The organism is Collinsella stercoris DSM 13279, assembly GCF_020735465.1.
In the GTDB taxonomy this organism is placed as follows: Bacteria; Actinomycetota; Coriobacteriia; order Coriobacteriales; family Coriobacteriaceae; genus Collinsella; species Collinsella stercoris.
Window position 1 is genome coordinate 920,489 of the sequence record NZ_CP085935.1, and the last position, 115,343, is coordinate 1,035,831.

Annotated in this window: 90 protein-coding genes and 1 pseudogene (2 of these 91 running past the window's edge); 41 read left to right on the top strand and 50 right to left on the bottom strand. The window is 64.9% G+C overall.

Features of this window, described 5'->3' with window-relative positions; genetic code table 11:
• The 3 genes from LK434_RS04000 to LK434_RS04010 all read right to left on the bottom strand — a co-directional run.
• Positions 1–422 carry the 5' portion of a hypothetical protein gene (locus LK434_RS04000; protein WP_006721079.1) on the bottom strand. Its footprint begins 295 nt before the window's first position, so only the first 422 of its 717 coding nucleotides appear in the window; it begins with the start codon at positions 420–422; its stop codon lies beyond the left edge, outside the window.
• Positions 423–456: 34 nt separating this feature from the next.
• The gene (locus LK434_RS04005; protein ID WP_006721078.1) at positions 457–2,607 is read right to left on the bottom strand and encodes an NAD(+) synthase; all 2,151 of its coding nucleotides are present in this window, start codon (positions 2,605–2,607) and stop codon (positions 457–459) included.
• Between the two features lie 103 nt (positions 2,608–2,710).
• Entirely contained in the window at positions 2,711–3,445 is a 735-nt protein-coding gene (locus LK434_RS04010) for a phosphatase PAP2 family protein (protein ID WP_227917844.1), read from the bottom strand.
• A gap of 190 nt (positions 3,446–3,635) precedes the next feature.
• On the opposite strand from LK434_RS04010, the gene LK434_RS04015 reads away from it, so the two are divergent.
• The 4 genes from LK434_RS04015 to LK434_RS04030 are packed head-to-tail and all read left to right on the top strand — an operon-like array spanning position 3,636 to position 7,622.
• Positions 3,636–5,225 carry a Y-family DNA polymerase gene (locus LK434_RS04015; protein WP_227917845.1) on the top strand — a complete coding sequence of 530 codons (1,590 nt, stop codon included), beginning with the start codon at positions 3,636–3,638 and terminating at the stop codon, positions 5,223–5,225.
• Complete coding sequence (locus LK434_RS04020; protein WP_227917846.1) at positions 5,218–5,715, top strand: YolD-like family protein; 498 nt, start codon at positions 5,218–5,220, stop codon at positions 5,713–5,715. The genes LK434_RS04015 and LK434_RS04020 overlap by 8 nt, the downstream gene beginning before the upstream one ends.
• An 11-nt stretch (positions 5,716–5,726) precedes the next feature.
• The gene (locus LK434_RS04025) at positions 5,727–6,365 is read left to right on the top strand and encodes a lactate utilization protein (protein WP_148334565.1); all 639 of its coding nucleotides are present in this window, start codon (positions 5,727–5,729) and stop codon (positions 6,363–6,365) included.
• A gap of 15 nt (positions 6,366–6,380) precedes the next feature.
• Entirely contained in the window at positions 6,381–7,622 is a 1,242-nt protein-coding gene (locus tag LK434_RS04030) for an iron-containing alcohol dehydrogenase (protein ID WP_006721072.1), read from the top strand.
• Here LK434_RS04030 and LK434_RS04035 read toward each other — a convergent pair whose 3' ends face one another.
• The 3 genes from LK434_RS04035 to LK434_RS04045 all read right to left on the bottom strand — a co-directional run bounded on the left by LK434_RS04035 (position 7,623) and on the right by LK434_RS04045 (position 12,053).
• Complete coding sequence (locus LK434_RS04035; protein WP_227917847.1) at positions 7,623–7,874, bottom strand: hypothetical protein; 252 nt, start codon at positions 7,872–7,874, stop codon at positions 7,623–7,625.
• 165 nt (positions 7,875–8,039) lie between these two features.
• Positions 8,040–10,196, bottom strand: a complete 2,157-nt coding sequence (locus LK434_RS04040; protein WP_227917848.1) for a Tat pathway signal sequence — start codon at positions 10,194–10,196, stop codon at positions 8,040–8,042.
• 918 nt (positions 10,197–11,114) lie between these two features.
• Entirely contained in the window at positions 11,115–12,053 is a 939-nt protein-coding gene (locus tag LK434_RS04045) for a helix-turn-helix domain-containing protein (RefSeq protein WP_040361416.1), read from the bottom strand.
• Positions 12,054–12,464: 411 nt separating this feature from the next.
• On the opposite strand from LK434_RS04045, the gene LK434_RS04050 reads away from it, so the two are divergent.
• From LK434_RS04050 to LK434_RS04075, 6 genes are all read left to right on the top strand, one after another.
• The gene (locus LK434_RS04050) at positions 12,465–14,270 is read left to right on the top strand and encodes an ABC transporter ATP-binding protein (protein WP_006721066.1); all 1,806 of its coding nucleotides are present in this window, start codon (positions 12,465–12,467) and stop codon (positions 14,268–14,270) included.
• Between the two features lie 298 nt (positions 14,271–14,568).
• Positions 14,569–15,363 carry a response regulator transcription factor gene (locus LK434_RS04055; RefSeq protein WP_040361203.1) on the top strand — a complete coding sequence of 265 codons (795 nt, stop codon included), beginning with the start codon at positions 14,569–14,571 and terminating at the stop codon, positions 15,361–15,363.
• Positions 15,364–15,468: 105 nt separating this feature from the next.
• Positions 15,469–16,461, top strand: a complete 993-nt coding sequence (locus LK434_RS04060) for an ABC transporter ATP-binding protein (RefSeq protein ID WP_227917849.1) — start codon at positions 15,469–15,471, stop codon at positions 16,459–16,461.
• Positions 16,448–16,603 carry a hypothetical protein gene (locus tag LK434_RS04065; RefSeq protein WP_006721063.1) on the top strand — a complete coding sequence of 52 codons (156 nt, stop codon included), beginning with the start codon at positions 16,448–16,450 and terminating at the stop codon, positions 16,601–16,603. The genes LK434_RS04060 and LK434_RS04065 overlap by 14 nt, the downstream gene beginning before the upstream one ends.
• Before the next feature lie 5 nt (positions 16,604–16,608).
• Positions 16,609–17,499 carry a hypothetical protein gene (locus LK434_RS04070; protein WP_006721062.1) on the top strand — a complete coding sequence of 297 codons (891 nt, stop codon included), beginning with the start codon at positions 16,609–16,611 and terminating at the stop codon, positions 17,497–17,499.
• 157 nt (positions 17,500–17,656) lie between these two features.
• Positions 17,657–18,562, top strand: a complete 906-nt coding sequence (locus tag LK434_RS04075) for a sensor histidine kinase (RefSeq protein WP_006721061.1) — start codon at positions 17,657–17,659, stop codon at positions 18,560–18,562.
• A gap of 176 nt (positions 18,563–18,738) precedes the next feature.
• Here LK434_RS04075 and LK434_RS04080 read toward each other — a convergent pair whose 3' ends face one another.
• The 10 genes from LK434_RS04080 to LK434_RS04125 form a co-directional block, all read right to left on the bottom strand.
• A complete protein-coding gene (locus LK434_RS04080; protein ID WP_006721060.1) occupies positions 18,739–19,047 on the bottom strand; it encodes a type II toxin-antitoxin system RelE/ParE family toxin in 309 nt (102 codons plus the stop codon).
• 3 nt (positions 19,048–19,050) lie between these two features.
• Positions 19,051–19,338: a type II toxin-antitoxin system RelB/DinJ family antitoxin gene (locus LK434_RS04085; RefSeq protein ID WP_006721059.1), complete on the bottom strand. Its 288-nt coding sequence runs from the start codon at positions 19,336–19,338 to the stop codon at positions 19,051–19,053.
• Positions 19,339–19,556: 218 nt separating this feature from the next.
• Positions 19,557–20,825 (bottom strand): ABC transporter permease, encoded by a 1,269-nt coding sequence (locus LK434_RS04090; protein ID WP_006721058.1) that lies wholly within the window; start codon positions 20,823–20,825, stop codon positions 19,557–19,559.
• Positions 20,818–21,858 (bottom strand): ABC transporter ATP-binding protein, encoded by a 1,041-nt coding sequence (locus tag LK434_RS04095; protein WP_006721057.1) that lies wholly within the window; start codon positions 21,856–21,858, stop codon positions 20,818–20,820. Before LK434_RS04095 ends, LK434_RS04090 begins: the two co-directional genes overlap by 8 nt.
• Before the next feature lie 386 nt (positions 21,859–22,244).
• Positions 22,245–23,240: a hypothetical protein gene (locus LK434_RS04100; RefSeq protein ID WP_006721054.1), complete on the bottom strand. Its 996-nt coding sequence runs from the start codon at positions 23,238–23,240 to the stop codon at positions 22,245–22,247.
• Positions 23,234–23,779 (bottom strand): RNA polymerase sigma factor, encoded by a 546-nt coding sequence (locus LK434_RS04105; protein ID WP_006721053.1) that lies wholly within the window; start codon positions 23,777–23,779, stop codon positions 23,234–23,236. The genes LK434_RS04100 and LK434_RS04105 overlap by 7 nt, the downstream gene beginning before the upstream one ends.
• A 498-nt stretch (positions 23,780–24,277) precedes the next feature.
• Positions 24,278–25,153: a deoxyribonuclease IV gene (locus LK434_RS04110; protein WP_006721051.1), complete on the bottom strand. Its 876-nt coding sequence runs from the start codon at positions 25,151–25,153 to the stop codon at positions 24,278–24,280.
• A 483-nt stretch (positions 25,154–25,636) separates the two neighbouring features.
• Positions 25,637–26,152 (bottom strand): hypothetical protein, encoded by a 516-nt coding sequence (locus tag LK434_RS04115; RefSeq protein WP_148334563.1) that lies wholly within the window; start codon positions 26,150–26,152, stop codon positions 25,637–25,639.
• A gap of 361 nt (positions 26,153–26,513) precedes the next feature.
• Positions 26,514–27,125 carry a pentapeptide repeat-containing protein gene (locus tag LK434_RS04120; RefSeq protein WP_006721047.1) on the bottom strand — a complete coding sequence of 204 codons (612 nt, stop codon included), beginning with the start codon at positions 27,123–27,125 and terminating at the stop codon, positions 26,514–26,516.
• Between the two features lie 331 nt (positions 27,126–27,456).
• The gene (locus tag LK434_RS04125) at positions 27,457–28,518 is read right to left on the bottom strand and encodes a Gfo/Idh/MocA family protein (RefSeq protein ID WP_006721046.1); all 1,062 of its coding nucleotides are present in this window, start codon (positions 28,516–28,518) and stop codon (positions 27,457–27,459) included.
• 126 nt (positions 28,519–28,644) lie between these two features.
• Between LK434_RS04125 and rnhA the strand changes: the two genes are divergently transcribed.
• The 4 genes from rnhA (at position 28,645) to LK434_RS04145 (ending at position 31,458) form a co-directional block, all read left to right on the top strand.
• On the top strand, positions 28,645–29,166 hold the full coding sequence (gene rnhA, locus LK434_RS04130; protein WP_006721045.1) for a ribonuclease HI: 522 nt from the start codon (positions 28,645–28,647) through the stop codon (positions 29,164–29,166).
• Positions 29,167–29,211: 45 nt separating this feature from the next.
• Positions 29,212–30,405 carry a Gfo/Idh/MocA family protein gene (locus LK434_RS04135; protein ID WP_006721044.1) on the top strand — a complete coding sequence of 398 codons (1,194 nt, stop codon included), beginning with the start codon at positions 29,212–29,214 and terminating at the stop codon, positions 30,403–30,405.
• Between the two features lie 10 nt (positions 30,406–30,415).
• Positions 30,416–30,847: an acylphosphatase gene (locus LK434_RS04140; RefSeq protein ID WP_148334561.1), complete on the top strand. Its 432-nt coding sequence runs from the start codon at positions 30,416–30,418 to the stop codon at positions 30,845–30,847.
• 167 nt (positions 30,848–31,014) lie between these two features.
• A complete protein-coding gene (locus LK434_RS04145) occupies positions 31,015–31,458 on the top strand; it encodes a Fur family transcriptional regulator (RefSeq protein WP_006721042.1) in 444 nt (147 codons plus the stop codon).
• Positions 31,459–31,647: 189 nt separating this feature from the next.
• On the opposite strand, the gene LK434_RS04150 is transcribed toward LK434_RS04145, so the two are convergent.
• Both LK434_RS04150 and rnd read right to left on the bottom strand, forming a co-directional pair.
• Positions 31,648–32,415, bottom strand: coding sequence for a Cof-type HAD-IIB family hydrolase (locus LK434_RS04150; RefSeq protein WP_040361197.1), 768 nt, complete (start codon positions 32,413–32,415; stop codon positions 31,648–31,650).
• Positions 32,416–32,652: 237 nt separating this feature from the next.
• Entirely contained in the window at positions 32,653–33,786 is a 1,134-nt protein-coding gene (rnd, locus tag LK434_RS04155; protein ID WP_006721040.1) for a ribonuclease D, read from the bottom strand.
• 94 nt (positions 33,787–33,880) lie between these two features.
• Between rnd and LK434_RS04160 the strand changes: the two genes are divergently transcribed.
• From LK434_RS04160 to LK434_RS04180, 5 genes are all read left to right on the top strand, one after another.
• The gene (locus tag LK434_RS04160; RefSeq protein WP_006721039.1) at positions 33,881–34,792 is read left to right on the top strand and encodes a diacylglycerol/lipid kinase family protein; all 912 of its coding nucleotides are present in this window, start codon (positions 33,881–33,883) and stop codon (positions 34,790–34,792) included.
• 370 nt (positions 34,793–35,162) lie between these two features.
• A complete protein-coding gene (locus tag LK434_RS04165; protein WP_040361196.1) occupies positions 35,163–35,744 on the top strand; it encodes a hypothetical protein in 582 nt (193 codons plus the stop codon).
• A 33-nt stretch (positions 35,745–35,777) separates the two neighbouring features.
• Positions 35,778–37,586: an ABC transporter ATP-binding protein gene (locus LK434_RS04170; protein ID WP_040361194.1), complete on the top strand. Its 1,809-nt coding sequence runs from the start codon at positions 35,778–35,780 to the stop codon at positions 37,584–37,586.
• Entirely contained in the window at positions 37,579–38,325 is a 747-nt protein-coding gene (locus tag LK434_RS04175; protein WP_006721035.1) for an energy-coupling factor transporter transmembrane component T family protein, read from the top strand. The genes LK434_RS04170 and LK434_RS04175 overlap by 8 nt, the downstream gene beginning before the upstream one ends.
• Before the next feature lie 1,312 nt (positions 38,326–39,637).
• Positions 39,638–40,630, top strand: coding sequence for an RsmB/NOP family class I SAM-dependent RNA methyltransferase (locus LK434_RS04180; protein ID WP_006721030.1), 993 nt, complete (start codon positions 39,638–39,640; stop codon positions 40,628–40,630).
• 625 nt (positions 40,631–41,255) lie between these two features.
• Here the strand turns inward: LK434_RS04180 and LK434_RS04185 are convergent.
• Both LK434_RS04185 and LK434_RS04190 read right to left on the bottom strand, forming a co-directional pair.
• The gene (locus LK434_RS04185) at positions 41,256–41,411 is read right to left on the bottom strand and encodes a hypothetical protein (RefSeq protein WP_156777689.1); all 156 of its coding nucleotides are present in this window, start codon (positions 41,409–41,411) and stop codon (positions 41,256–41,258) included.
• A gap of 281 nt (positions 41,412–41,692) precedes the next feature.
• Entirely contained in the window at positions 41,693–42,928 is a 1,236-nt protein-coding gene (locus LK434_RS04190) for an IS256 family transposase (RefSeq protein ID WP_006722195.1), read from the bottom strand.
• 168 nt (positions 42,929–43,096) lie between these two features.
• Here LK434_RS04190 and LK434_RS04195 point away from each other — a divergent pair, with 168 nt between their 5' ends.
• The 7 genes from LK434_RS04195 (at position 43,097) to LK434_RS04225 (ending at position 50,508) form a co-directional block, all read left to right on the top strand.
• Positions 43,097–44,239, top strand: coding sequence for a beta/alpha barrel domain-containing protein (locus LK434_RS04195; RefSeq protein ID WP_006721024.1), 1,143 nt, complete (start codon positions 43,097–43,099; stop codon positions 44,237–44,239).
• A 182-nt stretch (positions 44,240–44,421) separates the two neighbouring features.
• Positions 44,422–44,877: a YhcH/YjgK/YiaL family protein gene (locus LK434_RS04200; protein WP_006721023.1), complete on the top strand. Its 456-nt coding sequence runs from the start codon at positions 44,422–44,424 to the stop codon at positions 44,875–44,877.
• A gap of 39 nt (positions 44,878–44,916) precedes the next feature.
• On the top strand, positions 44,917–45,309 hold the full coding sequence (locus tag LK434_RS04205) for a GtrA family protein (RefSeq protein ID WP_006721022.1): 393 nt from the start codon (positions 44,917–44,919) through the stop codon (positions 45,307–45,309).
• A gap of 264 nt (positions 45,310–45,573) precedes the next feature.
• Entirely contained in the window at positions 45,574–45,981 is a 408-nt protein-coding gene (locus LK434_RS04210) for a GtrA family protein (protein ID WP_040361192.1), read from the top strand.
• A gap of 711 nt (positions 45,982–46,692) precedes the next feature.
• Positions 46,693–47,751: a coiled-coil domain-containing protein gene (locus tag LK434_RS04215; RefSeq protein ID WP_227917851.1), complete on the top strand. Its 1,059-nt coding sequence runs from the start codon at positions 46,693–46,695 to the stop codon at positions 47,749–47,751.
• A gap of 336 nt (positions 47,752–48,087) precedes the next feature.
• Entirely contained in the window at positions 48,088–49,479 is a 1,392-nt protein-coding gene (locus LK434_RS04220; protein WP_006721017.1) for an aminopeptidase, read from the top strand.
• A gap of 204 nt (positions 49,480–49,683) precedes the next feature.
• The gene (locus LK434_RS04225) at positions 49,684–50,508 is read left to right on the top strand and encodes a YaaA family protein (protein ID WP_006721016.1); all 825 of its coding nucleotides are present in this window, start codon (positions 49,684–49,686) and stop codon (positions 50,506–50,508) included.
• Positions 50,509–50,876: 368 nt separating this feature from the next.
• Here the strand turns inward: LK434_RS04225 and LK434_RS04230 are convergent, their stop codons facing one another.
• Positions 50,877–51,941, bottom strand: coding sequence for a PfkB family carbohydrate kinase (locus LK434_RS04230; RefSeq protein WP_006721015.1), 1,065 nt, complete (start codon positions 51,939–51,941; stop codon positions 50,877–50,879).
• Positions 51,942–52,078: 137 nt separating this feature from the next.
• Here LK434_RS04230 and LK434_RS04235 point away from each other — a divergent pair, with 137 nt between their 5' ends.
• From LK434_RS04235 to LK434_RS04250, 4 genes are all read left to right on the top strand, one after another.
• On the top strand, positions 52,079–53,215 hold the full coding sequence (locus LK434_RS04235; protein WP_006721013.1) for a glycosyltransferase: 1,137 nt from the start codon (positions 52,079–52,081) through the stop codon (positions 53,213–53,215).
• 9 nt (positions 53,216–53,224) lie between these two features.
• Complete coding sequence (locus tag LK434_RS04240) at positions 53,225–54,379, top strand: glycosyltransferase family 2 protein (protein WP_148334555.1); 1,155 nt, start codon at positions 53,225–53,227, stop codon at positions 54,377–54,379.
• A 245-nt stretch (positions 54,380–54,624) separates the two neighbouring features.
• Positions 54,625–55,845 carry a hypothetical protein gene (locus LK434_RS04245; RefSeq protein ID WP_006721011.1) on the top strand — a complete coding sequence of 407 codons (1,221 nt, stop codon included), beginning with the start codon at positions 54,625–54,627 and terminating at the stop codon, positions 55,843–55,845.
• A 269-nt stretch (positions 55,846–56,114) separates the two neighbouring features.
• Entirely contained in the window at positions 56,115–57,809 is a 1,695-nt protein-coding gene (locus LK434_RS04250) for a hypothetical protein (RefSeq protein ID WP_006721010.1), read from the top strand.
• Between the two features lie 275 nt (positions 57,810–58,084).
• Here the strand turns inward: LK434_RS04250 and ettA are convergent, their stop codons facing one another.
• The 4 genes and pseudogenes from ettA to LK434_RS04270 all read right to left on the bottom strand — a co-directional run.
• On the bottom strand, positions 58,085–59,764 hold the full coding sequence (ettA, locus tag LK434_RS04255; RefSeq protein ID WP_006721009.1) for an energy-dependent translational throttle protein EttA: 1,680 nt from the start codon (positions 59,762–59,764) through the stop codon (positions 58,085–58,087).
• A 177-nt stretch (positions 59,765–59,941) separates the two neighbouring features.
• Positions 59,942–61,246 carry an O-acetylhomoserine aminocarboxypropyltransferase/cysteine synthase family protein gene (locus LK434_RS04260; RefSeq protein WP_006721008.1) on the bottom strand — a complete coding sequence of 435 codons (1,305 nt, stop codon included), beginning with the start codon at positions 61,244–61,246 and terminating at the stop codon, positions 59,942–59,944.
• A 388-nt stretch (positions 61,247–61,634) separates the two neighbouring features.
• Positions 61,635–62,123: a hypothetical protein gene (locus tag LK434_RS04265; RefSeq protein ID WP_227917852.1), complete on the bottom strand. Its 489-nt coding sequence runs from the start codon at positions 62,121–62,123 to the stop codon at positions 61,635–61,637.
• Between the two features lie 71 nt (positions 62,124–62,194).
• Positions 62,195–62,638 (bottom strand): annotated as a pseudogene (locus LK434_RS04270) (transposase); the annotation flags it as partial.
• A 36-nt stretch (positions 62,639–62,674) separates the two neighbouring features.
• Here LK434_RS04270 and LK434_RS04275 point away from each other — a divergent pair.
• A complete protein-coding gene (locus tag LK434_RS04275; RefSeq protein ID WP_006721005.1) occupies positions 62,675–63,085 on the top strand; it encodes a DUF4097 family beta strand repeat-containing protein in 411 nt (136 codons plus the stop codon).
• Positions 63,086–63,312: 227 nt separating this feature from the next.
• On the opposite strand, the gene LK434_RS04280 is transcribed toward LK434_RS04275, so the two are convergent.
• The 6 genes from LK434_RS04280 to kdpA all read right to left on the bottom strand — a co-directional run bounded on the left by LK434_RS04280 (position 63,313) and on the right by kdpA (position 69,744).
• The gene (locus LK434_RS04280) at positions 63,313–63,681 is read right to left on the bottom strand and encodes a hypothetical protein (RefSeq protein ID WP_006721004.1); all 369 of its coding nucleotides are present in this window, start codon (positions 63,679–63,681) and stop codon (positions 63,313–63,315) included.
• A gap of 194 nt (positions 63,682–63,875) precedes the next feature.
• Positions 63,876–64,139, bottom strand: a complete 264-nt coding sequence (locus LK434_RS04285; RefSeq protein ID WP_227917854.1) for a hypothetical protein — start codon at positions 64,137–64,139, stop codon at positions 63,876–63,878.
• The gene (locus LK434_RS04290) at positions 64,094–64,588 is read right to left on the bottom strand and encodes a metallophosphoesterase family protein (protein WP_227917855.1); all 495 of its coding nucleotides are present in this window, start codon (positions 64,586–64,588) and stop codon (positions 64,094–64,096) included. Before LK434_RS04290 ends, LK434_RS04285 begins: the two co-directional genes overlap by 46 nt.
• A gap of 658 nt (positions 64,589–65,246) precedes the next feature.
• On the bottom strand, positions 65,247–65,837 hold the full coding sequence (kdpC, locus tag LK434_RS04295; protein ID WP_006721667.1) for a potassium-transporting ATPase subunit KdpC: 591 nt from the start codon (positions 65,835–65,837) through the stop codon (positions 65,247–65,249).
• 12 nt (positions 65,838–65,849) lie between these two features.
• A complete protein-coding gene (gene kdpB, locus LK434_RS04300; RefSeq protein WP_227917787.1) occupies positions 65,850–67,904 on the bottom strand; it encodes a potassium-transporting ATPase subunit KdpB in 2,055 nt (684 codons plus the stop codon).
• Between the two features lie 16 nt (positions 67,905–67,920).
• Entirely contained in the window at positions 67,921–69,744 is a 1,824-nt protein-coding gene (kdpA, locus tag LK434_RS04305) for a potassium-transporting ATPase subunit KdpA (RefSeq protein WP_227917856.1), read from the bottom strand.
• A 567-nt stretch (positions 69,745–70,311) separates the two neighbouring features.
• Between kdpA and LK434_RS04310 the strand changes: the two genes are divergently transcribed.
• Positions 70,312–73,044 (top strand): sensor histidine kinase, encoded by a 2,733-nt coding sequence (locus LK434_RS04310; RefSeq protein ID WP_227917857.1) that lies wholly within the window; start codon positions 70,312–70,314, stop codon positions 73,042–73,044.
• On the top strand, positions 73,037–73,741 hold the full coding sequence (locus LK434_RS04315) for a response regulator (protein ID WP_227917858.1): 705 nt from the start codon (positions 73,037–73,039) through the stop codon (positions 73,739–73,741). Before LK434_RS04310 ends, LK434_RS04315 begins: the two co-directional genes overlap by 8 nt.
• A 197-nt stretch (positions 73,742–73,938) precedes the next feature.
• On the opposite strand, the gene LK434_RS04320 is transcribed toward LK434_RS04315, so the two are convergent.
• Entirely contained in the window at positions 73,939–79,764 is a 5,826-nt protein-coding gene (locus tag LK434_RS04320; protein WP_227917859.1) for an alpha-N-acetylglucosaminidase TIM-barrel domain-containing protein, read from the bottom strand.
• 337 nt (positions 79,765–80,101) lie between these two features.
• Positions 80,102–80,827 carry a cysteine desulfurase family protein gene (locus tag LK434_RS04325; RefSeq protein ID WP_006720514.1) on the bottom strand — a complete coding sequence of 242 codons (726 nt, stop codon included), beginning with the start codon at positions 80,825–80,827 and terminating at the stop codon, positions 80,102–80,104.
• Position 80,828: 1 nt separating this feature from the next.
• On the opposite strand from LK434_RS04325, the gene LK434_RS04330 reads away from it, so the two are divergent.
• Entirely contained in the window at positions 80,829–81,065 is a 237-nt protein-coding gene (locus LK434_RS04330; protein ID WP_040360567.1) for a sensor histidine kinase, read from the top strand.
• Complete coding sequence (locus LK434_RS04335) at positions 81,058–81,762, top strand: response regulator (protein ID WP_227917860.1); 705 nt, start codon at positions 81,058–81,060, stop codon at positions 81,760–81,762. Before LK434_RS04330 ends, LK434_RS04335 begins: the two co-directional genes overlap by 8 nt.
• Positions 81,763–81,767: 5 nt before the next feature.
• On the opposite strand, the gene LK434_RS04340 is transcribed toward LK434_RS04335, so the two are convergent.
• On the bottom strand, positions 81,768–82,850 hold the full coding sequence (locus LK434_RS04340; RefSeq protein WP_006720510.1) for a 6-phosphofructokinase: 1,083 nt from the start codon (positions 82,848–82,850) through the stop codon (positions 81,768–81,770).
• Between the two features lie 283 nt (positions 82,851–83,133).
• On the opposite strand from LK434_RS04340, the gene ppk1 reads away from it, so the two are divergent.
• Positions 83,134–85,518 (top strand): polyphosphate kinase 1, encoded by a 2,385-nt coding sequence (gene ppk1 / locus LK434_RS04345; RefSeq protein ID WP_006720509.1) that lies wholly within the window; start codon positions 83,134–83,136, stop codon positions 85,516–85,518.
• 191 nt (positions 85,519–85,709) lie between these two features.
• Here ppk1 and LK434_RS04350 read toward each other — a convergent pair whose 3' ends face one another.
• Positions 85,710–87,629, bottom strand: coding sequence for an ABC-F family ATP-binding cassette domain-containing protein (locus LK434_RS04350; RefSeq protein ID WP_040360566.1), 1,920 nt, complete (start codon positions 87,627–87,629; stop codon positions 85,710–85,712).
• Positions 87,630–87,887: 258 nt separating this feature from the next.
• Here LK434_RS04350 and LK434_RS04355 point away from each other — a divergent pair, with 258 nt between their 5' ends.
• Positions 87,888–88,655: a MerR family transcriptional regulator gene (locus LK434_RS04355; protein ID WP_006720506.1), complete on the top strand. Its 768-nt coding sequence runs from the start codon at positions 87,888–87,890 to the stop codon at positions 88,653–88,655.
• A 224-nt stretch (positions 88,656–88,879) separates the two neighbouring features.
• On the opposite strand, the gene LK434_RS04360 is transcribed toward LK434_RS04355, so the two are convergent.
• Positions 88,880–97,579: a Spy0128 family protein gene (locus tag LK434_RS04360; protein ID WP_227917861.1), complete on the bottom strand. Its 8,700-nt coding sequence runs from the start codon at positions 97,577–97,579 to the stop codon at positions 88,880–88,882.
• Between the two features lie 407 nt (positions 97,580–97,986).
• Here LK434_RS04360 and LK434_RS04365 point away from each other — a divergent pair, with 407 nt between their 5' ends.
• The 4 genes from LK434_RS04365 to LK434_RS04380 all read left to right on the top strand — a co-directional run bounded on the left by LK434_RS04365 (position 97,987) and on the right by LK434_RS04380 (position 102,088).
• Positions 97,987–98,796 carry a tRNA threonylcarbamoyladenosine dehydratase gene (locus tag LK434_RS04365; protein ID WP_227917862.1) on the top strand — a complete coding sequence of 270 codons (810 nt, stop codon included), beginning with the start codon at positions 97,987–97,989 and terminating at the stop codon, positions 98,794–98,796.
• The gene (locus tag LK434_RS04370; RefSeq protein ID WP_006722163.1) at positions 98,793–99,635 is read left to right on the top strand and encodes a TatD family hydrolase; all 843 of its coding nucleotides are present in this window, start codon (positions 98,793–98,795) and stop codon (positions 99,633–99,635) included. Before LK434_RS04365 ends, LK434_RS04370 begins: the two co-directional genes overlap by 4 nt.
• A gap of 834 nt (positions 99,636–100,469) precedes the next feature.
• On the top strand, positions 100,470–101,297 hold the full coding sequence (locus LK434_RS04375) for a tRNA threonylcarbamoyladenosine dehydratase (protein WP_006720501.1): 828 nt from the start codon (positions 100,470–100,472) through the stop codon (positions 101,295–101,297).
• A 5-nt stretch (positions 101,298–101,302) separates the two neighbouring features.
• Entirely contained in the window at positions 101,303–102,088 is a 786-nt protein-coding gene (locus LK434_RS04380; RefSeq protein WP_227917863.1) for a TatD family hydrolase, read from the top strand.
• Positions 102,089–102,278: 190 nt separating this feature from the next.
• Here LK434_RS04380 and LK434_RS04385 read toward each other — a convergent pair whose 3' ends face one another.
• The 14 genes from LK434_RS04385 to LK434_RS04450 form a co-directional block, all read right to left on the bottom strand.
• On the bottom strand, positions 102,279–102,953 hold the full coding sequence (locus LK434_RS04385; RefSeq protein WP_006720498.1) for an HAD family hydrolase: 675 nt from the start codon (positions 102,951–102,953) through the stop codon (positions 102,279–102,281).
• A gap of 66 nt (positions 102,954–103,019) precedes the next feature.
• Complete coding sequence (locus tag LK434_RS04390) at positions 103,020–103,856, bottom strand: Cof-type HAD-IIB family hydrolase (protein ID WP_227917864.1); 837 nt, start codon at positions 103,854–103,856, stop codon at positions 103,020–103,022.
• 54 nt (positions 103,857–103,910) lie between these two features.
• Entirely contained in the window at positions 103,911–104,591 is a 681-nt protein-coding gene (locus LK434_RS04395) for an HAD family hydrolase (protein WP_006720496.1), read from the bottom strand.
• Positions 104,592–104,641: 50 nt separating this feature from the next.
• Complete coding sequence (locus tag LK434_RS04400; protein WP_006720495.1) at positions 104,642–105,379, bottom strand: GntR family transcriptional regulator; 738 nt, start codon at positions 105,377–105,379, stop codon at positions 104,642–104,644.
• Between the two features lie 164 nt (positions 105,380–105,543).
• Positions 105,544–106,395 (bottom strand): PTS system mannose/fructose/sorbose family transporter subunit IID, encoded by an 852-nt coding sequence (locus LK434_RS04405; protein WP_148334502.1) that lies wholly within the window; start codon positions 106,393–106,395, stop codon positions 105,544–105,546.
• Positions 106,379–107,161 (bottom strand): PTS mannose/fructose/sorbose/N-acetylgalactosamine transporter subunit IIC, encoded by a 783-nt coding sequence (locus LK434_RS04410; RefSeq protein ID WP_006720493.1) that lies wholly within the window; start codon positions 107,159–107,161, stop codon positions 106,379–106,381. Before LK434_RS04410 ends, LK434_RS04405 begins: the two co-directional genes overlap by 17 nt.
• A 106-nt stretch (positions 107,162–107,267) precedes the next feature.
• Positions 107,268–107,738 (bottom strand): PTS sugar transporter subunit IIB, encoded by a 471-nt coding sequence (locus tag LK434_RS04415; protein WP_006720492.1) that lies wholly within the window; start codon positions 107,736–107,738, stop codon positions 107,268–107,270.
• 17 nt (positions 107,739–107,755) lie between these two features.
• On the bottom strand, positions 107,756–108,175 hold the full coding sequence (locus tag LK434_RS04420; RefSeq protein ID WP_006720491.1) for a PTS sugar transporter subunit IIA: 420 nt from the start codon (positions 108,173–108,175) through the stop codon (positions 107,756–107,758).
• A 21-nt stretch (positions 108,176–108,196) separates the two neighbouring features.
• A complete protein-coding gene (locus LK434_RS04425) occupies positions 108,197–109,231 on the bottom strand; it encodes an SIS domain-containing protein (RefSeq protein WP_006720490.1) in 1,035 nt (344 codons plus the stop codon).
• A 224-nt stretch (positions 109,232–109,455) separates the two neighbouring features.
• Entirely contained in the window at positions 109,456–111,147 is a 1,692-nt protein-coding gene (gene pgi / locus LK434_RS04430) for a glucose-6-phosphate isomerase (RefSeq protein ID WP_006720488.1), read from the bottom strand.
• Between the two features lie 125 nt (positions 111,148–111,272).
• Entirely contained in the window at positions 111,273–112,130 is an 858-nt protein-coding gene (locus tag LK434_RS04435; RefSeq protein WP_006720487.1) for a DegV family protein, read from the bottom strand.
• Positions 112,131–112,226: 96 nt separating this feature from the next.
• Complete coding sequence (locus LK434_RS04440) at positions 112,227–113,093, bottom strand: DegV family protein (protein ID WP_040360564.1); 867 nt, start codon at positions 113,091–113,093, stop codon at positions 112,227–112,229.
• A 176-nt stretch (positions 113,094–113,269) separates the two neighbouring features.
• Complete coding sequence (locus LK434_RS04445) at positions 113,270–113,956, bottom strand: hypothetical protein (protein ID WP_006720485.1); 687 nt, start codon at positions 113,954–113,956, stop codon at positions 113,270–113,272.
• Positions 113,957–114,335: 379 nt separating this feature from the next.
• Positions 114,336–115,343: the 3' end of a DEAD/DEAH box helicase gene (locus tag LK434_RS04450; RefSeq protein WP_227917865.1), read on the bottom strand. It continues 1,122 nt past the right edge of the window; 1,008 of the gene's 2,130 nt are visible here — the last part of the coding sequence; its start codon lies beyond the right edge, outside the window; its stop codon occupies positions 114,336–114,338.

Genomic DNA, 115,343 nt, shown 5'->3' on the forward strand with positions numbered 1-115,343 from the left:
GACGGCGCCGCGAGGCAGCGCATGAGGCACCCCTCCCCCAGCCCCGGACGCTTGCCGTCCGCATCCGGCACCGAGCGCTCAAACATCAAGTGCAGGCCGATATACAGGAAGAAGACGCCGACGACAAGACCGAAGGGAGCCCCGCCGACCCGCAAAAGCACCGCGATCCATCCCGTCTCGATACCGGACATCATGCGGATGAAGACCGTAAGCAGGCTCAAGCCGCACACGGCGACGGCGATGCGAGGGGCGATCTTCTTGAACGGACGGGGCGCGAGGCGCTGAACGCGGGTATAGAGGTACGTCGCCGGCTCGATCCGACCATCCGCGTAGACACCGTCCGGTCCCAGCGGCGAGGTCTCCACGTCGCAAGCGTCGTGGAGAGCCTCGAGCACCCTGTCCTCATCATGGCGTTCGTCCATCACAAGCCCCCTCAAATCCCCCTTGTCGCCTCGATCACGCGCTCAGGCTGTCGATCTCCTCGAGCCAAAGGGCCGCGCTCGCGTCGCTCGGCATGCGCCAGTCGCCGCGCGGGCTCACGGAGACCGATCCCACCTTGGGCCCGTCCGGCAGGCAGCTGCGCTTGAACTGCTGGGCGAAGAAGCGCCGGTAGAAGGTGCGCAGCCAATACAGGATCGTGGCCGGCGCGTAGGCGGGAGCGCCCTCGCCTTCGGGCTTTGCGAACGCGCGGCACGCCATGCGGTAGATCTTGCCCGGGGCGAACCCATGGCGCATCATGTGGTAGAGGAAGAAGTCGTGCAGCTCGTAGGGGCCGACGAGCTCCTCGGTGCACTGCGCGATCTGGCCGTCGCCCGTCGGCGGCAAGAGCTCCGGCGAGACGGGGGTGGCGAGCACGTCGCGCAGGGTCGTCGCGGTCTCGCCGCCGAAGACGTCGGCCGCGTAGGCCACGAGATGGCGCACGAGTGTCTTGGGCACACCCGCGTTGACGCCGTACATGCTCATGTGGTCGGCGTTGTACGTGGCCCATCCGAGGGCGAGCTCGGACAGGTCGCCCGTGCCGATGACGAAGCCGCCGACCTCGTTGGAGAGGTCCATGAGGATCTGGGTGCGCTCGCGCGCCTGGGCGTTCTCGTAGGTCACGTCGGTCACGCTCGGGTCGTGCCCGATGTCGGCGAAGTGGCGACTCACCGCCTCGCCGATGGTGATGGTGCGGAAGTCGACGCCCAGGTGCTCGGCCAGGCGTTCGGCGTTGGACTTGGTGCGGCTCGTGGTGCCAAAGCCGGGCATGGACACGGCGTGGATGCCGGAGCGCGGCAGACCCAGCGCGTCGAAGGCGCGCACCGTGACGAGCAGGGCGAGCGTGGAGTCGAGCCCACCGGAAAGGCCGATGACCGCATGCTTGGTGAAGGTGTGCGCAAGACGGGTCTTGAGGCCCGCCGCCTGCAGGTTGAAGATGGTCTCGCAGCGCTCGGCGCGCGCCGTCTCGCCCGCGGGCACGAACGGGGTGCGCGGAGCGACGCGCGAGGCATCGAGGGCGGAGCGCATGATGGGATACACGTTCGCGGGGACCAAGCCCATCTCGGCGACCTGCTCCGGGGTCGGTCTGGTCCCGTCATCGTCGACGGCGAACGTGCAGGACATGAAACCCTCCCCCGTCGACATCGCGGGAGCGAGCATGCCGCCCGCGCCGCCGAAGGAGAAAGCAACCTCGCGATGCATCGCAGGCTCCCCCGCCGGGCGCGCCCACGTGTTGGAGCGGCGGCGCTCGGCGACGAGCATGTCGAGGTCCACGTCGGCCACGGCCATATCGCGCGTGAACAACTCGGTGCGTGCGAGCAGGGATCCGTTCTCCGCGATGAGGTTCTCGCCGGCGAAGACGAGGTCCGTGGTGGACTCGCCCTCCCCCGCATTGGCGTACGCGTAGGCGCAGTACAGGCGCGCAGACTGGCCGCGCACGAGGTCCCGGCGGTAGGCGGACTTGCCGATCACCTCGTCGGAGGCGCTGAGGTTCAAGATCGCGGTCGCCCCGCCCTCGAGCGCCATCGCCGTGGAGGGCGGGTTGGGGACCCACAGGTCCTCGCAGATCTCGACGCCGATGACCACGTCCGAGCAGCCCTCGTCGATGCAGCGGTACACGAGGCCCGCGCCGAAGGGAACCGATCGATGGGCGATCGGACGCGTCGTGTAGCACGGGCCAGAAGGCGCCGGGGAAAACCAGCGGCCCTCGTAGAACTCGCGGTAGTTGGGCAGGTGGCTCTTGACGCTCATACCGAGTAGCTGGCCCGCGCAGCAACAGGCGGCGCAGTTGTAGACGCCCGCGTCGTTCGAGTACGGCATGCCCACGGTGAAGAACACGGGCACGGTGCTGGTCTTATCGAGCAGCCAGGCGAGCGCGTTCTCGCACGCGCGCAGGAGGGCGCGGTCGTGGAAGAGGTCGGCGCAGGTGTACCCGGTGAGGCAGAGTTCGGGAAGCACGAGGACGCGCACCCCCTCGTCCGCCGCGCGGCGCACGCACGCGAGGATCGCCTCGGCATTGCCCTTCACGTCGCCCACGCGAATCTGGGGCGTCGCGGCGGCGATGCGGAGGAACCCGTCGCCGGCACCCGCGTCCACCGTGCCATCGCCTGCAAGCTTCAACTCGTCCATACGAACCTCCCGACCTGTCCTTCAGTTCATACGCGTCTCATTGTACCTGCCCGCAGGGACGAAGGGGTCTCGCGCGCGGCTTGGGACCTTTGGCCCTCGAGACCTAGTCCACGCGCTCCGGCGCGGCCAGCAACGGCCCGGCGACCTTGGTATACACGGCCAGCCAGATCAGCGAGGCGCAAAACCCGGCGATGACGTCGGACGCGTAGTGGACGCCCAGGTACACGCGGGAGAACCCCACGACGACGATCGCGATGCACAGCAGGGCGCAGAGCCCCGTGCGCAGGCGCGGGTCGCGAACGCGGTGCCACACGAGCCAGACGAGCAGCCCGAAGAACGCCATGGCCGCCATGGAGTGCCCCGAGGGAAAGCTGAACCCGCCGATGTCGACCAGGCGCAGGGAAACGTCGGGGCGCGGGCGCTGGATGATGAACTTGAGGACCTGGTTGAGGACGGTCGAGCCCACCAGGTTGACCGCGCACAGCGCCCCCACGCCGCGAACACCGCGGGCGCGGGCGCCGAGCGAAATCGCGAAGAGGCAGGCGATGAGCGGGATGGGCGTGACCATGAACGAGATGACTTCCATGATGGGCGTCAGCCATGCGGCACGCACGTGCCCCACCATGAGCGCGATGGCCGCCCGGTCGAGCGTCAAGATCTCACCGGCGAGGACGCGGTTGAGCAGGACGAGGAAGACCAAAAGACACACGGCGCACACCACGAGCCGCCGGTTCTCGACGACCAGCTCGCGCAGGCGCCCAAACAGTGAGGTGCGCGACCGCTCCGCCGTGTCCTCGACCCGCTCTTCCACGTGCCGTTCCCGCATATCCCCCGCCATATGACCTCCGTCGGGCGCATGCCCATCGAACATGTTGTGCCGTTTCCATGGGGCGCATTGTACCCGCATACCGCCCCGAGCAGCGGGCCTTCGCCAAACGCACAGCTCCCTGCGGCATTTGACTTCTGTCCGCACGCACTCGTAGTATCGAACATGGGTTCTAGAAACGTATGTTCGATAGGAGGATGACATGGAGACCTGCACAGGCGGCGCGGGTTTCAGCCAAGCGAACGGGGCGCGCGAAACGGGGCGCGGCGTCCGTCTCCAAGGCGAGCGGGAGCACGGACGTGAGCGCGTCTACATCTGCATCGACCTCAAGACGTTCTACGCCTCCGTCGAGTGCGTGGAGCGCGGGCTCGACCCGTTCACGCAAAACCTGGTGGTTGCGGACACCGCGCGCGGCACCTCGACCATCTGCCTGGCCATCACGCCCGCCATGAAGAAGCTCGGCGTGCGCAACCGCTGCCGCATCTTCGAGATCCCGCAGAACATCGACTACATCGCCGCCAAGCCCCGCATGCGCCACTACATGGAGATGTCGGCGCGCATATACGGCATCTACCTCGAATACGTGAGCCCGCAGGACATCCACGTGTACTCGATCGACGAGTGTTTCATCGACGCGACCCCCTACCTGCCGCTCTACGGCCTCAGCGCGCGACAGTTCGCCGACGAGCTGCGCGGCGCCGTATTCGCCCGCACGGGCATCACGGCGACCGCCGGTATCGGCCCCAACCTCTTTTTGGCGAAGGTCGCGCTCGACATCACCGCCAAGCACGCGCCCGACGGCATCGGCGTGCTGGACCAAGAGCGCTTTCGGCAAGACGTGTGGAGGCACCGCCCCATCACGGACATCTGGGGGATCGGCCCGGGCATCGCCAGCCGCCTCGCCAAATACCGCGTCCACGACCTCATGGGCGTTGCGGCCCTGGACGAGCGCATCCTCTACCGCGAGTTCGGCGTGAACGCCGAGTACCTCATCGACCACGCGCATGGCCGGGAGCCCTGCACCATCGCCGAGATCCAGGCGTACCGCCCCCAGGCGAGCTCGATGGTGAACGGCCAGGTGCTCTCCCGCAACTACAGCTACGACGAGGCCCTCACCGTCCTGCGCGAGATGGTGGACGCCTCCGTGCTCGATCTGGTCGACCAGGGCGTGGTAGCCAGCTCGATATCGCTCTACGTGGGGTACGCGAGCGAGGCGCGCGAGGTGCGCCGCCTGGATGTGAGCGGCAGCGCCTCCTACCGCGATGGCTGCGGAAGACGGCGCAGCAGCACGGCGGAGGACATCCCGCGCAGCACCTCCCGCCCGGGACAGGGAGGGACGGGGCGACGCCCGCAGGCGGGCCCGGGCGCCACGCGCGACCTCATGGCCGAGGCCGCCCGGGGCGACGAGACGTTCACCGGCGAACACGGCACACGGCGCGTGGGCGCCAAGAGCGGCTACGCGCACGCCGGCAAGCAGCACAAGCTGGGAGAACGCACCAATTCGCGCAGGAGGCTCATGGCCTACTTCGAGCAGCTGTACGCGGAGTCGGTCGATCCCCGGCGCCCCGTCAAGCGCATCAGCATCGGCTTTGGCGACCTGCTGCCCGAGGAGCTCGCGACCGTCGACCTGTTCACCGACGTCGAGGCCGAGGCGCGCGAGCGCGACCTGCAAAAGGCGATCATCGGCGTCAAGGGGCGCTACGGCAAAAACGCGCTCGTGATGGGCAGGAGCCTGCGCCCCGAGGCCACGGGGCGGGAGCGCAACGAGCAGGTGGGAGGACACCATGCATGACGAGAGGCGGCGACGCGGCGGTGTGGGGCAGCCCACCTGGGCTCCCCTCGACGCAGGCGCCGCGCGGGGACAAGACCACGGCACCGCGGCGAGCCGGCAGGGCGGGGCGGCGCCCGCGGCGGGATTCACCGCGAACGGGCGGCCGCGCGCCAGTCGCGCCGCCCAGTTCATGCCCTTCGCGGCCCTCACGGGTTATTACGAGCTGGCGCGGCGGCAAGAGCGCATCACCGAAGAGCGCCACGAGCTCACCGAGGACGAGGCGATCGCGCTCTCGCGCACCATCACGCAGATCAAGAAGGGCGACCTGGTCCGCGTGACCTATTACGACTGGGATGCCTACCGGACCGTGTCCGGCATGGTCGCGCGCATCGACACGACGTTTCGCCGGCTGCAGGTGGTGCAGACCGTCATACCCTTCGACGATATCCGCAACATCGAGCGCGATGCGCATGGAACGGGCCATAATGGACATACGGGACACGCCATATGACGGGAGGAATCATGGATAACGTGCAACGCGCGGCGCACCGCGCAACGGCGAGCGCCATCATACGAAAGCTGTCTTTGCGCAACATGACCGGGCACTACTGCGACACGGCGCACGAGGCCGTCGCGCTCGCGCAGAGCCTGGTGGCGCCCGGCCAGAGCGTCACATGGGGCGGCAGCGTCTCGTTCACCCAAAGCGGCATCAAGGCGGCCCTCGAGGCCGACGGGCACACCATGATCGACCGCGCCCTCGCCACGACGCCCGAGGAGCAGGAGGAGATGTGGCGGCGCCAGGTGAGCGCCGACTGGTTCTTCATGGGCGCCAACGCCATCACCCTCGACGGCGAGCTCGTGAACATCGACGGCAACGCCAATCGCCTCGCCCTGCTGCTCCACGGCCCCAAGCACGTGTGCGTCATCGCGGGCATGAACAAGGTCGTCGCCGACGTCGAGAGCGGCCTCAAGCGCATCCGCACCGTGACCTGCCCGCTCAACGCGGCGCGCCTGCACACGGCCACGCCCTGCGAGCTCACGGGCGTCTGCGCAGACTGCCACGCCAAGGGCTGCATGTGCTGCCAGGAAGTCATCACGCGGCACTCGCGCCACGCCGACCGCATACACGTCGTGCTCGTGGGCGAGAGCCTGGGCTACTAACGCGAAAGGACACCCGTGAACAACTTCACCTTCTGCTCCCCCACCAAATTCGTGTTCGGGCGCGGGGTCACCGACCATGTGGGCGAGGAGCTCGCCGCAGCGGGCCACACCCGGGCCCTCATCGTCTACGGACAGGGTTCCGTCGTGCGCACCGGGACGCTTGCGCGCGTCATAGCGTCCCTCGATGCGGCGGGAGTCTCGCATGTCGAGCTCGGCGGCGTGCGCCCCAACCCCGAGATCGGGCTCGTGCGCGAGGGCGTCGCCCTGGCGCGCGCCGAGCAGGTGGATGTCATCTTGCCGGTCGGCGGCGGTTCGGCCATGGATTGCGCCAAGGCCATCGCGATCGGGGCCTGCTACGACGGCGACCCGTGGGATTTCTGGGCAAAGAAGGCGACCGTCTCGCGCTGCCTGCCGGTCGCGGCCGTGGTGACCATCCCCGCATCGGGATCGGAGGCGTCCAACTCCTGCGTGATCAGCAACGACGAGGTGGGGCTCAAATGCGGCTGCAACAGCGAGCTCATCCGCCCCGCCCTCGCATTCCTCGACCCCGAGCTCACGTTCACCCTGCCGCCCTACCAGACGGCGGCCGGCGTCACCGACATGATCGCCCACATCATGGAGCGCTTCTTCTCCGGCGAGACCGCGGTTCACGCCACGGACAACCTCGCCTGCGGCCTCATCCGGGCCGCCATCGACGCCGCCGAGGTCGTGATGGCGGACCCCAAGAACTACGACGCGCGCGCCGAGCTCATGTGGATTGGAACCCTGGCCCACAACGGCATCGCGGGCTGCGGCCTGGGCATTCCCGGAAAGCGCGACGGCGACTGGACCTGCCACGGCCTCGAGCACGAGCTCTCCGCCCTCGATCCCGCCATCACGCACGGGGCGGGCCTTGCCGTGATCTTCCCCGCATGGATGCGCCATGTGTGGACGTCCCATCCCGAGCGGTTCCTGACCTTTGGCGCGGAGGTCTTCGGCATCGAGCCGGTCGACCCGGACGTGGACGACCTGTCCGACATCGATGAGGAAGTCACGCCCGAGCGCGCCGTCCACGACGCCGTCGAGGCCACCATCGACGCGCTGCAGGAGTTCTTCATATCCATCGGCATGCCCGAGACGCTCGGCGAGCTCGGCGTCACCGAGAAGGATATCGACCAGCTCCTCGCGGGCCTCAAGGTCAACCGAGGCGAGTCGTTCGGTACGTTCGCAGCCCTCACGCTCGAGGACGCGCGAACGATCTACGAAAGCGCGCTGTAGCTACACACCGCTGGCGTTTAAAGGGATGCGCACCGACCACACGCCGTCGTCTCCCACGGGGAGACGCGCCAGCCACGCGCCGCAGCGGACCGCCAGCCACACGCCGCAACCCCGCCCAAAGAGAAACGCCGGCCAGACGCCGCAGCCGCTCACAGGGGGATGCACCAACCACGCCTCGCGGCCGCCCGCAAAGGGCGACCTGAGAAAGCGCTGCCACGCCCACTCGATGCAGCTGTCCGCAGTGCAATGCACGGAAGCGCTCAACTGCTTGCAAGATGAAGACCGACGTAAGCCTTGGGACAAAGAAGACCCGTGCCAGAGAAAAGCCCCACGCGCGCAAGACACCGCAAGCGCACGTGGGGCGATTCGGCAAAGACCAACTCTCAAGGTCTTTCGTAGGACCGTTCGTCGCCGCCGTTATGCCGCGTCCGACATCTCGGAACGCGACGCCTCGGCACCGGACACCTCCGAACCCTCAGCGCCGCTCTCGTCCGCACCGGCAGAGGGCTTCGCACGCTTGCCGCCCAAACTGGTCACCGTGCGAAGTCCGGACGCATCCGCGGCCCCATCCTCGTCGTTCTTCCCGTCGCTCGGCTTGGCGTAGCCCAATGTCACCTGATCGCCCACGCCGTAGCGCACGATGTCCACCAGTCCGGGCAGCTCAACGTCATAAATCGCACTGTCACCCTCAAGCGTGAGGTAGAAGTGCGAGTTCCCGTCGATGACGGCCTGCGCCATGGACTCGATCGTGCCCGACACCTCGACCTCGGCGCCCGACTGGGCGACCTCCTCCTTCGAGAGCGCGCCCGAGGAGGCGAGCATCTGCAGATAGCTCTCCTGCGTGGCCGCCACCGTGGAGCCGGTCGCCACGCTCTGGTAGTGCTCGACGTTGATCATGGCGTACATCTTGACGAGCCCCGCGCTGTCCTTGAGGGCCATGAAGTAGGTGGGCTGCCCAGCAACGTTCAGCAGCAACGGATACGTGGCCTGATACCGCAGGTTCTGCACCTGGCCCTCGGCGGAGGCCATCGCGGAATCCTCGGTGGCACCCGCCACCGGATAGTAATGGGACTCGCCCGTGCGCTGGTTCACCAAGATGAAGCCCACGTTGGAGCTGTCCGCGGTCACGGAGCTCACGCCGGTGTAGAGGTAGATGTCATCGCCTTGCGCCAGGTAGTTGTAGCCCAGCTCGCCATCGGTGCCCTGCGTGGTGCGCACCACGCCCTGCTGGCCGAGCCAGGAGTTGAGCCAGCCGTTCTTGTATGCGCCGCTCCAGTTGTACTGCTCGATAATCAAATCGCTCGGATACGCACGGTCCACCCACGTGGGGCAATCCTTGATGGCGTAGTCGGCCGTCTCGCCCGTGCAGGCGTTCACGAGCACCACGCGCTGGATGGTCGTTCCCTCGAACAGCCCGATGGTGCGGCGCTGCACGGGGAACACCCACCAGGGCGTGCCGTCCTCGTCAAGCTCGAAGCTCTTCTGGTCGAACATGTAGGTGGGGTACTTGAGCTGCACGTAGCGGTCGACGTTGCGCGCGAGCGGCTCGCTCTCGGAGTAGCGGATGGGATCCTTGAGGCGCACGACCTCGGCCTCCTGCGTGACCATATCGACCAGCACGTAGGCGGGGATGCCCTCGGAGCGGTTTCTCAGCCACTTGAACAGATCGGCGTACGTGAGCGGGCTCACGCGCACGGGGCGGCCCTGGTAGTTGATCTGGCTGTAGGCATCGGAGATCTCGAACTGGCTCACGAACTCCGGAATGGATCCCATGGCGCGCGAACCAAGCAGCTGGGCGGACGCGCGGTCGATCACGGGCACGTCCTCGTAGTCGACCTCCTGGATGTCCTCGGCAAAATCGCCCTCGGTGGTATCGAGGACCGTGGCGTAGCGCTCGGCATTGCCGGGCATGAACGGCTCGCCCATGAGCACGCCGATAAAGAACGCCAGAATCACGCCGAGGGGCAGCAGGGTCAGACGGTTCAGGAGCGTGGCATGGCGCACGGAGCGCAGGGACGCGACCTTGAGCCACACCACCGCAACGATGGCGATGAGGATGATCCAGCTCCACACACGGGGGCTGTGCACATTGAGCGCCGGATGGAACCACCAGTAGCTCACCGCGGCGGCAGCGGCAATCGCCACGAGCAGGATGACGAAGGCGCGACGGCTCCATTGCGCCATGCGCTCCATGAACGGGGCAACGGGGATATCCGGGCGAACGCGCGCCGAGCGGCCCGCCCCTTTGGCCTTTGCGCGGGCGGCCTTCTTGCGCTCGCGAGCGGAATTCTTGCGTTCGCCAGCAGATTTCCCGCGGTCACGGGCGGACGCGCCAAACTTCGCCGAGGCGCCAGTCCGCGCCGAGGCGCCATTGCCCTCGGAGTCGCCAGCCCCTCGCGATGAACGCGGGCCTTCCTGCGAATTCGAGCCGGCGGAGGAGCTGTCGGATGAAGCCCCGGATGAAGCGCCAGCTGGGATGTCCTCCACCTCGACCTCCACATCAATGGGCTCCTCACCTCCCGGTACCTCGACACCGGCGCGGCGCAGCATCTCCAAAATCTCGTCATGGTTCATGCGAACGATCATCCCTCCATATACAGACAGTATGGAGGGATGATACCCAGTTCGATCAGGCCCCAACGCGGATCATTTAAACCAGCCCACACGCGGCCGCTCTGCACCCGGCACTAGCACGTGCCCGCTCCGCACCCGGCACTAGCACGTGCCCGGCAGCGTTACACACACGGTGTCAACGCACCCGGCAGCGTTGCGCACACGGCATCCGCGCGCACGGCGTCAACGCACGCGGCAGCGTTGCGCACGCGGGGTCAATGCGCACACGGCCTCAACACACACGCTACCGGTATGCACGGCGTAAATGCACGCGGTGCCAACGCGCACACGGTTCCAGCGCGCACACGGTGTCAACGCACACGGCACCGGCATGCATGATGCCAACGCACAAACAGGCCTCACCCGCACGCAATTCTCTCGCGCAAGGACCCTCACGCACGAGCCCTGTCTGCGCACAAGAGGCCTCCACTCCCCACCCGTGGTCATTATCCAAAGGTTGGAGAATGTAGGATATGAACGATTGTTTTTTCTGGACTCAAATCCTCTTATCATCTCCGCAGGTAAACGGCATGACAAAAACGGAGGATATGAATGATTCGTTCATATCCTCCGCCAGCGCCAATGAAATCGTTCACAACCTCCGGTCGTTCATATCCTCCTGCCGTTCATACCCTCCAACCGTTCATATCCTCCCAATAGGTCAAATCAGGACCCACGTCGTTCTGCCCGCGTCGAGCGACCGCATCGCCATGATCCTCCCAACAGGTCAAATCAGGACCCACGTCGTTAGGGCTCCTTAGGTGCGCTGTCAGGGCCCCTTATGTGCACCGTCAAACCTCCTTAAGCGCGCTGTTAGGGCCCCTTAAGCGCGCTGCCAAATCTCCTTAGATGCGCCGCTGGCTTTCCCCGGATGCGTCGCTAGGCCTCCTTGGACACCGTGAAGAACAGCCAGCCGACCATGATGGCGATGCCGCCCCAAATGAGAATCTGGCTCCACGCAGTCATGACAAGGAACAAGCTGGCAAACGCCGCGACGAGCGTGACGGCACCCACCACCAAGACAAACCGCAAACGTACATCAAGCTCTCCGGCAACCGCCTCCGCGCGAGCATTGTAGGAGGCGACATCGATGCGGCGCGCCATGAGGTGCCCGTACATAGCCACGAGCGTAGCAGCGGCAAGACACACCACCAAAGAGCTCAGGCCGCCCGACACGTGCTGCAGCGCGGTGCTCTGAATGGCGGCGATAGCCGCCCCAAGCGCCGCGAGCGCCCAGGCCGCACCGCGAGAGAACGCGCTCAAGCGACGCGCCCGCACATGATCGTCATCGGTGTAGAAGTTGCTCACAAATGGATGGGCACGGGCGAATGCGACGTGCCTGATATGCGCGACCGCCAAACACCCCAACGCACCGGCCGCCCCCGTGAGCAGGAAGTAGAACGGGTACGGGTTGAGCACGGCGCCCATGTTGCCGCCGGGCGAAAGAAGCTGGACGCCTCCCCTGAGCAACATCGCCACGCCCGCAATGCCGAATATCGCAAACGCCGCGCCTCCCGCAATGAAGAGCGCCCGGCCCCGCATGTGCGGGTCGTACCCGGTCACATCGGTCACCGGCGTATCGGGAGGGATCGCCAACGCCTGATCGACCGGCCGGGCGGTCACGTCGCCGCGAATCAGATCATCAAGATCGACCTCAAAGATCTCGCACAGGCGCACGAGCCTATCCATGTCGGGCGTGGAGGCGCCCGACTCCCATTTGCTCACCGCCTGCCGGGTCACTCCCAGCAGCATCGCCAGCTGCTCTTGCGTCATATTGCGCGCATCGCGCAAGTACAAAAGGTTGTCGCGAAAACTCATCGTGTCACGCTCCTTGTCCATCATCCCATGGTATCCGCTGGCGAGGCGTCCGGACCCCCTCGTCAACCCCAGCTTCCGCAAGTGAGGACCGTTGCGCAAGGCATAATCGGTTGCGACTTCGCCGACGTGCGGCAACAGCCGGTTGCGCGCTCTTGACCTGGAGCGCGCTTCAGGGGATAACCTTGCATGCAGTAAAAGAAATCAAGTGGGTGCTTGGCTGCAGCAAGGTTCGACTGCACCCAAGCCTCAACTGCCACCCCGCGCGAACACCGCCGCCTCGTGCGCGACGTCCGTCCACCCAAAGCCCTCACGCGTGCCCGCCAACGAACAACGCCAACCCACCAACCCGTCGCATGCGCGCCGGCCGATGCACGGGCACGCCCGAGCCTTCAACCCCACAAGGAGTCCCCCATGTCCCAACGCAACGTCACCAAGCTCGAAAAGCCCGCAGTCAAACGCACACTGCGGCGCTTTTGGGAGGTCACCCGCATGAAGCCGGGCGCCGCGGCGCTCGCCGTGTTCACCTCCGTCGCCTACGTGGCGCTCCTCATCTTCGTGAACACCTGGGTGATGGGCCTCATCGTGGACCGCGTGCAGGCCTCACCCGTCGCGCCCGACCAGGTTTGGGAGGTCTTCGGGCCCTATATCCTGGCGCTGCTGCTGGTGAACTTCGTAGGCCAGGTCTGTTCCAAGCTGCAGGACTACGCCGTTTACAAGCTGCAGATCAACGGCAACTACCATCTGGCGCGCCTGTGCTTCGACACGCTCTCCAACCAGTCCATGACCTTCCACACCAGCCGATTCGGCGGCGCGCTCGTGAGCCAGACGAGCATGTTCATGAGCGGCTATACCCAGATGGTCGACGTGGTGGTCTACTCGCTCATCCCCACCATCGCCAGCACCGCCTGCACCTTCATCGCGCTCGCCCCGGCCGTGCCCGCCTACGCCGCCGCGCTCGCCGTCATGCTCGTGGTGTACGTAATCGTGGCCACCCGTATGTACCAGCGCATCCTGCCGCTTTCCGCCGCCACCGCCAAGGCGCAGAACCGCCTTTCGGGCGTGCTCTCCGACGCCGTGACCAACATCCTGGCGGTCAAGACCTGCGGGCGCGAGGACTTCGAGCGCGAGCTGTTCGACGAGGCCGACCTCGCCGCCATGCAGGCAGAGAGCCGCTCCATGCGCGCGACCATGCAGCGCGGCTTCACCACGAGCGGCATCATCACCGTCATCATGCTCATCGTGTCGATCTTCGTGGCGGGCGGCAACGCGTGGTTCGGCATCTCGAGCGGCATGCTCGTCATGATGTTCTCCTACACTTACCAGCTGTCTATGCGCTTCAACTACATCAACTCGATGATGCAGCGCATGAACCGCGCCATCGGCGATGCGAGCGAGATGGCGCGAATCCTGGACGAGCCGCGCCTGGTAGAGGACGCGCCCGGTGCCCCGGAACTCGCGGTGCGCGAGGGCGCCATCGACTTCGAGCACCTGGGGTTCGCCTATGCGGACACCGCCGAGGACGACCGGGTCTTCACCGACCTGAACCTCCATATTCCCGCCGGTCAGCGCGTGGGACTGGTGGGGCGCTCCGGCTCGGGCAAGACAACCCTCACTAAGCTGCTGCTGCGCCTGTCCGATGTGCAGGACGGCCACGTGTACGTGGACGGCCAGGATATCTCGGCATGCACGCAGCAGAGCCTGCGCCGGCAGATCGCCTACGTCCCACAAGAGGCGTTGCTGTTCCACCGCTCCATCCGCGAGAACATCGCCTACGGGCGGCCCGAAGCGAGCGAGGAGGAGATCCTGCGCGCCGCCGAGCTGGCCAACGCGCGCGAGTTCATCGACCGCCTGCCCGCCGGCCTCGACACCCTCGTGGGCGAGCGCGGCGTCAAGCTCTCAGGCGGGCAGCGCCAGCGCATCGCCATCGCGCGCGCCATCCTCACCGACGCCCCCATCTTGGTGCTTGACGAGGCCACAAGCGCCCTGGACTCCGAAAGTGAGGCGCTCGTGCAGGAGGCGCTCGAGAACCTCATGCGCGGTCGCACCTCGATCGTGGTGGCGCACCGCCTCTCCACCGTGGCGGCACTCGACCGCATCGTGGTGTTGGCAAACGGCGAGATCGTCGAGGATGGCACGCATGCCGAGCTTACGGCGGCAGGCGGCGAGTACGCGGCGCTCTGGGACCGCCAAACGGGCGCGTTTTTAGACGGCAAGTAGCCGGTGGACAGCACGGCGAGAAGGACGGCGCGCCGAATTCGTATGCACAGCTTGCAAATGCGCGGATAAATCTGCAACGTGCGCGTAAAACGAAAACACAGACCAACAAAACCGCAGGTAAGGAAAGAGCGGAATCAACCTGTATTCCACTCTTTCTAAAATTATCCGCGCATTTGCAACCTGTCGCCCCGGCAAGACACGACCTTGATCGCCTGAACCCCTTCAACCCTTGCCTTGGCGGCGCTTTCAAAACAAAATGAAGCCACCTATCGCAATCCACGCGCCGAGGGAGGCCAAAATGGGGGCTCGAATTCTCATCGTCGAGGACGATGCGGACATCAACGAGATCATCGCCGTGCACCTCGCGCGGCAGGGGCACACCTGCACGCAAGCGTACTCAGGGACCGAAGGCATCATGCGGCTGGGAGGCGACCTGGCGAGCGCCAGTGAAGCAGCCACCCCGACGGACGAAAAGCGCGACGCTCCGCCCTTCGACCTGATCATCTGCGACCTCATGCTTCCCGGAGCCACAGGCGAGGAGCTCATCGCGGCGGTGCGCGAGCGCGACCCCGAGCTGCCGGTAATCGTCATCTCCGCGCGAACCTCCACCACCGACCGCGTCGATCTGCTCAAGCTCGGCGCGGACGACTACCTCACCAAACCTTTCGACCTCGATGAGCTCGCCGCCCGCGTGGAGGTGCAACTGAGGCACCACTTGCTGCGGGGGCGCCAGGCGGCCGTGCGTGACGCCTCCCTGTCCGACCAGGACGCGGGCGGCAATGAGCACGCACAAGAAACCTTGGCGTTCCGCGCGTGGGAGCTCAACCCCGCATCGCGTACTTTCTCCGTCGACGGCGCGGCATTGCCGCTCACGCGCATCGAATTCAACCTGCTCGAGGCCCTTATGCGCCAGCCGAAGCGCGCATGGGCCAAGCAGGACCTCTTCGAGGCCGCCTGGGGCGAGCCCTACGCCGGCGACGACAGCACCGTGACGGTCCACATGTCCAACATCCGCACCAAACTCAAACCCACCGGCACCGACGCATACATCAAGACCGTATGGGGAATCGGCTTCAAGCTGGTCGAGGAGTAGGCGCCCAACATCTTTACGCTTTCTTTAGACTTGCTTCAGACTTACTCAAGGGCTGCGGCGCATCCTAGTAATCACAAACGGTACCAAATACGCAAGGAGGCAGCCATGAACGTCCTCGAGACGCACGCGCTCACCAAGGCATACGGATCCAAGCACGCCCTCGATGCGCTCGACATGCACGTGGGCGCGGGCGACATCTACGGGTTTGTGGGCAAGAACGGCGCGGGCAAATCGACCCTCATGAAGATCGCCGCGGGGCTGATCGACCCCACCGCGGGCGAAATCGCGCTCTTCGGAACAACGCGAGCGGCCATGAACCCCTTCGATACCGAGTTCTCGCGCATCGGGGCGCTCATCGAGGACCCGGGCATCCTGCCCACCTATTCGGCGCTCGAGAACCTCATGTGCAAGGCCATCGCGCTCGGCATCCCCCATCCGCAGGACCAATGCCGCGATCTGCTCGAGCTGGTAGGCCTGGCGGACACGGACCACACCCGCGCCAAGAAGTTCTCGTTCGGCATGAAGCAGCGGTTGGGCATCGCGCTCGCACTGGTGGGCGGGCCGGACCTGCTGCTGCTCGATGAGCCGTTTAACGGCCTGGACCCTGAGGCCACGCGCGAGATGCGCAGCGCCCTCATGCGCCTCAACCGGGAGCGCGGCGTTTCCATGGTGATCTCGAGCCACGTGCTCGACCAGCTGGACCGCATGGCCACGCGCTTTGGCGTGATTCGCTCCGGCCGCATGGTGCGCGAGTTCTCCGTTGACGAGCTGCACGCCGCCTGCATGAGCTCGGTGCGCGTCAAGACGGCCGACCCCTCACGCAGCCTGGCACTGTTGGAAGAGCGCCTGCCGGGCGCGACGTTACGCATGGAGCCCGACGGCTCGATCCTCGTGTCCGGCGCAAGTGGCGTACGCCCGGCGCAGGCGAGCTTCGGCGGCGCCGCGACCGATGCGTCCGCGAGCGGCGCCCCCACCACCGAGGACGTCTCGCGCGCACTCGCCGAGGCCGGCCAGATGATCCTCGAGCTCACGCTCATCGAGCGCGACATCGAGGAGTACTTCGTCGAGCTGATGGGCGGCACCGATGAGCGCGCTTAGCGGGCTCGACAACCTCGGCATCCTTGCCGCCGTCCATTTCCCCACCTTGGGCGAGCTGACGGGCCCCATCAACGTCCTCATCGACCTCGCGCTCGCGGCGCTTCTCCTCTACATCCTTCTCGTTGCCCGGAAAGGCAGGTAACCCATATGCTCCGTCTTATTCGCTCCGACTGGTATCGCGAAACTCGCATTCGCGGGCTACGCGGCAGCTTTTGGCAGTACGCGCTTGTGCTCGCGGGCATCGCCGTGCTGGAAATCGGCCTTATGAGGTTTGGCCTCAGCGGCGGTTTTGGCGGCGCCGCAAACATCATCAACATGGCGGAGGATATGGACGTCCTCCTCTCCCCGTCCGAATACCTGGATACCTTCCTGTTCGGCAGTTACTCGATCATCGCCTTCGCCACGTCCTTCGGCATCATCGATCAGGTCTTCGTCGACCTCACCGACGGCTTTGGCAAGACCCTGGTGTCGAGCACGCGCGGCCGCCTCACGTATTTTGCCGAGAAGGTGCTGTTCGCCGGCACGTGGAGCGCCGCGTTCACGCTGCTGTTCGGCGCGCTCTCGCTCGGCGGGTTCGCCCTGTTCGTCATGATCCCCTTTGGCCTGACGTTCTCCGCGCTCGACTCGATCGGCGGATTTATTCTGTGGAACCTGCTGGCTTGGCTCGCCTCGTGGGTCGCGAGCGTGGTGCCGCTCGCCGTGGCACTGCTCACGCGCAACAAGCTCGTTGCCTATGGTCTGATCATCGGCGTGCTGTTCGGATGGATTCCGCTGCTGTTGCAGGGCATGGCGTACTCGGCAGGCGGCATCCTCAAGGTGCTGCAGCCCATCGCTCCGGCACTCTTGGCTCTCTCCTCCTGGATGCCGAGCACCGTGCTCCACACGCTCACCTACGGCGCGGGTGGCCTCTTCGCCGCAGCCGGGATGCCCGGCACCGACGCGTTGCCCACCTGGAGCTGGATGCTCGGCACCTGCCTGATTTGGCTCATCCTCGCCAGCGGCGCCTGGATCGCCGCCGGCCGCAAGCGCGGGGTGTAACGGACTGCGAGCGCGAAAGCCGCTGCTCGCCGAAACGCCCGCGAGCCGCGCAAGCACCGCGACGCCCTCAATCCAACCATCGCTCCCCACGCGCCCACACGGCACGCGGGGAGCTTGTAGAATTCTAGAAACCATCCGCCATGAGAGGGAGGCGCACATGCCCACGGGAGCGCTCATCGTCCTCGTCTTGCTGCTCGGCATCGCCGCGGGGCTTTTGCTCGGCGTTACCCTGTACGCGCTTGAGCTGCGTCGCCTGTCGCACAACCTGCGCGAGCGCGATGCGGCGAGCAACGCCCGCTTGAGCTTAAACGCACGGCCGCGGGAGCTGCCCGCCCTCGTGGACGCCATCAACGCCGAACTTGACCGCAGCGCCCAGACACGCGTTGCCGCCATGCGCTCCCAACAGGAATTCCAGCGCGACCTCTCCGCCCTCTCACACGATATCCGCACGCCCCTCGCCGGCGCGAAGGGCTACCTGCAACTTGCCTGCGAGGAGACGGATTCACACCTGCGCGAGCAGCGGCTCGAAGCCGCCATCGAACGTATCGATCGCACATCCGAGCTCCTCGACGCCCTCTTCTCCTACACCAAGGCAAGTGACCCCGACCTCGCACTCGACATGCGCCCCCTGGACATACGTGAGGTGGTTGAGCGCTGCCTCATCGGGCACTACCCCGAGTTCGAGGCACTCGGCTGGGAACCGCGCGTCGAAGGGGCCGAAACCGCCGTCACCATCGACGCCGATCGGGAGGCGTTGGGCCGCATTATCGAGAACCTTGTGGTGAATGCGCTGCGTCACGGCTCCGACGCGCCCACGATACGTCTGGGATGCAGCTGCGCCCCCGGAACGGTCCTCGCCATCTCCAATCCCGTCGAAGACCCCCAGGCCATCGATCCCACCCAGCTCTTCGACCGGTTCTACCGCGCAGATGCGGCGCGCCAAGGACAGGGGTCGGGCCTCGGACTGGCCACGGCGGCAAAGCTCGCCCGCGCCATGGCCCTCGACCTGCAAGCGCATATTGAGGACCAGACGCTCACCATCGAAATCGTCACCCGGCGCTAAGACAAATTATGTGTGGCGCTGAGATTACAGACGACAAGGTTGCTCCCCCTGCACTTGGCCTGTCATTAGCGACATTGATGCCTCGCGGCCACGATCGAGTATGGGTCCGCGGTACAGACAGGTCGGCATTTGGGCGCTAACGAAAGTCGGACTGGCAATACGACGGTCCAGCAAAGCTATTTATACTTTCCCTGGAACAGTTCCCCATGCCGCCCCATCCTCACAAACCTGATAGAAGGATTCGTTTTATGGGGCTTGTAAAGCACCAGCACGTCAACGGCTCCATCCGATAGATGAAAGTCGATATGCCCATTATAGTTTCCACCAGCATTAACGAGCTCGTGAGCACCATACTCTGCGGGTAGAGCACCATCCGATGCAAGCAATTCGAGGGCGCGACTCAATTCACGGGTCACAGCAGGCCATTCCCGTTTCACACGTCGATAATCTTCCTTAAAAGCGGGCTCAAACTTCAACTCATACATAGGCTACTCGCCATCGAGCCAGCTCATTGCCTCGTTTGCCGTACTGAAGGAGACGGCGTCATCATCGATGATCCCGAGCTCTTTGGCCTCCGCTGCGATCATGGCGCGGCGCGTGTGCTCAGAAGGCTCCTCCGCCGTAGGAAGAATCTCAAACGGAATACGCCTTTGATTGATGAGCTGCTTCACTGCCAAATTGAGGTAGCCATTGAACGTAAGTCCCATCGATTTAAGGAGATCGGTCGCCTCGCTCTTATCGGCCTCCTCGAAGCGCGTGGTTGAAGCCGTAACCATAATGCCTCCTCATACCTAGATGAACTCTGGCGTATTCATAATAGCATTGGTGTCAATACGTTTCAGATTGCTATCCATGTACTTCCTTTCTCATTCATATACCACCTCAGAGAATCCCAAAGCAAACGGCCGCACACCCGAAAGACCGACCCGAATGGGAAGTCATTCCAGATGCGCGGCCGTCTATCAAGCGGCGTTCACGCAGCCAGCCGTTTTACTTACGCCACCTGATGGCGGCTCCACGCAAACCATGCCACCGGGACGCCCACGACCATGAGCGCGCAATACACGAGCGCCGCCATGCCGATGAGGTCGATCACGATCGGACCCAGCGGATAGGAGAACAGCTCCGCGAACACGACGAAGGGAGACTGGATGTTTCCCATGGGAAACAGCGTGAAAATGTGGTTCAGCAGCCCAGAACCGCCTGTGGGCAGCATGCCGCTCACGAACAGGATCGCCACGTCGGTCACGATGATGGCGAGCGTCGAGGACAGGCACGCCGAAAGCGCGAGCGTGAAGGCGACCATACCGATCGTGATCAGGTAGAAGATGCCGATGAACATCGCGCACGCCTGGACCATGGTGAGCGAATACGGCGAGATGAGCGCGTAATTTTGGATGGGAAGCGCCGCGCCCTCCGCCCCGTAGAACACGAGCGACACGCCGCAGATGATCGCCGCCCCGACCACGAACAGCGCCGTGGTATACAGGAGCGCCACGAGGAGTTTGGCCGCCACGAGCCTGCCGCGTCCATAGCGGGCGGAAAGCAGCACGGCGTCGGTGCCATCGCGATACTCGCCGGCGAACAGGGGCGTCACCGTCACGCATGCGGCAAAGGCCACGAGCACCAAAAACGCGCCGCAATCGAGGATGTTGTCCCAACCGCCGGCCCAACCGTAGGCCAAAGGCTCGGAAACGCCCGCCTCCTTTTCGGTCCAATAGGCACGCTCGGCATCGCTGTACACCCACCTACCGTCCATGCCCTCGTCGAGCGTCGTTTGCAGGCTGTCGGCCAGCGCGCCGTAGAAATCAAGCGCCATCTCGGGAGTGACGCGTGAGGCGTACTGGTAGGGTTCCTGACCGCTGACTGCCCAGGGCTTGAGGATGGTCACATAGTACGGGTCGTAAAGCTCCAAGCGCGTCGCCTCATCATAGGCGTCCGCCGTCGCCTCGTACGCGGCCGCACCGGACATCTCCGCCAGTTCCTCGGGGTCGAGCTTCTCGTAGGCGATGTCCTGGTAATGCGCGATATCGGCGGCAACTCGCTCGGGCGTGAGCTCGCCGGCATGGACCTCGGCGACCTCCCGACGGTGCGCAATCGCCGCCGGACCCGAGAGAATCTCGCCGATATTGCCCTCCGTCTTGGCCTGAACGACATTGAGCGTCATGACGACAAGCAGCATCGCGATCACGCCGAGGTTCACCGCCACCGCCACGCGGCGGGTGAGCATCTTCTTGAGTTCGAACTTGATCAGGCTACGCATTGCGGCCACCTCCAAAATGGGAACCCCGACGACCGGATACGCGGTTCGCACGCGAGCCGCCACCCCGCCCCGCCGATGCGGATGAGGTGCCCGATACGCCCGCGTCGCTCGTCGCGCCCGAGCCACCCGTCACGCCCGGGGCATCTATCGCGCTCGCATTTCCCGTCTCATCAAACACACGCAGATACAGGTCCTCGAGTGTCGGTGCCACGGGCGTTGCCGCAAGCTCGGGAGCCGGGGCGCCGTCGGACAAGAAGCGCACCAGCGCCGTGCCATCGTCCGCGTAATGCACGTTCACCACCGACAGGCGCTCGGCGAGCGCGTCAGCCTCGCGCACGGGCACGCGCGCCTGCCACACACAGCCCTCGATACCGCGGACCACCTCGGCCGGGCTGCCCTGCATGATGAACGAACCCGCTCGCATCATGAGGATGCTGTCGGCGATGTACTCGACGTCAGACACGATATGCGTGGACAGCAGGACCACCTTATTGGTGGCGAAACTCGCAATCAGATTGCGGAAACGCACGCGCTCCTTGGGGTCGAGGCCCGCCGTGGGCTCGTCGAGCACGAGCACCGCGGGGTCGTTGAGTACCGCTTGGGCGATACCGAGCCGCTGCTTCATGCCGCCCGAGAACGTGCGGATGCGCCGACGCTCCTCGCCGGCAAGTCCCACGCGGTCGAGCAGCTCAAGCGAGCGTCCGCGCGCCTCGCGGGCATCGATGCCCTTGAGCGCTGCCATGTACTCCATGAAATCGAGCGCCGTGAACTCCGGGTAATAGCCGAAGTCCTGCGGCAGGTAGCCCAGGCGGGCGCGGTACGCCTCGCCCAGCTCCGCGATGGAGCGGCCATCCAAGCGAACCTCGCCGGAGGTCGGACGAAGAATGCCGCAGATCATGCGCATGATGGTCGTCTTGCCGGCACCGTTCGCGCCGAGCAGGCCGTACACGCCGGGGCGCAGGCGCGCGCTCACCCGGTCGACGGCGATCTTCGCCTCGTATTGCTTAGTCAGCCGGTCAAGCTCAAGTTCCATGACCGTCCCCTTTCGTTGGGTCGTTTTTTCGAATGACGAGATAGATGAATAGCGGGATGGATGGATGGATGACGTGATGGATGCATGGCGAGATGTCCAAGGATTGCGAGCATGGTGCGAGATGTGGATTTGCCTGGCAGGCCTGTGCCAAAAGACGGACGCCATGCCGTGCACCAGAAGACAAGGGCCGCAGGCGTAGCCGTATGGCACTTGGATGACGCGCCCACCATGCACATACCGCGCACCGACGCGCATCAAGCAAGCCTCCGAGCGATCAGAGCCATGTCGCATTGCCAGACACGTGCCAAGCTCCGTCAGCCCAACCGCTAGCGTTAAGCAGACACCGCGCTTGCGCGCTGACAAGATACGCGTGGGCGCAAACCCCTTTACGCGCGGCTCGCCTGCGCGCCCGCCACGAAGCCGCTCGCGCTGGCGACGATCCACGCCCGCACCTCGACGGATAGCCACGCGGCCGAGCCCACGCACGCAAGAGCCCACAACCAAAGCGCCGTAGACGCGTATGCCCCCGGTGCAGCCTGATAGAACACGACGGAAATCGCCACGACTCCGGCCGACCACGCAACCGCCGCCGTGCGCGCATCGCAGCTCGCCACGCGTCGAGCGCACGTGAGCCCTCCCGCGCATGTGACCAGATACGGCGCACCCATCCACAGCAGGCAACGTAAGGCGTCAACGCCGGCGGCACCCAGCGAGCAGCCGGCAACCGCCAAGATCGCGACACTCCCCATGCCCATCGCGAACATGCGCGCCAGCACCACCGCGACGGCGTTGAAGCGACACGAGCTCTCGAGTTCCGCCATGCCGAACCCACGCGACCGCATGACGTTTGCCAGGCAGATGAGTGCCAGCAACGAACCGGCGGCGGAGAACAGCTGCGGAAGCGCATGGGTGCCGAGCACGTTCGCCCCCGCCGCCACGATCAACGCCACGCCGGCGAGACCCGCCCACGTAGAACGCGGGATAAAGCGCAGTTGCGCGCGGGCAAAGGACCGTATCAACGCACGGTCATCCACCGGCGCACCCCGCATCTGCTCGACTTCGCGTTCGCACGCACTCACGCACGCTGCGATGAGGTCATCGCGCGCATCGCCCTGGGACGCGCGCAGCTCATCGCGCTCCGCTGCGTACAACGCGCGCACATCGCACTCGAGCGATCGGGGGCCGTCGCCCGAGTCGGGCGCATCGCCCGCCTCAAGCGCTTTGTCATCGCACGCGCATGTCCCATCAGAGCTCCGCCTCAGGGGCACATCCCCTTTGCAGCGTCCGCGGCGATCGGACTGAAACTCCTCGGAACCCTCGAACCGTGAGTCGTCCTCGGTCTTTGCACGACTCTCCGCACCTCGATGAGCCCTTGCTACCATGATTCCTCCCCTCCTACATCCATCTGCGCACGCAGCGCCGCGAGCGCCGCGTCTACGCGCCTTCGCGCGGCGAATCGGCTGATCCCCAGCACGCGCGCGATGTCCACCAGCTTGAGCTCCTGATCGAACCGCAACTCAAGCACCTCCCGCATGTCCGCCGACAACGAGGCGAGTGCGCGGCGCAAGGCAACCGCCTCGCCGATGGCCTCGCCATAGGCCCCGCCGGGATTCCTCGGGCTCTCGGGAGCCGCAAGCACGTCCTCGGCCGGCAGCTCCACGCACGACCGCGGTCGCGCACGGTCGAAATCGATGCAGACGTTGCGCGCGATGGTAAGCAGATACGCGAGCGGTTTGCCCGCATCGCGATATCGATCGGCCGTGCGCACGAATCGCAAGAAGACCTCTTGCGTGGCGTCTTGCGCCTCATCGATGGTTTGCGTGTGCCGACGGCAGTACACGAGCACGTCGTCGTAATGAGTCTCGACCACACGCTTCACATCCACTTGGCCGAGGCCGCGGGCCCTAAAAGCCACGCACATCACCTCCTTTCGCCCTCTATAACGGAGCGGATTCCCGCAATGAGCGCCTACACACAGTTTCTTCACAGTCTGACAAAGCGGTCCTGCTCGAAAAGGCAACCCGACCCGGCAAAGCAACCATGCCCGTCAAGGTAACCATGCCCGGCGGCGCAACCCAGCCCGTCACGACAGGGCGGTCTGAAAAGGCAACGCAACCCGGCAGCGCAAGCGCCCCGCCGTCCGTTTCGGCACCGATGCCCCTCGTCGCATGCGCAAAGGGTCGCATAACTGGAAAAACTTCTCGAAAGTGAGAAGTTTTTCCAGTTATGCGACCCTTTTGCAAGCAGCGCAACTCGAACGGGGCCGGGCGAAACCGGCCCAACACACGGTCCGGTCCCCAGCGCACAGCCCGGCCCAACACACGGTCCGGTCCCCAGCGCACAGCCCGGCCCAACACACGGTTCGGCCCCCGGCACGGCTCCCAGCACGCACCCCGGTCCCCGGCACGCACCCCAGCCGCTACTCCACCAGCCCTCGCAGGTAGGAGATCTCCTGCGCGTACCCAGCCAAATCGTCGTGAGGCGTCTCCAAAATGAACGGCAAATCGCGAAGTGCCGGGTGCGTCACAATGGCGCGCAGCACATGCTCGCCGCCGCCCAACTCGGGATTGCCCAGATAGCCGCCGCCGATGACCTCGTGACGGTCCTTGTGGGCACCGCAGGGATTCTTGGAGTCGTTGATGTGCACGGCTTTGAGGCGATCGAGTCCCACCACGCGGTCGAACTCGGCCAGAACGCCGTCAAGGTCGTGCACGATGTCGTACCCGCCGTCGGAAACATGACAGGTATCCAGGCACACGCCGAGCATGTCGCTCGCCGCAAGCTCGGGCCGTCGCGCGGCCACCCCCTCGATGATGCGCGCGAGCTCCTCGAAGGTCCGGCCCACCTCGGTGCCCTTACCCGCCATCGTCTCGAGCAGCACACACGTGCACTGCCCCTCGAACATCACCTGGCACAAGGTGTCGACGATGAGCTCGATGCCGGTGTCGACCCCCTGCCCCACGTGCGCCCCGGGATGAAAGTTGTAGTACTGCCCCGGCAACGCCTCCATGCGCTGCAGGTCCTCGGCCATCGCCTCGAGTGCGAACTCGCGCGCCCGCTCCTTGGCCGAGCACGGGTTGTACGTGTAGGGCGCGTGCGCCACCAAACGGCCGAACCCATCCTCATCCAGAATGCGTTGCAGTCCCGCCACATCATCGAGGTCGAGCGGCTTGGCGTTGCCGCCGCGTGGGTTACGCGTGAAAAAGGCGAAGGTGTTCGCGCCGATGGACCGCGCGGTCTCGCCCATGGCGGCGTAGCCCTTGGTGGTGGATAGATGACAGCCGATGGTCAGCATAGACCCTCCTGAAATGTTCGATGGGCAGGTGAGAGGCATTGGACGGGCAGAAATGAGGCAGACAGAAGAATTGACTGGGCAGGTGTGGGCGGGCAAACGAATTGACTGGGCGGGTATGGTCAGACAGACAAATTGGACGGACAAACTTGGGCCGGCAGGCGCGATTGAGCCGCTGTAAACACCCTCCACCCAAACCGTCCGCCCACGCTGCGCCGGCTGCCCCTACTCAAACTCGATATCCCCATGCGCAGAACCCAAACCTTCCGCCAAACTGCGCCGGCCGCTCCCAGTCTGCCATTGGAGCCCGGACATTGGAACCCGGGCGATCGGCAGGGACGGCTGGCGCTTAACAGGCCATGGGAACGGGGCGCTATAGGCAAGAGGGCCAACGTTGAAATCCGGTGCGAATTGCAAAAGACGACGAAAGCAGCCACCAGGGGCGCACCGCGGGACCTTGAGCGAACAAACCTACGCGATGCCCTCTCAGGCCACAGCGTCCTCCGGCTCGACCAGGCCGCCGGCGGGGAGCTCCGTCTTCTCATCGCCGCGCACGAGCACGACCCCCGTGACCTCGGGCGCGTCGTCGGTGGTCAGCACAAACTGGTACAAGGTGAAATCCATCGTGGTGGGCGTGCCCTCCTCGGGCTGAACCATGGTCAACGTGAGGACGCCATCGGCGAACTCGACGCTCTCGACCGCGGGCTCGGGAATGGAGGAGCCGGCGACCTGCACCTGAACCGAACCGTCCTCGTGCTGAGTCCAGCAGTCTCCGGGATTGGCAGAGCCCTCCTCGCCCTCGATGTTCATGAACGGGGCCTCGGCGTCGAGCCGCGCCTCCCAAGCACCGGAAACCGAGGCAGGCGTGGACGATGCAGAACCAGCCGCCTGCGAGCCGGACGGCATGGACCCGGCAGGCGTACCGGACGTGCAGCCGGCAAACAGCAGGGTCGCGGCGGCGGCAAGAACGCAACGGCGGGTGAGATGGAGTTCGCGTCTCATGGGAATCCCTTCATCGGTGAATGACATGATGATTGTGCCCCATAGCACCCAAGGCGAACGCCTCTTCGCAATCAGCACAGAACAAGGCATCGCGTTGACAGACGATACAGGCTCCGAACGGACGGCCGAGACGCCGGCGGACGGCCGAGACGCCGCGGGCGCAATGAAGATGCGTAACAAACGGTCAAGGGGCCGGGCGAGCGTCCAAATCGCCGTGCGGGCGATGGAAGCACCTGATGGGTGGTCAAGGTGCCAGATGGGCAGTTAGGGCCAGGCAGACATATAGTCACGGCTCCAAACCGGCGAGCAACCAAGGCAATGAGACATCGGGCAGGCGCTCAACGCGTCAAACGGGCAAGTTCTACTCCTCCGCAATGCGCACGCCCAGCAGCGTCGCCAAAGACAACGCCTGCTCGGGGCTCACGACAAGCCCGCGCAGCTCACGATAATCACCCGAGAGCACGGGCGCTTGGAAAAGGCAGGTGGAGACGTCGATGCCCGCAAGGGACGTGCCGAACACGTCGATGCGCGTCAGGTCGCAATCGGCCAAAGAGACGTGTCGAAGCTTCGCGCGCTGGAAAGCCGCCTCGCGCATGCGGCAATCGCGCAAAGCCATATGGTCGATCGACGTCTCCGATATGTTCGCAAACGACAAATCGCACGCCGCCGCGCTGACTTGCGACAGACGCGCTTGCAGCAAGCTCAACCCCGGAGCGGAGCAGTCGCGCAGGTCGACACGGTTGAGCCACCCTTTATCCATCGTGCAGCCAATGAAGCGGCACTGCTCAAAGCGGACATCGCGAAAGGTGCAGTCGCCAAAATCCACCTGCTCGAACAGGCAATCGCGAAAGACCGACCCCTCGAAGGTCGCCCCATTCGCGCATTCGTACGCAAGCTCGACGTCGTCCACCAGGACGCTCGAAGCATACCCGTCGCCTTCGGAGAAGACGGCGAGCAACTCGTCGTCGCCCATGCGCGCGAGCTGCGCAGCAGGGCGGGCGAATCCGGCAGGAGCTTTTGCCCCGGCATGACTGCGACCCGCCTGCCGCTCACTACTCGTTAACCGATCTTCACACGCCATGCTGTTCACCGCTCGCCTTCCATGCGCTGCACCACCCGGCACGCGCCTCGCCCTCAGCCTCTCAACATTCCGCTCCGCTTGGCAGCAGACGCAACGCCAGCACCATCATCGATTGACACGTCGCGGCCGGCATCGGTCCATGGCGTCCGAACGGACAACATGGGCCTCATCGACGCGCGCGACCGGCTACGCCTGCATCCGCAGCCCTTGCCGCGTCAGCGCCTCATCCGCATGTGGGGACCTCCCCGTCCCCATCTGCTCCGGCGTGCTCACCGCACAGCACGGGATCCGGCCATCCACCTCGGATCGCATCGATGATGCGCGCGCAGCGAACCGTGGCATCCAACGGCATCACGGGGCTCTCGGAGGCGCCGGCGCGTATCAGCTCGCACACGTGCGCGACTTCGCCGTAAAAGTCATCCACCTCAAGCGGCAGGTCGAGGACCTCCTCAACACCATCGCGCCGCAGCACAAGGGACGACGGCCGGTGAAACATCGGGATGACGATATCGCCCCGCTCGCAGCGGACCGCGCACTGGACCCGATATTCCTCGCTATCCCCAGCAAAATCGAGGTGCACCGGCACGCCGCCGACACTCGCATGTACCTCGTCCGCGATGTCGACAGCCGAGCCATCGTTGCCCGCAACCCAGCGAACGCGCGCATGCACGTCCTCGATCTCGCCGGCAAGCAGGTCCTCGACCCAGGCCACACCGTAGCAGCCCAAGTCGTACAGGGTGCCGCCCTGCACGGGATCGAGCAGGTAGCGGCCTCTCTGGTCCCCGTACGCCAAGCGATGAGCGACGTCGATCGAGACGATGCGCCCGAGCTCCCCGCCATCCAACAGGCGCTTCACGTGCTCCCGTACGGGCGTGAAGCGCGGTTTCATGGCCTCCACGAACAACGAGCCCGAATCACGAGCAGCCGTGGCGATACGGAGCGCCTCGTCCTCTGACAGTGCGGCGGGCTTCTCGCACAGCACGGCCTTGCCGGCATGCAGCAACTTGCACGCCCATTCGGCATGCAGCCCGTGCGGCAACGCCAGATACACCGCATCGACGTCGGCATCTGAGACGAGGCGCTCGTGCGCCGCGGCGCCGCCGTCGCCCCCGCTCACATAGCAGCGGCCCGGCGCCACCGGATGCCGCTCGGCAAACGCCGCCACGCGGGCCGCGTTCCTGCCGGATACGGCAACCAGACGCGCGCCGTCGACGTGCTCCAGCGCATCGGCGAATCGATACGCGATCGTCCCCGCCCCCATGACGCCCCAGCGAATCTCACTCATACGGCCTCCCGTCCACGTTTGCCTTCGCAATCGTCATCATACCCGCCCGCACGGACATATGCCCGCGGGCACGCACCGCGCGAGCGCTTTCTTGTCACCGCGAGCTTTTGTCAGCGAGCTCTTATAATGAAGGCGATACGCAACCGAAAGGACAGCTCTTTGAAGGTCATCGTCTATACCGACGGCTCATCGCGCGGCAATCCCGGCCCCGGGGGCTACGGCGCCGTCCTGCGCTACACCGCGCCCTCCGGCAAGCTCCACACGCTGGAGCTCTCCCGCGGCTACGACCGCACCACGAACAACCGCATGGAGCTCTTGGGGGTCATCAGCGCGCTGGAGGCCCTCAACCGCCCCTGCGAGGTCGAGGTCCACTCCGACTCGCAGTACGTCTGCAACGCCTTTAACCAGCACTGGGTTGAAGGGTGGATCCGCCGCGGGTGGAAGACCTCGCAGAAGAAGCCCGTCAAGAATGTGGACCTGTGGAAGCGCCTGCTGGCGGCCAAGGAACCGCACCGCGTGACCTTCCATTGGGTGAAGGGCCACGCCGGCCACGAGTTCAACGAGCGCTGCGACGAACTCGCCACCAAGGCCGCCGACGGTGCCGGACGCCTTGTCGACACCGGCTTCATCGAAGGAGAATCCGACTAACGGCACACGGACCCGCACCGCGCGCCACCTGCGAAAGGACGCACCATGATTCGCTTGGCAACCATCGGCACCAGCGCCATCACCAGTAGCCTGCTCGACGCCCTTACGAAAGTCGAGGGCGTCTCCTTTGTGGGCACGCTCTCTCGCGATGCCGAGCGCGCCGCCGCGTTCACCGCCAAGCACCACGGCACGCGACCCTTCGCCTCGCTCGATGAACTTACTGCCTGCATCGACGTCGATGCCGTTTACATCGGCAGCCCCAATGCGCTGCACTGCCCGCAGGCGCTCGCCTGCATCGCCGGCGGCAAGCACGTACTCGTCGAAAAGCCCTTCTGCGCCAACGCGCGTCAGGCGCGCAAGGTCTTCGCGGCGGCCGAGGCGGCGGGTGTCGTCGCACTCGAGGCCATACGCCCTTTGCACGACCCCGCCTTCCATGCGCTCAAAGATGCGATCGCCGAGCTCGGCGCCGTTCGCCGCGCGACCCTGCGCTTTGGCAAATACTCATCGCGCTACGACGAGATCCTTGCGGGGCGCCGCACCAACATCTTCGATTGCGCCATGGCGTCGGGCTCGCTCATGGACATCGGCGTCTATACGGTCGAGCCGCTCATCGAGCTATTCGGAACGCCGCAGCGCGTGTGTGCCTCCGCGGCGCTTCTCGACGAGCAGACGCGCGAGCTCACCGGCGGTGCCCTCGACGGGGCCGGGGTCATCATGGCCTCCTATCCGGGCATGGTCGCCACCCTCCACCACTCAAAGATCACCAACGACCTTGCCAGCAGCCAAATCGAGGGCGAGCTTGGAACGCTCACTATCGAGGGCATCTCCGCGCCCTCGGCGGCGCGGCTCGACCTGCGCGTTGCGAGCACGAACGGCGATGCGGTCGTCTACTCGAGCGCCCAGACCTCCACGCGCGCCATTGAGCTGCCTCGCGCAGATAACACCATGGCCTACGAGCTCGCGGACTTCGCCCAGGCGATCGAGGCCGTACGCGCGGGCATGCGACCCATTGAAGCGCCCGCCGGGACCTTTGGCTCCATCGGGCATTTCCGCGACGTCACCCTCGCCTCGCTCGCCCTCATGGACGAGGCCCGCCGTCAGACCGGCGTTTCCTTCCCCGCCGACGGCGGCGAGGATGTGGAAGCAGGCACCGGTTTGGGTGCGGGCTCCGACTTCGACGCAAGCGCCGATGCGGATGCAATCGTCGATGCGGATGCAATCGCCCCGCAAGGCCGTTAGGAGCACCGAAATGGGACTATTTGAGAAGATGATGGGGCATGCTCGAGACTTTTCTCGCGCCATGGGCACAACGGACGAGGAAGTCGAGCACGCCGCCCGCATAAGCCCGCGCGAGGCGGAGCTCCGCACGGAGCTTGCCTACGATATCGAGCAAGGCTCCGGTCCCCGCCGGCTCGCCCTGCTCTTTAGCGGCGACGTGCAGGGCGTGGGCTTTCGCTGGACCAACCAGAGCCTCGCCCAAGACCGCCATCTCACGGGCTGGGTGAAGAACCTCCCCGACGGCACCGTGCAGATGGAGATACAGGGCCCGCCCCAAGCGCTCGCCGCGCACCTGGAGCGCATCCACGCCTACTACGCCCGCTTTGGCAACCGCATCTGGCTGGAAGCCGCCGACGACGCGGCCTGCTTGCCGAGCGACACCAACTTCGACGTGCGCTACTGAACCGAACTCGAACCTCATGCCCTCTGCGTGATCACATCCATGCAGGCGCGTCTTCGCTTTAAGTATCACATTTTCGCCATCATTTTTGTCGTGCGCCTCGCAAGGCCTTGTCAGCCCCTCTTTGTTCTGCTGAAATGCTATATGTTCAGTAGCGAAAGGAGGCCGCCATGGACACGCAGACACAGCCAACCCAGCCCACGTTGCGCCGCAACACCCGCCAGCGCCAGCTGGTCCTCGATGCCGTGCGTGCGCGGTGCGACCACCCCACTGCCGAGGACGTCTATCGCGACGTCCACACCATCGATGAGCACGTGAGCCGCGGCACGGTGTATCGCAATCTCAACCTGCTCGCCGAGACGGACGTCATCACCACCGTCAAGGCGCCGGGGGCGATGCGCTTCGACCGACGTTGCGACGGCCACAGCCACGTGGTCTGCCGTCGATGCGGCTCCGTGGCGGACACGCCGCTTCCCTACGACCCCGCCCTCGACGAGCAGGCGAGCGCCCTCACGGGCTTTGCCGTCGAGGCCCATAGCCTTGTCTTCGAGGGCCTCTGCCCCCAGTGCGCACCCAACCAGGATGCGCCTCGTGCCATCGAGGCCGAAGCATAAAGCCAGAGCCGGGGCTTAGAGTCGAAGAGGGAGCCTAAATTCAAGGCGTTCGCTTAGCGTCGGAGCGGGATCCTAAAGCCGAGGCGTTCGCTTGGGCTCGACGCCGATGCCAAAAGTCGAAACGTTCGCCTAACGTCTAAGCCGAGGCAAACAGTCGGAGCGGAAGCAAAAAGGAAACGCACCGCGGCCCTAGATGATCCCCAGCTCGACGCAGGCGTTCCAAATGCCGTCGTCATCGACGTCCGTCGTGATGTGCGTCGCGCGGTCCTTGACGACATCCCACGCGTTGCCCATGGCGACGCTCGTCCCCACCGCGTCGAACATCGTGAGGTCGTTTTCACCATCGCCAAAGGCGATCGCCTCGTCGGGCGTGATGCCCAGCCGCTCCAAGGTGGCGCGCACGCCAAAGTCCTTGCCGCCCTCGGCAGGGATGACATCGCAAAACAGCTTGTTCCAGCGAGTTGCCACCACGTGCTCGGTCTTGGAGAGGAACACGTCCTCGACCTCGGGACCGCCGAACACGTTGAACTGATACACCGGCAGCTCATAGGCCATATCGAGCGAGCCCACCTCGTAATCGAGGCCGACCTGCCTGCCCAGCTCGACCACGAGCGGGCCGCGGTTGTTCACGAACGAGCGGACGCGCTGCATCACGTACAGGTCGTACAGCCCCGCGCGGGCCTGCTCCACGAGCACGCGGACGTCCGCATCGTCGATATGGGCGTCACGGTACGTCCCGCGCTCGTCAAAGCAGAGTTGGCCGTTCATCGTCACGTAGGCGTCGAACACGCCCTTGAGCTCCTCCTGCATCTCCGCGACGGACCTTCCACTCGCGATGACCACGCGGATGCCCCGCGCGCGCATGAGCTCGATGGCGCGCCACGTGCTCTCCGCCACGCGATGGGTCTTAAAGCCCACGAGCGTACCGTCGATATCGAAAAATGCGGCCTTGATCATATCCGCTCCCCTACTGATCTTGAGCGCCGGGCCGATCGGCCGACGCACCATAGCTGCAACATGTAAGACGCCGGAGCGCCACATGCCCGCGGTACCCGGGCACACAGGCCCCTCTGAAGTCACTCGGGCACTCTCGCCCCTCTGGCGACCCGGGGACACCGGCGCAACGCGGGCACCCGAGCCCCTCCGGAACGCCGGCGACGCAGAAACGCCCCGGCCTCCCCGACGCGACGCCCCCTAGAGAATCTCCAGAGCCCCGTCCTTGACCGTGAGGCCGATATCGCCCCGCAGCAAGTCGTCGATGAGCGTGCCCACCAGCTCGAAGCGCCATCCCTCGCGCAAGGGGCTCCGCTCGGGGTGATCGATGTAGTCGAGCAGCCCGTCGCGGGAGATGATGAGCGAAGTCGCGACGCCCGAGCGGTCCGACACGAGGCGAATGAGCGCATACATGAGGTCGATGACGCTCTCGAGCTCCGGGGCCGGCGTGCGGTGAGCGCGGCCGATGGAGGGCAGGTTCTCGGCGGGGCAGCGAACGCCGCGTGCGATGGCGTCGAGCGCCACCTCGACATCGCGCGCGCTCAGCTGCTCGGTACCGCGCACGGCGCGAAAGTCCTCGATGGTCTTGGGGACGCGCCGGCACAGCGCCACCAGCACCTCGTCGGACATGACCCACTTGCGGGGGATGTCCCGGTCCTCGGCGCGATGCTCGCGCCAGGCGGCGAGCTCGCGGGCGACGGCGAGCTGACGGCGCGTGCAGGCGTTGATACGCTTGACGCGCTTGAACGCGGAGCGGGGATCGCTGCGATAGTGGGCGGGATCGGCTAGGGGCCTGATCTCATCGCGCACCCACGCGGTGCGTCCCAGGGAGTGCAGCTTGGACTCGATCACCCGGTACGCGTCGATGAGGTAGCGGACGTCGTCGACCGCATACTCGATCTGCTGGGGCGACAGCGGGCGGCGCGACCAATCCGTGAGGGACTCGGTCTTGGGCAGCGACACGCCGCAAAAGGAATGGACCAGATTGTGATAGGAGCACTGCGCGCGCTCGCCCAAAAATCCCGCGGCCACCTGCGTGTCGAAGATCGGCGCGGGGCACACGCCGAGCGTATGGACCAGCACCTCCATGTCCTGCGAGCAGGCATGGAACACCTTGAGCGTATCGACGTCGGCCATGAGCTCGGCCAAGGGCGAAAGGTCGTCGATGGTCAAAGGATCGATGACCACGCACTCGTCGGGCGTCGCCACCTGCACCAGGCAGAGTTTGGCGTGGTACGTGCGCTCGCGCAAAAACTCGGTATCGATGGCGATGGCGACATGGCAGCGCGCTCGCCCGCAAAACGCGGATAGGTCATCATATGTGGAGATGTACATCTGTCTCCCAAGCTGGAGCAAACCCGCACTCGACACGGGTAGGATTACGTCATCTTGTAACTATACCCGCACTTCCGAGAACAGGGAACTCACCATGCGTTGCCTCATCATCCACAACCCCGCCTCAGGCCCCCGCTCCGACGAGATCTTCGACTTCGCGCGGGCCCTTTCGCAGGCGGGCGACGAGGTGACCATGCGCTTCATCGGCGACGGCATGGAGCCCGAGAACGCCGCGGCCGACGTGCGAGAATTCGACCGCGTGGTGGTGTCGGGCGGCGACGGCACCGTTTCCAACGTGCTGGATCACATCCGCGACAGCCACGTCCCCACGCTCGTGTTCCCCTCCGGCACGGCTAACCTCTTCTTCAACAACATCGGCAACGCGCCCGAGCCCGCCGCGCTCGCCAAGGCGTGCCGCGAGGGCTGCACCAAGCGCGTCGATATGGGCGAGCTGTTCTGGAAGGCAGACGACGACAGCGTCCAGCGCCACGGCTTCATCATCATCGCCGGCACCGGCTTTGACGCCGACATCATGCACAAGGCGGAGCCCAACAAGGGCGACATGGGCGAGATCGCCTACTTCCTCTCCGCGCTCGCCACGCCCGCGCCCACCGTGGCGCACTTCACCATCGAGCACGATGGGCAGGTTGACGAGCTGGACGGCATCGGCTGCATGGTGGGCAACACCTCCGTCATCCAAAACGACATCAACCTGTTCCCGGACTGCCGCATGGATGACGGCATGATCGACATCGCCGTGATCCAGCCCGCCAAGACCGTCGAGCTGCTGCCCACGCTGATCGCCGGCGTGCTCGATCCGGCGGGCAAGGGCCTCGGTCGCCCGCAGTTCACGCTCTTCCAGGCCAAGGAGGCGCGCATCACCTGCGAGCCCTCGCTGGGCATGGAGTTCGACGGCGAGCTCATCCACAGCAACACCGGCGTCTTTGGCGCGCGCGTGCTGCCCCAATGCCTCGACCTGATCGTGGACGACTTCGCCAAGCTGTAGCCCGCCGCCGGTTTTGAGACAGCCAGTTCGCCGGCCTCCCGCAACAAATACGAAACACTCGACGGCCGCGTTGTTGCATGTACACTCCAGTATGCTATAGTGCCTAGCCATCACAGGAACCCGAGATCCCGAAAGGAGCCATCGCCATGAAGAAGAACATCGCCCTCTCCCTCAACAACTGGTGGTGGCATGGCGCGTTTTCGGCCGGTCGACGGTGAGTCCTCGCACGCACATACCACTTAGGTACGTTTTATGAGGCCTCCGGTTTGACCGGGGGCCTTTTTCTATGCCCCCTCGCGTCATGCACCCGAGCACCCATCTCGCCAACAGCGATCACACCATCCAACACTCATGTACTAAGGAGCACACCATGTCCCAGAACGCATCCGCACAGCCTTCCGGAACCGCCCGCACCGTCGCCGCCACCGAGCGCGGGGGCCTCGACATCAAGAGCCTCGTCCTGCTCGCCGTCCTGCTCGCCGCGGGCTTTATCCTCAACTTCACCGTCGGCAAGGCGATCTCCACCATCTCGGGCGGCGCCATCGCTCCCGAGTTCATCATCTCGGCGTTCTGCCTCGCCATTCTCGTCATCCGGCCGAGCGTGCCCCAGGCGCTCATCATCGGCCTGATCTCCGCCGCGGTCATCCAGGTGACCACCACGTCGCCCGGCATCGACTTCGTGGCCGAGGGCGTCGCCGCTATCGTCATGGCGCTCATCGTCAAGGCGGGCATGCGCACCGCGGCGAAGGCCGTGACCCCCGTCGTGGGCACGTTCGTCACCACCTTCCTCTCCGGGTTCATCTTCATGCTCATCAAGATGGCCCTCATGGGCTTTGCCACCGAGCTCGCCGCCGTCATGATGCCCGTCATCGCCCTCACCGCCGTCTTCAACGCTATCCTCGTCGGCGCGCTGTACCCGCCCATCAAGAAGGCCCTCGACCTGAACGACTAGCCCCTCGGCGTGAACGACGAGCGAAAGGACCACATGAACCCGATCATCGACATGCGCGACGTCTCGTTCGCCTATGGAGAACAGGCCGACCTCGCCCTCGCCAACATCAACCTCGCCATCGATGAGGGGTCCTTCGTCGGTATCATCGGGCCTTCCGGCGCCGGAAAGTCCACGCTCGCCAGCATCCTTTCCGGCGCGATCCCCCACCATTACTCAGGTAGCCTCTACGGCGAGACGCGCGTGGCCGGGCTCGACACCTGTGAGGTCACCCTCACCGACATCGCGCGCGTGGTGGGCTCCGTCCTGCAGGACATCGACGCGCAGATGGTCGCCTCGGTCGTTGAGGACGAGATGCTGTTCGGACTTGAGAACTTCGGCGTCCCCCACGACCAGATCGAGGAGCGCGTCACCGCCGCGCTGGACGCCGTAGGCATCACCGACCTGCGCGACCGCGAGATTGCGACGCTCTCCGGCGGGCAGAAGCAGAAGGTGGCCATCGCCGCGATCCTCGCCCTCGCGCCGCGCGTCCTCGTCCTCGACGAGCCGACCGCCGCGCTCGACCCGGCGAGCTCGCGCGCGGTCTTCGAGATCCTGCGCGAGGCGCAGCGGCTCACGGGCGTCACCGTGATCATCATCGAGCAGATGGTCGCGCTGCTTGCGGAGTATTGCGAGCGCATCATCGTTCTCGATCGCGGGGAGATCGCCCTCGATGGCGCGCCACACGAGGTGTTCGCCCATTCATCCGAGCTGCGCGCCATCGGCGTGGACAGCCCGCGAACCGCCCGCGTCTCAAATAGCCTGTCCGACCTGGGCCTTGTCGATGCAACGCTGCCCGCCCTGAGCATCGACGAGGCGGAGGAGCTCGTGCGCTCCGCGCTCCGCGACTCGGGCGCCTTGGCCGCCGCGAACCACACCGAAATGCCGTACCTGCGCGCCACGACAAACGAGCCGCCGTCGCGCTGCTTGACCGAGCAGGTGGGCAATCGAGCCGAAGGCACCGGGCGCGACGCGGCCTCCTCCCCGATGGTTGAGCTGCACGGCGTCTCCTTTTCCTACGGACCGGGGTCGGCCTCCGTCGATGGCATCGACCTCTCGGTGAAACGCGGGGAGATCTTGGCGCTCGTGGGGCAAAACGGCGCCGGAAAGACCACGCTCACCAAGCTCCTCAACGGGCTGCTCAAGCCGAGTGCGGGCAGCGTGCATATCGCCGGACTCGACACGCGCACCACGCCCGTGAGCACCCTCGCCGCCCACGTGGCGACCCTGTTCCAAAACCCCGATCGCCAGCTCTGCCGCCCCACCGTCCTCGACGAGGTGGCGTTTGGCCTCGAGCTCCACGGCGCCGAGGGGCCGGTGGCACGCGAGCGCGCCACCGCCGTCGTCGAGCGCTTTGGCCTGCCCTCGGACGCCGCGCCCTTCAGCCTCTCGCGCGGGCAGCGCCAACTGGTCGCCCTCGCCGGCGTCGTCGTGCTCGACCCCGAGGTGATCATCTTGGACGAGCCGACCAGCGGGCTCGATTACCGCGAATGCATGACGGTGATGGAGACCGTGCGCGAGCGCGCCCGGGCGGGCGCCGCGGTGGTGATGGTGTGCCACGACATGGAGGTGGTCAGCGATTTTGCCACCTCGCTCGCCGTCATGGCGAACGGGCGCGTGATCGCCTGCGGCCCCACGCAGCACGTGTTCGCCCAGCGCGACATCCTCAAGCGGGCATGCGTCGCGCCGCCGCAGGTCGTCGCGCTCTCCGAGCGGCTCGCGTCGAGCGCCGACCCCTCGTTTGCCGGCATCACTGAGGTGAGCGAACTCGTCAATCGCGTAAAGGAGCTGATGACCCGTGCGTAACATCATCGACTACGTCCCCGGATCGAGCCTGCTGCATCGGCTCAATCCGGTCACCAAGCTCGCGATGGCCGCGGCGATTATCATCGCCACGCTCCTTGCCCAGAGCTGGACGGCGCTCGTCGGATTGCTGCTGATCACGCTCGGCCTCAGCGTCTACGCCGGCGCCTTTTCGCGGCTGGCGAGCCTTCTCAAAGTGCTCGTCCCCGTCGCCGTGCTGATGTTCGTTCTGCAACTCGCCTTTGTGCGAAGCGGCGATGCGGTCGCGCTCTTCATCACGACCGACGGCCTGCAAACCGGCGGCAAGGCCTGCCTGCGGTTGGTGGGCGTGGCGTTGCCGCTCGTGCTCATGCTCGCCGTCACCAAGCTCAATGACCTCGCGAACGCCTGCGTCGAGGTGCTTCACATCCCATACAAGTACGCTTTCACATTCACGACCGCGCTGCGCTTTGTCCCGGTCTTTACCCAGGAGATGAACGCGATCATGGAGGCGCAGACGGCGCGTGGCGTTCAGTTCGACACGCGCAACCCCTTTAAGAAGATGTCGCTCATGCTGCCGGTGTGCATCCCCCTGCTCGTGACCTCTGTGGGAAAGACCGACGCCACCGCCCTAGCGGCCGAGCAGCGCGGCTTTTACCTGCGCACGCGTGCAAGCTCCTACAAGCGCTACCCGCTGCGCGGCATCGACATCGCCGCGCTCGCCCTGTGCGTCGCGCTCGTCGCATGCGTCGCGGCGCTGTGAGCCTTGCGGCCAGACCTTACGCGCGCTGCAGCGCCGTGAGTTTTGCGGTCAGGCCACGAGCCCTGCAAGCGGAGATCATGCCGAGATCTTTGGCGATTCCGCTCTTAGGAACGCCCATCGTACTCGCCAACGCGGCCGGCGGAGCACCGCGAGCTTTGGTGGGCCGTTCTTGCATCTTTGTCGAGGCCGTGTCGAAGCCCTGGCGCTATCTACGACGATGTGACCCCGAAGGCGAAAACACCCCCGCTCCATGGGCCTTGCCGACGGCGTTGCAGCCGCACGCTTCCCCACGCAACAACGTCGAGGCCATCGTTTGCGCACCCGCAGAACTCGTAACAGCTGGTCACGCACGCCCGCGGGACTCATAGCCACTGGTCACGCACGCCCGCAGGTCTCGAAACCACCGGTCACGCACATCTCGTTATCGAGACCAGTGGTTACGCACAAAAATCGGCAAATTTTGTGCGTAACTAGTGGTCTCAACTTTACGCGTGTGCGTAACCGGTGGTCTCGATTCCCGCGCATGCGCAAACGACGCCATCGATTTTGCCGCGTGCAAGAACGACCGTCTCGATGTCAAGATGTACGTAAGTGACGGCCCCATCTGGCAGTGTGGATACACGACGAACTCGCCTCGGCCATAAGGAGATAAAGCGGCCACATCCTGCCATGCGGAGCTATCGCTTTTCGTCGACAGAGCAACCGTTCAAACGCTTGCCCTGGCGAATTGTTGTGGAGATACCGTTATGCCGTAACGCGATACCGCAAAATGTTCGAAAGAGACCACGCAATTCTGCACCTTGCTTCGCTCTTACGCCGCCGTTGCAGCGTCGCTGCTTCTTGCATCGCCAGCAACACGGAAGCAGGGCCGCCACGACGTCCGCAGCCTCTTGCCGAAGAGGTCAAAGGGCATCGCCACGCAGGTAAAGAATCACGGTGACGGCATCGCGTTCGCACCTCACCGCGAAAGCGCGAGCAATGCAGGCGTTGACGGTAGGGGGCCACCGACACGACCGCCAGCTCAGGCGGACGTCGACGGCAAGGCGCCACTGACGCGATTGTCAGTTCGGACGGACATCGACGGTAAGTCGCCACCGACACAACCGCAAGCTCGGGCGGGCGTTGGCGGTAAGGCGCCGTTGACACAAATGCCAGCTCGGACGGGCGTCGACGGCAAAGTGCCACTGACACAACTGCCAGCTCGGGCGAACGCAACCGTTAGGGCGCAGACGACGCGTAACCGCGAACGCAGGCGACCGATGGCGCTCGTCGCCTGCGTCCCTGCCGAGCATCACACCATTGGAGTCACACCATGCAACTGATCGAGCACCTTGACCAGCAGACACGCACTATCGTCGAAACGGGTTACCGGGAGGCCCTCGAACGCCCCGTGACCCTGCGCGCCAACGCGCTCAAAGCAACCGTCGACGACGTGTGCCGCGACCTCGACGCGCGCGACATCGTATACGAGCGCGTGCCGTGGTACGACGACGCCCTCGTTGTGTGCGATGCGCGCGAGCGCGACCTATGGGAGCTCGACATCTACCGCAAGGGGCATATCTACCTGCAAAGCCTCTCGTCGATGCTGCCCCCGCTCCTGCTTGAACCCCGTGCCGGCGCCGACATCCTCGACATGTGCGCCGCCCCCGGCGGGAAGACCGCGCAGATAGCGGCGCTTACCGGAAACGCCGCGCACCTCACCGCGTGCGAGATGAGCGCGCCGCGCGCGGAAAAACTCGCCTACAACCTCGACAAGCTCGACGCCGCCAACGTGAACGTCATGCGCACCGACGCGCGCAGACTCGACGAGTTCTTCAGCTTCGACCAGATTCTGCTCGACGCGCCCTGCACCGGGACGGGAACGTATCGAGCCGGAGACGAGCGTGCCGAGAAGCGTATGACGCCCCAGCTTCTCGCCAAGGTGACCAAGTCGCAGCGCGCGCTACTCGACCGCGCCCTCACCGTCCTCAAACCCGGTGGCACGCTCGTCTACTCCACGTGCTCCGTTCTTGCCGAGGAAAACGACGATCAGGTCCGCGCCGCGCTCAAGCGCCATCGCGACTGCGAGGTCGCGCCGATTCTCCTCGATGCGCCCACCGAGATGGAGGCCGACGACCAGCCCGAACGCCCCCGCGCAGCCAAGGATGAGGTTCGCCCGGCGATCCTCGCGAACGCCGGGAGCGGCCCGCTCCGTTGCCCCGCGCTCGAGCGCGAATGCGCGCTTGCGGGCACGCTCACCGTCGCGCCCACACGCCTGTTTGAGGGCTTCTATGTTGCCGTTATCAGGAAAAAGGCTCGTACATAGGCAGCGTTGCGCAAGAACGCTCTAATCGGGGGGCATCCGCACCGGACGCTCCCCACGCCGCGCGTCGTCGACACGGGATGGGCACCATGTCGGAATCACCCCGCGGCGGAAACCCCAAGCGGGATAAGCCCATGCCGGATGCTCCCCACGCCGGGAGCGTTTTATTTCAAATGACCTTGATGTCGAGTGCGACATCGATGCCTGCCACCATCGATGCGCAATGACCTTGATGTCGGGTGCGGTATCGATGTCCGTCGTCATCAATGCGAAATGTTCTTAATACGGCAAGCCCTCAATGCTTCTTGGGCAAGAGGTGGTTGCGCCAAAGATGCGATATACCTTTAAACGACTGGGCCTCAATGCTTCTCAGGCTCGAGGATGCCCACGAGGTCGATGCGATATGCCCTTGAAGCGGCGTCCCCTCAATCCCAACCAACTGGAACGACTACACCGACGAAAATGCGATATGCCCTTGAAACAGTGCGCCCTCAATACAGGGCGAGAGCCACCGCCGTGAGCGGGTCGATGCGATATGCCCTTGAAGGGGCGCGCCGTCGATGCAGGGCACCCCTCCATACCATGCGCCCATCACGGGGCGATCGAAGGCGCTTGCCAAAAAGATGCGCTATCGACGCTTGGAGCGACACCCGTTCATGAGCTCCTCGTCACGCCTGCGATCGCTGCGGTCCTTGAGGGCGGTAAAGGCGAGGTACACGATCGCCACGGCGGCAATCGCGGCGACGATCACAAGCACGGGGGCCAAGATGTCGAGAGCGGCCATGACGGACACCATCCCTTCCGATACAAATCGAGCGCAAGACACACCATGCGCACCATATTGCACAGCCTGCGTGCCACAGGGGCACGCAGGCCGCGATCCGCACGTCACGCAGGGGTAAACGCACCTCATCGCGCATACTGCAGGTTCAGCATAGCAGATTGCGCCGCACCATCCACCGAGCTACGCAAACCACAGAGCGATGGAGAGCAGATGTGCGCGCCCGCACGCGAATTAGCGGTCAAGTCCATTTTTGTGTGTAAATTCGCAACCGCCGCTTTCTCCTATGCCGCGAGCCTCAGCTGGCGCTGCTCGCGCGCGATGACCTCCAGGCGCGGGACCACGCCCTGCAGCTCCTTCACGGCCGGCGAGTAGAACAGCCTGCGACCGGCCGCCCAGCGCTCGCCCTCCTCGATGAGCACGGCCCCGATCAGCCTCGCTATCGAGTCCGCGTTCGGGAACACCTTGACCACCGACGACCTCCTCTTCACCTCCCCGTTCAGCCTCTCGAGGTGGTTCGACGTCCGCACGACCCGCCGCAGCGCCTCGGGCAGCTCCATCACCGTCATCGCGTCGTCGAACCCGGCGTCGAGCCGCTCGACCGCCCTGGGCGCGGCCCCGGCGTAGTCGGCCGCGATCTCGTCGCGCCTGCGACGCGCCTCCGCCATGGTCTTCGCGTTGAACATCTCCGCGAGCTCGCCGCGCAGCCCGACCCTCAGGCGCTTCGGCGCGGCGTCGACGACGTTGCGGGCGAAGTGGGCCTGGCAGCGCTGCCAGGGCACCTCGGGGAACACGGACTGCAGCGCGGCGACGAGCCCCTCGTGCGCGTCGGTGGTCGCGAGCCGGACCCCCGACAGGCCGCGGCGGCGCAGCCCGGCGAGGAACCGCGTCCAGCTCTCGGTCGTCTCGGCGTCCGCGACCTCGAAGCCGAGCACCTCCTTGCGGCCGTCCGGCGTGAACCCGATGGCCACGAGCAGCGCCTTCGCCACGACCCTGTGGCCCTCGCGGCACTTGATGTAGGTGGCGTCCGCCATGAGGAACGGGTGGTCTCCCTCGATGGGCCGCGCGAGGAACTCCCCGACGATCGCGTCGAGGTCGCGGCACGCCTCGGAGACGCACTGCTTCGAGAAGCTCTTCCCGCAGATGGTCTCCATGACCCTGCCGACCTTGGCGGTGGAGACGCCGGAGACGACCATCTCGGCCATGGTCGTGACCAGCGCGGCCTCGCTGCGGCTGTAGTTGTCGAAGACGAGCGTCCTGAACGGCGCGTTCCGGTGCCTCGGGACCGTCAGCTCGATCGTGCCGACGCGCGTCGCCAGGGGCCTCTCCCTCGTGCCGTTGCGCACGTCGGTGCGCGCCTCGGCCCTCTCGTAGCGGGCCGCCCCGAGCTGCTCGTCGGACTCCGCGAGCAGCACCGCGTTCAGGGACTTCTGCAGCAGGGCCGCGAACGCGCCGCCGGTGTCGCCGGCGAGAAGGGAGAGGATCTCGTCCTGGTCTAGTGTAAGATTGATTCGAGCCATGCTCGTCCTCCAAGTAATCGTTGTGGTTTGGCGATTGCAAGTTTACTTGGTCGGCGGGCCTCTGGCTCGCCTTTGCTATTTACACCACTTTACGGACGCGACCCGAATTAGCCCTATGCAGGCGGGTACAATGGTTCGACACGTATCCTTCTCGTCTGAGGGAGCACCATGACCGATGAACTGACGGGCGCAGCCGCCCGAACCTCCGTACCGGACCCGCGACCCGACGCCGCGGCGCGCATAAGCGCCGAAATGGCGAGCAGGGCGAATGTCGAAAGCGCGAGTGCGACCAGCGTTCCCGCCATCGAGCGGGACGAAGACGCCACCCAGATCGAACCCGCGGAGGAAATCGACGAGCCCATCGCCGTGAGCGCTGAGGTGCCCGAGACCATCGAGGCGACCATCGACTTTTCCGAGGTGGAGCTCGCGGACGAGTTTTCCGAGCCCGAGCTCGCCGTGACCCCGGACGGTCTGCTCCCCATGGAGCCCTCGCCCATCGAGGGACGCCTGCGCAAGGCGCCTTTGCGCGTGCCTGACGAACTCGAGGAATGCGGCGGGTTCACGCTCTTTGGCCGTCGCATCAAGTCGCTGCTCTACACCACCGACGTCGCGGTCATCCGCAACTCGAACGCAGACGCCATCTTTGCCGTCTACCCCTTCACCGCGCAGCCCGCCATCACGCAGGCGCTGCTCACGGCCTCCGAGGCCCCGGTCTTTGTGGGCGTGGGCGGCGGCACCACCACGGGCAAGCGCGCCGTGCAGCTCGCCGCCGTCTCCGAGATGCAGGGCGCCGCGGGCGTCGTGGTGAACTCCCCCGCCCCACCCGAGATGATCGAGCAGATCTGCGCCATCATCGACATCCCCGTCATCGCCACGGTCGTGCGCTGCGACGCGGTCGCGCACGCCAAGGTCAAGGCGGGCGCCAAGATCCTGAACGTCGCCGCCGGCAAGGACACCCCCGCCGTCCTGCGCCAGCTGCGCGAGGCCTACCCCAACCTGCCGCTCATCGCCTCGGGCGGGCGCTCATCGCTCTCGGTACGCGAGACGGTGCAGGCCGGCGCCAACGCCGTGATCTGGACCCCGCCCTCGGCACAGCAGCTCCAGGCGGACATGATGCGACGCTACCGCGAGGCCGAGGTCAAGCCCGAGGTGCCCGTCATGGACCCCGTGGCGGCAGCCGACGTCAACCCGCTCGAGAGCGCCCGCGCGGACGTCCCCATCCCCGACGAGCTCATCGCCAAGGCCACGACCAGCGACCGCAAGCGCGCCCGCCCCTTCCCGCCGCTCTTCTTCAAGAACAAGCGCCGGTAGCAAACGTCTTTTGCAGCGACCGTCGCGCCAAGCGTGCGATGCCCGGAGTCACGGCAAAGCACACGCAGCGCCGGGCAAGCCTCCAGCACCCCGCCCAACCCGCCCGTAGCAACTGGCTCGCTGGGCGGGGTGTATACTCCGCACCGTAGATGCCCCCAGGAGCCCGAGCGAAAGGAACCGCCATGCTCGTCACCGCCCTCACCACCGCCAACGCAAACGACTACCTCTCCGAGCGCTTCCGCACCGCCTACGAGTTCCTGTCCCGTCCCGATCTGGCCAAGCTCCCGCTGGGGCGCAACGAGATCGATGGTGAGGACGTCTACGCCAACGTGCTCGAGTACGACACCGTCCCTGCCGCCGAGAAGGAGCTCGAGGCGCATCACGACTACTACGACGTGCAGTTCGTGGTGCGCGGCGAGGAGCTGCTGCAGTACGCCCCGTGCGACGGCCTCGCCACCGTGCAGGCCTACGATGAGCACGACGACTTTTGCCTCCTCAAGACGCCCGAGCCCGTGTCCTCCATCGCGCTGCATGCCGGCGAGCTCGCCATCTTCGCTCCCGAGGACGCGCACAAGCCCGGATGCACGCTCAGCAAGCCCGCGCACGTACGCAAGATCGTCGTGAAGGTGCGCGCATAACCCGCCTCACCACGGCAGCGCCCCGCGTAAAGGACCCCTATGAAGACCCTCCTCGCACAGCTCGCCAAGTTCGGCGTCGTCGGCGTCATCGCCACCGTCATCGACTTTGGCGTGATGAACCTCTTGCACTACGGCCTGCATCTCGACATCCTCATCGCGAACACCGCGGGCTTCATCATCTCGCTCGTCTTTAACTACGCGGCGAGCATGAAGTTCGTGTTCGAGCATCGAGACGGCATGAGCCGCACGCGGGAGTTCACGATCTTCTTGATCCTGTCGGTCATCGGCTTGCTGCTCAACGACGGCATCGTGCTCATCCTCAACAAGGGCGTCGCCCTCGAGGCCAACATCGCCAAGATCGCCGCCACCGCGCTCGTGATGATCTACAACTTCGTGACGCGCAAGATCTTCCTGGACGGCACGGGGGCGTAACGCGACAAGCCTCATGGGCGCTGCCCGGCCGCGATCCGGCGGGATTATGGAATGGGCAGCGCGGTTGGCCCCAAACCCTAATGCAACGTTTTGACCCCTCGGCCAGAATCCCGAGGTCAGCACAACGAGGTGGAATCGGCCGCGCAAGGCCCCATTCGTATGCTTCTTGTGCGAACGCTTACATTTCCCTGACCAAGGGCGTATAGTTTGCCAAGTTCACCGCCACCGGTGACGATTGTCGCCCCCGTTGCAGGAAGTGATGATTTGCGCGCAGCCCTCGCACATCCCAACACTCGCCAGTTCCTCAAGTTCGCGCTTGTGGGATTTGCCTCCCTGGCCGTCGAGTACCTGTTCTTGGGTTATTTCCTCCAAGCGCTCAGCATGGACTACCTCCTAGCCACCACCATCGCCTTCATCATCTCGATCGTGGTCAACTACATCCTGTCCATGAAATACGTGTTCTCGCACAAGGAGGACATGAGCCGCAAGCGCGAGTTCACCATCTTCGCCGTGCTCTCCGCAATCGGCCTGGGGTTGAACGACCTGTATATGTTCATCGGCGTGAGCCTCCTCAACGTGGGCACCATGGCCATGAAGCTCATCTCCACGTTCTTCGTCACCTGGTACAACTACTTTAGCCGCCGCAAGTTCCTCGACGCCGGGCGCGGCTAGACTGGCCCACATCGGGCCTGCATCGAGCCCGCATCCAGCCGCCACATCAGGGCGTCGCGCCTCAGCCCAACACAATTTGAGCCGTCCGCAAGGGCGGCTCTTTTAGCTTCCACCCGTACCCGCATGGCCGGCCCTTTCAACTTCCGTCCGCGTCTGCAAGGGCGCGTCTTCTCGTTTCCGCCCGCGTCATCTAAGGTGGCTCCTTTAGCTTCGGTCTACAAGGGCGGATCTCTCGGCTTCAGGGCATTGCGATGAAGCTCCCCGGCGTTAAAGGGCCGCACTGATGGCCAACGTTGATTGACCGACATTGATTGGCTGCGCTGATCAAGCAACGTCAATCAGTCGGCATGTATCAACCGACGTTGATCGGACGGCATGCATCAGCCCACGCCGATCGACCACTTCGAGAACCCTCAACCTTAGAGTGAGGCTTGAAACTCGTGACGGAGCCCAAGCCCTTCGAGAATCGTTCCCCCATTCATGATAGTCGCAGGTAGACGCCATGTTTTGCAACTGCAGCACCGAAGATGAACCCTCACCTTAAAGGTGAACTTGAAACTCCAAACTTGCTTCATATTTCCGCAAAGCCGCAGGTAATCAAAGCCTCAACCTTCAACTTGAACCTTAAAGAATGTCTAACGTTCAAGTTGAACTCGAACCCAGTGCTACTATGCTTCTTGTCAAATGGTAAGCAGACAGACGAGGATGCACATGGAAGCAACTCCAAGCCTGCACGCCACGTGGCGCAAGGGTCGTACCCGCCGCCTGATCACGGGCGCGGGCGTCACCGCTGCGCTGTTCGCGAGCGTGCTGTTCCCCGTCCCGGCAAGAGCAATCACCACCGAAACCGCAGCCACGCTCACCGAGACCCAGAAAAAAGTCGAGGACTCCGCCGCCGCCCTCGATAAGGCGGCCAAGAACCTCGATGCCCTCCAAGAGCAGATCGCCCAAAACGAGGCCCGCATCGCCGAGCTCGAGGAAAAGCTCCCCGAGGTCCAGGACAAGGCGAGCCGCGCCATGCGCGAGATGTACAAGCACAGCAAGAGCTCCAACCCGCTGATGAGCTTTGTGCTCAACACGCAGAGCCTCGACTCCCTGATCTCGGGCATGAAGTACATGGACCAGGTCAACGACGCCAACGTCGATGCCGTGCGCGAGCTCAGCGACATGCAGACCGAGCTCGAGGCCGAAAAGACCAAGCTCAACGCCGCGAAGGTCCAGGCCGAGTCCGAGAAGCAGTCCGCCCAGGATGCCCTTGAGCAGGCCCAGCAGCTGCGCGAGGCCGCGCAGGCCCAGGCGGACGCCGAGGCCGCGGCCGATGCCGCCACGCTCGAACAGGAGGCCGCCTCAAACGGCGCCTCCGGTCCGGTCGAGGCCCCCAGCAACGGTGCCGTCAACTGGGACACCGACCAGGCCTCCTTTATCGCCGAGTGGACCGGTCGCATCGACGCGTACCTCGCCGGCTCCCCCCTCGAGGGTCAGGGCGTGACGTTCGCCACCGCCGCCTGGCAGTACGGCGTAGACCCGCGCTTCTCCCCCGCCATCTCCAACACGGAGAGCTCCAAGGGTCGCCATTGCTTCTTGCCCCACAACGCCTGGGGCTGGGGCAGCTCGAGCTGGGGCAGCTGGGAAGAGGCCATCAACGACCACGTCGCGGGCCTGGCGCGCGGCTACGGCTACACCATCAGCGTCGCGGGCGCCAAGAAGTACTGCCCACCCAACTGGTTCAACTGGTACAACAACACGCTGTCCGAAATGAACCGGATATAGCATCCGGTACAAACCGAGATGAGAAGGGGTCCCACGGGGCCCTTTTTCTTTGCGGCGATCGATGCGCCCGCAGAAGGCCGAGAGCCGCGCGCGGGTGCGAGCAACCAACACGTGCCGCAGCGGAGAACACACCGCATGGCTGCAAGCACCCCGAGGCAAACCCACAGCACAAACTGCCGGGGCACGCACACAACAAGAAGCGCTCGACAAGGCGCTCGCGACAGGCCGCTCTCCCCCACGACCGGACGCAACCCGCGCATTCCGGTGGTAAATCGGCTTAAAACGGGGTACGATACCTCACAGTTTTGCACATACGACCTTTAGTTAGGAGCACCTATGGAGCGTCCGAACGCCTGGAAGAAGTACGATGAGGCGGCCCTGGCCGAGCTCGAGGACCTGTGCGGCAAGTACCGCGCCTTCATCAGCGAGAACAAGACCGAGCGCGAGTGCGTGACCGCCTCCATCCAGCTCGCCGAGGCTGCAGGTTACGTCGACCTCGCCGCCTGCGTCGCCGAGGGCCGCGAGCTCAAGGCCGGAGACAAGGTCTACGCCGTCAGCCACAACAAGACCCTCATGCTCGTGAACCTGGGCCGCCGCCCCATGGAGCAGGGCCTGAACATCCTCGGGGCTCACATCGACTCACCGCGCCTCGACCTCAAGCAGAACCCGCTCTACGAGGCCGGCGACATGGCCTACCTCGACACGCATTACTACGGCGGCGTGAAGGCCTACCACTGGGTCGCCACCCCGCTCGCGCTGCACGGCGTCGTCTGCAAGAAGGACGGCATGACCGTCGAGATCGCCGTGGGCGAGGACGCCGACGACCCCGTGTTCTGCATCTCCGACCTGCTCATCCACCTGGCGGGCGAGCAGATGGAGAAGCCCGCCGGCAAGGCCGTCGACCACGAGAACCTCGACGTGATCGTGGGCGGCCGCCCCGTGGTCATCGAGGGCGATGACGAGGCCAAGGAGCCAGTCAAGCAGATGTTCCTCGACATCATCAAGGAGAAGTACGACATCGAGGAGGAGGACTTCCTCTCCGCCGAGATCGAGGTCGTGCCCGCAGGCCCCGCGCGCGAGATGGGCTTTGACCGCTCCATGATCTTGGGCCACGGCCAGGACGACCGCGTGTGCGCCTACACGTCGCTCGCCGCCCAGCTCGATGTGCCCCAGGTCGAGACCACGAGCGTGACCCTGCTCGTGGACAAGGAGGAGATCGGAAGCGTGGGTGCCTCCGGCATGACCAGCCGCTTCTTCGAGAACACCGTGGCCGAGATCATGGCCCTCGCCGGCGAGGACTCCCCGCTGGCGCTGCGCCGCTGCCTGGCCAACTCGCGCATGCTCAGCTCCGACGTCTCCGCGGGCTTCGACCACCTCTACGCCGACCGCTTTGAGAAGAAGAACGCCGCCGTCATGGGTCACGGTCTGTGCTTCAACAAGTACACGGGCTCCCGCGGCAAGGGTGGCTCCAACGACGCCGACGCCGAGTACTTCGCCCTCATCCGCGACATCATGGACGAGGCGGGCGTCGACTACCAGACCTGCGAGCTCGGTCGCATCGGCGCAGGCGGCGGCGGCACCATCGCCTACATCCTCGCCGAGTACGGCATGGACGTGATCGACTCCGGCGTGGCGGTGCTCTCCATGCACGCCCTGTGGGAGGCCACCAACAAGGCCGACGTCTACGAAGCCTACAAGGGCTACAAGGCGTTCATCTCCCGCGCCTAGCCTTTTCGTCGCTCACCGACCGCGGACCGCAGCCCCCGTGCCGACCGGTCCGCGGTTTTTTATTGCGCGGGCAATGCACCGCCGATTCCCGGCCGCCGCGCCGCCATCGCTTGACCGCCGCGCCGCCGCGTTCCCCTACATCGCCCGCTTCCCCGCATCATCCGCATGAGGCACCCTCCACCTTCGCACCGCACAAGGAGACCCATGATCCAGGTCATCATCTCCCCCGCCAAGCAGATGACCGTCAGCAACGACGCGTTCGCCCCGCGCGGCATTCCGCCTTTCCCGGAGCGCACCGAGCGCGTCGTGTGCGCCCTGAACGACATCGAGCGCACGCAGGGCACGGCGGGCCTCAAGGCGCTGTGGGGCGTGAGCGACAAGCTCTTGGCAGAGAACGTCGAGCGGCTGCACGGCTTCTCGCACGTCTCGGGCGCCGAGCAACTCTCCCAGCCCCAGGTGTCGCGCCTGCTGGGCCCCGCGATCTTTTCCTATGTGGGCATCCAATATCGCAGTATGGCCCCCGAGGTGCTTAATGAGCGGGCGCTCGACTGGCTGCAAGACCATCTATGGGTGCTCTCCGCCCTGTACGGATGCGCGCGCCCCCTCGACGCCGTGCAGCCCTATCGGCTCGAGATGGGCGCCAAGCTGGCCATCGACGGAGCTCGCAACCTCTACGCGTTTTGGAGCGACGCCCTGGCGCGCGTCATCTGCGGACAGAACGGCGCAGGAGGAGGCGAGACGGCGGTCGTCAACCTGGCGAGCGCTGAGTACGCTAAGGCGGTCCTGCCGCATCTTGATGAGCAGACACCGGTTGTGACCTGTGTGTTCTCCAGCAGCCTGCGCAACGGCAAGCCCGTGCAGAAATCGACCGAGAGCAAGACCGCCCGCGGCTCGATGGTCCGCTGGATGGCGGAACACGGCGTGGAGTCCCTCGGGGAGCTCAAGCGCTTCGACGTGGGGTTCCGGTTCGATGTAAGCCTTTCCACCGAGGACGGCCCGCGCAAGACATTCGTCTTCATGAGGGGCTGAGCCCTCACCTCAGAAAAGGGACAATCCCTAATTTGAGGTGGACACGCGACGCGAAGCGGCATCGAGCGTCGGGACCCCTTGACCTTCCGGGACGGCGCCGACGGACCTTCCTCGATAGCCGACAAGACCTCCTCGATAGCCGACAGACCTTCCTTGAGAGAAAACGGGGCTTCCCTGAGGGAGGAGAGGACTTCCCCGACAGCCGACGGGGGCTTCCCAGGGATTGATGGGCCTTCCCCGAGAGTTAACTTTCGCGGCGGCTTTACCGGGGATACGGCAAAAAAGCGCCCCGAGAGTTAACTCTCGGGGCACAGTTCATTCGCAGTCCCAACCTCAATTTAGGGACTGTCCCTAAATTGAGGTGAGGGCTACTGGGCGGCGGCGCGGATCAGCTCGGGATCCACGTGCGCGCCCGCCGTCGCCACCACGGTGGCGGCCACGCGATTGGCGCACGCCAGGGCCTCTTCGGGGTTCTCCCCGCGATGCAGGCCGACCATGAGCGCGCCGATGTGCGAGTCGCCCGCGCCGATGGTGTCGACCACCCGGGTGGCGACGCCCGGCACGACGCCCCGGCGGGACCCATCGTCAAAATAGCAGCCCTCGCTGCCGAGCGTGGCGAAGACGGTGTTCTGCACGCGCCCACGCAGCGTCGCGACCGCGGAGGGAACATCCCCGAACGCGCAGGACGCGGCGGCGTCCACGCCCCTGCACGCGGCGCCGGGCACGGCGCCGGACATCTCGCGCACTTCGGAATCCGCGGCAGGATCGGTCCCCTCCCGTCCACAATCACGAGCGGGCGCTTCCCCATCGCCGCAACACGGCGCAGCGCCCCCGCAGAGCCTGCCCGCGAGCACCATCGCCTCGTCGCCGTTCATGTGCAGCACGGGGTGCAGGTCGCAGACGCGCTCAAGCAGGTCCAGCGGCACCGCGTCGGGCCGGGGCCCGGGCGTAAAGCAAATCGTCTTATCCGCGCAGCAGCGCTCCAAAAACTCGACGACCACCGGGCCGGTGGGGTCCTCGACCTCAAGACCGCACACGTACACCGCGTCGATCTCGTCCATGTCGAGCGCATCGAACCACGCGGGCTCGTAATGGTAGTCGGCGCCGTGATACGCCACGAAGGTCCGCTCCCCGTCGGGCTCGACAAAGCAGTAGCAGCAGCCGTTCTCCATCGAACCGTTCTCGACCAGCACGGGAACCCCCTCGGCCGCCAGGCCCTTGCGCACGAAGTCGCCAAAGGCACCCGTGCCGACGGGGCTGAACAGCACCGCGGGCTCCCCCAGCGCGTGGGCGACCGCGAACGCGTTGAACGCGCAGCCCCCGAGCGTCATCCGCTGCCCGTACACGACCACATCCTGCGCCGTGCGCGGAAGCCTGTCGACGTTGATCACCACGTCGGCGCACGTCACGCCAACGAACAGCAGCTTTCCCACGGTTGCCCTCCTTGCGGCTCCCCACTTACACCATGACGCATGGTACCATTCACCACCTCGCGTTTTCGTGAAATCGGGCAGCTTGCGGTAGGATAGAGGGCGTTCATGGACCCACGCAAGCAGAACGGAACACACCTTTGAGCAGCGAGCAGGGCACGACGCGCCACGCGGTATCGGTGGCGGTGCCGGTCTACAACGTAGAGCGCTACCTCGCCCAGTGCCTCGATTCCATCCAATCCAGCCTGGGCAGGCGGCTGCAGCTCATCATCGTCGACGACGGCTCCACCGACGCGAGCCGCGCCATCGCCGAACGTTACGCCGAGCGCGCGGGCGCCGACCCCTCCCTCCCCGATGTGGAGATCGTCGCCAAGCCCAACGGCGGCTACGGCTCGGCCGTCAACGCGGCACTCGACCGAGCCGACGGCACGTACGTCGGCATCGTGGAGCCCGACGACTACCTCGACGGCGATCTGTTCGGCGAGCTGTACGCCATCGCCGTCGAGACCGACCTGCCCGACGTGGTCAAATCGACCTACAAGCGCGTGTGGATGCCCGACACCCCCGACCAGCGCATATGGGGCTCGCTCCTGCGCCATCGCGGCGTGCGCACCTGGGAACGCGGCTGCACCACGCTCGGCGAATCGCCCGAGCTCGTCCGCTGGCACCCTTCCGTGTGGTCCGCCATCTACCGCCGCGATTTTCTCCGCGAGACGAACACCCGCTTTATCGAGGCGCCGGGCGCCGGCTGGGTCGACAACCCCTTCGTCATGCGCGCCATGTGCCAAGCGCAGCGCATAGCCTTCACCGACGACGCGTGGTATTGCTACCGCGAGGACCGTCCGGGCTCGAGCAGCGTCACCAAGGCCCCCACGCTGTCCCTCACCCGCTGGCTGCAGATGGCCGACGAGGTGGCCGCGAGCCGCTGGTCCGCCGACGAGGGCGTGCTCGCCTCGCTCGCGAGCATCGGGTTTCGCTACGCATCCCACCTATGGGACGCGCCTGAGGCGGAGGACGGCCAGGTCCGAGAGCTTCTCGCGCGCGTCATGAACGCGATCCCCAAACATGTGGCCCTTTCCCTGGATGACGTATCGCCCGCGGCGAAGCAGCGCTACCTCGCCATGACCCGTCAAGACGGAGACGTTGGCGGCGCGGGCGCCTACCGGCTCGCCATGCTGCGCGAGCTGCTGTATTCCTGGCGCGAGAACGGCCTGTACTTCGCCTGCGAGCGAGCAGGGCTGCACCGTCACGCCGCCGACGCCCCCAAACCCCGCTAAGGAGCATTCGTGTCCCCCGATCCCACAACCGTCGAAGCCGTCCAAACCGTCGACGCACCCAGCGAACCCCGCACTGCGATGACGCATGCGCCCCTCGTGTCCGTCATCATCCCCGCGTACAACGTCGAGGCCTACGTGGAGGCGGCGGTGCGCTCCGTGCTCGACCAGACGCTCGCGGACATCGAGGTCATCGTCGTTGACGATGGATCCAAAGACGCCACGGGCAAGATCCTCGACCGCATGGCGCAAGACGACCCGCGCCTCACGGCCCTGCACGTGCAAAACGGCGGCGCTCCCGCCGCGCGCAACCTCGCGATCGACCGGGCGCGCGGGCGCTACCTCGTGTTCGTCGATGCCGACGACGAGTGCGCCCCGACCATGCTCGAACGTCTCGCCCAGATCATGGACCGCGATGGCTGCGAGCTCGCCGTCTGCGGCTTCGAGATCGTCACCACCACGGGATACGGCAACGGCGAGGACTCCGGCGACAGCACCTACGTCGAGGTCAAGCAGGTGCCCGACGCCGTGTACCGCACGGCCGACGAGTTCCACCGAGCCTCCCCCGCCCTGTTCGACAGCAACATGTTCTACCCGCCCTGGAACAAGATGTTCCTGGCGAGCCGCCTCAACGACCTCAACATCCGCTACCGCGACGTCTTTTGGGACGACTTCCCCTTCGTGCTCGACTACATCCGCGACGTCCAGAGCGTCAGCATGACCAGCGAGCCGCTCTACCGGTTCTTCCGCCGGCGGGCCGACTCCGAGACCGCCCGCTACCGCGACGGCGTGTTCGAGAAGCGCGAGACCGAGAACGACTGGATGCGCGAGCTGTACCGCCATTGGGGCATGGAGGACGACCCGACCGCGGACGAGATGGTGAGCCGCCGCTACATCGAGCGCCTGGTGGGGTGCGTCGCGAACGAGTGCTCTCCCAAGAACCCCAAGACGTTCGCGCAAAAACGGGCCAAGGTGGCCGAGATGCTCGCCTCGCCCGCCGTCAAGCCCGCACTCGCCTCGGCCCGTCCGCGCAGCGCGAAGATGCGCCTCATGCTCGTGCCGTACCGCATGCACAGCGCCACGCTCTGCCTGCTCTCCGGCATGTTCATCGAGTGGGTCCGCGGCGCGGCGCCCACACTGTTCGCCAAGCTCAAGGCCACCAGGTAGACCGGCGACCCGTGGCACCGAACGCGGGTCGGCACGGGCGGCGCCCGGCAGGCGGCCCGCTTGAGGCGCGGTGACGTCGCGCACGGCGCAATGGATCAATCGATCTTAAGAGAACCCTATGGAACGATGCGCGTCTCCATAGGGTTTCCTCGTGTGTTAGGACTTTGCGTTCCTTCGCGTCGAGGGGTGGTTTTACCCTCGCGCGAGTACGAGAATCTCGTGAGCGATCACGAGAGGTACCAAGCATGTCCACATCCCAAGACCAGGCGCGCACACGCACCAACACCATAGAAGACGACGACGCCACGACGGTCCGCACCGCGCACGACCGCCAGAGGGAAGCTCCCCTCGACGCGGTGGAACATGACGTGGCGGAGGCGAGTGCAGCCGCGACGAACGCGATGGGTGTCGGTGCGACGAGCGTGATGGGCGCGGGCGCAGCCCCGACCGGCGGGTCATCGCCCACAACGGAGCTGGCAGGTGGGCGCAGCCCATACGCCGCGTACCTTGGATCCCCCGACACGCACATTGGCGCCACGCAGCCCATCGCCGTGCGCAAAGGCCTGTTCGACGGCATCTCCGTTGCCCAGGTCATCGCAGCGTCGGCGGCAGCGGCGACGTCGATGCTCCTCGCCTCGCGCATCGGCATCGCCGGCTCCGTCATCGGCGCCGCCGTGAGCTCCATGATCACCGTGATCTGCTCGCAGCTCTACCGCAACGCCCTCGACGCGAGCGCGCAGAAGCTCAAGGCAAAGCAGGCGTCCTCGGGCCTCGTGCACGGCACGGCGATGAGTGCCTCGGCAGCAACAGAACCCAACGGCACGGTCGCCGCGCCGTACGCGGCCCGACTTGAAGGCAGGGACCTCACCGCGCGCATAGCGCCCACCAAGCTGCAGGCGCGCGCCGCGGCGGAGCGAAGCGCCACCAAACGCAAGGTCGCCGTCGTCTCCGTCGTCATCGCCGTCGCGGCGGTCGCCGCGAGCGCGGGCATCATCATGCTCACCACCTCGGGCGAGGGCCTCGGCGCAAAAGCGCCCTCGCTCTTCGCGCGTACCGACCAGCAGACCGTCGCCCCCGAGGACCCCGCCGATGAGCTCGCCTCCTCCACACCCGCACCGCAAGACACCGACGCGTCGTCGACCGACGGGCAATCTACCAACCAGTCAGGGACGACTGACGGCGCCACAAACGCGGGTGGTCAGGACGCGACGGGCGGAGGGGCCGCGGGCAACGGGCAGCCCGGCACCGACGGGTCCACCTCGAATGGCGCAACCGGCTCCGGCGACTCGACAGCCGGCAACGGCGCCGGCAGTTCAGATGCCGGCGGCAACACGGGGACATCCGGCGGCGGCTCCGCGAACGGCGGCACCACGGACACGCCCAGCACGGGCACCGGCCAGCCCGGCTCCTCCGCCGGCGGCAAGACGGACACCTCGACAAACACCGGCACGAACCCCCGCGCTTAAGACGCGCTCTGCCCTGTCTATGGGGCTGTCCTGTTCATCGGGGTGGTCTTGTTCATCAAGGTTGCCCCATCGAGCGGACGGCGAGGGCGGCCTTACGCAGAGACGAGCGATGCAGCGGATATGCGCACGCACCCGATGCACAGCCACGGCTAATTGAGCGCAAGAACCGGACGCTGTTCAGCGTCAGCGCACCAGCGAAGATGTGTCACGCGAAAACGGGGCGCTCGATGCTACCATGGTTCTTCGCACACGTATGAAAAGAGACCGCCATGGCACGCACCGCAGATACTCCAACGCTCACGCAGAACAACCGCATCTACCTGTATCGCCTGCTCTCCCAAGAGCTGGGTTGCGGCAAGCAGGTGTTTCTTCCCACCGTCGAGGGCGCCCTCGCCGGTGATCGCATGACCGCCGAAGACCTTGGGTACGAGAGCACGCGCGCGCTTCTCGAGGCGCTCGATGAGTTCGTGAAGCTCACGATATTCAAGGGCGGGCGCATCTACGCGACCGTCATCGCGCAACCCGCGTGGGACGAGGCGCTCGCCGCGCTCGAATCCGGCTCGTCGGCTAAAAGCGATGGCGGGTCGAAGTCGGGCAAGCCGTGGAAGCGCAAGAAGACCGATAAGGCCCTCAAGCCGGTGCGCCCCAAGCGCGTCAAGCGCCCGCAGCCCGCGTGCGACGCGGCCGCCCCTGAGGCACCCGAGAGCGCCAAGGGCACCGCAAGCGCTCAAGCAGTCTCTGGAAGCACCGCGCAGATTGCGGCAAATCTGGAAACGGTAGCGGAACCCGAACGTGCCACGGCTGCGCAGGAGGCCTCATCGGGTGCCGAGCGCACCCCGACTCACCAGGACGCGCTGACGGAACCCAAGCACATCGCGGATGAGCAGCCATCGTCGGCATGCACGGGGCGCGACAAAGTCGCCCTGGCAGATTCGGCAGGCACGGGGCAAGCCATGGACGCCTCGGGAAAGCCGGTGGACACAGGGCGCCTCGCGCCAGAACAAGCCGCCCAAGAGGCCGTCGTAGAACAGGCGGCAGCGGACGGCGCAGCACCCGATGGAACAAGCGACGCGACCGACGTTCCGGAGCAGACCTCCCCGCACGACGCCGCCCTCACCTCACCGGCGCCCGCGATCTCCCTCACCGTGACGTACGACCCGTACAGCGGCATCGACCGTGAGGTCAAGCTCGAGTCGCACCCCGTGACGGTCCCCGATGCCGCAGCTGCCGATCGCGCGAACGACGCCCAAGCACCCGGTGCCGCCACGCATACATCCGATGCCGGCGCAACCAGCGACGCGCACGCGTCCTCTTCCGCAATCGCGCTGGAAGCCTCACCGAAGCGCCCGGTGCAAGACGAAAAGGAGGCACACGTAAGCGCTGGGCACGCAGTCGCGGCCACACCCGTCTCGAACACGCACGAGCCCGGCGCCGCCGCAGCATCCGCCTCGCTTGAGACCGTGTACGAGCCCACCTGCGCCCACGCGCCTTCGGACCCCGATCAGCAAAACGCACCTCACTTCGATGAGGTGCCTGCCCCATGCCGCGTCGATGCCCCTGACTCGTCCGTGACGCACCCCTCGCTCAGCACGAGCCAAGACCTCGCATGCGAAGCGACGGCCGCGGCAAGCCCCGCATCATGCGCGAACGAGCCCCCCTCGCAACCCGTACCCCTCGACCCGAACGTTCTCGCCACCTACCCCAAGGACTTTGCCGCCGAGGTGTACCCGCCCAGCGACGCCATCGCCGATCTTTGCGAGCTGCTCCCCTACGGGACCGAAGTGTTCACGCTACTTGCCGAGGATTACGAGCGGGCACGCAAACTTGAGCTTGTACGTGGCACTCGCGCCCGCGCAACGTTCCCCCTGCGCATCCAGCACGCCAACTCTGTCGAACCGATCCGGATCACCCTCAAGAAACGCTCTGGATCAGGCCTCAAGTGGGAGCTCTGCGCCATCGAATAACGATAACGACACGAAATGTTGCAGTAGATTCTAAAGTCCGCGAGCATACAAGGTATAACGACAAGCAAATCCGCAGGTAGATGCCCTGTCGTTTTTTAGTCAACTTTGACAGGCATCGATTTACTGCAACATTTCTAACTTCGCTATGCCACCAACGCGCGAAACGTCAACTTCATTGATGAAATAGAATTGGGCTGCCTACCTGCGTAGACAGCCCAATTGAACACTTTTCGATCACCCGGGGCCCTCATCACATGGCGAGGGACGCCCGTCCACTAATCGCGCGTGAGCTTGCGGTGGACGCGATGCGGCTTGGCGGCGTCCTCGCCCAAGCGGGCGACGCGGTTCTCCTGATACTGCTCGAAGTTGCCCTCGAACCAATACCAGTTGCCCGGGTTCTCGTCGGTGCCCTCCCACGCGAGGATGTGGGTGGCCACGCGGTCGAGGAACATGCGGTCGTGGCTGATGACCACGGAGCAGCCCGGGAACTCCAGCAGCGCGGACTCGAGCGCGGAGAGCGTCTCGACATCGAGGTCGTTGGTGGGCTCGTCGAGCAGCAACAGGTTGCCGCCCTGTTTGAGCGTGAGCGCGAGGTTCAGGCGGTTGCGCTCGCCGCCGGAGAGCACGCCGGCGCGCTTCTGCTGGTCCTGGCCCTTAAAGCCAAAGCTCGCCACGTAGGCGCGGCTCGGCACCTCGTTCTCGGCGACCTGCATGATGTCCAGGCCGTCGGACACGACCTCCCACAGGGTCTTGTCGGGGTCGATGCCGCCGCGCATCTGGTCGACGTAGGAGATCTTGACCGTCTCGCCGATCTCCAGGTTGCCGCTCGTAAGCGGCTCCAGGCCCACGATGGTCTTAAACAGGGTGGTCTTGCCCACGCCGTTGGGACCGATCACGCCCACGATGCCGTTGCGCGGCAGGGTGAAGGAGAGGTCGTCGATGAGCACGCGGCCGTCGAACTCCTTATGCAGGTGCTCGGCCACCAGGACCTTGGAGCCCAGGCGCGGGCCCACGGGGATGCGGATGTCGGTGTAGTCGACCTTCTGGCTGGCGCGGGCCTCGGCCTCCATCTCCTCGTAACGGGCCAGACGGGCCTTGTTCTTGGCCTGACGGGCCTTCGGGGAGGAGCGGACCCAGTCGAGCTCGGCCGCGATGCGCTTGGCAAGGCGCTCCTCGCGCTGGCCCTGCGCCGCCGCGCGCGCGGCCTTGGTCTCCAGATAAGTGGAGTAGTTGCCCTTGTAGGGGTAGAGGTGACCGCGATCGACCTCGCAGATCCACTCGGCCACGTGGTCGAGGAAGTAGCGGTCGTGCGTGACGGCGAGCACGGCGCCGGGGTAGTTCTTGAGGAAGTGCTCGAGCCACAGGATGGACTCCGCGTCCAGGTGGTTGGTGGGCTCGTCGAGCAGCAGCAGGTCGGGAGCCTCGAGCAGCAGCTTGCACAGGGCGACGCGACGACGCTCGCCGCCGGAGAGCACGTTCACCGGCATGTCGGAGTCGGGCAGCTGGAGGGCGTCCATGGCCTGGCCGAGCTTGGAGTCGATGTCCCAGCCGTCGGCGGCGTCGATCTCGTCCTGCAGGCGGCCCATCTCGGCCATGAGGGCGTCCATGTCGCAATCGGGGTCGCACATCTCCACCGAGATCTGATTGAAGCGCTCGACCTTGGCGATCATGTCGGCAAACGCCATGCGCACGTTCTCGATGACGGTCTTATCCTCGTCGAGTGGCGGCTCCTGCTGCAAGATCCCCACCGTGTAGCCGGGGGTGAGGCGCGCATCGCCGTTGGAGACCTCCTCCAAGCCCGCCATGATCTTGAGCAGGGTCGACTTGCCCATGCCGTTGGGGCCCACGACGCCGATCTTGGCGCCCGGGTAGAAGGACAGGGTCACGTCGTCGAGGATCACCTTGTCGCCATGCGCCTTGCGCGCCTGGTACATCTGGTAGATGAATTCGGCCATACACGCTCCGTTTCTTGCGGGATTACGCAGTCATATGACGTCATTGTCGCATGAAACCCGACGCTGCAGGAATTCTCGATACCTCAATTCGGGGACAGAACCTTTTCTGAGGTGCCCCCACCTCAGAAAAGGTTCTGTCCCTAATTTAATGCCAAAACGGCTCACCGGAGCAGATCACTAAAGCGCGGCGAAGGCCTGGTCCAGGTCCCAGATGATATCTTCGGCGGCCTCGGTGCCGATGGACAGGCGGATGGTCGACGGCGTGATGCCCTGGTCGGCGAGCTCGGCGGCAGTCAGTTGAGAATGCGTGGTCGTGGCGGGATGGATAACCAGGCTTTTCACATCCGCGACATTCGCAAGCAGGCTAAATACCTTCAGATGGTCGATGAACTTCCACGCCGCCTCCTGGCCACCGCGGATCTCGAAGGTGAAGATGGACGCGCCTCCGCGTGGGAAGTAACGCTCGTACAGCGCATGGTCGGGATGGTCGGACAGGCTCGGATGGTTCACGCGATCCACGTGCGGACTAGCCGCCAAATACTCGACAACGCGCCGTGTGTTCTCACTATGACGGTCCAGGCGCAGCGAGAGCGTCTCGACGCCCTGCAACAGGATCCAAGCGTTGAACGGCGAGATGCACGGGCCCTCGTCACGCAATAGAATCGCGCGCACATAGGTCGCAAATGCCGCCGGGCCCGCCGCCTCGGCAAACGAAATGCCGTGGTAGCTGGGATTCGCCTCGGCGATGGGCGCGTACTTGCCACTCGCAGCCCAATCAAAAGTGCCGCCGTCCACGATGATGCCGCCCAGGCTCGTCCCGTGCCCGCCCAAAAACTTGGTCGCAGAATGCACGACAATATCTGCACCGTGCTCCAAGGGTCGGAACAGATACGGCGTGCCAAAGGTGTTGTCTACCACCACGGGCACACCGTGCGTGTGCGCGAGTGCGGAGATCGCATCAATATTGGGGATGTCCGAATTGGGGTTGCCGAGCGTCTCCAGGTACACAAGCGCGGTGTTGGGGCGAATCGCCGCCTCGACCTCGTCCAGGTCGTGTGCGTTCACGAACGTGGTCTCGATGCCAAAGGCCGCGAGCGTGTGCGCCAGCAGGTTATACGTGCCGCCGTAGATGGTCTTCTGCGCGACCACGTGCGCACCTGCCTGCGCGAGGGCCTGGATGGTGAGGGTGATGGCCGCGGCGCCCGACGCCACCGCCAGTGCGGCGACACCGCCCTCGAGTGCGGCGACTCGCTCCTCAAGCACCGCCTGCGTGGAGTTGGTAAGACGTCCGTAGATGTTGCCGGCGTCCGCCAAGCCAAAGCGATCTGCCGCATGTTGGGCGTCGCGGAACACGTAGCTCGCCGTCTGGTAGATAGGCACCGCACGCGCCCCAGTCGTGGCGTCGGGCTCCTCCTGCCCCACATGCAGCTGCAGCGTATCGAACTGGAACTCATGCTCGGCAGTATCCGTATACAAACCCATGGGATTCCCCTTTCATCCAAGCAGGAACCGCACGCCGGCGATATATTCCTACCTATTTGGTGAGTTGTTGGCATGCATAGTACGCAGGGGGAACCGCTCGGTCAAACATCATTGCCTACGGATTTCGACAGTGTTTCGCTTTGCAGGAGAAGCCGTGGGTTGATTTCCAACCTCATCGAAACACCCTGACCGAATGGCGCGTTTCCGCAGTCAGCGAGACGGCCGGGAGGTCCCGCAAGGGGCCTCCCACCGCCGTTTCCGCTGGTGTAGGATTTGTGCCGGGGCGTCGCGATGGGTCCTGAGGGCATGCTCCGCCGACCCGCCGCGCGCCGCCTCCGGACTCAGCGCGACGGGTGCCTCGGCCCCGATTCGGTTGTCCCCGCAGGGGCTACCCCGCCAGCGGCGCCTCACCCCTCTCGGCGCGGGCGCGCTCCACGCACCCCGGCGTCAGGTCGAGCTCGCCGGGCGCCAGCATCTCGATCCCGAAGGCGCCCATGAGGGCGCGCGCGTCCTCCCCGAGCGCCGCGGCGAGCATCTCGGCGGGCGACCTCCAGGCGAGCCTGCCGCGCGGCTCGGAGTCGACCCGGGACATCACGATCGCCGCGTCGGCGCGGGTGAGGCGGTCGAAGGAGATGCCCCGGCCCTTGGGCGGCAGCTTCCTGATCTCGACGTGGTTCTTCTCGCAGCCGCCCTTCTGGTCGGCGCGGCGGGGGTCGCAGTAGAACAGCCTCGTCTCGCCGGGAAGCTCGCCGAGGAGCGCGGCGATGCCGTCCTCGTCGGCGAACTCGGGGCCGTTGTCGGTGAGCACGAGGCGGAAGGCGCGGCGCACGCCGTCGGGGCCGAGCGCGGCGCGCACGAGCCCCAGCCCCGCGAGCACCGAGGCGCTGTTACCGCTAATCTAAGATTCACCGTTTGGGACTGCGGTGGTGATCCTGGACCAAATCCATCCTACGCTGCTAGACCCAAGTCCCTGCGGTACTGCATGGGGCTCCTGTAATCCAGGTCGCCCTTTATCCTGACATCCCTGTACCATCTGAGGTAGGCGTCGAGCATGTCCGTGAACTCCTCGATCGTGACCCCGGCCCAGTCGCAGCCGTGGAAGAACTCTATCTTCAGCCTCCCGAAGAAGCCCTCGCACCTCGCGTTGCCGGGGCTGCACCCCTTCCTCGACATCGACCTGACCAGGCCGTTCTCATCGCATATCCTTATCCATCCCGGCCAGCGGTAGCGGCAGCCGCGGTCCGAGTGGATCTTGGGGTGATCGCCCTCGCCGAGCCACTTGCACGCGCCGAGCAGCGACGAGTTCGCCATCTCGGCGTCGGGCGACGTGGAGATCGACCAGCTCGGCGGCATGCCGTCGAAGCAGTCCACGATCGGCGACAGGTACACCTTGCCGGCGGCGGCGTCGACACCACGACCGTGGTTCGCGTGCCCGCGTCGTTCACCGGCGAAATCGAGGTGCACTCCGATTCGGGCGACGTCGTCGCGGCTGACGTGCGCGAGCTCGCCGGCCTGTTCGCCTCCACCAGCAACGGGGACGTCATTGCAAAGAATGTTTCCGCCACAAAGCTCGACGCGATCAACGAGAACGGCGACACCCTGCTCTCCGGCGTAGAGAGCGAGGCGATCCTCGCGACCAACTTCAACGGCGACATCTCGCTGGGAGGCGCCACGGCGCGCAAGGCACAGGTCGTAAACGAAAACGGCGACATCATGTTGGTGGACATGTCGCTGAAGAGCGCCCTGACCTGCAACAGCGTGAACGGACACATCTCGGCGCAGCGGCTCGACGTCGTTACGAGCAGCGTCGAGAACGCGAACGGCGCATTGGAGGCGTAAGACCTGGATCGAGAGCGTGCGGTCGGGTTGCGTGCGGTCATCCCAATAAGAGCAATGCTCTAAAGCACGCTTGCGCCCTTCGCTGACCATTAGCGGCGAATCAACAGCGGCCCTGTGCATACGTTTGCACAGGGCCGCTTCGTTTTGGTATCAAGAATCCGTCCGTTCTGGACACGATTATGGCGATCGTAACGTGGGAATATATTCATCCCGAGCTCGAACACCCCTCACCGCAGACGGCAATGCGGCAGCTGGGGATAGCCCTGGTCGGCAGCGCGGTTGAAACCGCGCTTGAGGATGCCGATCTGCAGCTCCCACACGAACCACCAGATGAACACCTCCATGGCAACCAGCGCGCCGAGCGAGATCACGGCGGTCTCAACCGAAGGGTTGGTCCGAACGAAGACCTCCGTCCACAGCACGAACAGGTCCATCACGACGAACATCGCGATCACGCCGCGCGCCGCCTTCATGCGTGCGTCGATGGTGCGCTGCAAGATGCCGCGAATCCCCTCGAGCTCCATCTCAGTGTAGCAGGCGCCCTCGATCTGCTCGCGCATATCCTTATCGAGCTTGGAAACATACAGCCGGGCCATGGCCCCTCCGATCTACGCGCCGCGCGTCAATAGCGCCAGCGTATCACACGGCAACGTAGCAAACCTCTCTTCAACGGAGAGAAGTTGAGATGCCTATCGCCTTGCGAAAGGAGGAGCGCCGGACGTGCCGGCATCGGGCACGAAGCACACGTCGCGGGAGGCCGCGATATGGCCCTCACCCCTTAATTGAGGCGTTACGGCTCGAACTTCTTAAGCGCGGCGGCGCAACGCCGCGACGCCTCCGCAGACTCCTGCGCGGTCGCATGGTCGCGACCCACCTCGACCATGAGCTCGCGGACCGCCCCGCAATCCTCTGCCACCGCGGGGTCACCCGTTCCGTTCACCCACTCCCACCAGCGTGCACGGCCGTAGAACTCCACGCCCTCGAACCAGGCGCGAATCTCGTCCAGGCTCACCGGCGCCAGGCCGTTCGCATCCACGCCCACGTCGTAGCGCATGAGGCCCTGCTTGCGGTTGAGCTCGTATACACGCTGCCCGCGCTGTGGATGTGCCCATGCAAATGCCAGGACCCGCGCGACATGGACTGCCATTCCATGAGCGGATAGTGCGACAGCACGATCTTCTGCCCATGGATGTTGATGCGCACGATGGGCGGCTCGACGATGAACGTCCCCGCCACGTCCTTGTGGGTCCAGTCCTTGTCGTGATTGCCCGGCACGATGTGCACCTTGCGGCAATTGATCTTCGAGCGCAGCGCCGCCGCCTCGACCGCGGTCATCTGATACGAGAAATCACCGAGGATGTACAGGTCGTCGGTTGGCGCCACGCGCTCGTTGATCGTGTTGATGAGCGCGCGGTTCATGTGCGCGATGTCGCCAAATGGGCGATCGGTGAAATGCAGCACGTTGGCATGGCCGAAGTGCGTGTCGGATGTGAACCAAATCATACAAGCAACCTCCCATCTCAACGCCTTGATTATAAATTCCGGCTCATCATCGGGACTACGGCACCGAGATGGCATCGATCGCACCTCGCTCGATTGTGCATGTCATCGCGATACATCCAGTTCCCAGTCCATGCAGGGCGCCCATGATAAACCCGCCGTCGTGCTCGGCATATGTGTCAAGTTGACGATCACTTCGCGCAGAACCCGACTTTCAGACTCGCATCTCAGCGGGCGCAGAGGCCCTCGCCCTCGACGGTTGATACGTTTTTGCGATAGTGGTCAAAATACCCTACTTGTGCGCTCAAATGTCCTCGCTTGCCGTCATGTATATTCATTCGTGCGCAGCAATCCTGCGGTTTTGCCGTTGCAAATGATGCCTGGAGCCCACCGACCTTGCACCCGAGCGCATCCACGCCAACAAATCCTGCGGTTTTGCCGATCTCCCTCACGTGGCTCGGCGCACAAGTAGGGTATTTTGACCACCTCGCCGGTTTTACATCAGACCGATAATGCAGTCGACGTTTTTCTATCCATAATTAATCGAGAATAGACTGTTTTTATGCATATATCTCGACGAGGGTCAACGCTCCGGTTAAAACAATCATGCCCCGGCGCGGCCGCACCGGGGCATGCAAGCATCTCTAGTCGGAAACGACGCCTACAGCACGCCGTCCAGCATGAGGTTCACCTTGAGCACGTTGACCGTGGGCTCGCCGAAGACGCCCAGGAATCGGCCCTTGGTGCACTGGGCGATGATGTCGCGCACCTCGCCTTCGCTCTTGCCCGTGGCCTTTGCCAGGCGCGGCACCTGGTACTCGGCGGCATCGGGGGAGATCTCGGGGTCGAGGCCGGAGCCGGAGCACGTCACCAGGTCGACGGGCACGGCGTCCATATCGGCGTCGGGGTTGGCGGCGCGGATCTTCTCCACGCGCTCGTCCACGAGCTGCCGGTACTCCTCGCTCGCCGGGGAGAGGTTGGACGGGGCGCCGTAGGCCATGAGCTCGCCGTCATCCCCCTCGACGATGGAGACGTTCTGGATGCGGCCCCACATGTGGTCCTCATCCTCGAAGTCCTGGCCGATCAGCTCGGAGCCCACGATCTTGCCGTCGATCTTGATGAGCGAGCCGTTCGCCTGATACGGGAACGCGACCTGGGCGATGCCGGTCACGACGAGCGTATAGCCCAGGCCGCAGACGACGGTAAACAGCGCGAACACGCCCAGTGCGCGCGATGCAACACCTTTGAACATACAAACCTCCGCTTACATAATGCCGCAGAGCGCGAGCAGCATGTCGATGAGCTTGATGAACACGAACGGGGCAACGATGCCGCCCAGACCCCACACGAGCAGGTTGTGGGTCAGCAGCTGTCCGGACGGGACCTCGCGGTACTTAACGCCCTTCAGCGCGGCCGGGATCAGCGCGACGATAACGAGCGCGTTGTAGATGATGGCCGAAAGAACCGCGGACAGCGGGCTTGCCAGACCGAGGATGTTGAGCGCGCCAAGGCCCGGGTAGATCGGCGAGAACAGGGCCGGGATGATGGCGAAGTACTTCGCCACGTCGTTGGCCACCGAGAAGGTCGTGAGCGAACCGCGGGTCATGAGCAGCTGCTTGCCGATGCGCACGATATCGATGAGCTTGGTGGGGCTGGAGTCGAGGTCGACCATGTTGCCGGCCTCCTTGGCAGCCTGGGTGCCCGTGTTCATGGCCACGGCGACGTCGGCCTGGGCCAGAGCGGGCGCGTCGTTGGTGCCGTCGCCGGTCATGGCGACCAGATGGCCCTCGCGCTGGAACTCGCGGATCTTCGCGAGCTTGCCCTCGGGGGTGGCCTCGGCCAGGAAGTCGTCCACGCCCGCCTCGGCGGCGATTGCCGCGGCGGTGAGCGGGTTGTCGCCTGTCACCATGATGGTCTTGATGCCCATCTTGCGCAGGTCGGCGAACTTCTCCTTAACGCCGGACTTGATGATGTCCTTGAGGTACACGACGCCCAGCACGCGGCAGTTCTTGGTCACGACCAGCGGGGTGCCGCCGGCCTTGGCGATGCGCTCGACGACCTCGTCGCACTCGGCGGAGAACACGCCGCCGGCCGCCTCCACGTAGGCGCGCACGGAGTCGGCGGCGCCCTTGCGGATCTCATTGCCCTCGTAGTTCACGCCGGACATACGCGTCGCCGCGGTGAACGGGATGAACTCCATGCCCTTGTCCTCGAGCGTGCGTCCGCGCAGGCCGAACTGCTCCTTGGCGAGCACGACGATGGACCTGCCCTCGGGGGTCTCGTCGGCCAGCGAGGAGAGCTGCGCGGCGTCGGCGAGCTCCGCGGGATCGACGCCGTCGACCGGGATGAACTCAGACGCCTGGCGATTACCCAGGGTGATGGTGCCGGTCTTGTCGAGCATGAGGATGTCGACGTCGCCGGCGGCCTCGATGGCGCGGCCGGACATGGCCAGCACGTTGGCCTCGTTCAGACGGCTCATGCCGGCGATGCCGATGGCGGACAGCAACGCGCCGATGGTAGTGGGAGCCAGGCACACGAGCAGCGCCACGAGCGTGGTCACGGACGTGGGGTTGGCCATGTCGTTAAGGCCGGCCGAGAAGCAGGAGTAACAATAGAGGGCCAGCGTGACCAAGATAAAGACGATGGAGAGGGCCACCAGGAAGATCTCCAGGGCGATCTCGTTAGGGGTCTTCTTGCGCGCGGCGCCCTCGACCATCGCGATCATCTTGTCCAGGAAGCTCTGGCCGGGCTCGCTGGAGATCTCGACGACGATCCAGTCGGACAGCACCGTGGTGCCGCCGGTGACGGCGGAGCGGTCGCCGCCGGCCTCGCGGACCACGGGGGCGGACTCGCCGGTGATGGCGGACTCGTCGACGGAGGCGGCGCCCTCGATGACGTCGCCGTCGCCCGGGATCTGCTCGCCGGCGCGCACGACCACCAGGTCGCCGCGCGTGAGCTCGGCGCCGGGGACGACGGTGAAGCGCTCCTTGTCCTCGACGGACTCGATGCGATGGGCCTCGACGTCCTTCTTGGCCGCACGCAGGGAATCGGCCTGGGCCTTGCCGCGGCCCTCGGCGAGCGCCTCGGCGAAGTTCGAGAACAGGTCGGTGAGCCACAGGATGACCGCGATGGCGACCACATAGTAGGTGGGCACGCCCGCGTCCCGCGCACCGAGGACGGAGGCGACGGCCAGGACGGAGGTCATGACGGCGGAGAGCCACACCAGGAACATGACCGGGTTTTGAATCTGGACGCGGGGATCCAGCTTGGCGAACGAGTCGCGGACCGCGCGGCCCATCATGTCTTTTTGCATAGCCATAAATCTGCGCCCTCCTTTACGCAATCATCTGGAAGAACTCGGCGACGGGGCCGAGCGCCAGGGCCGGGAAGAAGCTCAGGGCACCGATCAGCAGAACGATGAACACGAGCAGGAACACGAACATGCCGTTGGTGGTGGACAGGGTGCCGGCGCTCTCGGCGACCTTGCCCTTCCCGGCCAGCGAGCCGGCGATGGCCAGCGTGCCGGCGATGGGCATGAAGCGGGCGAACAGCATCTCGAGGCCGAGTATGACGTTGATCCAGGGAATGTTGCAGTTCATGCCCGCGAACGCCGAGCCGTTGTTGCCGCCGCACGAGGTGAAGGCGTACAGCACCTCGGAGAAGCCGTGCGCGCCGCCGTTGTTGAGCTGGTCGGCAAGGCCGGGCACCATGCAGGCGATGGCCGAGCACACCAGGATGGCGAACGGGGTCGCCAGGCACAGCACGACCGCCCAGCGCATCTCGCCCGGCTCGATCTTCTTGCCCAGGAACTCGGGCGTGCGTCCGACCATGAGGCCGGCGATGAACACCGTGAGGATGGCGAAGCCGATCATGCCGTACAGGCCGCAGCCCACGCCGCCGAAGACGACCTCGCCCAGGGCCATCTGGAGCATCTGGACGAAACCGCCCAGCGGGGTGTAGGAGTCGTGCATGGAGTTGACCGAGCCGTTGGAGGCGGCGGTGGTGTAAGCCGACCACGTGGAGGAGGCGGCGATGCCGAAGCGGCTCTCCTTGCCCTCCATGTTGCCGCCGGCCTGGCCGTCGGTCATCTCGATATCGACCGCGCCGCCATCGGCCAGCTGCGGGGTGCCCGCATGCTCGTTGACGGCGATGACGCCGGTGAAGATCACCAGCAGGACGAGCATGGCGGCGAAGATGGCCTTGCCCTGCTTGGTGTTCTTGACGCCGATGCCGAAGGTGAAGCAGCAGGCGGCCGGGATCAGCAGCAGGCCGGTCATCTCGATGATGTTGGTGAAGGCGTTGGGGTTCTCGTACGGATGGGCGGAGTTCACGCCGAAGAAGCCGCCGCCGTTGGTGCCGGACTGCTTGATGGCGACCTGGGGGGCCGCGGGGCCCTGGGGCAGGAACTGCTCGGTGACCACGCGCGCGTCCTCGACGACCTTGCCGTCGACCTTGACGGTGTCGCCCTCGATCCGGGCGCCGTCGATGACGCTCCAGCCGCCGTCGGCATTGGGCTGGACGGCGACGGGCTCGACGAGCTCGGCCCTCTGGGCCGGCTGGAAGTTGGAGATGACGCCGCCGGCGGCCAGGCAGACGCCGAACACGAGGTTCAGCGGGATGAGCACGTACAGGACGGTGCGGGTGAGGTCGACCCAGAAGGAACCCAGACCCCGCTCCTTGACCTGACGGAAACCGCGGATCAGAGCGAACATGACCGCGATGCCGGTACCGGCGGAGACGAAGTTCTGCACGGTGAGGCCCATGAACTGCACGAGGTAGGACAGGGTGGTCTCACCGGAGTAGGACTGCCAGTTGGTGTTGGTGACGAAGGAGGCCGCCGTGTTGAACGACAGGTCCCACGGCACGCCCGGCAGGTGCTGCGGGTTGCCCGGCAGGACGGCCTGGAGCATCTGGAGCGCGACGAGCGCCGCGAGCCCGATACCCGAGAAGGCGAGCACGCTCGCCAGATAGCGCTTCCAGCCCATCTGCTCCCCCGCGTCAATGCGGAGCAGGCGATAGACGCCTCGCTCGACCGGTGCGAGCACGGGCGACAAGACCGTGCGCTCACCGTCCATGACGCGCGCCATGAACTTCCCCAGGGGGATGGCGAGCGCGATGAGGACGGCAAAGTACAGAGCGTACTGAATGATGGCACTCATGCTTTACGAATCACTCCTCATGAGAATGTAGATGTAGTAGATGAGAAGTCCGATGCATGTGATTCCGATGATCGGAATGAGGACGTCCATGCGCCCGCTCCTTTCGAAGAAGCCTCTTTCCCTCACACCGCGCCCGAGGGGGACGCGGCATGAGAACAGTAAACGCCCGTGCGCATTAAAGCGGTGTTAGGGTTGCGCGCCCACGCATTAAGATGACGTAAAGATGCAGGTAGACGTACATGAGAACCCGCTTTTGACGGCTATACTCGTCCCATGCGCAAGCCCGTGGGCCATATCATCCCGCGCCCGAACCGTCCCGCTCGCGCGAAGGACCCGCCGGGTCCTTCGGCTCGCGCGGAACTGCGCGCGGAACGATATGGCCCACGGGCTGGCGCGACGCACTTGATCGCAGCACTCCATAGCGAGCTGTTCCCCCGAGCGGCATGCAAGGTCCGTCGCGAGTTCCGCACGCAAAGGAGCGTCCGGCGGGCGCTCCGTCTTGCGCAGGACTGTCCGAGCAGCGGACGTTGCGGGCCCGCCGAGGGGCCGCCCCCAGGAAGGAGACATATGCCACGAGACGCATCAGATACGCGCGTCGATCCGGATCGGTTGCTGCGCGTCATCGAGCAGGATGAGCAGAACGGCAAGCGCGGACGGCGCGGGCACCTCAAGATCTTCTTCGGCTATGCGGCCGGCGTGGGCAAGACCTATGCCATGCTGCAGGCGGCCCACGCCGCGAAACGACGCGGCGTGGACGTGGTGGCCGGCTACATCGAGCCCCACGAGCGGCCGGCGACGGCGCGCCTCGTGCGGGGCCTCGAGCAGGTGCCGCACGAGCTCGTCGAGCACAACGGCATCACCCTCACCGAGTTCGATTTGGACGCCGCGATCGTGCGCGCGCCGCAGCTCATCCTCGTCGACGAGCTCGCCCACACGAACGCCCCGGGCTGCCGGCATGAGAAGCGCTACCAGGACGTCGAGGAGCTCCTGCGCGCAGGGATAGACGTGTACACCACCGTCAACGTCCAGCACATCGAGAGCCTGAACGACATGGTGGCCTCCATCACCGGCGTCGTCGTGCGCGAGCGCATCCCCGACCGCGTCTTCGACGACGCCGACCAGGTCGAGCTCGTGGACATCGAGCCCGCCGACCTCCTCGAGCGCCTGCAAGCGGGGCTCGTCTACCGAGAGGCCCAGGCGGAACGCGCGCAAGACCACTTCTTCACCGTCGAGAACCTCACCGCCCTGCGCGAGATCGCCCTGCGCAAGTGCGCCGACCGCATGGGGCACCTGGCAGACGCCGCGCGCGTGATGGGCAACCGCGACTATTACACGAGCGAGCGCATCCTCGTGTGCGTCTCCCCGGCGCCGACCAATCCCCGCATCGTCCGGGCAGCCGCGCGCATGGCGAAGGCGTTTCGCGGAGAGCTGGTCGCCCTTTTCGTGGAAAGCCCGCGCACGCAGGCGATGAGCGAGCAGGAACGCGGTAAGCTGTCGAGCAACATCGCGCTCGCCGAGCAGCTCGGCGCGCACATGGAGACCGTCTACGGGGACGACATCGCCTTCCAGATCGCCGAGTTCGCGCGACTCTCCGGCATCTCCAAGATCGTCATGGGGCGGACTGGCGAGCTGAAGGGTGCTCATAACGTCCTCTTCGGGCGCAAATCGCTCGTCGAGCAGCTCATCGCCATCGCGCCAAACCTCGACATCTACATCATCCCCGACCAGGCGGCACCCGATGCGCGACGGCGGGACCGTCGCGAGCACGGCGGCTTTCGCCCGCCGAGAGGGCGCGACATGGCGCGGACCCTCGGCCTCTCCCTTCTCGCCACCGCCATCGGGACGTACTTCAGGCATCTCGGCTTCGCCGACTCGAGCATCATCTCGCTCTACATCCTCACGGCCCTGCTCACCGCCGTCACCACCGAGGGGCGCGCCTGCACCCTGTTGTCGAGCGTGCTCTCCGTGGTGCTCTACAACTTCTGCTTCGTCACGCCGCTGTTCTCGCTCGACAGCTACGACCGAAGCTACCTCGTGACCTTCGCCATCATGTTCGTGACCGCCATGGTGGCGGCCGAGCTCACCGCGCGCCTCACCAACAACGCCCGCGCGAGCGCCAAGAACGCGTTCCGCACCCGCGTGCTGCTCGAGACGAACCAGCTCCTTCAGCAGGCCGAGGGTATGGAGGCCCGCGCCCGCGTGGCCATGAGCCAGCTCATCAAGCTCCTGCGGCTCGACATCGTCTTCTACCCGGCAAGCGGAGACCTGCTGGGAGACGCGCTCTACGAGCCCGCCGGGACGCAGGACCGATCTGCGAGCATTCTCACGGAGTACGAGCGCGCGGTCGCCACCTGGACCTTCACCAACAACAAGCACGCGGGCGCGAGCACCCGCACCCTGCCCGAGGCGCAGTGCCTCTACCTGGCCGTCCGCGCGGGAAAGGAGGTGTTCGGCGTCATCGGCATCGCGCTGGAGGGACGCGAGCTCGAGGCATTCGAGAACTCGATCGTGCTGTCCATCGTGGGCGAGTGCGCGCTTGCGCTAGAGAGCGACAAGGCGGCGCGCGAGCGCGAGGAGGCGGCCGTGCTCGCCAAGAACGAGCAGCTCCGCGCCAACCTGCTGCGCTCGCTCGGGCACGACCTGCGCACGCCCCTCACCGCCATCTCGGGGTCGGCCGCCGTCCTGCGCGAGAGCGGCGATCAGCTGCCGCCGGCAAAGCGCCGCGAACTCGCCGACGCCATCTACGACGACTCGCTCTGGCTCATCGACACCGTGGAGAACCTGCTCGCCATCACGCGCGTCGAGGACGGCGACCTGCATCTCAACCTCACGACGGAGCTCATGGACGAGGTCATCGCGGGCGCGGTGGCCCATGTGGCGCGCGAGGCGCACGGGCACCATCTCGTGGTGGAGCACACCGACGACATCTTGCTGGCACGGATCGACGTCCACCTCATCATGCAGGTCCTCACGAACCTCATCGTGAACGCGTTCAAGTACACGCCCGAGGGCTCCACCGTGACGGTGGGCGCGCGAAGGGACGGGGCCTTCGTCGTCGTCGAGGTCGCCGACGACGGGCCGGGCGTGGCCGACTGCGACAAGCCGCACGTCTTCGACCGCTTCTTCATCGCCGATAGGAACAGGCCGGTCGATTCGCACCGCAGCTTCGGGCTGGGGCTGTCGCTCTGCCGCGCGATCGTCGAGGCGCACGGGGGTATCATCGAGGTCGAGGACAACGTCCCCCATGGGGCGATCTTCAGGTTCACCCTTCCCGCCGAGGAGGTAGAGATACATGAGTGATGCATCGCGGCAGCGTATTTTGGTGGTAGAGGACGACCCGGCTGTCCGCAACCTCGTCACGACGGCGCTCGGCCTTCACGGCTACGATGTCGAGCGGGCCGAGACCGGGGAGCTCGCCGTCATGGAGGCCGCCTCGCGTAACCCGGACCTCATCATGCTCGATTTGGGTCTCCCCGATATCGACGGCGTCGAGGTCATCTCCAAGGTCCGCGGCTGGTCGGCGGTGCCCATCATCGTCATCTCCGCGCGCACCGAGGACTCCGACAAGATCGGCGCGCTCGACGCCGGTGCGGACGACTACCTCACCAAGCCGTTCTCCGTCGAGGAGCTGCTCGCCCGCGTCCGCGCGAGCCTGCGGCGCTCGGGGATGGCGGGCGCGGGCGCGGCGGAGTCGAGCACGTTCGACAACGGGCCGCTGCACATCGACTTCGCCGCCGGATGCGCGACCTTGGCCGGCGAGGAGCTCCAGCTCACCCCCACCGAGTACAAGCTGCTCGCCCTGCTCGCCAAGAACGTGGGCAAGGTGCTCACCCACACGTTCATCACCCATGAGATCTGGGGGACCAGCTGGGACAGCGACATCGCGAGCCTGCGCGTGTTCATGCGGACGCTGCGCAAGAAGATCGAGGCCGACCCGTCGCATCCCACCATGATCCAGACGCACGTGGGCGTGGGCTATCGCATGCAACGGTTGTGATCGGGGTGGTTGCGGCGGTGAACGGTGGCTGTGAAGCGGTGCTGGCGTAGCGTTTGCGGCGGCCTGTCATGTTGTGAGAGAAACGGGAGCGTCCCTCAAGCTGGGGACGCTCCCGTTTGTTCTGCTTCGCGCTTTGCGATGCCCTGCCTCTTCGATCTGGTAAGGGGCACCGTGTTCCCGATGGATGCAATGCCGCGCTAGCGCTTGCGGCGATGGAGCAGGCCTGCGAGCGCGGCGATAAGGCCGCCGCCGGCAAGTGCGCCGGCGATGACGGCAGGATCGCCCGTCTGGGCAAGTCCGCTGCCCGAACCGCTGGGACCGCCGTTGCCGGAGCCTGCAGCGTCGCCCGAGCCGCTCTGGCTGCCGGAGCCGTTGCCGGACTCGCTGCCAGGACCACCCTGGCCCTCATTCTCGGAACCGCCCTGTCCCGGCTTGTCGGGATCGGGCTGGTTAGTGGGCTCCTTCTCGAGGCCGTCGATCGCCTTGGTGAGCGCCTCTGCCGCCTGGTCGAGCTCGTCCTGCGTGATAGAGGTGGCTGCCTGGGCATTCTCGGCGTCGGCGAGCGCGTCTTCGAGCTTCTTCCAGCTGTCCTCGGTGTAGCCTTCCGGCGCGAGCACCTTGGCGCGAGCGATGGTATCGGCGAGCGCGGTGCGGTCGAGCACGTGCTGCTCGAGCTCCTTCATGGCTGCATCGAGCTCGGCGACCTTCGTATTGAGGTCGGTCTGGGAGATCTTGTTCGTATCGACCTTCGCGACCGACTCGCGCACCCCGGTGAATTGCTTCCACGCGTTCGCATCGTAGCGAGCTTCCTCGAACGTCTGAGCGCGGGCGACGCTCGCCTCCCACGCCGCCGTGTCGATGGCGATGACGCTCTGGGCGAACTTCTCGGTGGCATCCTCGAGGGCTTTGGCAGCGTCGCGCAGCTTTGTCGGGTCGTTGGCGTGGTCCGCCAGGGCCTTCTTGGCAGCGTCGATGCTCGTCTTGAGGGCGTCGGCCGCAGCCTGCGGATACTGGCCGTTGAACTCGCCTACGGTGGCGCCGTCGTGTAGCTCGGTGGCGGCGTCGATGGCAACCTGCAGGCGGTCGCGAGCGTCAAGCGAGCTGCTTGCGCTCTCAAGTGCAGACTTGAGCGCGGCGGTCGCCTCGTCAAGCTGGGCTTGCGTCACATCGCCGTAGCGGTCGGCTACGGTCTTGGCGGCCGTGATGGCATCGCCCAGCGTTCCGGCCAGGTCGTCGTGCCCGTTCTTCTCGAGTGCGCTCTTGAACGCCTGGGCGCGGTCGATGGTGCGGTACAACGGCACGCGGTCGATGGTCACGAAGCCGGTGTTCCAGAACGTGCGCTCGGCGGCCTGGAGCTGCTCGAGCCAGGTGCCCGCCTCGGCGGAGTTCATGCCCTGCTCGATGGCGGCCTTGGCCTCGTTCACCTTGGCCATGAGGGCGTCGCGCGCCTCGACACGGTAGTTGCCGGCAAACTCGCCGAACGTGAGCTTGCCGAGCTGCTTCTCCAGGCCGGCGATGTAGCTCGAGAGCTCGGTGGCGCCGTCGGCTTCGTAGAGGTATACCTCGTTCAGGGTCACGACCGCGTCGTTCAGCACGTTGACGCGCACAGCCGAAACGAGCTCGGCATCGCTCATGCGCGCCAGCAGCTCGCCTGCAACGCGCGTGTTACTCGAGTAGTCGATGATCTGCTTCCAGGTGCCCTCGCCGCCGTCCTGTGCGGGGACGAGGCCCTCGACGGTGAAGCGCAGGGGCTGCTGAAGCGGCTGGAAGGCAAGGCCGACGGCGTTGATGTCGCGCGGCTTATCGAGGGTGAAGGTGAGCTGCTTGTCGGCAGCCGCGGAAAGCGTGGCGCCGGTGGCGGGGTTGCCGTCCTTCAGTGCGTCGAGCTTGTCCTGCGCGAGCGTGGAACCCTCGCCGGCGCTCACGGCCGCGTGCGATGCGGCGTTCTCGGGCGAGCTGTAGACCTCGATCTCGCGCACGAGCGGCCAGGCCTTGCCGTTGTTGGAGGGGATGCGTGCATCCTTGATATCCATGCGAATGGACTTGACGTTGCGGCCCACGGGAACGTTGATCTCGATGCCCTGCTGCTGCTTGAGATCCTCGGCGCTGCGGGAATACACGGTGGTCTTTTCTCCGGCGGCGTCGGTCACCACCAGGTCGAATTGCATGCTGCGGTCGAGCTGGCCCTTCTCGAAGCACAGGCGGATGGAGTCGACGTGGCGCTCCTCAGGGAGGTCCAGGTTGAACCAGGCGGGGATGGCGCCGTCCCTGGAGACCCAAGCGGTATCCTTGCCGTCTATCAGCGCGGTCTTGTCCTCGGGTGCGGGCTTGGTATCAGACGAGGTGATGGTCGCGGTGGCCGCGATGTTGGTGCCCGTCATGCTTTCGCGCTCTTCCTGGAGCAGCTCGAGCTCGGCGAGCGCGGGCCAGGCGGTGCCGCCCACGGAGCCCACGAAGTCGACGCGCACGGCCTTGACCTCGTAGCCCAGGTCGGCGGTGTAGACCTTCTCCAGGTCGCCGGTGTTGTTGGACTGGTCGATGATGACCTTTTCCTTGCTATCCGGCAGGATCGCGGTGACCTTGAACTTGAACTGGCGGCCGGCGTCCTCGAACGCCAGGCGCACGCGGTCGACGCGCTGCGTCTGGCTCAGGTCGACCTGGTACCAGTTGGGATCGCTGCCGTTGCCGACCCACAGGGTGCCCTCGTTGCCGTCGACGCCGGCGTTGAGCTCGCGGCCGGGCTCGGTATTCTGGGCACTCGCCTTCGCGCCGCGCGACAGGTTCTTATAGCTCACGGTGGGCGCGTTGGCCGCCATGACGCTCAGCTCGTAGATGCCGGTGAGGTTTTGGCCGTCGGTCGACTTCACCTTGAAGCGCATCTTGCTGGCAAGCACGTCGCAGGTGATCTCGTTCTTCGAGCTCACCTTGTCCGCGGTGCTCTCGCCAACCTTTACCCAGTCGTCGCCCACCAGCGCGGTGATCTCGTAGCTCAGCGGGAAGTCCGCGGCGATCTGCTGCAGCGTGATACCCGCGCCCTTCACGGCGTAGGTGCCGCCCAGGTCGATCTCGAGCGTGGCTTCCTGCTTGCCGGGTACGGTCCAGCCGGTGTCGGTGTTGCCATCGGTGAGGTTCTCAACTGCCTGCCCGGTATCGACATCCGTCACGACCTTGCCGCGCGCGATATTCTGCAGCTCTTCGGCCTCGGCATCGCCCACGATCTCGTCCATGGCGGTCACGGAATAGTGCTCCATGATCTGCTCGGCAAGCGCCTTGGGATCCTCGGCCGCGGGCTTGGTGGCGAAGCCGTCGTCGTCCTGGTCGCTCTTGCGGTTGGCCCATTCCCAGCCAAAGGTGAACCAGTTGAGGTCTTGCGCGCTACCGCCGTCCTCGAGAGCCTTCTTGCGGGCGTTCGCCCAGGACTCCCAGCGCGGTTTGTAATAGCTGCCGGTGAGGCCGGACCACTGGCGATTCGAGTAGTCGATCAGCGAGCCGTTCTTCTCCAGGCCCCAGGTGGTGATGAGCGAGCGCGCGTTGAGCTCGAAGAGGTCGGCCGTCCAGTCGTCGGCGTCCTCGAGCAGCGTGCGCGCGTTCTCGATCCACGTGCCCAGCATGAAGTCGCTGGAGGTGGAGAGCATGCGGTCCTGGGCGTCGAGCATCTCGAGCATCTGGTTCGCCAGCAGCTCGAAGCGCTCGGCATCGCGCTGCTTGTAGGCGTCGCCGGCGAGCGGCTGGTACTCCTGGAACGCGTTGGCCAGCACCTGGCGCATCACGTCGACGAAGTCGTAGCGGAACGCCTCGGAGTCCTTATACGTGTCGTAGCTCTCGATGAAGAGCTGCGCGGCGCGCTCGAACTCCTTCTTGTCGTAGTCGATGTCGCTGTGGCCCCAGGTGGAGGCGGAGCCGATCTTGTTGTCCGACGGGCGCGCGTTCATGATGGACTCGCTGGCGCCCTGGTAGTACTCGCCGTCCACGTGCTTGTACGCGGTGTCGAGCAGGATGTCCCAGGCTTCTTGGATCTTGGCGTCGGTGCCCCCGTAGCGGCGCTCGATATAGCTGCGCGTCCACGCGCGGTAGTCCACGGGGTCCTGCTCCCAGGTCATGTCGAACAGCAGCTCGTAGACGATGGGGGAGTTGTCGATGGCCTCGGGCGTGATGCCGATGCCGCGCATGTACCTGTTGGAGTTGTACGCCTGCGGGATCTTGATCGCGAGCACCTCGGGCACGCCGTCCATGCCCATGCGGCCGCCGAAGTTGTGCAGCATGTTCCACACCCACGGCACCTGCTGGTTCTCCATGGGGCTCGCCTGCGAGCGCAGGTCGCTCTGCAGGTCGAGGACGAGCGACTGCTCCTTCTTAGCGAGGCCGGAGAGCTTGTTCTCATCGATGCCCCACTGCCACTGCTGCATGACCCAGACGGCCTGCGGGTCGTAGTCGAGCATCTTCTGCTGCACGGTGCGGTAGATGTCCACGATGTTGAAGCCCTGCGGCACGGTGCCGCCCTCGTGGAACGGGTCGACGGCGTAGAAGTGGGAAACCTTGCCGAAGATGCGCTCCTGCGCCTCGTAGAACGTGGTGCCAACTTTCTGGAAATAATCTTCCTTGCCGGCAGCGCGGTCTGCGTCGGTGAGGTAGGTCTTGATCATGTAGGGGCGCGCGAAGCCCGACCACGAGCCGGAGGACGCGGCGACGGAGTTGGGGTTCTTCTGTTGGAAGTCCGTGGGAACCTGGCCGCCGAAGCCCTGGATGACCGGGTCGATGCCGTAGGTCTGCATACGGTCGTGGATCCGACGCGCCAGCTCGACGCGCTGCTCGAACCACGAATCGGGCAGCGGGCCGCCCACGGAGTAGAGGTTCTGCATGTAGAACCAGGCGAAGTACGCGGGGCCGGAGAGGTACTCCTGGATCTCCTCGTTGGTGTAGTTGTACTCGAGCAGCGTCTGGCGCAGGACCTCCTCCTGGCCCACGATGTCGAGCACCAGGTTCACGCCGTTCATGGCGCACCAGTCGAGGAAGGGCTCGTACTCGTCCCAGTTCCAGAACGCCATGGTGTAGGAGTAGGTGCAGAAGTTGAGCGCGTAGCGGTACTCGTAGTCGGTGAACTTGAGGATGCCCTCGCCCACCGAGGGGAGGGTGGCGGGCATGTCGAGCTGCGAGCCGAAGAGCGGGTTGTAGTCGACCTTGCAGTAGTTGCGCAGGTAGTAGTTGAGGCCGGAGGCCAGCGAGATGCCGTCGTTGCCGCGGACCTTGATGCGCCCGCCGCCCGCATCGGTGATCTCGAAGACATCCTTGCCGTCGAGCTGGTCGCGCAGCTCGAAGACGAACTTGTCGCGCCATTCGGCGCCCAGGACGCGCTCGACCAGGTTGCCCGCCTCGGCAACGACCTTCTGGTCGGCGTATGCCTTATCGGTCTCGAAGCGGTTCCACTCCTTGCCCCATGCGCTGTCGGCGAAATCCCCGACCTGGATGTCCGCCTTCTTGGCGGTGGTGTCGGAGACCTTCTCGCCCAGGAAGGAGACCTCGGCGATGTTGACCTGCTGCGAGCCGGAGTTGTAGCTCACGCTGATGCGCGCGGCGCAGGCCTCGGTGGGCTCGATGTCGAGCTGGTCGGCGTTGGCGGTGGCGGGGTCGTCGTTGGCCTTGTAGGCCACCTTATCGAAGGTGCTGCCGTCTTTGGACAGGTAGACCTCGTAGTGATAGTAGGAGCCGGGCACGTTCTGCAGCGAGATGCTGCTGATGCGGTACGTGCCGTCGAAGGTCACGTCGATGAAACGGCGGTAGTCCTGCATCGAGTTCGTACCTGGCGACTGCCAGTAGGTGTCGGTCTTGCCGTCGATGGCGAGCGCGGCGTCGTGGCCGGACGCCGAGGCGGCCTTCGCCGTCAGCCCCGTGAGCGCTTGCGGCGCCGCGGTGGCAGCCGACGGGTACGCGAGCGCGCCGCAGGCAACGGCTCCCGCCGCGCCCGCGATGGCGAGCACGCGCGCCGTCTTCTGCCAGGGCCGCTCCACGTGGAACAGTTGGTGCATACGGTTGTCCTCATCTGTTCATCCGCCCGTTCCGGGCGGTCTCCATGCATTCAGTGCAGAATGCTTAATCTTTCATAATGATAGACAAATTGGACCGTTTGAGTGGTGGAACGGCAGACGGTTCAGCTATAGCCGCCAACGGTATGAAATCGGCGGCAGGAGGGTCGGTATCCCAGGGTGAACGGATTTACGCTCGGGCGCGGGGCGCGGCGGGCGATGCGACCACGGGCGGAGTCGTTCGCGCGCTGCCGCGTGCCGCGTGCCGCGTGCGTCGCGGGCCGCGTGCCGCGCGCTGCAGCCGTCGGCGGGCGATCGGCTTCTGGCGCGTTATTCGCTGCTAGCGCATGCAGCTGATCGCCCGCGCGCGCCGGATGCACGCCGGGACGCGTTCGAGGAGCAGCTCGATATCGGCTTCGGTGACGTCGTCTGCCAGGGAGAAGCGGACGCTGCCGTGCGCCCACGCGGGGTCGCTCACTCCCAGCGCGCTGATGACGTGCGACGGCGCGGTCGAACCCGTCGAGCAGACGGACCCGGCTGCGGCGGCCACCCCGGCGCGATCGAGGAGCATGACGAGCAGCTCGCTGTCGACGTCGCGGCAGATGAACGAGGCGATGGACGGCAGGCGCCTCGCGCCCCCGCGCGGGCCGGTGGGCAAGACGTTTTCGCACGAGGCGAGCACGCCGTCCGTGAACGCATCCCGGAGTGCGCCGATGCGCGCGACGCGCTCGGCGAGTCCCTCGCAGCTCTCTTGGAGCGCGGCCGCCAGCCCCGCCGCCCCCGCGAGATTCTCCGTTCCGGCGCGCAGGCCGCGCTCCTGAGCACCGCCCGCGATGAGCGGCGGAATCGAGAAACCATCCTTGAGATAGAGGGCGCCGGTGCCGCGCGGGCCGTGGAATTTGTGGGCGGAGAGCGAGAGCGCGTCCACGCCCAGCGCTTTGATGGAGACGGGAATGTGCCCGACTGCCTGCACGGCGTCCGTGTGGAACGGCACGCCGAACTCGTGCGCGATGCGGGCGAGCTCTTCGATGTTCTGGATGCTGCCCACCTCGTTGTTGGCGAGCATAGTGGCCGACGACGGGCCGGGCGTGGCCGACTGCGACAAACCGCACGTCTTCGACCGGTTCTTCACCGCCAAAGGCGCCCAGCCCGTCGACGCGCACCGCAGCTTCGGGCTGGGGCTCTCGCTTTGCCGTTCCATCGTCGAAGCGCACGGGGGTATCATCGAGATCGAGGACAACGTCCCCCATGGGGCGATCTTCAGGTTCACCCTGCCCGCAGAGGAGGTTGCGATCCATGAGTGAGGCCACGCGCCCGCATATCCTGGTCGTGGAGGACGACCCCGCGGTCCGCAACCTGGTGACGACGGCGCTCGGCCTTCACGGCTACGATGTCGAGAAGGCCGAGACCGGGGAGCTCGCCATCATGGAGGCCGCCTCGCGCAACCCGGATCTCATCATGCTCGATTTGGGTCTCCCCGATATCGACGGCGTCGAGGTGATCGCCAAGATTCGCAGCTGGTCGGCGGTGCCCATCATCGTCATCTCCGCGCGCATCGAGGACTCCGACAAGATCGGCGCGCTCGACGCCGGGGCGGACGACTACCTCACCAAGCCGTTCTCGGTCGAGGAGCTGCTCGCCCGCGTCCGCGCGAGCCTGCGGCGATCGGGGATGGCGGGGACGGACGCGGTCGAGGCGAGCACGTTCGACAACGGCCCGCTCCATATCGACTTCGCCGCGGGCTGCGCCAGCGTCGCGGGGCGGGAGCTCCAGCTCACCCCCACCGAGTACAAGCTGCTCGCCCTGCTCGCCAAGAACGTGGGCAAGGTGCTCACCCACACGTTCATCACCCATGAGATCTGGGGGACCAGCTGGGACAGCGACATCGCGAGCCTGCGCGTGTTCATGCGGACGCTGCGCAAAAAGGTCGAGGCCGATCCCGCGCACCCGCAGCTCATCCAAACCCACGTGGGCGTGGGGTACCGCATGCAGCGCCTCTAGTCCGATCAGGCCTCGTCGCCGAAGGAGATGCCCAGGAAACGCGCCTCGCGCACCAGGTCGCTGCCGGGGTCGACGTACTTGAGCTTGCCGGCGACCTCCTCCAGCGGCACGCGGCACATCTTACCGGAGCGCTGCGCGACCATAAAGCCGCTCTCCCCCTCCAGGAAACCCAAAGCCGCCTCGACGCCGCACTGCGTGGCGAACACGCGGTCCTGCGCATCGGGCTGACCTCCGCGCTGCGTGTGACCGGGGATTGCCACACGCGTCTCGCGACCGGTGCGGGTCTCGATCTCGCGCGCGATGTCGTAGACGATAGACGGAGAGGTGCGCTCCGCGACGAGCTTCTTGTACTCCCTCTTGGACAGCCTCGCCTCATCGCGCGAGATAGCGCCCTCGGCGACCACGATGATGGTGAACCGGGCACCGGCCTGCATGCGGCGATCGATCGCGGCGATCACGTTGTCCATGTCGTAGGGGATCTCGGGGATCAGACAGGCGTCGGCACCTCCCGCAACCGCGGCGTACAGCGGAATCCAGCCCACCTTATGACCCATGATCTCGATCACGAAGACGCGCCCGTGGCTGCTCGCGGTGGTGCGGATGTCGTCGATACACTTGGTGGCGATCTCGACTGCGCTCGTGAAGCCAAAGGTGAGGTCGGTGCCCCAGGTGTCGTTGTCGATCGTCTTGGGCAGGGCGATGACCGAGAGCCCTTCAGCGCGCAAGCGGTTGGCCGTCTTGGTGGAACCGTTGCCGCCCAGCATGAAGAGGCAATCGAGCTTGAGGTCGCGATACGTCTCCTTCATGGCGGCGACCTTGTCCACGCCGTCGGCCTCGGGCGTGTCCAAGCGCTTGAAGGGCGTGCGGCTCGTGCCCAAGATGGTGCCGCCGCGCGTGAGTATGCCGCTGAAGTCGGACGGGCTCATCTTGCGATACCGCTTGTAGATCATGCCCTGGTAGCCGTCCTCGAACCCATAGATCTCGACGGGCTCCGTCGACAGGTTGATGACGGTCTTTACGATGCCACGCATGGTGGCGTTGAGCGCCTGACAGTCGCCGCCGCTCGTCAGAAGGCCGATTCGCACCATAGGTACCCCTCACGCTCATGGCGCACGCCGCCTAAGGGGCGGCGAGCGCGGTCTATTCACATATTCAACAGTGTACGCCCAACGGGGCCCCGCTCAGTGTGTCCGCGCGCATCGCTTACATACGCGCGATTCTTTAACATGCTCGAAAGCATCGCGTAACGGGTCCATCATGCTTGCACGTTACACTCACCATGGACCGAGGCACGGCGATAACCTAAAGACATCCATGCGATTTCACAGGTAGCACCACTTCCGGCAAGCACCGCAACACGAGGGAGCCATCATGGGCAACGACGGACACAACAAGCAGCGTGATTTGAGTTACACCCAAAACCGTGAACTTTCCTGGCTCCGTTTCGACGAACGCGTGCTCTCCGAGTCCCTCGACGACACGGTGCCGCTGTTCGAGCGCCTCAAATTCATCGCGATTTTTGAGAGCAACATGCATGAGTTCCTCATGGTCCGCATGGGTGGACTCTCAAGCCTGGCGACCCTCAAGCGGCAGCCACGCGACAACAAGAGCGGCATGACCCCCTCCGAGCAAGTGGAGGCCGTATTCTCGGCGTTACCGGGGTTGTTCTCCAAAGCCGCCTCGTCCCTCGACGCCATCGAATCCCTCCTGCGCGCCAAGGGCATCGAACGCATCACGCCCTCCGAGCTCATAGGTGCCGAGCGCGATGCGGTACGCAGCCACTTCGACCGCAACGTACTCCCCATCTTCTCGCCGCTCATCATCGACCCGCGCCACCCCTTCCCCAACCTGCGCAACGGCGCCCTCTACGTGGTCTGCACGCTCACCGCCGCCTCCGAAGACGAACAAGGGCTCCTCGGCATCATCGAGGTTCCAAGCTCGCTCCCCCGCGTCGTCGAGATCACGAGGAACGATGGCAGCCTGCGCTATATCCTGCTCGAGGACGTCATCTTGGCGTGCCTGGAATCGTGTTTTGGCTCCTATGTCCCGCAAGATCGCGCGGTGATCCGCGTCACGCGCAACGCCGACCTCGACCCGGACGGCGAGGGCGTCGAGGAAGACGAGGATTACCGCCAGCACATGAAGAAGGTGCTCAAGAAGCGCTTGCGCCTCCAGCCCGTGCTCCTCGCCGTGCACGGAGATCTCGCCCGCGAATCCCTCAAGTCGATCCGCAAGGCACTGGGACTGAGTCAGCAGGCCGTCCTGTCGGTTACTATGCCCCTTGACTTGGGATATATCTACTCCCTGGAGGGCAAGTTGCCCGCCACCGTGCGCGACCGGCTCCTGTTCCCTCCGTTCGCCCCCCAGCCGAGCCCGCTGTTTTGCCCGGGTGGCTCCATGCGCGATCAGGTGCTCGCCGGCGACAAGCTGCTGTTCTACCCCTATGAGTCGATGGGCACGCTTCTCGGCCTCATCAACGAGGCCGCCCACGACGACACCTGCATCTCGCTGCGCATCACGCTCTACCGCGTGGCGCGTCAGTCGCGTTTGTGCGAGTCGCTCATCTCCGCAGCCGAGCGTGGCAAAGAGGTAACCGTGCTGATGGAACTCCGCGCGCGCTTTGACGAGGAGAACAACATCGCTTGGGCGGAGCGCCTCGAGGAGGCGGGCTGCACCGTCATCTACGGTGCGGAGGGCTTCAAATGCCATTCCAAGATCTGCCAGCTCACCTATCATGACCAGGGGAAGATTCGCCGCATTACCCTACTGGGGACCGGCAACTTCAACGAGAAGACCGCGCGCCTGTACTCGGACTTCATGCTCATGACCGCGCATGAGGGGATCGGCGAGGACGCCAACGCGTTCTTCCGAAACCTCACCTTGGGCAACCTGCGCGGCGAGTACCGGTACCTTGGCGTGGCGCCCGCCGGGCTCAAGCCCCTCGTGATGGACGGCCTCGATCGCGAGATCGCCCGTGCGCGCGCCGGCATGCCCGCCCACGCCTTCTTCAAGATGAACTCCCTCACCGACCGCGAGGTCATCGATAAGATTGCCGAGGCAAGCCGAGCGGGCGTCCGCATCGATATGATCATCCGCGGGATATCCTGCATGCTGCCGGGCATCGAGGGCAGCACCGAGAACGTGCACATCCGCTCTATCGTCGGGCGCTTCCTGGAGCACGCGCGCGTGTACTCCTTCGGCGAGGACGCCGACACCGTCTACCTGTCGAGCGCCGACATGATGACGCGCAACACCGAGCACCGCGTGGAGATCGCCTACCCCGTCCTCGACCCCACCTGCCGCGCCATGGTGCGCGACTACATGGCCGATCAGCTGCGCGACAACGTGAAGGCGCGCGAGCTGAGCGCGCAGGGCACCTGGGAGCCCGTGGCTCGCATGAAAGGCGATGCGCCCTTCAACGCACAGGAGCACTTCATGGCGCAGGCTGCCAACCGCGCTCGAGCCGCAGAGGAACGCCGCGCGGCTCGAGCCGTCGAGGTCGAACGTGCCGCGCGAGACGAAATCGCGCATGCCGCGGAAGCGCTGGACCCCGGTGCAGGCCGGGCGTCCGACACGTCGAATGCCGATGCGACGCCATCGCAACCGGTTGCCTCCACAACGGAAACCAACGAGTTCAACCAAGCTGTCGAGCCCCAGGAGGCGGACGGCCACAAGGGTGCCGAGCAGAGCAAAGAGAGTCACTTCAAGCGCGGCTGGCACATGGTGATGCGCGGCTTCCGCGAGATGTTCTCCTAGCCGCCATTACCCGTTTTCAAGACGAGGACGCTTTCGTATTCGACGGGCAGCCGGTGCGTCGCGCGTGTAATGTCGAAAAATACGCGATTGAAGCGCGTCATTTTCGACATTCTACGCGCGGATCCGTCAAATCCGGCTGACATGTCGCGCCACCTCACATCAGGCACGAGGAGGCAAGTACGTTGCACGCATTAGCCCTCGAGCTGCTCGCTGGCCTCGAGCCAAGCCATCTCGAGCTCGTCGAGCTCGCCTCGGGCGGCGGCGATGGCCTCCTGCTGCGCCGTGAGCGCCGCGAAGTCGATGGGGTCGATGGCGAACATCCCCTGCTCGAGCTCCTCGATCTTTGCCCGGCGCGTCTCCATCTTGCGTTCGAGCGAGGCGACCTCCTTCTTGAGGCGCTGGCGTTCCGCATTCGACAGTCCGCATGCCTGGAAAGGTGTCGCCACGGCAGATGCGACGGATCCTTGACCGGACGCACCTCCGCCCAAAGGTGACCCCGCTTCCAAAGCACCACCGAAGCCGGGCGCCTGGGGCCGGGACGCCCCGCCGGCAGACGCGCCCTCCGTCAGGCGCAGGTAGTCGTCCACGCCTCCCGGGACGTGCCGCAGCGTGCCGTTGATGAGCGCCCACTGCTGGTCGGTCACGCGCTCCATGAGGAAGCGGTCATGCGTGACCAGGATGAGCGTTCCGGGCCAGCTGTCGAGCAGGTCCTCCACGAGGGCGAGCATGTCGGTGTCGAGGTCGTTGCCGGGCTCGTCCAAAATCAAGACGTTCGGCTCCTCCAAGATGGTGAGGAGCAGCGACAGCCTGCGCTTCTGGCCGCCGGAGAGATCCTTGATGCGACTCCACATCTGCTGCTGCGTGAATCCAAGGCGCTCGAGCAGCTTCTCGGGGCTTGTCTCCTTCCCCTCCACCATCACATAGCGCTTTCCGCGGGCGAGCACCTCGCGGATGGTGTCGTCCTCGACGGGCTTGAGCTCGTCGAGCTGCTGGGAGAGCACGCCGAACCGGACTGTGGACCCGATCTTCACGCGCCCGCGGAGCGGCTTGAGTTTGCCCTGGATGATATTAAGCAAGGTGGTCTTACCGGCGCCGTTCTCGCCGAGCAGGCCGTAGCGGTCGCCGGCGCCGATGAGCCAGGTGACGTCCGAGAGCACGGGGCGGTCGGATGTGGCGCCCGAGGGGCGGCTCTCGGTCGAACCCTTGGCCGTGGGTTCGCCCTCATACCCCGCGTCCACATCGGCCACATCGATGACCTGCTTGCCCAGGCGGCTCACCGCGAGGCGCTTGAGCTCGAGCTCGTTGCGGACGGGAGGCACGTCGGCGATGAGCTCGCGGGCGGCCTCAACGCGGAACTTGGGCTTGGTGCTTCGCGCCTGCGCACCACGAGAGAGCCACGCGAGCTCCTTGCGCGCCATGTTGCGGCGGCGCTCCTCTGTCACCTGCGCCATGCGGTCGCGCTCGACGCGCTGCAGGATGTAGGCGGAGTAGCCGCCCTCGAACGGGTCGACGCAGCCGTCGTGCACCTCCCACATGGAGGTGCAGACCTCATCCAGGAACCAGCGGTCGTGCGTGACGACGAGCATGGCGCCGCTCGACTTCTGCCACCGCGCCTTCAAATGCCCCGCGAGCCAGTTGATGGTGCGCATGTCCAGATGGTTGGTGGGCTCGTCGAGCATGAGCACATCGCAGTCGCCGATGAGCAGGCGCGCCAAGTCCACGCGGCGGCGCTGTCCACCCGAGAGCTCGCCCACCAGGCCCTCCCAGGGCACGTCGGCGATGAGGCCGTCCAAGATCTGACGCACGCGCGGGCTCGACGCCCACTCGTATTCGGGCAGGTCGCCCACCACAGCACGATGCACGCTCATGGCGTCATCGAGCGCGTCGCGCTGACCGAGGATGCCCACCGTCACGTCACGACGGCGCGTCACGCGCCCGGAGTCCGGCTCGATGGCACCTGAGAGAATCCCCAGCAGGCTCGACTTTCCATCACCGTTCTTGCCCACGATGCCGATGCGGTCGCCCTCGTTGACGCCAAGCGTCACATCCTGGGCGATCAGCTTGGTGGGAAACTCAAGATGCACGCCGTCGCAGCCTAGCAGAATGGCCATATCGAAACGCTCCTCGCTCATGTTTGCATAATCCCCAATCTTACCAGCCCGCCGACCCCGCTTCCCCATCTCCATGGGGAACATCGCGCTCGATATCGATGTCCGATGAGCGCAATCGACCGGTTACGATGCACCCTCTCTCGCGAACGCACACGGTACCCAACATGTGCGCTCGGCGTTGGAAATCTAGCAATCCAGCTTGACCTTGACGTTGCGTGAAGGTTTATCCTAGCGGCAATCGACGGCGGAAAGGTGAACATGGGAGCGCATAAGACCTGCAGCATCGGAGAGGTGTCTGAGATTGCCGGAATCTCGCCGCGCACGCTGCGCTTTTACGAGGAGGCGGGGCTGTTGACGCCGACGCGCGGACCCAACGGATACCGCTGCTACGTATCGGCGGACATCGACCGTTTGCAGGAGATTCTACTTCTGCGTCACATTGGCGTGGGAGTCGCCGAGATATCGGATGCACTCAGCGGCACCGAAACGGACCGCACGTGTGCGCTGAATCGACACCTTGCGACACTCAAAGCGGAGCGAGACCGCCTCGATGCGCTCATCCGCACCGTCGAGCAGACCATCGACCATATCGAGAAGGGAACCCACATGGACGACAAGGAAAAATTCGAGGGCATGAAACGTGAGCTCGTTGAAGACAATGAGCACACGTACGGGCAGGAGGTGCGAGAACGCTGGGGTGATGCGGCGGCGGACGGCGCCAACCGCAAGATGCTCAACTTGAGCAAGGACCAATTCGCGCGCTTCCAAGAGCTGGGACGCAGAATCAATGAAGAACTCGAAGATGCCGTGAGGGCGGGCGCCGATCCAACAGGACCAGCAGGTGCGCGCCTGTGCGCCCTTCACAAGGAATGGCTCGACTACACCTGGAGCTTCTACTCGCCGGAGGCACATAAGGGGTTGGCCGAGATGTATGTGGCGGACGAACGATTCGCCTCATATTATGACGAAGTCGTCAAGGGCTGCGCCGCTTGGCTGCGCGATGCGGTCATCGCCCACGCGCGATAGCGGTTCCATGGGCTCTCTCCGATCTTCTCATTGCCCACGCCGCGGTTGCGCTTAATCAATGTATACGCTTCTCCCCCCGGTGCCACCGTGTCATGACGAGTCAGGCGCGTACCGCCATTCAGCCGTCCAAGCGGCATTGAAAAGGCGCCCTTGGAAATCCCCAAGGGCGCCTCGCCGTCATATAGATGCGCGTTCTCGCGCAAGATGGACCAGCTGCCTCTGAGCTACCGCTTGCGACGCGCCAGCCAGATTCCCAGGCCCGCAACAGCGACTCCCGCGATTGCGACGCCGACCGTCAGCACGAGGGAGGTATCGCCCGTCGAAGGCAGCTTCCCGCCGTCGACCGGACCGCCAGGTACGTGGGGCGAACCCGGATCGCCGGGTTCCTCAGGACTGTCATAGACGTTCTGGAACACGGGCGGCTCGCTCCACGAGGCAGTGGCGCTCAGGGCACCGCCGCCGTCGTCGGAGAGCGCCACGGTCACCGTGAACGCCCTGCCGTCATACACGACGTCGTCCTTGACAAAACCGCCCGTCGCACGCTGCTGCTCCGTGGCATCGGACCAGCGCACGCCATCCGCGTTCACGGCATCCGTGGGAACGACCTCGCGCACGGCGTATGCAAGCTCGCGCGCACGCGAGATGACCCCGTCCTGATCGACCCAAGCGGCATCCGCCAGGTCCTCAGCCGTATAACGCAGGGGCGTGAATGCGACGTTGCCGCGCTCGTCGTTCGAGACCGTCTGCAGGACCGTACCGTCCGCATCCACCAGCTCGAAGGAGAATTCACCATCCTCCAGCATGCGACCGCTCAGCATCTTGAATGCCATAAGCGGCACGGTGACGCCCACGGGGTCGTAGGCGTTCGCGAAGACCACCGCATCGACCTTGCTCCCGCTCTCGTCGAGAACCTCGTGCGTAGCGGAAAGCGTGCCGTCGCCGTTGTCGACGACCGACGTGCGCACCGTATACACAGCCTTATCGAACTCGATGCCGCCAACGTTCTCATCGACGACCTCGGCAAGGCGGTACGTGTGGACGCCCGGCTCCGTATAGGTGAGCGCCGGGAAAGCAATCCTGCCGTCCGCGCCGTTCGTCGCGGTCAGGACCTGCAAGTCCGCGCCCACTCCGTCATCGACGAGCTCGGTGAGCATGAAGGTGAAGGCGTCCTGCGCAAGCGGCTTGCCCGTGAGGTCCTTGGAGATCGAAATCTGGTCGGTCACGCTCGAGGACAGCTCGTCCACCGTGTAGGTATTGGTGAAGGTGAAGCTCGCGCCCTCGGCGGGGTCGCGCGTCACGGTGAGCCTGCCCGACCCGTCGTCCGTCACGGTGAAGGTCACCGTGCGCGAAGCGTCCTGGTCGTTGGTCACGCCCGACACCTCACCGGACTCCGTGATGGTGTAGGTGAAGGAGACCGTGCGCGGCTTCCCGCTGCGTGCAGTCGCCTCGCCGTCGGCAAGCGCCTCAAGGTCGGCGGCCTCGGGATGCTCCTGGGCCCATTTGCGGTTGAGGTCATCGAGCGTGAACGAGATCTTGCCAAAGTCGACCGAACCGTCCTTGCCGTTCGTGACCTCGGTGCGCTCAGGCATCGGCGCGCCGTCCTCACCCGAAACGGTGAAGGTGAACTTGCCGGTGATGTCCGCAGGCGCCAAGCCCTCGGCGTACGTCAGCACCTTGCGGCCCGCAAGCGCCATGGGCACCGGCTCGCCGCCGTTCGTGACGTAGGTGTTCTCAAACGAGTGGCCGTCCAACCCCTGCACCGTCGCGGCGAGCGTGCCGTCGCCCTTGTCCTCGACGCTCACCTCAAAGCTCAGGCTCTGGGTGGTCGCGGAGACGCCGTCGGGCAGACCGTCAACGATCTCGACGGCAGTGTAGCGCACGTGCCAGATGCCCTGGGCATCGCGCGTGGCGTACCCCTTATCGATGGCCTCGGCCAGCGCGTCGAGTGTGAACTCGATCGTGCCGAAGTCCACAGTTCCGTCGGCGGCGTTTTCAGCGTGCGCGATGACCTCGCTGCTGCCCGCCGCGCCGTCGCCCGTCCTCAGCTCAAAGGAGAACTCCCCTGCCTCGAGCGGGCGTCCGTGGAGCACCTTGCTCGTCGCGATCGAGACATCGCCCTGCGCCGCGTAGCTGTTCACGAAGGGCAGCACCACGGGCTCGACTTCCTCGGCCGCCTGGCCGCTCGTGTACACGTAGGTCTTCTCGCCCTCGGTGGCACCCGTCACGGTCGTGGTGACCGTCAGCGTGCCCGCACCGTCATCGGCGACGGAAATCGAAACGCCATAGACCGTCTGGTCGTTGGTGTACCCAGCATCACCGCCCGTGCTCTCGCGCACCTCGTAGGCGAAGGTCTTACCCGCGTCAGCCTGGGTGAACACGAGCCCGCCGGGAAGGCCGGCGAGTATATCGATGGAGTCGACCGCGCCGTCCTTCGCTGCGTGGGACGTAAAGACCCGCTCCGTCTGCCCCTCGGCAAAACCGAGCTTGCTTGCAGCGGCGGCGACCGCCTCGGCATCGACACCCTTCGCCTTCACCGTGAAGGCGAACTGGCCGTCTGTCATATCGCGCCCGTTGAGGACCTTGGTAATCTTGAGGCCGCCCAGCGCTGAGTAATCGACCGTGGACTCGTAGCGGTTCGTGAACACGGGGACGCCCTCGACCGGCTTGCCGTCCTTGAACACCGACACCGCGGGAACGAGCTCGCCGCTTGCGGCCTCGGTAACGTGCACCACAACATCGTAGACCGCATCGTCGAACGTCACGCCGTTCGCCTGCGGGGCCTCATGCACCTCGCGCAATGTGTACCGATGCACGCCCGGCTCGTCGAACGTCAAGTCCGAGAACCTCACGTTGCCCTCGGCGTCATTGCTCGAGACGAGCGGCTGACCGCCGTCGACCGGTGCGAGCACAAAGGAGAACTCACCCTCGGTAAGCGGATTCGGACGTCCCTCTAGCACCTTCTTGGCCATGAGGACCGTATCCGTCCGGCGCACCTTGTTGGTGAAGTACGCGCCATCCTCCTGCGGCCCATCCTGCAAGATGGGTCCGATCACAAAGACGTCGCCCACGCCGATGTCGAAGGCAGACACCGTGAAGCGGACCTCGCGGTTGCTGTACACGACGCCGTCCTTGACGAAGCCGCCGGCAGCCTTCTGCTCGTCCGTCGCGTTCTCATAGCGCACGCCCTCCGCGTTGACCGCGTCGGCGGGGACTTTCTCACGAAGGCGGTAGTCGTACCGTCCGCTCTGCTCGTACAGGACGTCCGGGCTCGTCGAAATCCCAAACAGCTTGAAGCCGTTCTCGTCCTGAGGCGACTCGGCATTCACCGGCGCGACAACGAGCGGCACGGAGACGAAGCCCTCATCACCCGGCTTGTAGTCATGTCCACCAGAGCTGAAGGACATCTGCTCGCAGGTGAACTCAAAGGAGTCCGCAGCGGACCAATCGCGCCCGACGAGACGCTTGGTGAAGCGGTCGAACTGGAGGGCGCCGGGCCTTGCCTTATATCTGTTCACAAAGGGCACCCGCGGTTTTTCGGCCTGGCCCTCTGCGGGGCTGTCGCTATCCCACGTTCCGATCAGCTCGGGCTCTGCCAGCTGATCGCCCGTGAGCGCGTCATGCGTGCGCTTGACCGTGGTCACGGTCTTCATGGTTCCGTCGCCCTTGTCCGCGGGCGTGATGGAGACCAGGAACTGCGAGCTGTCATAGGTCACGCCATCGGCCTGAACGCCGAGCGCCTCGCCGTCCTCATCCCATGCGGGTTCGACATTCTCCTTAACCCGATACGAATACGTCTTCCCTGTATCCGCCTGCGTGAACTTCAGGCCCTTGAGCTTCTCCATCAGGTGCGCCTTGCCCTCCGGAGCCTCCCCGACGGCGAAGATGCGCTCGAGCTGCTCCTCATCGGCGGGAAGGCCGCGGTCGAGCATCTTCTGCGCCGAGGCTGAGTTGACCGGTTCCAAGGTGAAGTCGAATTGCTTGGCCTCCAGGTCCTTGCCATACATGGTCTTGGCGACCTCGATGCCGGCGAAGGTCGTGCTCGCGCTGTAACGGTTCACGAAATCGAGCGTGATCACGCCGCTGGAATCAGTGTGCGTGCCCAGGTCGAGAGGAATGTTGACGATGGCACCCGAGCGATCGTACGTACGATAGAGTCTTGGAACGACCTTGAGCGTGCCATCGAGGTTGTCGGTCACGCGGTATTCAAGACGGTAAATCGAATTGTCCCAACCGCCAATGAGGCCGGGTATCTGCTCACCACCCCACAGGGGCGTAACCTCCTTGATGTAGTACGTATACGTGTGGCCCGCATGCGACTGGTCAAACTTAAGCTGGAGTTTGCCGTCCATAACGACGACCTTCTCGCCGCTCATCGCCGCAGGAGCGCTGAAGCTCTTGTCCGTCTCAGCCAGCAGCTTGCGAGACTCCTCATCGGCGCCCTCGATCGTGAACGAGAACTCCTTGTCCTTCATATCGCGGCCCTCAAGCGTCTTGGTGAGTCTGATGCCCGCCGTTGAGGCAGCGGCACGATACGTGTTATGGAACTCGACGCGGTCGGCACCGCCGGGCGTAGACTCAACCGGAGTCAGATGGTCGTCAGAACCCGTCCAAACGCCCTGCTCGTTCAGCCCCGTGACCTGGTAGTAGGTAATCGTCGCAACGAGCGCCTCTGTGCCACCAGTGCGCTTGATCGGGGAATCCTGGAGCATGAGGTTCACCCGCGCGACGAAGCGCGTCGAGTCATATGTCATGCCCTGCTTGGCAAAGCCGCCGGCAAGTTTCTGATCGGCCGTCGCGGCATCCCATCTCACCCCATCGGCGTTGACGGCATCATCGGGGATGACCTCGAACAGCTCGTAGTCGAAGCGACCGGTCCGCTTATCAGCACCGTTTAGATGCTGAAACGTGAACGTGGGTTGTCCGAAGGAGAGCATCGAGCCCTTGTTGTGCACCTCGATGTATCGAGATGCATCATCGCCCGCAGTGCCCTCGGGCATGGGAGCGTCAGCCGCATGGGCACCGGCGGGCCGCATGCGGAACGTGAACTCGCCCGCGCCCGAGCCGTCGACGGTGAAACCACGCCCATTGAGGACCTTCGTCGCCAACGGGCCGATCTGAACCTCATTCAGGGCGAAAACATTCTTAAAGAACGCGGTGTGAACGCCGTTCTGAGGCTTAACGGGTACCCCGGCTTCGTTATCGCCTTGTGGAACGCCGGCATCGTCAGCGAGCTTGCGCAGCCGAACGTCTGCGACGAGTTTGCCCGCCTTATCATCAGAGACGGTCACCACCACGCGATACGCGGCGTCGGAATACGACACGCCAGGGATGCGGTCGGCGGCATCCGGCGTCTTCTCGGCAAGCGCATACAGGTAGGTGCCCGGATGCTCGTAATGGATGGCGCCGAAGCTCTTGGCGTACCCCGCCTGCGCATCCTCGCGATTGATCACGATGGTCGACTGGAGGCGGTTGTTCTCATTGAGAGTCGCGTCATCAGGCATCGGCGTGCCCGGGTCGGTGTCCAGCACGAAGGTGAACGCCGGCTTCGCGTTGAACTCGAGATCCCACGCAGGCTTGCCCTCGGCGTTGACGAACTCCTTCTTAATCTGCCACGTTGCCGGGTCGAGCACGGCGGGCGCAGGCGTGTACGTGTTCTCGAACAGCACGCGGGATGTATCGCCCAGCTTGATCGCACCGGCGGCGGTTGTGGGTTTGCCCGCCCCATCGAGCGGCAGCGTCTGGGTAAAGCCCTCGGGCATCTGCTCCACGGGCTCGCTCACCGTATAGGTCGCCCCATCCGGCAAGCCGTACACGCGCATGACCTCACCGTGCTTGAGCGTATGGGTGCCGCCGCTCGCGATCTTGAAGTCGTCGCCGTGCTGCACGCCTTCGGCGCCGAACACGCGTGCGTCAAATTCCCCGGCGAGCGGCTTGCCATCCTTGTCCTTGAACTCGAAGACAAACGTGAAGTCCTTGTCCTTCCAATCGACGGGGCCGGTGAGCCCCTCGGGGATCACGACCTGCTTTTCCACCTCAAGCGAGGCGACACGATGGTTCGTCACGTGGATCACAATCGAGCCGGTGAAGAGATTGGTGATGTCCTTGGTCCCCAAGTCATCCCAGGTGCCGATACCGTGATTTTGATCGCACGACTCGGCGTCCTGCTTGACCGCAGCGCGGATAAAACCCTCATCGGTCGTGAATCGCGTACCGCTCTTGGGCTTATGCTTATTATTCCAGACGTATTCGTGCGTGGCGCTCTCGTCGGAATAGCGCAAGTACAGATCTTGCTGCTCGGCCTCAGGCGCGGGTTTTTCCCAACCGCCGATCCGATAGAACCCGGGCGTCTCGCTGTCATTCACCGTACCGACGCGAAGCTGCGCCACCACATCGTGGAGCGTCACCTCGACACCGTCGTTGCTGCCGTAGTGATTCATAGAATCGATGAGCGAGCCGATGCCGACGGAAACCGTGACGTCATCGTCGGCCACGCCGGCATCGGCATGCACGCCGTCAGCGTCCACGATCACGCGGATGGGGTCGACGGCGCCCGCATACCCCTTGGGCACTTCTTTCTCGACGACGTAATACGTATCCGCAAGCGGCGTGTCGTGCTTGACGATGCGCTCGAAATACGCCGTGCCATCGAGGTCGATCGAGGGGACGCCGACCATGTTCTTCGTCGTGCGCTCCATGTACGGAAGCTCGTTGGCCTTAGGCACCAGCTTGGCATCCGCCCCCTCGCCGACCATTTCCATCTGATCAGCGCGGAAAAGCTGGAAGGTGACACCGTTGATGGGGTTGCCCGCATCGTCGAGCTTCTGCACGGCAAGACCGTTAATCGTGTCGGTCACGTGCAGGGTCGCGTAGCTCTCGCGCTTGAAGTTGCCCTTCGCGCCCGTCGAATCCAGAAAATGCGCGTTGCCCTTCGTGATGGGATCGCGACCGCTCGCGATGAGCTTCTCCAGAGCGGTGCGATCCATATCCACCAAGTAGTACCCGATGGAGTAATCCGCATTTTGCGGCGTCGCCGTCATGAAGGGGTAATCGGTGGGATTGCCCGGCAGGTCGCCCAAGTCGACGCTCCATAGCTCGTCGTTCTTGGAAAAGACATGCACGTAGCCGTCGCGCATGAGCTGGTTGAGCTCCTCGACGCTCTTCATGTCCTTTTGCGCGACCTTCCAAGCGCCGTGCTCTCCGCCGACGGGATGCCAATCCTTCTTGCCCGGATGGCGCTTGAGCACCACGGCAAGCAGGGTATTCTCGTCTGAAACCTTATGCCTAGTCCCTTGAACGTCCGTGACGACGTTCTCTTCATTCACCACGGTCACCTGATTGGGGCGCGCGTACACGCCGGAGTCCCACTGGTTCTCGCACACCAAGAAGCCGTCTTGGCCGTCGCCGTGGCTCGGCATGTAGCGCAACCACGCCTCGGGGCTCGTGCGATAGCCCTCGGGCGCGGAGAGCTCCTTCAATATGTAGTAATCCTGGCCATTTTTGTTATGCGCCTCGGCGAAGTCATAGGGACGCTTTCCGTCGGGCGTCATGATGTTGATGTTGCCCGCCGCGTTCGTGGCGCCCTGCCAGATGGGCCTATCCTCCTTCTGGGTGTACTGCACGCTCTCGCCCTCGCCAATGCGCTCCGCGGCGTAAAGCGCGAACTGGGCACCCGGCACGGGGGCGCCGTATTGGTCGTCCTTGCGGATGGTGCTCTGCGCCACGCGCTGCAGGTTGAACATGAGCTTCATGTTGGAATCGGTGTTGCCGCGCTCGAGGTAGAAGAACTTGAGCGTGTGGTAGCTGCCGGGCAGGAAGGCGTTCGTGTCCTCCTTGAAGTACGCGGCGGCCTTTTCCTTGCCGAGGGCCTCCTCGAAGCACGCGCGCAGCGTGGTCTCCTTGCCGCCCCAGGTCGTATTGGGATTCTTGCGCGCGTCGCCGAGTTTGACCTCGCCGGTCTTGAAGTTGATGGAGAGCGACGCGGCTCCATGGACGCCGCCCAGGTCGCCCACGAGCACGCCGTCGATGAAGACCCACACGTCGTCGTCGCCCGAGAACTCGAACTTCATGTCCTTACCCGCCACCATGCCGCTCGCGGGCTGAGTGAAATCGGCAGTGAGGTCGAGTCCGAAATAGTGGTTCATCAGCGGATTCTTCGCGTCGATGTCCTTGGGAACCAGGGCACCGCTGGCACCCCTCTCAAACACCTCATTCTCGCTGGCAAAGGGGAAGAACTGGCCGAGCGTCTTGGAGCCCGTGTTGGCCTTCACACCCGGCTGCTTGTAGAGGTCAAACTTGTTCTGCTCCGCGTTGTAGATGGCGAAGTTCTTGGTGCAGTCATACGTGTAATAGCCGTTGCTGTACTGCACGAGGCCCTTGACGTCACGATGGGTTCGCTTGCCGGGCACGGACGCATCGTTGAAGAGATACGCGAGGGACTGTTCCTCTGTTGTGAACCCACCCTTGGACTGGTAGATGTTCCCAGCCTTGAGCACGGGGTAGCCATCCTGCCCGAGGGTCGGCTGGACGATGCCGAAGTAGGGCTTGCCGCTCGTGCCCGTCCATGCGTTGATGGAGTTCGATGTGGGTCTCTCATACCTGCCCGCGTCGCTGAAGCGCAACTCGTGCCCTTGGTTGATCCCGACATCCCGCCAGTTGCTCGGATCATTGTTGTCCGGGGTGTCCTCCGCGATGATCCAGTAGTCAAACAGGTTGATGGTCGCGTTCTCGGGCGATTTGATCCCCGTTACGAGGTTCTCGTCTGCCGGAGCCTGGCCGCCCGGGCCCTGCGTCGCGGCGAATGCGGCGGGCACGGAGGTCAAGGCGAGCGCCCCCATGAGGAGCGCGATGATGAGCGGGCGGCGTGCACGGCGCTGCGAGGTTGCGAAACGTGCGGCGCGGGTGCGGTTAGTAGTACGTTTGCACACGATATGTCCATTCGTGAACGTTTTGGTCACATATAGACTTAACTATAGCATCCCCCCCCCCGAATTTGCCCTCAGATTTTAGCAAATGCGCATCTCTGATCAGGGATCGGCAAGGCTTGAGTGTACGAGCCAACGAGGACCGGCTCTCCGCTTGGGCGAGCACCTCTTGGAACACACATCCTCCCTCGGAGAGCCCTCCTCACGGAGTGCCTCTCCTCCTTTGAGGGCTCCTCCTCAACATCGGCCTTCGCCCCGACCTACCCCATCCAAGGGCCCGTACCGCGAAAGTCAACTCTCGCGTGACCTTCGACTCCCGCTCGCCGTTCTCTGGGACAGCTTGGTACAATCGACATGAACGTATCGACCTGCATTGGATGGGACTCGCCTTGGAAGCCGCCACGGAAACGATGAAAGACCGCCTGCGCGTCATGCTCGGGAGCGAGCGGCTCGCCCGCCTCGAGGACGCGCGTGTGCTCGTGCTCGGCTGCGGCGGCGTGGGATCGAGCTGCATCGAGGCGCTCGCCCGCGGCGGCATCGGCACCCTCATCATCGTCGACAAGGACGCGGTAGCCCCCTCCAACATCAACCGCCAGGCCGTCGCCTTTGAGAGCACCGTGGGCCGCCGCAAAATCGACGTCATGGCGGGCATGATCGCCGACATCAACCCCGACTGCCGCGTGTTCGCGCACGATGCGTTCGTCCTCGCCGAGAACCTGGTCGCGCTCTACGAAACCTGCCTTGAGGAGGCGGGCGAGCACATCGATTATGTGGTCGACGCCATCGACACCGTGTCAACCAAACTTGCGCTCGCAGCGCTTGCCCAAGAGCGAGGTTTCGAACTCATCAGTTCGATGGGCGGGGCCAAGAAGATCCATCCCGAGTGTCTGCGCATCGCCGACGTACACAAAACCGTGAACTGCTCGCTCGCGCGCATCATGCGCAAGGAGTGCCGCAAGCGCGGCATCCGCCACCTGCGCGTGCTCTATTCCTGCGAGGAGCCGGTGCGCATCGCCGCCGCCCCGGGTGCCGCGCGCTCAGAACGCTCCGACCTGGGGACCGCGAGCTTCATGCCGCCCATCATGGGGCAGATGATCGCAGGCGAGGTGTTGCGCCACATTTCCGGCCTCGGGGCGGGAGACGACGTGTCCGCGGCGCTCGCCATGCACGACGCCGCGCAGCGCGGTGCGCTGGCCGGCAAGCGCGGCGGCCGCGTATGAAAGAAGTGCAGGACGCTGCCGTCGAAACCGGAAACCGCGTGGCAAACGACTCATCCTCTCACCTTCGCCTCGTCGACATGCACCGTCATTTGGATCGCATAGAAAACTGCCCTGATGTTGCCGGGGAGGCCGCCGAGCGCGGAGTCGCGATATTTTGCACAACAGTCACGCCCTACGATGCTCTGCGCGCAGAGGAGCTCTTCGCCTGCTGCGACAACGTGCGTGTGGGAATTGGACTCCATCCATGGTGGGTGGGCAGCGCAGCCCAAGGGAGCGATGCGGACCCGGAGCGACTCATTGAGCACACGGCTACCATGGCCGCGCAAAATGACTACATTGGAGAAATCGGACTCGACCTCTCCCCTGCACATGCGCACAACGCCACCGCGCAAGTTGCTGCGTTCGAGCGGATTGCCCGCTCGTGCGCCGAGCACCCGCGAAGTGAACGCGTCATCTCCCTGCACGCCGTACGCTCGACGGACAAAGCACTCGACGTCCTGGAACGGTATGACCTGCCTCGCCAGACGGCTTGTATATTCCAATGGTTCTCCGGCACCGCGGATGACCTCGCGCGACTGCGCCGCCTCGGGTGCTACATCTCCGTCAACGAGCGCATGCTCGCCACGCGGCGCGGACGCGAATACGCGCGGCAGATACCCGCTGAGCGCCTTTTGCTGGAAACCGACGCCCCCGAGCAATTAGACACGCCTTACACCGCGGTCAAAATCGAGGCTTCGCTCGCGCACGCGCTGCACAAACTCGCCATCCTCCGCGGCACCGATGAGCATGAGCTCGGCTGCCTGATTTTGCGCACAAGCTCCCAGCTCATCAACTTGTAGCGAATTGGAAAATCTAAGCAAATCGGGCAAATCCATCGTCTCGACGAGCTTTGGACCGCATTTCAAAGAACCTCGTAGCATGTAATATCGCGGCGATGGTCAAAATACCCTGTTTGTGCGCCGAACCGCTGTCGAATCGCTGGATGTATATTTTCTCGAGCGTCGGTTTCCTGCGCTTTTACCGATGAGAGCTCTGCACGACCATCAACCGCAGCTATAGCAAAGCTGGACGACCTTCTCCATCCAGGGGTTTTATCAACTTGACCCAAGCCGTCCGGCGCACAAACAGGGTATTTTGACCACAACGGCAAAACCGTACGTTCCAAATACATGGTGGTGCGTTTTCCTATACATACTGAAGCTGGAATGGCTCGTTTTTATACAAACACCCAAATTGGGACCTCGGACAAAATCTCGGACCAAGAGCGGTCCAGGAGGGAGTCCGATGTACACGAAGGAGGAGCGCGAGGGGATACTCTGGGAGTTCCGCCAAAGCGGCCTGAGCGTCCCGGAGGCGCGCCGGCGACTGCCCCTTTCCCCGACCCGCGCGAACCTGTATCGTTGGCTGAGGATGGAGGAGGCGGGCGAGCTCGCCGCGACCGAGATGCCGGACCGGGCCGCGCGCATGCACTGCGCGCACGGCGAGGGCAGCGCCAGGTTCGCGGCGCGCTCCCGCCGCGTTCGGGGGGAGGCCGAGGTGGAGGGCCCGGAGCAGGCCGACCCCCCTCAGCCCGCCTGGGGATGCGTGCGACAAGCCTCGAAACTTCCGCATCATGCGGATGCCGGACGGGTGTGCTACCATCCCGGCAAACACGAAGTCGAAGGGACGGGTCCATGGCGAGAGAACAGCAGCAGCCTCCTCATCCGCAGGAACAGGCATCCGAGGACTCCCTCGGCGAAAGTGCTACCTCCCGACTCGAGCTCGTGTGGGGCGCCCCCGGGCTCGCGCGCCTCGCCGCCTCGACCGTCATGGTGCTCGACTGCGGGGGCGTGGGCTCCAACTGCATCGAAGCGCTCGCACGCGGGGGCGTGGGGCACCTCATCCTCGTGGACGGCGACGTGGTGGCGTCCTCCAACATCAACCGGCAGGCGATCGCCTTTCCCGCGACCGTCGGCCGCCGCAAGGTGGAGGTCATGGCAGAGATGATCCGCGCCATCAACCCCGCGGCCGAGATTGCAACCTTCGACCGCTTCGTGTGCGCCGAGGATGCCGAGCCCCTCTTCTCCGAGGCGCTCCGAGCAGCGGGCGGACGCATCGACTTCGTCGTCGACGCCATCGACACCGTCTCGACCAAACTGGCCATTGCCGAGCGGGCCCAGCGCACGGCGATGCCGCTCGTCGCCAGCATGGGCGGGGCCAACAAGCTCGACCCCGAGAAGCTGCGCATCTGCGACATCTATGAGACCACGCACGACCCGCTCGCCCGCACGCTCGCCCGCATCATGCGCAAAGAGTGCCACAAGCGCGGCATTCGGCGCCTCACCGTGCTCTCGTCGTTTGAGGAGCCGCGCGCGCTTCCCGTGACGGGCGGCGGCGACGCCGTCCAAAACACGTCGCGGCCCTCGGCGCGACCCACCCTCGGCACCGCCTCCTACCTGCCTCCCATCATGGGGCAGATGATCGCCGGCCACGTTATCCGCACACTCGTACAGGACGTGTGAGCACCGTGGACTGGCGCCTCGTGGACATGCACTGCCATCTCGACCGTATGAGCAATGCGGAAGAGGTCGCGCGGGAGGCGGCGGGGCGCGGCATCGCCCTTTTCGACACCACCGTCACGCCCGCCGACGCGTGCGCCGCCCAAGACCTCCTTGGCTCCTTTGACAACGTGCGCGTGGGAACGGGCCTCCATCCCTGGTGGCTTGCCGACGGCAGGTGCGGCGCCTCGGATGCGGCGCGCGCTACAGAGCTTGCCGGCAAGAGCCCGTTCGTCGGCGAGGTCGGGCTCGACTTCGGCCGGCGCGGCGACGGCGCGCAGAAGCTTCAGACGGCCGCCTTTGAGGACATCTGCGGAGCCATTGCGCACCACCCGCTTCCCCACCGCGTCATCTCCATCCATGCCATCCGGGCAGTCTCGACAGCGCTCGATATCTTAGAGCGCACCGGAATCCTGGGAGAAGACGCGCGGCGCGACACCGCCGTGATCTTCCACTGGTTCAGCGGAACCTCGGACGAGCTCGCGCGCGCGAGACGTCTGGGCTGTCACTTCTCAGTAAACGAGCACATGCTCAAGAGCAAGCGCGGGCGCGAGTACGCAAGGCAGCTCCCCCGCGAGCGGCTGCTCCTCGAGACGGACGCCCCGCCGGGGCTCGATGCACCCTACAGCGCCGACGCGCTCGAGGCGTCTCTCACCCGGGTCCTCTCGGCCGTGGCGGGGGCCCGCAACGAGTGCCCGGAGGAGCTCGGCAGCGCCATCGCGGAAACGAGCACTGCCATGTTGGGGCTCGCCTAACACAGAATGCAGATAACGCGGCGCCGTGCGGCGAGCTCGCGCCTCAAATGGGCATCAAAAACCCAGCATCTCATGTAGCCAGGGCAAAAGCGGAAGATTATCGCAGCAAACGGGAGCCTCGCTCGCCGCTATACGCAGCGCCACGACAATACCGCGATTTGAACTTCGAACATCTTCGCGAGCGCACCGTCTACCCAAAAAGACGCGGGGCAACGTCCAGAATGTCGTCCACGCGGTCGAGAATGGCGTCCGCCGCGTCCTGCGAGAAGCCGAAACGGTCCTCGCGCTTGGCAAACACCGTGAGCCCCGCGCGCTTGCCCGCGGTGATGCCCGGCACCGAGTCCTCGATGCAGCAGCACGCCTCGGCCGGCAGCCCCAGCTTCTCGATAGTGTGCAGGTAGATCTCGGGGCTCGGCTTGCTCTCGGTAAAGTCCACCCCCGAGACGATGAGCTCGAACGCCTCCGAAAGCCCACAGGCGGCGAGCACCTCGCGGATATTCTCGAGCGGAGACGACGAGGCGAGCGCCACTCTGACCCCGCGGTCTTTGAAGCCGGCAACGGCCTCGAGCACCCCGGGGTTCAGCAGCGAGGCATAATCGCACGTCCGCTCGGCAACCCAATCGTTGTAGGCGCGCGCGACGTCATCGGTGCCAAACGCCTTGCCCGCCCGAGCGTACCAATCGACGAGCATGCGCACAAAGGCCTGTGTGGACTGACCGACCTGGGCGTTGAGCTCGTCATCGGTCACGTCGATGCCGAGGTCGTCCGCCAGGGCGCGCAGCTCGTCCCAGTAGTAGCGCTCGGAGTCAACGATGACGCCGTCCATGTCGAAGATGACGGCTTTGAAGGGGAAAGTCTCGCTCATGCGACGGTCCTTTCGTAGGACAGCGGAGGGTTTAGTGCCTGTAGGGTTGCGACAAGAGGGCGCTTCCTACCCCAAGATCTTCTCGAGGGCGAGCGCGATGCCGTCCTCGTTGTTAGAGGCCGTCACCATGTTGGCTGCCGCCTTGGTCTCATCGATGGCGTTTGCCATTGCCACGCCCATGCCGGCCCAGGCGATCATGGCGGCGTCGTTCTGCCCGTCGCCAAACGCCGCGACCTCCGCAGCATCGATGCCGAGCTTGGGCAGCGCCCCGGCGAGGGCATGCGCCTTGTTGATGCCGGGCGCCATGAACTCAAAGTAGAACGGCGCGGTGAACATGCCCGAGAGACGGTCGCGGAAGGGCGCGTACATCTCCTCGGCGTGAGCGGCGAGGTAGGTATCGGTACCCGCCGTCAAGATCTTGTCCTGCGGATGGTCGAGCACCTCCGCTAGGTCGCGCACCTCGCGGATGATGAGAGCGCAGGCATCGCGCTCGTACTTCACGATGTTCATCTGCTCGCCGCGGTAACCGATGTGGCAGCGGTAGGCGTCCTCCACATAAAGGTACTCCCCCTCCGTCACCCACGGGATGACGTCGAACTGGCGCAGGTGGTCGAGGAGCTCGCGCATGATGGCGGGCTCCATGGGCTGATCGAACAAGACGTCGCCCGTCATGGCATCCACCACATGCGCACCGTTGTAGGCGACGAGAAGCCCATGGTAGCGATCGAGCTCGAGCTCGCGGCCGAGCGCGCGCAACCCCTGCGCCGGGCGGCCCGAGGCGAGGATAAGGCGCACGCCGGCGCGCTCCGCCGCAAGGAGCGCCTCGCGCGTGCGCGGGGTCACGACCTTTTCATCGTTGGTGAGCGTGCCGTCGATGTCGAGCGCAATCGCCTTGATAGCCATGGGCGTCTCCTCTTCGCCGTGATTTCACACAGGCGCCATGGTACCACGTGGCTGTCAGCGATGGGTAAGAAGCTCGCCAAACTCCGGGCGAAGCACGTCATCGACGCGGTCAACGATGACATCAGCCGCATCCTGAACAAAGCCAAAGCGCGTCTCCCGGCGCGCAACCACCGTAAGGCCCGCCCGTTTTCCCGCTGTGATACCCGGTACCGAGTCCTCGATACAGCAGCATGCCTCGGCGGGCAACCCCAGTAGCTTCAGCGTGTGCAGGTAAATCGCGGGATTTGGCTTGCTCTCGGCAAGCTCTGCCCCCGACATGACAACCTCGAACGCATGGGCGAGACCGCATGCAGCCAGAACCTCTCGAATATTGGATCGAGGGGACGAAGAGGCGAGCGCAACGCGCACGTTACGCTCGCGGAGCCCGCTGATGGCTTCCCTGACGCCGGGAAACATCAGCGACCGATAATCGCACGGCACGCTACGCCGCCACAAACGATAGCGTCTCTTCGCCTCAGCGGAGGAAAGGCGCCCTTCCCCCGCACGCTCATACCACTCTACCAGCGTCTTGTCAAACATCTGTTGAGCGCCGCCGATGAGCCCTCGGAGCTCGGCGTCGCACACGTCTATTCCCTTCCATGTCACAAAGCGCCTAAGGACGTCCTGATAAAACGCCTCCGTATCGACAATCACACCGTCCATATCAAATATGACTGCCTGGAACGGAAATCCCATCTCTCTATCACCCGACCTTCCGCGCCTTCTGGGCGCATTGGAAGAACCGGTCACATCGTGAAGGTGTAGCGCGAACCGATGATGAACTGCTTGCCCACGTAGAGCGGTTTACCATGCTGGTCGTAATAATGCCCGAGCAGGTAGAACAACGGCTCCCCCAGCGGTACGTTCAGAAGCTTGGCGAGCCTCTCATCAGCTGTCACGATATTGAGCGACTGCGAACTGCTCCGCACGGCATGACGACCCGTGCGCCCCGCGATCAGATCGAAGAGCGAGACGTCGTCGAGCGACTCGGTCTCTAAGAACTCCAGTCCCTGCACGGCAAAAAGGTTTGACTCCACCATAAGGGGGGCGCCATCGGCCGTGCGAACGCGTTCGATCTCGAGGAGATCCCGCGTGCCGTCACCAAAAAACGTCCGCTCGCCCTCGGGAACCGCCGTGATGGAGCGGGAGAGTAGCACGGCGCCGGGAACCACCCCGTTAGCGCGGCACGACTCGGAAAAACCCATCACCTTTGTCCGTCGATCATCGCGAATCTTACGCGAGGGCTCGGTCTGGCAGACAAACGTCCCTTTTCCCTGACGCTTTGAGAGAAGACCCTCGTCCACCAAAAGCTCAATCGCCTTGCGCACCGTGATACGGCTCACCGAGTACAGCTGGCTGAGCTCGGGCTCCGGGGGGATTTTCTGTCCCACTCGATAGATGCCCCGCTCGATGGTTGCCCGTAAATCATTGGCAACCTGCTGATACAGCGGCGTCGATGAGTCCTCGAGCAGCTTTGCACTCATGCCGTCCCCTTCCCTTCAGCGACGTGCCGGCTCAATCGTTATATACATTATAGGATGACTTTGCATCCAAACATACGTATCAAAGGGACGGCGAGGCCATCGCTGCGATGAACCCCGCCGTCTCCGTTCATATTGATCGCGCCGAACGCTGCAAGTTCCGAGGGCTAGCCGAGCGCCCCGGTGAAGGCGCCGAGCACGCCGACGACCATCGTGATGACGATGAGCACCATGGGGCTGACCTTCTTGGTGAGCGCCCAGTAGTACAGGCCCAAAGCGATAAGGGCGAGCGTACCGGGCAAGATGCCATCGAGAACGCTCTGGATGGTCTGAACGCTCTCGCCCTGCCCGAACTCGATCGGAATGGAGACCGATGTCATCGTAACGGTCATTGCACCGATTACCATGACGCCGATGATACCCGCCGCATAAATGACCTTGTCCATAAGCCCGCTCTCCTGCGCCTTCGTCAGGAAGGAGACGCCGAGCTCATAGCCCTTGTGTGCACCGATAACACGCGTGAGGAATGTCGGGATGTTGTAGATGAGCAGAAACGCGATCGGGCCAAACGGGTTGCCGTTGACCGCGAGGCTGATACCCACGGCAGCAGCGATGACGCGGAGCGTCCCCAAGAAGAGCGAGTCGCCGATGCCGGAGAGAGGACCCATGAGAGCGGCCTTCACCTGGTTGATGGCCTCGGGCGCCATCTCGCCTTTCGCCACGCGCTCCTCCATCGAAGCCACCACGCCACCCACGAACGGGGCGAAATACATGGTGATGTTGAAGAACTCGAGGTGTCGCTGAAGAGCCTCGGCGTACCCCTTCGGGTCGTCTTTGTAGATCTTCTTCAGCAGCGGGTTGAGCATGAGGCAGAACGGGACGCTCATCTGCTTCGGGTAGTTCCAGGAGTACTCCATTCCCAGGGCACCCGGGTTCACCGCCATACGAGTGAGGTCCTGTTTTGTAATGTTACCTTGATAGGCATCTACCTGCTGGTTCAACTTAGAAGTCATCATCATCGCCTCCATCTACACCTGCAGCCGCCCCGGCAACCATCGGGCGCTCATCAAGGAAATCCAGCTTCTCGATAGCGATAACGACGGCGAAGATGGCGACAGCGAGAACGGAAAGGTTGAGGTAGGCCGCCAAAGCGAAGCCCGCGACAAAGAACGGGATGAGCTTCTTGTTGACGATCATGCGCATGAGCATCGCGAAGCCCATGGCCGGAAGGATGCCGGCGGCGATTCCCAGGCCATCGAACACAAACGACGGTACGGAGTTGAGGGCGGCGGTAACCGCATCGGATCCCAGGTAGAACGCGAAGAACGTCAGAGTAAAGGTCCAGATGGTCTTACCGAAGAGTCCGAGCAGCACATACGTGAGCTTGATTTTGCCATCATTGCCCTCTTCAGCACCCCGATCCGCCATGGGGAGAATGAGCGGAAGAATCGCATAGAAGACGTTCTTGATGCCAAGGGCGGCAAGACCGATGGGCATGGCGAGCGCATAAGCCGCCTCAAGCCCGGAGCCGGTGGAGATGGCAAAAGCGGTCGCGAGAACGCCGCCGGTAATGACATCCGGCGGAATATAGGCACCGACAGAAATGGCCCCCATGAACAGGAGCTCAAGGTTCGCTCCGATGATAAGACCCGTTTCAAGGTCACCCAGGACCAGGCCCACCAAGGGACCAAGCACGATGGGGCGTTGTATGTAACTGGTTCCCAGCGCGGTGTCGAGCGTGCCGAACGCCGCGACAAGACCGACCAGCAATGCCTGCATCAGCATAGCTTTCTCCTCTCTATGAATAAATCTCGATACGTTGGACAGAACAGAGATGCAGTAGGTGCGACCAGACACGGGGAGACGAGCGCGCCCGGTCGCGGGAGTGATGTCAGAGCAGGGTGATCGCGTTCGTCTTGGAGTCCGCCGCCATGGGACGGATCTCACATTCGACACCACGCGCGTCGAGCTCCCGGAGCATCTCGATCTCATCGGGCTCGAGGAAAATCTGACGGCTCACCTGCTTGGTGGTCGAGCTCTCCTTGGTGTTTCCGAGATTGATGCTTGTGATGGCAGGACAGCCATCTGCCAAGCGCTTGGCGTCGGCTATGGTCTGAACGACCACGATGAGCTTGTACTTGTCAGTCACGCCGCTGTTAATCGCCGAGATGGAATCTGCGATGTTCTTCATAACGAGTTTGCAGCCGGCGGGCTTGCCGAGCTTAAGCGTGGTCTTCCACACCGGATCGTTCACGACGGTGTCGCTCGCAACAAGAATGCAGTCCGCACCGATGCCGTTGACCCAAGAGACCGCGACCTGACCATGTAGCAAACGGTGATCGACGCGTACGAGTTTGATCATGTGGACCCTCCTTCCGTTTAGAACTCCTCATCCTCATTTGCAGCGGCGCAAAGCTCGTCGTTGCAATAACGGGGCTTGATATCGTCAGAGGCGATAACCGAGCGAATCAGCGCTGGGGTATCGGGCTCGGGAGAGAGAAACAGAGCGATGAGCATCGGCAGGTTCATGCCGGCGACAAGGTGGACACGCGGATGGGTGGGAAGCGCATTGAGAAACTCGTTGTTCACGCTACCACCAAAGATGTCGGTACACACCACGATATCAACGTCAGCGGGCTCGCGATTCAGGGCATCTTGGACCAGCGCATGGATGTCGTTTGCCCCATCGACAAAAGCGCATACCGTATGGATGCCCTCTTGGGCGCCGAAGACCAGCTCGAGGCTCTCGCGTATGCCCGCGGCAAAACGCCCGTGGGTGGCGAGGATGAAATGCCGCATGCCGGACACCTCCCCTACTCGCTAGTACGAGAACTGACGATAGTAGCGACGATACGCGAGGTTGTGCTTCGTCTCGGTCTCGTAGTGCTTGGACAGGCGCTCATGAAGGGTCGCCGCGGCAATCATCGGCGAGACCAGTGGGCGGAACTCCGGATCGAGGCCGTCGATAGCGAACTCGGCGGTATCGATGACCGCAAACTTGTCCGTGTACTCATGGCAGAACTTCTCGACGCGGTTGTCAAGCTCGCGGCACTCGTCCTCACCCTTGGTAAGGATCACAGGCACACCGGGCTCGACAAGCTCGAGAGTGCCATGGAAGAACTCGGCGGAGGTCACGGCGCGGGTGCGAATCCACTGCATCTCCTCCAGCACGCACATCGAGAACAGCACGTTCTCGCCCCAAAGAGCGCCCGAAGCGATGAAGATGGTGTAGGGCTCGTGCGCGAACTTGTGGGCGATCTCCTCGGCACGCGACTCGAACTTGATGCGAATGTCCACCAGGTCGTGGAAAATATTCTTGGTCTGCGCCATGAAATCATCGTAGCGGTCGAAGTCTCCGCGCAGGTTGAGCAAGCGGAGCGCGAACGCGTCGAACAAGAGATAGGTGAAGTCGCAGCGACCCGTTGCGACGGGAGCGGAGATAACCTTCGTTGCGAGCTGCCCGAGCGGGGTCTCCTTGCGGGTGAAGGCAACGACGCGGATGCCCTGCGCCACCAAGTTGTCGACCGCCTTGACGATCTCCTTGGTGTCACCGGACGCGGATGCGGTCACCACCAGAGAGTTCTTCTTGAGACGACGGTGTCCAAGCACGTTGAGCTCGGCAGCGTTCACCAAGTGAACCTCGACCTCAGAGTACTTGTTCATGAAGTAGCGCACCATGTCGAGCTCGTCGTAGGTACCGCCGATACCGAGCAGGAAGATGTTCTCATACCCCTCGGCGTTCACCTCGTCGGCGACTGCTTTGGCCTCGGCACAAGCCGCAACCGTGGCATCGCCGTCCTGCAGGTACTCCTCGATGTCGAACTTGGAAAGCTGGATGGTCTCGAGTTCTGCCATAGTGTTTCTCCCTTTGAAACAGACGTTATATGACGATATGCACTATAGCAGGAATTGATACAGAACGTCATATAACATCATATCCTCCGGTGAACGGTCGCTATTCGTCTGCGAACGTTATATATGGTCTTATAACATCGACGTATAATCTGTCTCCAAAACAAAGGGCGGCGCCACCGCAGTAGGTGGCGCCGCCCTTCAAGCACGTTGCGTGAGCTGCAAGCTTACTGGCGATGCGCGCGGTAGTACTCGATGAGCGCGCGCGTGGAGGCGTCCTGGGCGGCCAGGGCCTCGTCGTCGTGGAAGGCAGGCGTGATCTGCTTGGCGAGCTGCTTGCCCAGCTCGACGCCCCACTGGTCGTAGGAGTCGATGCCCCACACGGTACCCTGGACGAACGTGATGTGCTCGTACAGGGCGATGAGCTCGCCGAGGGCGAACGGCGTGAGGGTGTCACCGAAGATGGAGGTCGTCGGGCGGTTGCCGGTGAACACGCGGGCGGGGACGATCTCCTCGGGCGTGCCCTCGGCGCGGACCTCCTCGGCCGTCTTGCCAAAGGCGAGCGCCTTGGTCTGGGCGAGGAAATTGCCCAGGAAGAGCTCGTGCACGTCCTGGCCGTTATCCTGAGCCGGGTTGTGCGTGTTGGCGAACGCGATGAAGTCGGCGGGGACCATCACGTTGCCCTGGTGGATGAGCTGGTAGAAGGCGTGCTGGCCGTTCGTGCCGGGCTCGCCCCAGAAGACCTCGCCGGTGTGGCAGGTCACGGCGCTGCCGTCCCAACGGACCTGCTTGCCGTTGGACTCCATGGTGAGCTGCTGCAGATACGCCGGGAAACGATGCAGGTACTGGGTGTAGGGCAGCACGGCGTGCGTGTCGGCGCCGAAGAAGTTGACGTACCACACGTTCATGAGGCCCATGAGCGCGACGACGTTTTCCTCGAGCGGCGTGTTCTCAAAGTACTCGTCGATGGCGCGGAAGCCGGCGAGGAACTGCTGGAAGCGCTCGGGGCCGAGCACGATGATGAGCGACAGGCCCACGGCGGAGTCGACGGAGTAACGGCCGCCCACCCAGTTCCAGAAGCCGAAGGCGTTCTCGGGGTCGATGCCGAAGTCCGCGACCAGATCGAGCGCGGTGGACACGGCGACGAAGTGCTTAGCGATGGCCTCGGCGTTCTGCTCGTCGCTGCCGTCGATGGCGCCGGCGGCCTTGAGCTGCTCGAGCATCCAGGCCTTGACCTCGCGGGCGTTGGTGAGGGTCTCGAGGGTGGTGAACGTCTTGGAGACAATGATCACGAGCGTGGTCTCGGGGTCGAGCCCCTTGACCTTCTCGGCCATGTCGTTGGGGTCGATGTTGGAGATGTAGCGGCAGTCGATGCCCGCGTCGGCGTAGGGGCGCAGGGCCTCATAGGCCATGACGGGGCCCAGGTCGGAGCCGCCGATGCCGATGGACACCAGGTGCTCGATCTTCTTGCCGGTCACGCCGCGCCACTCGCCGGAGCGCACGCGCTCGGCAAAGGCGTACATGCGGTCGAGGACCTCGTGCACGTCGGCGACGACGTCCTGGCCGTCGACGATGAGCTGGCCCTTCTGCTCGGCAGGGCGGCGCAGGGCGGTGTGCAGCACGGCGCGGTCCTCGGTGGTGTTGATGTGCTCGCCCGCGAACATGGCCGCGCGGCGCTCCTCGACGCCGCAGGCGCGGCCGAGGTCGGCGAGGAGCTTGACCGTCTCATCGGTGATGAGGTTCTTGGAGAGGTCGAAGTGCAGGTCGCCCGCCTGGAAGGTGAGCTTGGACACGCGGTCGGGATCGGCGGCGAACCAGTCCTTCAAGCTGATGCCCTCAGCCTGCAATGCGTCGTAGTGGGCCTTGAGGGCCTCCCACGCGAGGGTCTTGGTTGCGTCAACGGGGGCAGAGACTGCCATGTGCGTCCTCCTTAGTGGTTGCATGCACGAATGCATCCATTTTAGCACCCGACGGGCCAACGATCGGCACGCGGCGGAAACGGCACGCGGCGAGAGAGGATCACGCCCCCGCCCGCCTCGTTCCACTACGGGAGCTTGAAAAAGGCCACCGCAACCGCGCCCGGGCCCACATGCGTGCCGATGGTCGCGCCCACCATGAGCGTGGGGATGTCGTCCTCGGCGATGTTGCCCTCCCACACGGAGCGGCTGTCCTCCACGTACTTACGCAGCAATTTGTCGGACAGGCCCGAGTAGCCGAGCATGACGGGCATGGAGAAATCGATGCCGCCGGCGTTCTCCACCTGCTGGCGGAGCAGGTTGCGGCCATTTTTGGAGCCGCGGGCCTTGCCCAGCACCGCGACCTCGCCGTCGTCGATGGTGATGGCCGGCTTGATGGAGAGCAGCTCGCCCACGGTCCCCGCCGCCGCGGAGATGCGGCCGCCGCGCTTGAGGTACTCGAGCGTGTCGAGCAGGCCGACCACGCACACGCGATCGACCGCGGCCTCGACCGCCGCGGCGACCTCGGCGGCGGTCCTCCCCCCGTCGACCAGGCGCAGGGCGTAATCGACCAGGATGTGCTCGCCCACAGTCACGCTCTTGGTGTCGACCACGTGCACCTCGGTCGCGCCGCCCGCCTCGGCCGCCGCCGTGCACGCGCTCTGATGCGTGCCGGACAGCTTGCTGGACAACGTGATGACCACCACGTCCTCACCCGCCTCCTGCGCACGCGCGATGGCCCGGGAGAACGCATAGGGATTCACCTGGCCGGTGGTGGGAAACTCGTCGCCCTCGACCAGCAGCTCGTAGAAGCGCTCGCGCGACAGATCGACATCGGCCTGGTAGATCGTGGTCCCAAAGCCCACGGACAGCGGGAGCACGTCAAGCTGGGGATGGTCCCCCTGCAGGCAATCGGAGCCGGAGTCGGTGATGATGCGGACGGTCATGGCCTCCCCTTTCAGGGCAGATAATGAACACTTTCATAGTAAGTGTATCGCTATCTCTGCTCACCATCAGGTCATCACAAGCCCGAAACAATCCCGTTACGACACCTTCCCAAAAAACGCGACCGCGATGCCGCCCGGGCCCACGTGGCAGCCGATGGCGGCGCCCACCTGCGAGATGGGGAGGTCGTCCTCGGCGATCGTGCCCTCCCACAGGTCGCGGTAGTCGTCGAGGTACCTGCGTAGCAGCTTGTCGGACGAACCGGAGTAGCCGAGCACGCCGGGCATGTCGAAATCGATGCCGCCCACGCGGGAGATCTCGCGATGCAGCAGGGTGCGCCCGCCCTTGGCGCCGCGCGCCTTGCTCAGGATCTCGACCGCGCCGTCCGTCACCGTGATGACCGGCTTGATGGAGAGCAGCTCGCCCACGGCGCCCGCCGCCGCGGAGATGCGCCCACCGCGCCTGAGGTACTCGAGCGTGTCGATGAGGCCGAAGATGTGCACGCGGCCCACGTTCGCCTCGAGGGCGTCGGCGATCTCGTCGGCGGTGGCGCCGGCATCAAGCAGGCGCAGGGCGTACTCGACCACGATGCGCTCACCCAGTGTCATGTTCAGGCTGTCGACCACGCGCACCGTGCCCGAGAACTTACCGCGCAGGCCCTCGGCGGCGATGCACGCGCTCTGGTAGGTTCCCGAGAGAACGCTCGACATGGCGATGACGACCACATCGTCGCCCGCCTCGAGCGCCCGCGCGATGGCCTCGCCGAACACGAACGGCGTCACCTGGCCGGTGGTGGGGTGCTCCGGGCGCTCCGTCAGCAGCTCGTAGAACCGCTCGCGCGAAAGGTCCTCCCCCTCGCGGAAAGTCTCGCCTCCAAAGGCCACCGTGAGGGGCAGCACCTGCAGGGCGGGATGGTCGGTCGGGCGGTATTCGGAACCGGAGTCGGTGATGATGCGGACGGGCATGAACTCACTCCAAACGAGCACGCTGGCGTAGTAAAACCACAGAACCGTATCATGTGTTTCATAAAGCGGGGGCAATCTGGCCGGTGCGCCGCCCGAACTCACAGGCACGTCACATAAACCGCCCCGCCGCTACACAATTCATGGCGCCGGCCCGCTCATCCCACGCGCCGACCCTCTCATCCCACGCGCCGGCCCTCGACATAGGCCGCGAGGCTAGGTGCATATCGGCCCCCGAGGCCCATCACGTCTCGCAACAGGCGCACGAAATAACTCGCGTCGCGCACGTAAGGGTCGCCGCGATCCTCGGGATGCGCCTCACCGGGGCCGTCATGCGCCGTCTGCTCGGGAGTGGCGCGGTCGTAGAGGCGAGCGCGCCCCACCACCTGCCACACCCCCTCAACGCACGCCAGGCGCTCCGCAATCGTGCCGTCGCGCCAGCGCCCATTTGCGCAGAGGTGCGGATCGAGCACCTCGTAAACCCGGCCCGTTCTCACATCGCGCAGACGCGCCATACCGCTTTCTCCATCCTTGGAGAGAATGGCGAAGCGTGAGAAAAACTGCGTCTGCTCGACCTGCCTCAACCGCGCTACCGTGGCGGTATCCACCCCGTCGGGGGCATGATCCACATACAGCTGAAGCGGCGTGCGGCCCTGGCGCAAAGGACGTTCGAACAGCACCCATTCGGTAAAGCACAGGTTCACTGCATCGAGGCGCGCACGCCCTGGATTCAACTCGAAAAACGCCTGTGGGCACACAAGGCGCTCGAACTCCTCGCTCGCCTTGCTCCGCCAGTCCAGCTTGCGCGCGATCCAATACGCGCACATGCGGTCGATGTCATGCCCCACCTCGGTCATCTCATCCATAGCGTCCTCCTCGCCTCGCGGATATGCCGTAACTCCAACCTACGGCACGCGCAGGCGCAAAGCGCCGGCGAGAGAGAACTGATATCAAGTGGACCGCGCGACCGTCCGGCATAACCTGACGCGTGGCTCGCACATATCGAACAGGCGGCGCGTATGCGCTGGACAGCGCAATGAAGGCTCGTCGCGCATCGCGACGAAGCAGGCGCAGGACGGCAAAAACTCCACAACTCAATTGTGAAGACCAGGTGAAATGATGCAAAAGGGCGCCTTTCGACGCCCCTTCGTCACGGCTCGGCACGCAATGCCGAGCGCGACGCATATCCCACATGATACGTGAGACACTCTCCTATGTTCCGAGCCCCGCTACGGCCTCAAGCGACTACCTGCGCCCGCCGCGGTCGCCGGGACGGCGCGTGGAACGGGAGGGGTTGCCGCCGCGCGGGGCCTGGCGATCGTCCCTGCCCGCGCGAGGGCCGGCACCGCCGCGACCGGAGCGCCCTCCGCGCGAACGGCGATCGGAGGGCTCGTCGTAATTGCGCCACGCATCGCGCCCGCCGCGCGACGAGCTTCCGCGAACGTCGTCGTGACGGCCGCCGCGCTCTGCAGGACGAGCGCCGCCGTCACGACCGGGGCGGCTGGAGCGACCAGAGCGGAAAACGCCCTCGCGGCCGGAGCGGGACCCTTCCGCGCGGCCAGGGCGGGAAGCGCCCTCGCGGCCGGAGCGGTCAGAGCGACGCGAACCGTCGGAGCCCTCATCACGCCGACGCCCGTTCGCCAGCCCCGCCTTGCCCGCGGAGCGCGAACCGCCGGAGCGCTTGGCGCCCTTGAGCTCGGGATTCGCTTCCATGCGCTTCACCTCGCGAGCGCTCAGCAGCTCGACCTCGCCGCCCTCCTCGGCACGCACGCGCGTCTTGCCGCCGCGCTTCCGGCGCGAGGGCTTGGACGCGCCGCCGTCGGCAACGCGCCCATCCGCTGCGCCAAAACGACCGGAGGGGCCATTCGCTCGCGAGCCGGTGGAATTCGCCGCTGACACTCCACTCGAGCCCTCGGCGCGCGATGCGCCGCCCTTCGCTCGCGACGATCCGCCGTCGCCACGCGCCGAGCCGCCTTCACCACGCGATGCGCCGCCCTTTGCCTTGTTCTTCGTCTTGCGACGGCGCTTCTTCTCCTTCCTGCCCGCGGGAGCCTTGGCGGGGACGCGATCGGGATCGACCTGCGGGGCATTCGAACCCACCTCGAGCCCCTCGGCGTCGAACAGGTCCGCGGTCTTGCCCATGAGCGCCTCGATGTCGTAGAACTCGGCCACGTCATCGGGGGTCACGAAGGTCAGGGACCAACCGAGCTCGCCGGCGCGGCCCGTGCGGCCGATGCGGTGGATGTAGTCGAC

What these genes read in the sequence shown, in the direction of transcription:
- LK434_RS04005 (WP_006721078.1), bottom strand. Translation starts at nt 2,607, where the DNA reads ATGGACGAGTTGAAGCTTGCAGGCGATGGCACGGTGGACGCGGGTGCC.
- LK434_RS04010 (WP_227917844.1), bottom strand. Translation starts at nt 3,445, where the DNA reads ATGGCGGGGGATATGCGGGAACGGCACGTGGAAGAGCGGGTCGAGGAC.
- LK434_RS04015 (WP_227917845.1), top strand. Translation starts at nt 3,636, where the DNA reads ATGGAGACCTGCACAGGCGGCGCGGGTTTCAGCCAAGCGAACGGGGCG.
- LK434_RS04020 (WP_227917846.1), top strand. Translation starts at nt 5,218, where the DNA reads ATGCATGACGAGAGGCGGCGACGCGGCGGTGTGGGGCAGCCCACCTGG.
- LK434_RS04025 (WP_148334565.1), top strand. Translation starts at nt 5,727, where the DNA reads ATGGATAACGTGCAACGCGCGGCGCACCGCGCAACGGCGAGCGCCATC.
- LK434_RS04040 (WP_227917848.1), bottom strand. Translation starts at nt 10,196, where the DNA reads ATGAACCATGACGAGATTTTGGAGATGCTGCGCCGCGCCGGTGTCGAG.
- LK434_RS04045 (WP_040361416.1), bottom strand. Translation starts at nt 12,053, where the DNA reads ATGAGTTTTCGCGACAACCTTTTGTACTTGCGCGATGCGCGCAATATG.
- LK434_RS04050 (WP_006721066.1), top strand. Translation starts at nt 12,465, where the DNA reads ATGTCCCAACGCAACGTCACCAAGCTCGAAAAGCCCGCAGTCAAACGC.
- LK434_RS04055 (WP_040361203.1), top strand. Translation starts at nt 14,569, where the DNA reads ATGGGGGCTCGAATTCTCATCGTCGAGGACGATGCGGACATCAACGAG.
- LK434_RS04060 (WP_227917849.1), top strand. Translation starts at nt 15,469, where the DNA reads ATGAACGTCCTCGAGACGCACGCGCTCACCAAGGCATACGGATCCAAG.
- LK434_RS04065 (WP_006721063.1), top strand. Translation starts at nt 16,448, where the DNA reads ATGAGCGCGCTTAGCGGGCTCGACAACCTCGGCATCCTTGCCGCCGTC.
- LK434_RS04070 (WP_006721062.1), top strand. Translation starts at nt 16,609, where the DNA reads ATGCTCCGTCTTATTCGCTCCGACTGGTATCGCGAAACTCGCATTCGC.
- LK434_RS04075 (WP_006721061.1), top strand. Translation starts at nt 17,657, where the DNA reads ATGCCCACGGGAGCGCTCATCGTCCTCGTCTTGCTGCTCGGCATCGCC.
- LK434_RS04080 (WP_006721060.1), bottom strand. Translation starts at nt 19,047, where the DNA reads ATGTATGAGTTGAAGTTTGAGCCCGCTTTTAAGGAAGATTATCGACGT.
- LK434_RS04085 (WP_006721059.1), bottom strand. Translation starts at nt 19,338, where the DNA reads ATGGTTACGGCTTCAACCACGCGCTTCGAGGAGGCCGATAAGAGCGAG.
- LK434_RS04090 (WP_006721058.1), bottom strand. Translation starts at nt 20,825, where the DNA reads ATGCGTAGCCTGATCAAGTTCGAACTCAAGAAGATGCTCACCCGCCGC.
- LK434_RS04095 (WP_006721057.1), bottom strand. Translation starts at nt 21,858, where the DNA reads ATGGAACTTGAGCTTGACCGGCTGACTAAGCAATACGAGGCGAAGATC.
- LK434_RS04100 (WP_006721054.1), bottom strand. Translation starts at nt 23,240, where the DNA reads ATGGTAGCAAGGGCTCATCGAGGTGCGGAGAGTCGTGCAAAGACCGAG.
- LK434_RS04105 (WP_006721053.1), bottom strand. Translation starts at nt 23,779, where the DNA reads ATGTGCGTGGCTTTTAGGGCCCGCGGCCTCGGCCAAGTGGATGTGAAG.
- LK434_RS04110 (WP_006721051.1), bottom strand. Translation starts at nt 25,153, where the DNA reads ATGCTGACCATCGGCTGTCATCTATCCACCACCAAGGGCTACGCCGCC.
- LK434_RS04115 (WP_148334563.1), bottom strand. Translation starts at nt 26,152, where the DNA reads ATGAGACGCGAACTCCATCTCACCCGCCGTTGCGTTCTTGCCGCCGCC.
- LK434_RS04120 (WP_006721047.1), bottom strand. Translation starts at nt 27,125, where the DNA reads ATGGGCGACGACGAGTTGCTCGCCGTCTTCTCCGAAGGCGACGGGTAT.
- LK434_RS04125 (WP_006721046.1), bottom strand. Translation starts at nt 28,518, where the DNA reads ATGAGTGAGATTCGCTGGGGCGTCATGGGGGCGGGGACGATCGCGTAT.
- rnhA (WP_006721045.1), top strand. Translation starts at nt 28,645, where the DNA reads ATGAAGGCGATACGCAACCGAAAGGACAGCTCTTTGAAGGTCATCGTC.
- LK434_RS04135 (WP_006721044.1), top strand. Translation starts at nt 29,212, where the DNA reads ATGATTCGCTTGGCAACCATCGGCACCAGCGCCATCACCAGTAGCCTG.
- LK434_RS04140 (WP_148334561.1), top strand. Translation starts at nt 30,416, where the DNA reads ATGGGACTATTTGAGAAGATGATGGGGCATGCTCGAGACTTTTCTCGC.
- LK434_RS04145 (WP_006721042.1), top strand. Translation starts at nt 31,015, where the DNA reads ATGGACACGCAGACACAGCCAACCCAGCCCACGTTGCGCCGCAACACC.
- LK434_RS04150 (WP_040361197.1), bottom strand. Translation starts at nt 32,415, where the DNA reads ATGATCAAGGCCGCATTTTTCGATATCGACGGTACGCTCGTGGGCTTT.
- rnd (WP_006721040.1), bottom strand. Translation starts at nt 33,786, where the DNA reads ATGTACATCTCCACATATGATGACCTATCCGCGTTTTGCGGGCGAGCG.
- LK434_RS04160 (WP_006721039.1), top strand. Translation starts at nt 33,881, where the DNA reads ATGCGTTGCCTCATCATCCACAACCCCGCCTCAGGCCCCCGCTCCGAC.
- LK434_RS04165 (WP_040361196.1), top strand. Translation starts at nt 35,163, where the DNA reads ATGTCCCAGAACGCATCCGCACAGCCTTCCGGAACCGCCCGCACCGTC.
- LK434_RS04170 (WP_040361194.1), top strand. Translation starts at nt 35,778, where the DNA reads ATGAACCCGATCATCGACATGCGCGACGTCTCGTTCGCCTATGGAGAA.
- LK434_RS04180 (WP_006721030.1), top strand. Translation starts at nt 39,638, where the DNA reads ATGCAACTGATCGAGCACCTTGACCAGCAGACACGCACTATCGTCGAA.
- LK434_RS04185 (WP_156777689.1), bottom strand. Translation starts at nt 41,411, where the DNA reads ATGGCCGCTCTCGACATCTTGGCCCCCGTGCTTGTGATCGTCGCCGCG.
- LK434_RS04190 (WP_006722195.1), bottom strand. Translation starts at nt 42,928, where the DNA reads ATGGCTCGAATCAATCTTACACTAGACCAGGACGAGATCCTCTCCCTT.
- LK434_RS04195 (WP_006721024.1), top strand. Translation starts at nt 43,097, where the DNA reads ATGACCGATGAACTGACGGGCGCAGCCGCCCGAACCTCCGTACCGGAC.
- LK434_RS04200 (WP_006721023.1), top strand. Translation starts at nt 44,422, where the DNA reads ATGCTCGTCACCGCCCTCACCACCGCCAACGCAAACGACTACCTCTCC.
- LK434_RS04205 (WP_006721022.1), top strand. Translation starts at nt 44,917, where the DNA reads ATGAAGACCCTCCTCGCACAGCTCGCCAAGTTCGGCGTCGTCGGCGTC.
- LK434_RS04215 (WP_227917851.1), top strand. Translation starts at nt 46,693, where the DNA reads ATGGAAGCAACTCCAAGCCTGCACGCCACGTGGCGCAAGGGTCGTACC.
- LK434_RS04220 (WP_006721017.1), top strand. Translation starts at nt 48,088, where the DNA reads ATGGAGCGTCCGAACGCCTGGAAGAAGTACGATGAGGCGGCCCTGGCC.
- LK434_RS04225 (WP_006721016.1), top strand. Translation starts at nt 49,684, where the DNA reads ATGATCCAGGTCATCATCTCCCCCGCCAAGCAGATGACCGTCAGCAAC.
- LK434_RS04245 (WP_006721011.1), top strand. Translation starts at nt 54,625, where the DNA reads ATGTCCACATCCCAAGACCAGGCGCGCACACGCACCAACACCATAGAA.
- LK434_RS04250 (WP_006721010.1), top strand. Translation starts at nt 56,115, where the DNA reads ATGGCACGCACCGCAGATACTCCAACGCTCACGCAGAACAACCGCATC.
- ettA (WP_006721009.1), bottom strand. Translation starts at nt 59,764, where the DNA reads ATGGCCGAATTCATCTACCAGATGTACCAGGCGCGCAAGGCGCATGGC.
- LK434_RS04260 (WP_006721008.1), bottom strand. Translation starts at nt 61,246, where the DNA reads ATGGGTTTGTATACGGATACTGCCGAGCATGAGTTCCAGTTCGATACG.
- LK434_RS04280 (WP_006721004.1), bottom strand. Translation starts at nt 63,681, where the DNA reads ATGGCCCGGCTGTATGTTTCCAAGCTCGATAAGGATATGCGCGAGCAG.
- LK434_RS04285 (WP_227917854.1), bottom strand. Translation starts at nt 64,139, where the DNA reads ATGCGCTACGACGTGGGCGTGGATGCGAACGGCCTGGCGCCGGTGAGC.
- LK434_RS04290 (WP_227917855.1), bottom strand. Translation starts at nt 64,588, where the DNA reads ATGATTTGGTTCACATCCGACACGCACTTCGGCCATGCCAACGTGCTG.
- kdpC (WP_006721667.1), bottom strand. Translation starts at nt 65,837, where the DNA reads ATGTTCAAAGGTGTTGCATCGCGCGCACTGGGCGTGTTCGCGCTGTTT.
- kdpB (WP_227917787.1), bottom strand. Translation starts at nt 67,904, where the DNA reads ATGGCTATGCAAAAAGACATGATGGGCCGCGCGGTCCGCGACTCGTTC.
- kdpA (WP_227917856.1), bottom strand. Translation starts at nt 69,744, where the DNA reads ATGAGTGCCATCATTCAGTACGCTCTGTACTTTGCCGTCCTCATCGCG.
- LK434_RS04310 (WP_227917857.1), top strand. Translation starts at nt 70,312, where the DNA reads ATGCCACGAGACGCATCAGATACGCGCGTCGATCCGGATCGGTTGCTG.
- LK434_RS04315 (WP_227917858.1), top strand. Translation starts at nt 73,037, where the DNA reads ATGAGTGATGCATCGCGGCAGCGTATTTTGGTGGTAGAGGACGACCCG.
- LK434_RS04320 (WP_227917859.1), bottom strand. Translation starts at nt 79,764, where the DNA reads ATGCACCAACTGTTCCACGTGGAGCGGCCCTGGCAGAAGACGGCGCGC.
- LK434_RS04325 (WP_006720514.1), bottom strand. Translation starts at nt 80,827, where the DNA reads ATGCTCGCCAACAACGAGGTGGGCAGCATCCAGAACATCGAAGAGCTC.
- LK434_RS04335 (WP_227917860.1), top strand. Translation starts at nt 81,058, where the DNA reads ATGAGTGAGGCCACGCGCCCGCATATCCTGGTCGTGGAGGACGACCCC.
- LK434_RS04340 (WP_006720510.1), bottom strand. Translation starts at nt 82,850, where the DNA reads ATGGTGCGAATCGGCCTTCTGACGAGCGGCGGCGACTGTCAGGCGCTC.
- ppk1 (WP_006720509.1), top strand. Translation starts at nt 83,134, where the DNA reads ATGGGCAACGACGGACACAACAAGCAGCGTGATTTGAGTTACACCCAA.
- LK434_RS04350 (WP_040360566.1), bottom strand. Translation starts at nt 87,629, where the DNA reads ATGGCCATTCTGCTAGGCTGCGACGGCGTGCATCTTGAGTTTCCCACC.
- LK434_RS04355 (WP_006720506.1), top strand. Translation starts at nt 87,888, where the DNA reads ATGGGAGCGCATAAGACCTGCAGCATCGGAGAGGTGTCTGAGATTGCC.
- LK434_RS04365 (WP_227917862.1), top strand. Translation starts at nt 97,987, where the DNA reads ATGAAAGACCGCCTGCGCGTCATGCTCGGGAGCGAGCGGCTCGCCCGC.
- LK434_RS04370 (WP_006722163.1), top strand. Translation starts at nt 98,793, where the DNA reads ATGAAAGAAGTGCAGGACGCTGCCGTCGAAACCGGAAACCGCGTGGCA.
- LK434_RS04375 (WP_006720501.1), top strand. Translation starts at nt 100,470, where the DNA reads ATGGCGAGAGAACAGCAGCAGCCTCCTCATCCGCAGGAACAGGCATCC.
- LK434_RS04385 (WP_006720498.1), bottom strand. Translation starts at nt 102,953, where the DNA reads ATGAGCGAGACTTTCCCCTTCAAAGCCGTCATCTTCGACATGGACGGC.
- LK434_RS04390 (WP_227917864.1), bottom strand. Translation starts at nt 103,856, where the DNA reads ATGGCTATCAAGGCGATTGCGCTCGACATCGACGGCACGCTCACCAAC.
- LK434_RS04395 (WP_006720496.1), bottom strand. Translation starts at nt 104,591, where the DNA reads ATGGGATTTCCGTTCCAGGCAGTCATATTTGATATGGACGGTGTGATT.
- LK434_RS04400 (WP_006720495.1), bottom strand. Translation starts at nt 105,379, where the DNA reads ATGAGTGCAAAGCTGCTCGAGGACTCATCGACGCCGCTGTATCAGCAG.
- LK434_RS04405 (WP_148334502.1), bottom strand. Translation starts at nt 106,395, where the DNA reads ATGATGATGACTTCTAAGTTGAACCAGCAGGTAGATGCCTATCAAGGT.
- LK434_RS04410 (WP_006720493.1), bottom strand. Translation starts at nt 107,161, where the DNA reads ATGCTGATGCAGGCATTGCTGGTCGGTCTTGTCGCGGCGTTCGGCACG.
- LK434_RS04415 (WP_006720492.1), bottom strand. Translation starts at nt 107,738, where the DNA reads ATGATCAAACTCGTACGCGTCGATCACCGTTTGCTACATGGTCAGGTC.
- LK434_RS04420 (WP_006720491.1), bottom strand. Translation starts at nt 108,175, where the DNA reads ATGCGGCATTTCATCCTCGCCACCCACGGGCGTTTTGCCGCGGGCATA.
- LK434_RS04425 (WP_006720490.1), bottom strand. Translation starts at nt 109,231, where the DNA reads ATGGCAGAACTCGAGACCATCCAGCTTTCCAAGTTCGACATCGAGGAG.
- pgi (WP_006720488.1), bottom strand. Translation starts at nt 111,147, where the DNA reads ATGGCAGTCTCTGCCCCCGTTGACGCAACCAAGACCCTCGCGTGGGAG.
- LK434_RS04435 (WP_006720487.1), bottom strand. Translation starts at nt 112,130, where the DNA reads ATGACCGTCCGCATCATCACCGACTCCGGCTCCGATTGCCTGCAGGGG.
- LK434_RS04440 (WP_040360564.1), bottom strand. Translation starts at nt 113,093, where the DNA reads ATGCCCGTCCGCATCATCACCGACTCCGGTTCCGAATACCGCCCGACC.
- LK434_RS04445 (WP_006720485.1), bottom strand. Translation starts at nt 113,956, where the DNA reads ATGGATGAGATGACCGAGGTGGGGCATGACATCGACCGCATGTGCGCG.